This is a genomic window from Tsukamurella ocularis, assembly GCF_024807615.1.
In the GTDB taxonomy this organism is placed as follows: domain Bacteria; phylum Actinomycetota; class Actinomycetes; order Mycobacteriales; family Mycobacteriaceae; genus Tsukamurella; species Tsukamurella ocularis.
Genome location: NZ_JANUCJ010000005.1, coordinates 55,393 through 170,735, shown reverse-complemented (window position 1 = coordinate 170,735; position 115,343 = coordinate 55,393). Strand labels below are relative to the sequence as shown.

Annotated in this window: 105 protein-coding genes and 1 riboswitch (2 of these 106 only partly in view); of the genes, 79 read left to right on the top strand and 26 right to left on the bottom strand. The window is 70.7% G+C overall.

The window, feature by feature from the left end:
- The 3 genes from HNP44_RS19595 to HNP44_RS19585 all read right to left on the bottom strand — a co-directional run.
- Positions 1–578, bottom strand: the 5' portion of a protein-coding gene (locus HNP44_RS19595; RefSeq protein ID WP_259144593.1) for an ABC transporter permease. It extends 388 nt beyond the left edge of the window; 578 of the gene's 966 nt are visible here — the first part of the coding sequence; its start codon is at positions 576–578; its stop codon lies beyond the left edge, outside the window.
- A 53-nt stretch (positions 579–631) separates the two neighbouring features.
- Complete coding sequence (locus tag HNP44_RS19590; protein ID WP_259144406.1) at positions 632–1,624, bottom strand: ABC transporter substrate-binding protein; 993 nt, start codon at positions 1,622–1,624, stop codon at positions 632–634.
- Positions 1,625–1,744: 120 nt separating this feature from the next.
- Entirely contained in the window at positions 1,745–2,833 is a 1,089-nt protein-coding gene (locus tag HNP44_RS19585; RefSeq protein ID WP_259144407.1) for a polyprenyl synthetase family protein, read from the bottom strand.
- Between the two features lie 24 nt (positions 2,834–2,857).
- On the opposite strand from HNP44_RS19585, the gene metF reads away from it, so the two are divergent.
- Positions 2,858–3,790 (top strand): methylenetetrahydrofolate reductase [NAD(P)H], encoded by a 933-nt coding sequence (gene metF / locus HNP44_RS19580; RefSeq protein WP_259144408.1) that lies wholly within the window; start codon positions 2,858–2,860, stop codon positions 3,788–3,790.
- A gap of 20 nt (positions 3,791–3,810) precedes the next feature.
- Here the strand turns inward: metF and HNP44_RS19575 are convergent, their stop codons facing one another.
- Positions 3,811–4,755, bottom strand: coding sequence for an alpha/beta hydrolase (locus HNP44_RS19575; RefSeq protein WP_374758811.1), 945 nt, complete (start codon positions 4,753–4,755; stop codon positions 3,811–3,813).
- Positions 4,756–4,818: 63 nt separating this feature from the next.
- Here HNP44_RS19575 and HNP44_RS19570 point away from each other — a divergent pair, with 63 nt between their 5' ends.
- Complete coding sequence (locus HNP44_RS19570) at positions 4,819–5,412, top strand: TetR/AcrR family transcriptional regulator (protein ID WP_259144409.1); 594 nt, start codon at positions 4,819–4,821, stop codon at positions 5,410–5,412.
- Here HNP44_RS19570 and HNP44_RS19565 read toward each other — a convergent pair.
- The 3 genes from HNP44_RS19565 to HNP44_RS19555 are packed head-to-tail and all read right to left on the bottom strand — an operon-like array spanning position 5,409 to position 8,313.
- Positions 5,409–6,104: an LppM family (lipo)protein gene (locus HNP44_RS19565; protein ID WP_259144410.1), complete on the bottom strand. Its 696-nt coding sequence runs from the start codon at positions 6,102–6,104 to the stop codon at positions 5,409–5,411. The two genes, HNP44_RS19570 and HNP44_RS19565, sit on opposite strands and share 4 nt — an antisense overlap.
- Before the next feature lie 11 nt (positions 6,105–6,115).
- A complete protein-coding gene (locus HNP44_RS19560) occupies positions 6,116–7,699 on the bottom strand; it encodes a phytoene desaturase family protein (RefSeq protein WP_259144411.1) in 1,584 nt (527 codons plus the stop codon).
- Positions 7,696–8,313 carry a GNAT family N-acetyltransferase gene (locus tag HNP44_RS19555; protein WP_259144413.1) on the bottom strand — a complete coding sequence of 206 codons (618 nt, stop codon included), beginning with the start codon at positions 8,311–8,313 and terminating at the stop codon, positions 7,696–7,698. The genes HNP44_RS19560 and HNP44_RS19555 overlap by 4 nt, the downstream gene beginning before the upstream one ends.
- A 232-nt stretch (positions 8,314–8,545) precedes the next feature.
- Here HNP44_RS19555 and HNP44_RS19550 point away from each other — a divergent pair, with 232 nt between their 5' ends.
- From HNP44_RS19550 to HNP44_RS19445, 22 genes are all read left to right on the top strand, one after another.
- On the top strand, positions 8,546–8,959 hold the full coding sequence (locus tag HNP44_RS19550; protein ID WP_259144414.1) for an SAV_6107 family HEPN domain-containing protein: 414 nt from the start codon (positions 8,546–8,548) through the stop codon (positions 8,957–8,959).
- Positions 8,960–9,065: 106 nt separating this feature from the next.
- Positions 9,066–9,476: a DUF3040 domain-containing protein gene (locus tag HNP44_RS19545; protein WP_259256929.1), complete on the top strand. Its 411-nt coding sequence runs from the start codon at positions 9,066–9,068 to the stop codon at positions 9,474–9,476.
- A gap of 690 nt (positions 9,477–10,166) precedes the next feature.
- Positions 10,167–10,598 carry a division/cell wall cluster transcriptional repressor MraZ gene (gene mraZ / locus HNP44_RS19540; protein ID WP_068523171.1) on the top strand — a complete coding sequence of 144 codons (432 nt, stop codon included), beginning with the start codon at positions 10,167–10,169 and terminating at the stop codon, positions 10,596–10,598.
- 154 nt (positions 10,599–10,752) lie between these two features.
- Positions 10,753–11,760: a 16S rRNA (cytosine(1402)-N(4))-methyltransferase RsmH gene (gene rsmH / locus HNP44_RS19535; RefSeq protein WP_259144416.1), complete on the top strand. Its 1,008-nt coding sequence runs from the start codon at positions 10,753–10,755 to the stop codon at positions 11,758–11,760.
- Positions 11,757–12,611: a hypothetical protein gene (locus HNP44_RS20850; RefSeq protein ID WP_310437699.1), complete on the top strand. Its 855-nt coding sequence runs from the start codon at positions 11,757–11,759 to the stop codon at positions 12,609–12,611. The genes rsmH and HNP44_RS20850 overlap by 4 nt, the downstream gene beginning before the upstream one ends.
- Positions 12,608–14,575: a peptidoglycan D,D-transpeptidase FtsI family protein gene (locus HNP44_RS19525; protein WP_259144417.1), complete on the top strand. Its 1,968-nt coding sequence runs from the start codon at positions 12,608–12,610 to the stop codon at positions 14,573–14,575. The genes HNP44_RS20850 and HNP44_RS19525 overlap by 4 nt, the downstream gene beginning before the upstream one ends.
- A gap of 24 nt (positions 14,576–14,599) precedes the next feature.
- Positions 14,600–16,138: a UDP-N-acetylmuramoyl-L-alanyl-D-glutamate--2,6-diaminopimelate ligase gene (locus tag HNP44_RS19520; protein WP_259144418.1), complete on the top strand. Its 1,539-nt coding sequence runs from the start codon at positions 14,600–14,602 to the stop codon at positions 16,136–16,138.
- Positions 16,135–17,679 (top strand): UDP-N-acetylmuramoyl-tripeptide--D-alanyl-D-alanine ligase, encoded by a 1,545-nt coding sequence (locus HNP44_RS19515; RefSeq protein WP_259144419.1) that lies wholly within the window; start codon positions 16,135–16,137, stop codon positions 17,677–17,679. The genes HNP44_RS19520 and HNP44_RS19515 overlap by 4 nt, the downstream gene beginning before the upstream one ends.
- Positions 17,676–18,755 (top strand): phospho-N-acetylmuramoyl-pentapeptide-transferase, encoded by a 1,080-nt coding sequence (mraY, locus tag HNP44_RS19510; RefSeq protein WP_259144420.1) that lies wholly within the window; start codon positions 17,676–17,678, stop codon positions 18,753–18,755. The genes HNP44_RS19515 and mraY overlap by 4 nt, the downstream gene beginning before the upstream one ends.
- Positions 18,756–20,225 (top strand): UDP-N-acetylmuramoyl-L-alanine--D-glutamate ligase, encoded by a 1,470-nt coding sequence (gene murD, locus HNP44_RS19505; RefSeq protein WP_259144422.1) that lies wholly within the window; start codon positions 18,756–18,758, stop codon positions 20,223–20,225.
- Positions 20,222–21,919, top strand: coding sequence for a putative lipid II flippase FtsW (gene ftsW / locus HNP44_RS19500; protein WP_259144423.1), 1,698 nt, complete (start codon positions 20,222–20,224; stop codon positions 21,917–21,919). The genes murD and ftsW overlap by 4 nt, the downstream gene beginning before the upstream one ends.
- Positions 21,913–23,019 (top strand): undecaprenyldiphospho-muramoylpentapeptide beta-N-acetylglucosaminyltransferase, encoded by a 1,107-nt coding sequence (gene murG / locus HNP44_RS19495; protein ID WP_259144425.1) that lies wholly within the window; start codon positions 21,913–21,915, stop codon positions 23,017–23,019. The genes ftsW and murG overlap by 7 nt, the downstream gene beginning before the upstream one ends.
- Before the next feature lie 44 nt (positions 23,020–23,063).
- Positions 23,064–24,503, top strand: a complete 1,440-nt coding sequence (gene murC, locus HNP44_RS19490) for a UDP-N-acetylmuramate--L-alanine ligase (protein ID WP_259144596.1) — start codon at positions 23,064–23,066, stop codon at positions 24,501–24,503.
- Positions 24,500–25,204, top strand: coding sequence for a cell division protein FtsQ/DivIB (locus tag HNP44_RS19485; protein WP_259144428.1), 705 nt, complete (start codon positions 24,500–24,502; stop codon positions 25,202–25,204). The genes murC and HNP44_RS19485 overlap by 4 nt, the downstream gene beginning before the upstream one ends.
- A 179-nt stretch (positions 25,205–25,383) precedes the next feature.
- Positions 25,384–26,544, top strand: a complete 1,161-nt coding sequence (gene ftsZ / locus HNP44_RS19480) for a cell division protein FtsZ (protein ID WP_259144429.1) — start codon at positions 25,384–25,386, stop codon at positions 26,542–26,544.
- A gap of 59 nt (positions 26,545–26,603) precedes the next feature.
- Positions 26,604–27,347, top strand: coding sequence for a peptidoglycan editing factor PgeF (pgeF, locus tag HNP44_RS19475; RefSeq protein ID WP_259144430.1), 744 nt, complete (start codon positions 26,604–26,606; stop codon positions 27,345–27,347).
- 122 nt (positions 27,348–27,469) lie between these two features.
- Complete coding sequence (locus HNP44_RS19470) at positions 27,470–28,132, top strand: cell division protein SepF (protein ID WP_259144431.1); 663 nt, start codon at positions 27,470–27,472, stop codon at positions 28,130–28,132.
- A gap of 23 nt (positions 28,133–28,155) precedes the next feature.
- A complete protein-coding gene (locus tag HNP44_RS19465; RefSeq protein WP_068520949.1) occupies positions 28,156–28,446 on the top strand; it encodes a YggT family protein in 291 nt (96 codons plus the stop codon).
- Between the two features lie 163 nt (positions 28,447–28,609).
- On the top strand, positions 28,610–29,434 hold the full coding sequence (gene wag31, locus HNP44_RS19460) for a DivIVA-like cell division protein Wag31 (RefSeq protein WP_259144432.1): 825 nt from the start codon (positions 28,610–28,612) through the stop codon (positions 29,432–29,434).
- Positions 29,435–29,469: 35 nt separating this feature from the next.
- The gene (locus tag HNP44_RS19455; protein WP_259144433.1) at positions 29,470–30,060 is read left to right on the top strand and encodes a hypothetical protein; all 591 of its coding nucleotides are present in this window, start codon (positions 29,470–29,472) and stop codon (positions 30,058–30,060) included.
- A gap of 241 nt (positions 30,061–30,301) precedes the next feature.
- A complete protein-coding gene (gene ileS / locus HNP44_RS19450; RefSeq protein ID WP_259144597.1) occupies positions 30,302–33,433 on the top strand; it encodes an isoleucine--tRNA ligase in 3,132 nt (1,043 codons plus the stop codon).
- On the top strand, positions 33,402–34,838 hold the full coding sequence (locus HNP44_RS19445; protein WP_259256928.1) for a DNA polymerase IV: 1,437 nt from the start codon (positions 33,402–33,404) through the stop codon (positions 34,836–34,838). The genes ileS and HNP44_RS19445 overlap by 32 nt, the downstream gene beginning before the upstream one ends.
- A gap of 89 nt (positions 34,839–34,927) precedes the next feature.
- Here HNP44_RS19445 and HNP44_RS19440 read toward each other — a convergent pair whose 3' ends face one another.
- The gene (locus tag HNP44_RS19440; RefSeq protein ID WP_259144435.1) at positions 34,928–36,544 is read right to left on the bottom strand and encodes an HNH endonuclease signature motif containing protein; all 1,617 of its coding nucleotides are present in this window, start codon (positions 36,542–36,544) and stop codon (positions 34,928–34,930) included.
- A gap of 89 nt (positions 36,545–36,633) precedes the next feature.
- Positions 36,634–37,029 carry an SRPBCC family protein gene (locus HNP44_RS19435; RefSeq protein WP_259144436.1) on the bottom strand — a complete coding sequence of 132 codons (396 nt, stop codon included), beginning with the start codon at positions 37,027–37,029 and terminating at the stop codon, positions 36,634–36,636.
- 95 nt (positions 37,030–37,124) lie between these two features.
- Here HNP44_RS19435 and HNP44_RS19430 point away from each other — a divergent pair, with 95 nt between their 5' ends.
- Complete coding sequence (locus HNP44_RS19430; protein ID WP_259144437.1) at positions 37,125–38,273, top strand: CaiB/BaiF CoA transferase family protein; 1,149 nt, start codon at positions 37,125–37,127, stop codon at positions 38,271–38,273.
- A gap of 25 nt (positions 38,274–38,298) precedes the next feature.
- Here HNP44_RS19430 and HNP44_RS19425 read toward each other — a convergent pair whose 3' ends face one another.
- A complete protein-coding gene (locus tag HNP44_RS19425; RefSeq protein ID WP_259144438.1) occupies positions 38,299–39,243 on the bottom strand; it encodes an asparaginase in 945 nt (314 codons plus the stop codon).
- A gap of 103 nt (positions 39,244–39,346) precedes the next feature.
- Between HNP44_RS19425 and HNP44_RS19420 the strand changes: the two genes are divergently transcribed.
- A complete protein-coding gene (locus tag HNP44_RS19420; RefSeq protein WP_259144439.1) occupies positions 39,347–39,844 on the top strand; it encodes a hypothetical protein in 498 nt (165 codons plus the stop codon).
- 3 nt (positions 39,845–39,847) lie between these two features.
- On the opposite strand, the gene HNP44_RS19415 is transcribed toward HNP44_RS19420, so the two are convergent.
- Complete coding sequence (locus HNP44_RS19415; RefSeq protein WP_259144440.1) at positions 39,848–40,831, bottom strand: hypothetical protein; 984 nt, start codon at positions 40,829–40,831, stop codon at positions 39,848–39,850.
- A 27-nt stretch (positions 40,832–40,858) separates the two neighbouring features.
- Here HNP44_RS19415 and lspA point away from each other — a divergent pair, with 27 nt between their 5' ends.
- The 9 genes from lspA (at position 40,859) to dnaE (ending at position 52,931) form a co-directional block, all read left to right on the top strand.
- Positions 40,859–41,446, top strand: coding sequence for a signal peptidase II (gene lspA / locus HNP44_RS19410; RefSeq protein ID WP_259144441.1), 588 nt, complete (start codon positions 40,859–40,861; stop codon positions 41,444–41,446).
- Complete coding sequence (locus HNP44_RS19405; RefSeq protein WP_259144442.1) at positions 41,439–42,365, top strand: RluA family pseudouridine synthase; 927 nt, start codon at positions 41,439–41,441, stop codon at positions 42,363–42,365. The genes lspA and HNP44_RS19405 overlap by 8 nt, the downstream gene beginning before the upstream one ends.
- Positions 42,362–43,015: a hypothetical protein gene (locus HNP44_RS19400; protein WP_259144443.1), complete on the top strand. Its 654-nt coding sequence runs from the start codon at positions 42,362–42,364 to the stop codon at positions 43,013–43,015. The genes HNP44_RS19405 and HNP44_RS19400 overlap by 4 nt, the downstream gene beginning before the upstream one ends.
- 30 nt (positions 43,016–43,045) lie before the next feature.
- Positions 43,046–43,639: a hypothetical protein gene (locus tag HNP44_RS19395; RefSeq protein ID WP_259144444.1), complete on the top strand. Its 594-nt coding sequence runs from the start codon at positions 43,046–43,048 to the stop codon at positions 43,637–43,639.
- Between the two features lie 103 nt (positions 43,640–43,742).
- On the top strand, positions 43,743–44,381 hold the full coding sequence (locus HNP44_RS19390; RefSeq protein ID WP_259144445.1) for a TetR/AcrR family transcriptional regulator: 639 nt from the start codon (positions 43,743–43,745) through the stop codon (positions 44,379–44,381).
- Positions 44,378–46,111, top strand: a complete 1,734-nt coding sequence (locus HNP44_RS19385) for an ABC transporter ATP-binding protein (protein WP_259144446.1) — start codon at positions 44,378–44,380, stop codon at positions 46,109–46,111. The genes HNP44_RS19390 and HNP44_RS19385 overlap by 4 nt, the downstream gene beginning before the upstream one ends.
- Positions 46,108–47,937, top strand: a complete 1,830-nt coding sequence (locus tag HNP44_RS19380) for an ABC transporter ATP-binding protein (RefSeq protein ID WP_259144447.1) — start codon at positions 46,108–46,110, stop codon at positions 47,935–47,937. The genes HNP44_RS19385 and HNP44_RS19380 overlap by 4 nt, the downstream gene beginning before the upstream one ends.
- Before the next feature lie 99 nt (positions 47,938–48,036).
- Entirely contained in the window at positions 48,037–49,296 is a 1,260-nt protein-coding gene (locus HNP44_RS19375) for a serine/threonine-protein kinase (protein ID WP_259144448.1), read from the top strand.
- Between the two features lie 80 nt (positions 49,297–49,376).
- Entirely contained in the window at positions 49,377–52,931 is a 3,555-nt protein-coding gene (gene dnaE, locus HNP44_RS19370; RefSeq protein ID WP_259144449.1) for a DNA polymerase III subunit alpha, read from the top strand.
- Between the two features lie 70 nt (positions 52,932–53,001).
- Here the strand turns inward: dnaE and HNP44_RS19365 are convergent, their stop codons facing one another.
- Positions 53,002–53,256, bottom strand: coding sequence for a hypothetical protein (locus HNP44_RS19365; protein ID WP_259144450.1), 255 nt, complete (start codon positions 53,254–53,256; stop codon positions 53,002–53,004).
- 80 nt (positions 53,257–53,336) lie between these two features.
- Between HNP44_RS19365 and aroC the strand changes: the two genes are divergently transcribed.
- The 3 genes from aroC to aroB are packed head-to-tail and all read left to right on the top strand — an operon-like array spanning position 53,337 to position 56,275.
- Entirely contained in the window at positions 53,337–54,542 is a 1,206-nt protein-coding gene (gene aroC / locus HNP44_RS19360; RefSeq protein ID WP_310437698.1) for a chorismate synthase, read from the top strand.
- Complete coding sequence (locus HNP44_RS19355) at positions 54,542–55,159, top strand: shikimate kinase (protein WP_259144451.1); 618 nt, start codon at positions 54,542–54,544, stop codon at positions 55,157–55,159. The genes aroC and HNP44_RS19355 overlap by 1 nt, the downstream gene beginning before the upstream one ends.
- Positions 55,160–55,162: 3 nt before the next feature.
- Positions 55,163–56,275, top strand: coding sequence for a 3-dehydroquinate synthase (gene aroB, locus HNP44_RS19350; protein WP_259144453.1), 1,113 nt, complete (start codon positions 55,163–55,165; stop codon positions 56,273–56,275).
- Positions 56,276–56,279: 4 nt separating this feature from the next.
- Here the strand turns inward: aroB and HNP44_RS19345 are convergent, their stop codons facing one another.
- Complete coding sequence (locus HNP44_RS19345; protein ID WP_259144454.1) at positions 56,280–56,945, bottom strand: TetR/AcrR family transcriptional regulator; 666 nt, start codon at positions 56,943–56,945, stop codon at positions 56,280–56,282.
- Between the two features lie 110 nt (positions 56,946–57,055).
- On the opposite strand from HNP44_RS19345, the gene HNP44_RS19340 reads away from it, so the two are divergent.
- The 5 genes from HNP44_RS19340 to nusB are packed head-to-tail and all read left to right on the top strand — an operon-like array spanning position 57,056 to position 60,294.
- The gene (locus tag HNP44_RS19340) at positions 57,056–57,511 is read left to right on the top strand and encodes a nitroreductase/quinone reductase family protein (RefSeq protein ID WP_259144455.1); all 456 of its coding nucleotides are present in this window, start codon (positions 57,056–57,058) and stop codon (positions 57,509–57,511) included.
- A 40-nt stretch (positions 57,512–57,551) separates the two neighbouring features.
- The gene (locus HNP44_RS19335; RefSeq protein ID WP_259144456.1) at positions 57,552–58,088 is read left to right on the top strand and encodes a YceI family protein; all 537 of its coding nucleotides are present in this window, start codon (positions 57,552–57,554) and stop codon (positions 58,086–58,088) included.
- 46 nt (positions 58,089–58,134) lie between these two features.
- Entirely contained in the window at positions 58,135–59,217 is a 1,083-nt protein-coding gene (locus HNP44_RS19330; protein WP_259144457.1) for a M24 family metallopeptidase, read from the top strand.
- Between the two features lie 15 nt (positions 59,218–59,232).
- Positions 59,233–59,796: an elongation factor P gene (gene efp, locus HNP44_RS19325; protein WP_259144458.1), complete on the top strand. Its 564-nt coding sequence runs from the start codon at positions 59,233–59,235 to the stop codon at positions 59,794–59,796.
- A complete protein-coding gene (gene nusB, locus HNP44_RS19320; protein ID WP_259144459.1) occupies positions 59,797–60,294 on the top strand; it encodes a transcription antitermination factor NusB in 498 nt (165 codons plus the stop codon).
- A gap of 4 nt (positions 60,295–60,298) precedes the next feature.
- Here nusB and HNP44_RS19315 read toward each other — a convergent pair whose 3' ends face one another.
- A complete protein-coding gene (locus tag HNP44_RS19315) occupies positions 60,299–62,296 on the bottom strand; it encodes an FAD-dependent oxidoreductase (protein WP_259256927.1) in 1,998 nt (665 codons plus the stop codon).
- A gap of 69 nt (positions 62,297–62,365) precedes the next feature.
- On the opposite strand from HNP44_RS19315, the gene pyrR reads away from it, so the two are divergent.
- From pyrR to HNP44_RS19240, 15 genes are all read left to right on the top strand, one after another.
- The gene (gene pyrR / locus HNP44_RS19310) at positions 62,366–62,953 is read left to right on the top strand and encodes a bifunctional pyr operon transcriptional regulator/uracil phosphoribosyltransferase PyrR (RefSeq protein ID WP_259144461.1); all 588 of its coding nucleotides are present in this window, start codon (positions 62,366–62,368) and stop codon (positions 62,951–62,953) included.
- Positions 62,950–63,906 carry an aspartate carbamoyltransferase catalytic subunit gene (locus tag HNP44_RS19305; RefSeq protein WP_259144462.1) on the top strand — a complete coding sequence of 319 codons (957 nt, stop codon included), beginning with the start codon at positions 62,950–62,952 and terminating at the stop codon, positions 63,904–63,906. The genes pyrR and HNP44_RS19305 overlap by 4 nt, the downstream gene beginning before the upstream one ends.
- Positions 63,907–63,958: 52 nt before the next feature.
- Entirely contained in the window at positions 63,959–65,272 is a 1,314-nt protein-coding gene (locus tag HNP44_RS19300) for a dihydroorotase (RefSeq protein ID WP_259144463.1), read from the top strand.
- A complete protein-coding gene (locus HNP44_RS19295; protein ID WP_082791149.1) occupies positions 65,269–65,760 on the top strand; it encodes a PH-like domain-containing protein in 492 nt (163 codons plus the stop codon). Before HNP44_RS19300 ends, HNP44_RS19295 begins: the two co-directional genes overlap by 4 nt.
- Positions 65,761–66,885 carry a glutamine-hydrolyzing carbamoyl-phosphate synthase small subunit gene (gene carA, locus HNP44_RS19290; RefSeq protein WP_259144464.1) on the top strand — a complete coding sequence of 375 codons (1,125 nt, stop codon included), beginning with the start codon at positions 65,761–65,763 and terminating at the stop codon, positions 66,883–66,885. It abuts the gene before it with no gap.
- Entirely contained in the window at positions 66,885–70,214 is a 3,330-nt protein-coding gene (gene carB / locus HNP44_RS19285) for a carbamoyl-phosphate synthase large subunit (RefSeq protein WP_259144466.1), read from the top strand. Before carA ends, carB begins: the two co-directional genes overlap by 1 nt.
- Positions 70,211–71,005 carry an orotidine-5'-phosphate decarboxylase gene (pyrF, locus tag HNP44_RS19280; RefSeq protein WP_259144467.1) on the top strand — a complete coding sequence of 265 codons (795 nt, stop codon included), beginning with the start codon at positions 70,211–70,213 and terminating at the stop codon, positions 71,003–71,005. Before carB ends, pyrF begins: the two co-directional genes overlap by 4 nt.
- A gap of 56 nt (positions 71,006–71,061) precedes the next feature.
- Positions 71,062–71,544: a cation:proton antiporter regulatory subunit gene (locus tag HNP44_RS19275; RefSeq protein ID WP_259144468.1), complete on the top strand. Its 483-nt coding sequence runs from the start codon at positions 71,062–71,064 to the stop codon at positions 71,542–71,544.
- A complete protein-coding gene (locus HNP44_RS19270) occupies positions 71,541–72,752 on the top strand; it encodes a cation:proton antiporter (RefSeq protein WP_259144471.1) in 1,212 nt (403 codons plus the stop codon). The genes HNP44_RS19275 and HNP44_RS19270 overlap by 4 nt, the downstream gene beginning before the upstream one ends.
- Before the next feature lie 335 nt (positions 72,753–73,087).
- Complete coding sequence (gene mihF, locus HNP44_RS19265) at positions 73,088–73,402, top strand: integration host factor, actinobacterial type (RefSeq protein WP_224646564.1); 315 nt, start codon at positions 73,088–73,090, stop codon at positions 73,400–73,402.
- Positions 73,403–73,408: 6 nt separating this feature from the next.
- Complete coding sequence (gene gmk, locus HNP44_RS19260; protein WP_259144473.1) at positions 73,409–74,005, top strand: guanylate kinase; 597 nt, start codon at positions 73,409–73,411, stop codon at positions 74,003–74,005.
- Between the two features lie 69 nt (positions 74,006–74,074).
- Entirely contained in the window at positions 74,075–74,347 is a 273-nt protein-coding gene (rpoZ, locus tag HNP44_RS19255) for a DNA-directed RNA polymerase subunit omega (protein WP_068520856.1), read from the top strand.
- Positions 74,348–74,359: 12 nt separating this feature from the next.
- Positions 74,360–75,598, top strand: a complete 1,239-nt coding sequence (gene coaBC, locus HNP44_RS19250; RefSeq protein ID WP_259144474.1) for a bifunctional phosphopantothenoylcysteine decarboxylase/phosphopantothenate--cysteine ligase CoaBC — start codon at positions 74,360–74,362, stop codon at positions 75,596–75,598.
- 38 nt (positions 75,599–75,636) lie between these two features.
- A complete protein-coding gene (gene metK / locus HNP44_RS19245; RefSeq protein ID WP_259144475.1) occupies positions 75,637–76,860 on the top strand; it encodes a methionine adenosyltransferase in 1,224 nt (407 codons plus the stop codon).
- Positions 76,861–76,877: 17 nt separating this feature from the next.
- Entirely contained in the window at positions 76,878–78,869 is a 1,992-nt protein-coding gene (locus HNP44_RS19240) for a primosomal protein N' (protein WP_259144476.1), read from the top strand.
- 8 nt (positions 78,870–78,877) lie between these two features.
- Here HNP44_RS19240 and HNP44_RS19235 read toward each other — a convergent pair whose 3' ends face one another.
- Positions 78,878–79,552: a TetR/AcrR family transcriptional regulator gene (locus HNP44_RS19235; protein WP_259144477.1), complete on the bottom strand. Its 675-nt coding sequence runs from the start codon at positions 79,550–79,552 to the stop codon at positions 78,878–78,880.
- 62 nt (positions 79,553–79,614) lie between these two features.
- Between HNP44_RS19235 and HNP44_RS19230 the strand changes: the two genes are divergently transcribed.
- Both HNP44_RS19230 and HNP44_RS19225 read left to right on the top strand, forming a co-directional pair.
- Positions 79,615–80,094: an ester cyclase gene (locus HNP44_RS19230; protein WP_259144479.1), complete on the top strand. Its 480-nt coding sequence runs from the start codon at positions 79,615–79,617 to the stop codon at positions 80,092–80,094.
- Positions 80,095–80,136: 42 nt separating this feature from the next.
- On the top strand, positions 80,137–81,957 hold the full coding sequence (locus tag HNP44_RS19225) for a neutral/alkaline non-lysosomal ceramidase N-terminal domain-containing protein (RefSeq protein WP_259144480.1): 1,821 nt from the start codon (positions 80,137–80,139) through the stop codon (positions 81,955–81,957).
- Positions 81,958–82,015: 58 nt separating this feature from the next.
- On the opposite strand, the gene gdhA is transcribed toward HNP44_RS19225, so the two are convergent.
- Positions 82,016–83,359 (bottom strand): NADP-specific glutamate dehydrogenase, encoded by a 1,344-nt coding sequence (gdhA, locus tag HNP44_RS19220; protein ID WP_259144481.1) that lies wholly within the window; start codon positions 83,357–83,359, stop codon positions 82,016–82,018.
- Positions 83,360–83,465: 106 nt separating this feature from the next.
- Complete coding sequence (locus HNP44_RS19215) at positions 83,466–84,518, bottom strand: alpha/beta hydrolase family protein (protein WP_259144482.1); 1,053 nt, start codon at positions 84,516–84,518, stop codon at positions 83,466–83,468.
- Between the two features lie 143 nt (positions 84,519–84,661).
- Here HNP44_RS19215 and def point away from each other — a divergent pair, with 143 nt between their 5' ends.
- From def to HNP44_RS19200, 3 genes are read left to right on the top strand one after another with little or no spacing between them, the layout of a single operon-like run.
- Entirely contained in the window at positions 84,662–85,207 is a 546-nt protein-coding gene (gene def, locus HNP44_RS19210; RefSeq protein WP_259144483.1) for a peptide deformylase, read from the top strand.
- A complete protein-coding gene (locus HNP44_RS19205) occupies positions 85,207–86,142 on the top strand; it encodes a methionyl-tRNA formyltransferase (protein WP_259144484.1) in 936 nt (311 codons plus the stop codon). The genes def and HNP44_RS19205 overlap by 1 nt, the downstream gene beginning before the upstream one ends.
- Positions 86,088–87,500: an RsmB/NOP family class I SAM-dependent RNA methyltransferase gene (locus HNP44_RS19200; protein ID WP_259144599.1), complete on the top strand. Its 1,413-nt coding sequence runs from the start codon at positions 86,088–86,090 to the stop codon at positions 87,498–87,500. The genes HNP44_RS19205 and HNP44_RS19200 overlap by 55 nt, the downstream gene beginning before the upstream one ends.
- On the opposite strand, the gene HNP44_RS19195 is transcribed toward HNP44_RS19200, so the two are convergent.
- Together HNP44_RS19195 and HNP44_RS19190 are read right to left on the bottom strand one after the other, a co-directional pair.
- Positions 87,497–88,441: an endonuclease domain-containing protein gene (locus HNP44_RS19195; RefSeq protein WP_259144485.1), complete on the bottom strand. Its 945-nt coding sequence runs from the start codon at positions 88,439–88,441 to the stop codon at positions 87,497–87,499. The genes HNP44_RS19200 and HNP44_RS19195 overlap by 4 nt on opposite strands.
- A 119-nt stretch (positions 88,442–88,560) precedes the next feature.
- On the bottom strand, positions 88,561–89,481 hold the full coding sequence (locus HNP44_RS19190) for an LGFP repeat-containing protein (protein WP_259144486.1): 921 nt from the start codon (positions 89,479–89,481) through the stop codon (positions 88,561–88,563).
- Positions 89,482–89,673: 192 nt separating this feature from the next.
- Between HNP44_RS19190 and rpe the strand changes: the two genes are divergently transcribed.
- The 7 genes from rpe (at position 89,674) to HNP44_RS19155 (ending at position 94,915) form a co-directional block, all read left to right on the top strand.
- Positions 89,674–90,351: a ribulose-phosphate 3-epimerase gene (gene rpe / locus HNP44_RS19185; protein WP_259144487.1), complete on the top strand. Its 678-nt coding sequence runs from the start codon at positions 89,674–89,676 to the stop codon at positions 90,349–90,351.
- A gap of 2 nt (positions 90,352–90,353) precedes the next feature.
- A complete protein-coding gene (gene ribD / locus HNP44_RS19180; protein WP_259144489.1) occupies positions 90,354–91,346 on the top strand; it encodes a bifunctional diaminohydroxyphosphoribosylaminopyrimidine deaminase/5-amino-6-(5-phosphoribosylamino)uracil reductase RibD in 993 nt (330 codons plus the stop codon).
- A gap of 45 nt (positions 91,347–91,391) precedes the next feature.
- A riboswitch (FMN riboswitch) is annotated at positions 91,392–91,550 on the top strand.
- A 55-nt stretch (positions 91,551–91,605) separates the two neighbouring features.
- Entirely contained in the window at positions 91,606–92,238 is a 633-nt protein-coding gene (locus tag HNP44_RS19175; protein WP_259144491.1) for a riboflavin synthase, read from the top strand.
- Between the two features lie 2 nt (positions 92,239–92,240).
- Complete coding sequence (locus HNP44_RS19170; RefSeq protein WP_259256926.1) at positions 92,241–93,488, top strand: bifunctional 3,4-dihydroxy-2-butanone-4-phosphate synthase/GTP cyclohydrolase II; 1,248 nt, start codon at positions 92,241–92,243, stop codon at positions 93,486–93,488.
- Positions 93,485–93,964 carry a 6,7-dimethyl-8-ribityllumazine synthase gene (gene ribH / locus HNP44_RS19165; RefSeq protein ID WP_259144496.1) on the top strand — a complete coding sequence of 160 codons (480 nt, stop codon included), beginning with the start codon at positions 93,485–93,487 and terminating at the stop codon, positions 93,962–93,964. Before HNP44_RS19170 ends, ribH begins: the two co-directional genes overlap by 4 nt.
- Positions 93,961–94,407 (top strand): 6,7-dimethyl-8-ribityllumazine synthase, encoded by a 447-nt coding sequence (locus tag HNP44_RS19160; RefSeq protein WP_259144498.1) that lies wholly within the window; start codon positions 93,961–93,963, stop codon positions 94,405–94,407. The genes ribH and HNP44_RS19160 overlap by 4 nt, the downstream gene beginning before the upstream one ends.
- A gap of 55 nt (positions 94,408–94,462) precedes the next feature.
- The gene (locus HNP44_RS19155) at positions 94,463–94,915 is read left to right on the top strand and encodes a PH domain-containing protein (RefSeq protein WP_259144601.1); all 453 of its coding nucleotides are present in this window, start codon (positions 94,463–94,465) and stop codon (positions 94,913–94,915) included.
- Positions 94,916–94,918: 3 nt separating this feature from the next.
- Here HNP44_RS19155 and HNP44_RS19150 read toward each other — a convergent pair whose 3' ends face one another.
- From HNP44_RS19150 to HNP44_RS19120, 7 genes are all read right to left on the bottom strand, one after another.
- The gene (locus tag HNP44_RS19150; RefSeq protein ID WP_259144499.1) at positions 94,919–96,406 is read right to left on the bottom strand and encodes an aldehyde dehydrogenase family protein; all 1,488 of its coding nucleotides are present in this window, start codon (positions 96,404–96,406) and stop codon (positions 94,919–94,921) included.
- Positions 96,403–97,980, bottom strand: coding sequence for a GMC family oxidoreductase (locus HNP44_RS19145; RefSeq protein WP_259144502.1), 1,578 nt, complete (start codon positions 97,978–97,980; stop codon positions 96,403–96,405). Before HNP44_RS19145 ends, HNP44_RS19150 begins: the two co-directional genes overlap by 4 nt.
- Positions 97,981–98,081: 101 nt before the next feature.
- A complete protein-coding gene (locus tag HNP44_RS19140; RefSeq protein WP_259144503.1) occupies positions 98,082–99,536 on the bottom strand; it encodes a peptide MFS transporter in 1,455 nt (484 codons plus the stop codon).
- Between the two features lie 40 nt (positions 99,537–99,576).
- Entirely contained in the window at positions 99,577–100,587 is a 1,011-nt protein-coding gene (locus tag HNP44_RS19135; protein WP_259144504.1) for an ankyrin repeat domain-containing protein, read from the bottom strand.
- Positions 100,588–100,617: 30 nt separating this feature from the next.
- The gene (locus HNP44_RS19130) at positions 100,618–101,622 is read right to left on the bottom strand and encodes a hypothetical protein (protein ID WP_259144505.1); all 1,005 of its coding nucleotides are present in this window, start codon (positions 101,620–101,622) and stop codon (positions 100,618–100,620) included.
- A gap of 887 nt (positions 101,623–102,509) precedes the next feature.
- Positions 102,510–103,862, bottom strand: a complete 1,353-nt coding sequence (locus HNP44_RS19125; protein WP_259144506.1) for an LLM class flavin-dependent oxidoreductase — start codon at positions 103,860–103,862, stop codon at positions 102,510–102,512.
- 102 nt (positions 103,863–103,964) lie between these two features.
- Positions 103,965–104,873, bottom strand: a complete 909-nt coding sequence (locus HNP44_RS19120) for an intradiol ring-cleavage dioxygenase (RefSeq protein WP_259144507.1) — start codon at positions 104,871–104,873, stop codon at positions 103,965–103,967.
- A gap of 152 nt (positions 104,874–105,025) precedes the next feature.
- Between HNP44_RS19120 and HNP44_RS19115 the strand changes: the two genes are divergently transcribed.
- The 9 genes from HNP44_RS19115 to HNP44_RS19075 all read left to right on the top strand — a co-directional run.
- Positions 105,026–105,715: a hypothetical protein gene (locus HNP44_RS19115; RefSeq protein ID WP_259144508.1), complete on the top strand. Its 690-nt coding sequence runs from the start codon at positions 105,026–105,028 to the stop codon at positions 105,713–105,715.
- A gap of 63 nt (positions 105,716–105,778) precedes the next feature.
- Positions 105,779–107,434, top strand: coding sequence for a long-chain fatty acid--CoA ligase (locus HNP44_RS19110; protein ID WP_259144509.1), 1,656 nt, complete (start codon positions 105,779–105,781; stop codon positions 107,432–107,434).
- A 59-nt stretch (positions 107,435–107,493) separates the two neighbouring features.
- Positions 107,494–108,696: a hypothetical protein gene (locus tag HNP44_RS19105; protein WP_259144510.1), complete on the top strand. Its 1,203-nt coding sequence runs from the start codon at positions 107,494–107,496 to the stop codon at positions 108,694–108,696.
- Positions 108,697–108,761: 65 nt separating this feature from the next.
- Positions 108,762–109,112, top strand: a complete 351-nt coding sequence (locus HNP44_RS19100; protein ID WP_259144511.1) for a hypothetical protein — start codon at positions 108,762–108,764, stop codon at positions 109,110–109,112.
- A gap of 53 nt (positions 109,113–109,165) precedes the next feature.
- Positions 109,166–111,148 carry an excinuclease ABC subunit UvrC gene (gene uvrC / locus HNP44_RS19095; RefSeq protein ID WP_259144513.1) on the top strand — a complete coding sequence of 661 codons (1,983 nt, stop codon included), beginning with the start codon at positions 109,166–109,168 and terminating at the stop codon, positions 111,146–111,148.
- Positions 111,145–112,212 carry an SLC13 family permease gene (locus HNP44_RS19090; RefSeq protein ID WP_259144514.1) on the top strand — a complete coding sequence of 356 codons (1,068 nt, stop codon included), beginning with the start codon at positions 111,145–111,147 and terminating at the stop codon, positions 112,210–112,212. Before uvrC ends, HNP44_RS19090 begins: the two co-directional genes overlap by 4 nt.
- A gap of 106 nt (positions 112,213–112,318) precedes the next feature.
- Positions 112,319–113,365 (top strand): iron ABC transporter substrate-binding protein, encoded by a 1,047-nt coding sequence (locus HNP44_RS19085; RefSeq protein ID WP_374758810.1) that lies wholly within the window; start codon positions 112,319–112,321, stop codon positions 113,363–113,365.
- Complete coding sequence (locus HNP44_RS19080) at positions 113,362–114,891, top strand: ABC transporter permease (protein WP_374758815.1); 1,530 nt, start codon at positions 113,362–113,364, stop codon at positions 114,889–114,891. The genes HNP44_RS19085 and HNP44_RS19080 overlap by 4 nt, the downstream gene beginning before the upstream one ends.
- Positions 114,888–115,343, top strand: partial view of an ABC transporter ATP-binding protein gene (locus HNP44_RS19075; RefSeq protein ID WP_259144516.1) — the start only. It continues 606 nt past the right edge of the window; the window shows 456 of its 1,062 coding nt (coding positions 1–456); the start codon lies at positions 114,888–114,890; its stop codon lies off the right edge, out of view. The genes HNP44_RS19080 and HNP44_RS19075 overlap by 4 nt, the downstream gene beginning before the upstream one ends.

The window sequence follows — 115,343 nt, the reverse complement described above, 5'->3', positions numbered from 1 at the left end:
ACGGCGATGATCGCGACGGCCCACAGCGGCTCGTAGAAGCCGCGCACTATGTGCGCGAAACCGCCGGAGCGCCAGCTCACCACGGCCTGCAGCAGGTTGGCACCGATCGCCAGGTAGGTAGTGATGGCGCCGACGACGGCTCCCAGCATGAGGCCGACGAGGGGCACGATCGCGGAGCGGCGGGCTCGGATCCGGGAGATGAAGCCGAGGAAGACGAGCGTGCCCAGGAAAGCGGTCGCCGTGGCGGCGATCATTCGGACCATCGGCGACGCGCCGGGGATGTAGAGCATGCACAGCAGCACGCCCAGCCCCGCCCACTCGGCGGTGCCGGCGGTGGTCGGCTCGACGAACCGGTTCTGGGTGAGTCGCTGCATGATGACGCCGGAGAAGCTCATGGCGAGGCCGGCGAAGACCAGGGCGGCAGTGCGGGGGACGCGGGAGATGAAGAACATGCGCCACATCTCGTCGTCGCCGGCGAGGAGCCCGGCGACGGTGATGTGGTACTCGCCGGTCATCAGCGAGGCGAACAGCAGTGCCACGCACGCGAGCGCGAGCAGGGGGAGCGTGACGCGACCCAGGCGGGTCCCCGTCCGGGGACCCGCCTGGGTCGGTGAGCCGGTGTGGGTCGTCGTCACTTCTTCGCGGCGATGGCCTCGGCCAGCTTGGCGTAGTTCTCGCCGTAGTCCTGGATGCCCTCGCGGAGGTAGAAGTCGTTGTCCAGGTAGAAGATCCGATCCTTCTGCTGGAACTCCACGTTGGCGAAGGCCTGCTGTGCCTTGAAGGTCTCGGCGGCGGTCTGCGGCTTGCTGCCGTCGGTCGGTGGGACGGCGGCGTCGCGATCCATGACGATGACCCACTGCGGGTTCGCCTGGGCGATGGCCTCGGGGGTGAGGCCCGAGTTGGTGTGGTGGTCGCCGGCTTGGCCGCCGAAGACGTCCTTGAGGTTCAGCGGGGCGATGAACGGCTGCATGCGCTTGGCGCCGTTGTCGATCTTGCCGCCGTTGACGATCGAGAGGAAGACGCTCTGGCCGGTGGCCTGTGCCTTCGCCGCGTCGAGGCTCTTGTCGAAGTCGGCGACGATCTGCTTGGCCTGATCGTCCTTGCCGAAGATCTTGCCCAGCGTGATGGTCGAGTCGCGCATGGTCTCGACGCGGCCCTTGGGCGCGCCGTCCTCGGCCGCGATGTCGATGAACGCGGCGCCGGTCTTCTCGGCGATCTTCTTGATGTCGCCCTCGGCCTTGGCGAAGCGGTAGCCGCCGATGATCAGGTCGGGCTTGACGTCCTCGATGACGTCCAGCTTCGGCTCCGCGTGCGTGCCCGTGTCCTTGATGTCCGCGTTGGAGATCCAGTCGCCCAGCACGCTCTTGGCGAACAGGCCCTTGGGGATCGCGACGGGGGTGATGCCCATCGCCTTGACGGTCTCGGCGCTCGTGTTGTCGAGGACCACGACCCGCTTCGGGTTCTTGGGGACCTGCACCTCGCCCTTGTTGGTGCTGACGGTGATCTTCTCGTCGGCGGCGGGCTTGTCCTCATCGGCGCTGGTGGTGGAGCAGCCGGCGACGACGAGGCCGGTCGCCATCAGCGCAGCCGCGACGGGCGCGGCCTTGCGGAAGCGGGTGAACATGCGGGGTGACTCCTTCTCGTACTTGCTTCAAGACGGGCACCGTAAGCCATCAGTAAAGGCTTAGGTAAACGGAACCATACCCAGGGGTGGCTAGGTTTACCTAACTCTGCTGATCGCGATTCAGGCCGCGCGGTCGACCAGAACCGCCGCGAGCCGGGCCAGGACGGGCCGGGCACCGTCGTGGATGGGCGCCTCCGCCAGGGCGGACGTGGCCCGGGCGGTCAGCTCCTCCACCCGCGCCTGCATGGCCGACGGTGCCCCTGTCGCCCGGAGTGCGGCGCGTGCGCGCTCGACGCCCGCTCCGTCGAGGTCGGTCCCGACGAGGCTGCGCAGCTCATCCGCGGCGTCGCCGCCGGTCGCGAGGGCGTGCGCGAGCATCGGGGTGTGCTTGCCCGAGCGGAGGTCGTCGCCCGAGGGCTTGCCCGTGACCGCGGGGTCGCCGAAGGCGCCGAGCAGGTCGTCGCGGAGCTGGAAGGCGATCCCCAGGTCCACGCCGATCTCCCGCAGTGCCGCGATCGCCGCGTCGGAGGCGCCGGCCAGCGCCGCGCCCACGTGCAGCGGTCGCTCCACCGTGTAGCCGGCGGTCTTGAACCGGACCACGCGCTCCGCGGCCTCCGCCGACTCGTCGCGGGACGCTTCGCTCACGATGTCCAGCAGCTGGCCGCCCAGGACCTCCGTGCGCATGGCCGCCCACGCGCGTGCAGCCCGCAGATAGCGCTCGGGCGCCAGGCCGGCGCCGAGGAACATGTCGTCCGCCCACGCCAGCGCCAGGTCGCCCAGCAGGATCGCCGTCGCCTCGCCGAACTTCTCCGACGAGCCCGACCAGCCCCGCTCGGCGTGCAGCTGCGCGAATTCGCGGTGCGTCGTCGGGAAGCCTCGGCGGGTCAGCGAGGCGTCGATGATGTCGTCGTGGATGAGAGCGCACGCCTGCACGAATTCGAGCGACGCGCAGGCCCGCAACGCGGCCCGGGCGACGTCACCGTCGGCCTCCCCGCCGCCCGCCAGCCACCCCGCCCAGGCGAACGCGGGCCTAATACGCTTACCGCCGCGCAAAACGAAGCGCTCCAGCCCCGCCGTGGTCTCCACAAACACCGGACCTACGGGTTCGACCAGGTCACGCCGCTCATCGAGGAAGGATTCGAGGGCCGGCTGCACGGCCGCCGCGATGTCCGTCAGGGAGGTCTGGGGCGGGGCGACGGGCAGCGTCATACCTGGAAACCTATTCTTAAGGGCGTGAGTGAACAAAGCCGGACCGTACTCGACCGACTCGACGCCGTGCGCGCGAGCGGCCGAATGCCGTTCTCGGTGGAGTTCATGCCGCCGCGTGACGAGGAGGGCGAGGCCCGGCTGTGGCGCGCCGTCCGCACCTTCGAGCGGATGGACCCGGCGTTCGTCTCCATGACCTACGGCGCGGGTGGCTCGACGCGCGACCGTACCGTCCGCGTGACGGGCGAGATCGCCGAGACCACGACGCTGCTGCCGGTGGCGCACCTGACCGCCGTGAACCACAGCATCTCGGAGCTTCGCGCCTTGATGGGCGCGTACGCGGACCAGGACGTGCGCAACGTGCTGGTGCTGCGTGGCGACCCGCCGGGCGACCCGATGGGCAAGTGGGTGCGGCACCCGGAGGGCCTCAAGTACGCGAGCGAGGTCGTCGAGCTGGTGCGCGAGCTGGGCGACTTCCACGTGGGCGTGGCCGCTTTCCCCGAGGGGCACCACCGCTCGCCCGACCTGGACACCGACGTGCGGTACTTCGCGAACAAGCTCCGCTCCGGCGCCGACTACTCGATCACCCAGATGTTCTTCGACGTCGACGACTACCTGCGTCTCCGCGACGCCGTGGTGGCCGCCGATCCGGAGCAGGGCGCGAAGCCGCTAATTCCCGGGATCATGCCGATCACCTCGCTGAAGTCGGTGGTCCGCATGGCCGAACTGTCGAACGCGAAGATCCCGGGCGCGATGCGCGCCGAGCTGCGTGCCGCCGCGGGCGACGGGCCCGAGGAGGATCGCGCCGCCGTGCGTGCCGTCGGGATCGACATCGCCACGCGGATGGGGGAGCGGCTCATCGCCGAGGGCGCCCCGGCGCTGCACTTCTGCACGCTGAACTTCGCCAAGGCCACCTCCGAGGTACTCGAGAACCTCGGGATGCTGCCGGTCGGCGTCTAGCGGTCGCGTTCCTCGCGCTGCTACGACTCGGCGCGGGCCGTCGCGAACGCGGCGATCGTCTCGACCATCGTGTCCAGGCCCGGCTGTTCGAGCGGGTAGTGGCCGGCGTTCTCGAGCAGTGCGGTCTCCACCGGGACGTGGGTGATCCGGTCGAGGAAGGGCGTCGACAGCTCCAGCGGGGTCCACCGGTCGGCCGCGGGCTGGGTGAGGAGCACGGGGCAGACGTCGAAGTCCTCGGGTGCGACGTCGGGCCGGAAGTTCAAGTAGGAGTCGAGGAACGCCAGGGAAACGAGGTTCCCGGCCGACGTGCGGTCGGCGTAGCAGGCCCGCTTGGCGGCGGGGTCGTTGACCAGCGCGCGCATCTTGCTCACCAGCTTCATCGGGACCTTCGTGCCGCGCAGTGGCGTGCGGGCGAGGGCCTTCATGACGGGCGCGCCCGCGCTGCCGGTGATGGGGTCGAAGGCAGTGTCGCGGCGGACCTTCGCGGACTGCTGATCGAGGAAGGTCATGCCGATGATGCCGCTGACCCGCCGGTTGATCGACGCGATGTGGTAGGTCTCCATGCCGCCGGCCGACAGTCCGTACAGGACCACGGGTCGGTCGTCCTTCGCGAGTTCCGCATCGACGAGGTCCGATCCGATGTGTACCCAGTCGTCGTATCTGACGAGCGCGCCGTGCGCGACCTCGGTGACGCCGTAGGAGGGCATGTCGATGGCGATGGTCTCGAAGCCGCGCTCGGCGAGCGGCCGGCCGAGGATCGTGGTCATCTGGCGGCCGTTGGTGCCGACGCCGTGCAGGAGGATCACCTTCACCGGCGCCTCGGAGTTTCGGTAGGTGTCGAGGTGGATTCGGTGGCCGCGGTGCTCCCACCACTCCTCGACGGGTTCGGTGTCCGGCGTCAGCCGGTACGACGGGGGGAGGGATTCCTGGATGGTCCGCCATGCGGACTGGTCTGCGTAGTTCACGGGAACGATGATTCACACCCCCGCGTGTTAATGCAAGAGATCCTCGCATTTAAGGTGGGGAGTGTGGCAGAAGAGACTCGGAGGGAACGCCCGGGCGGGCGTACGGCTCGGACCCGGCGCGCAGTGATCGACGCCACGACGGCGCTGCTGCACGAGGGGTCCCCGGCGGAGCTGACAGTTGGCCAGATCGCCGCCCGGGCCGGGGTGAACGAGGCGACGGTCTACCGCAAGTGGGGCTCCAAGGACGCGCTGCTCCGCGACGTTCTGCTGACGCTTTCGTCCGAGCGGCTCACCGCGGCCGATACCGGCTCACTGCGGGGCGATCTCGTCGAGACCATCGGCGCGGTCGCGGACTTCCTGCGGACCCGGGCCGGCCACGCGCTGGCCTCGCTCGCGGCGACCGCCGACGACGAGACCGCAGCCACGCTCCGCGACGCCTTCTGGGCGGACCGGTTCGCCCGCGCCCGCACGATCTTCGACCGCGCCGCTGCGCGCGGTGAACTCGTCGACATCGACCGGGCGATGCTGGCCTACGAGGCCCTCATCGGGACGCTGCATTTCCGCATTCTGGCGCGCCGCCGCGAGCTCGATGCGGACATCGCCGAGCGGCTCACCGACCTCGTGCTCGATGGGTTGCGGCCTCCGGATCGGACCTAGCGGTTCAGCTTCTCCCGCAACCACTGCGGCAGCTCGATGAGCGACTCGGGCTCGTCGGACTCCTGGCCGGGCTTGGGGCTGCGGTCGCGGCGCACGTAGGCGGCACCGGCGACGATTGCGGCGGCGAGGAACGAGATCAGGGCGGTGACCCACGCCCACTTCGTGAACGAGGCGATCGACGGATCGGCGTACTCGGCCTCAGCGGTCAGCGCCGCGGACGTCCCGGCGTTGAGCGTCCAGGTCACCAGGTCATCGGCCTCCTGCTGGCCGTTGGTGGCCGTCACCGGGCCGGGAAACTGCAGGGAGACGACGATGACCGCGGAGTTCGGGGCCAGCGACGACAGGTCCGCCGTGCCGGAGAGGATCACCGTGCCGCCGGTGCGCTGCACCCGCATCTTGATCGACGCCGCCGAGGTGTCGAAGGCCTGGGAGACCACGTCGCCGACCTGGTTGAACTGGCCGAAGGTGATGTCCTGGAAGATCATCTGCGTGCCGACTTTGCCGTTCGAGTCGTACGCCTTGACCTCCGCGAGGCCCTTCAATTCGCCCGGTGCGGCGATCTGCGGACCCTGCGGGTTCGACGCCGGCGTCTGCGCGGCGACGATCTTGCCGGACATCCGGTCGCCCTTGCCGGGGCTGGAGCACGCCGCGGGGGCGGCGACCAACAGCAGGACCGCCAGGGCCGCGAACATCCTTCGGAGTATCACGGTCGCCATCGTGCCAGGTGTCCCAGGTCGCGGGCGAGCAGCCGCGCCGCGATCCGCCCGCTCGATCCGTTCACGCCGCCCCCGGGGTGCATCGACGCGCCCGCCAGGGCGAGGCCCGGCGCCCCGGGGATGCGGCCACCCGCCAGCTCGGGGAGCGGCCGGAACAGCAGCATGTTGTGCAGCGCCATCTCCACGTGCATGACGTTCCCGCCGAGCAGTCCGAGTTCGGACTCGAGGCTCGCCGGGGTCTGCACGAAGCGATGCTCGATCGAGTCGGCGAAGCCGGGCGCCCAGCGCTGCGTCTCGGCGACGATCCGGTCGGCCTCGGCCTCCGCGACGGCGGCCCACTCCTGCCCGCCGCTCAGGACGTACGGGTACCACTGCGCCCAGAGGGTGGTGTTGTGCCGATCCGCCGGGGCGATGGACCGGTCGAGGCCCGAGAAGGTCATCGCCAGCACCGCCGGCCGACGTGGTGCGTCGCCGGCCAGCATGTCGCCCCGAGCGCGGGCAAGGTGGCCGCGGTCGGCGGTGAGCAGGCCCAGCCCGGACTGATCGGCGAGCGGCACCCCGTCGAAGGCGGGTGGCGTCGTCGTGCCGAGTCGCAGCACCATCCCCACGCCGGGGCCGACCTGGATAGCGCGGCGCCAGCCGGCGATCCGGGCGGCGTCGTAACCGCCGCGCTCGAGGAGGCCGAGGGTGGTCAGGACGTGGCAGCCCGCGAGCACGGTGCGGGCCCGGACGGTCCGCGCACCGTCGGGCCCGCCGACGGTGACCTCCCATTCCCGGCCCGTGCGGCGCAGGGCGGTGACGGGGGAGCCCAGTGCGACGGTGGCGCCGTCGGACGTCAGGCGGGAGAGGAGGGCGGCGGTGAGTGCGCCGCTGCCGCCGACCGCGCGGCCCGGCGGGAGGGTGTGCATGAGGGCGGCGAAGCCGACCATGGGCGCGGTGCCGGGCTCGCTCATCGCGGGGCCGGACTGGGCGCCGAACCAGGCGAGCGCGGCCTTGAGGCGCTCGTCGTCGAAGTACTCGTCCAGCAGTTGATCGCCCGAGGCGAGGTAGGTGCGCGACATCTGCGTGAGGCTCCCGCGCCCCTTCGTGGGCCAGAAGGCGCGGCCGAGCCGCGGGGCCGTGGGGGAGGAGCCGAACGCGGCCATGGTCGCCTTCGCCCGGGGCGTCCACTCCGCGACGAACCGACGGTACGCCGCGGCCTCGCGGGCGCCGCAGGCCGCGGCGATGGAGTCGGCGGTCGCGTCGAGGTCCTGCCGGAAGACGATCGGGGGCGCGGTGCCGCCCGGCGGGGTGGGAGCGAAGGCCCACGGATCGCAGTCGAGGTAGCGCAGCCCGTGCGCCGCGAGGTCGAGCTCCTCCGCGATGCCGGTGTGCCGGAACATCAAGTGCGCCGACGAGCCGCGGTCCACGCGGTAGCCCGGGAACCGTTCGACGGTGCTGACCGCCCCGCCCGGCACCGCATCGGCCTCGAAGACCGCGGCGGACCGGCCCTGCGCCGCGAGGTACGCGGCGCCGACCAGCGCATTGTGGCCGGACCCGACGACGGCGACGTCGACCTCGGGCGCGCTCACCGTGCCGGCGGCGGTGGGAAGGGCAGATCGTGGCCCAGGACGGCGAAGGGTCGCGGGTCGCCGGAGAAGCGGAAGTCGCGGAGCACGTCGTAGAAGCCGGTGCGGCGGTAGAGCCGCCAGGCGCGGTTCTGCTCGGCGGCCACCTCGGGGGTGGAGAGCAGGACCCGCGGCTCGGGGCGGTCGGCCAGCAGGGCGCCGAGCAGGGCCGAGCCGACGCCGTGCCCCTGCGCCGCGGGGTGCACATGCAGTTCGGTGAGTTCGAAGTAGTCGGCGGCCACCGCCTCGATCTGCGGCTGCGTCAGCCCGCGCCGGCCCAATCCCACGCGGAGCTGGCGGTTCCACCACTGATCGCCGGCACCGCTGTAGCCGTAGGCGATGCCCACCAGGTGGTCGACTACGCGGCCGTCCTCGGCGCGGAGCGCCTGGACTGCGCCGAACGCGGCGTAACCGGGCCGATTCAGATGATCGCGCCACAGGGGAAGACGGTGCGATTCCGTGCCGGCCGGGTAGTCCATCGCGGCCACGTAGATCTGCAGGGCGGCGGGCAGCCACAGCGTGGCGTCCTGCGGCGACAGGACGTGGATCCGTGGTTGCTGCGTCGGCACTGCGGTCACGGCTTCCTCTCCCTTGACGTCTCGCACACTCACGCTATATTAGAGGGGATCGAATGATTGTTCGATCACGGGCCATCGGATTGGCGCACACGTTCTGGCGCCGGGGCTTCGGTCGCTGATCCCGGTCCGTCGGGCGGGGCTGGCGCGGAACGAGGGAAGCGTTACGTGTCAGTCCCGTCCGGTACAACTCGCGGTAACAGGGTGAGAAGGCCCACGGAGCAGGAGGAAGGTCATGGTCGAATCGAAGGCACGGATCGGTCACGTCGGTTCCGGTCGTCGCATGGGCGAGTCGGGCGCTGCCCGCATCCTCGATCGCGCGGACCAATTCCTCGCCCGCGCCGGCGGCTCGCCTGCCCCGGCCGACCAGTACCGCGAGATCTACCACGCCGCGCTGCGCGGCGCGGCCGCCCTGTTGGCGGAGCGGGAGACCGGTGTCCGGCGCCCCACGCGCAACGCCTGGTTGCGGCTCGCCAAGGCGGCTCCGGGCTACGCGGAGTGGGTCGCTTACTTCACGTCGGTGTCCGGGGTGGTCGCGGCGCTCGAAACCACGGCCCGCTCGGTGAGTGCCGACGAGGTCGCGGTACTTCACGGTCGAGTGCAGAGCTTCCTGAATTCCGTCGAAGCGGATCTGTGTCGCGCTGCCTGATTTCTCACAGCGAACGCTCATTCTTCGGCGGATGGTGGTCGTGGGGTCACAAGCCTCGTATCATGAAAGGAGGAGTTGGACCCCATGAGTGCTGAAGGAGGGGAACGTGCCACTCTCCGAGCACGAGCAGCGCATGCTCGACCAGATCGAGAGCGCGCTGTACGCAGAGGATCCGAAGTTCGCGTCGAACGTTCGAGGTGGGCGGTTCGTCGGCGCTTCGGGTAAGCGCCGCGTGATCGCGGCGATCGGCTTCGCGGTCGGATTGATGCTGCTCATCGCCGGGATGCTGCTGGGCAAGGTGGAGTACACCGTGATTGTCGGCCTCATCGGCTTCCTGCTGATGTTCGGTTCTGTGATCTACGCGCTGTGGTCCGGGCCTGCTTCCAAGGGGCCCCGCGGCACCGTCGAAGGGGATGGATCCGTTCGCGCCCGATCGGCTCGTGGTCGAGGCGCCCGCGCATCCGGTCAGTCTTTCGTGGCCCGCATGGAAGAGCGCTTCCGCCGCCGCTTCCCCTGAGTTCGCAGAGCTGATAGAGCCGCCGCCCTGATGGTCGGCGGCTTTTTCGTTGCGCTGTGAGCGAAATCGACGATCACTCCGCGGTCCGGTTGCGTCGCGTGTGCGCCGTCGCCGCCCGTGAAGCCGTTGCCGGCTCCTCGGCGAGGATTCGCGGGAGCAGATCGGCTGCGATCCGACGGGGGAGAACTGGTGTCGTGCGTCGCCCATGCGCGCCGTATCTCCACCTGCACCGCCGGCCCCGTCGGTGCGCCGTCCTCGCCGTGGGGTCGCTGCTCAGCTCGACGGAGGGCCGGATTCGGGCTCATGTGCATCTGAACCGTGGATTCACCGGAACGGGGCTGCGCCGGACCGTTCCGGTGGGTTGTTCCCCACTTCGCCCCACTTGGATTCCCCACATCTCCCCACGGCTCGTCTGGCAGTGATCCGTCATGCCTCATGAGTCTCAACTGTCGCGAGATCGCGCACGATTCCGCAGGTGTGACGAAGTCCGCCACGCCGGGCGTGCCGCGTCCCCCCACCTCTCACCACGCCCTTGAACTGGGCTGTTTCTGAGAATCCGCCGCGAAACGCGCCGCGGTGTGGCTGAAAGTGGTGAATGGTGGGGTAATGTGGGGCGCACTGGAGAAAGACGCGCTAGTCTGAAGTCTCGATCCAGTGACAACCCCTCGGGGTAGGCGGGAGGTGGCCGTGATGTTCACGGGTACCTACACGCCGAAGCTCGATGACAAGGGACGGCTCACCCTCCCCGCGAAGTACCGCGAGGAACTGGCGGGTGGGCTGACGATCACGAAAGGACAGGATCGAAGCCTCACGGTGTACCCGAAGGCGGAGTTCGAGCGCATCGCCGAGAAGGCGGATGCCATCGAATGGACCGACCCCGCCGGACGCGCCTTCTACCGCAACTTCTTCGCCAGCTCGGACGATCAGCGTCCCGACTCCCAGGGTCGGATCTCGCTCTCGGCCGATCACCGTCGCTACGCAGGCCTGACCAAGGAATGCGTCGTCGTCGGATCGCGGAGGTTCCTGGAGATCTGGGACGCGGAGGCGTGGGAGCACTACCAGGCACAGCACGAAGACGACTACGCACAGCCGCAGTCCGAGTCGCTCAAGGCGATCTTCTGACAACCGCGCTCTTGCGCGGCCCGGTCGAGGTGGACCGAGGCCTGCGCCCGAACCGGCCCTGACGTACTTCCCCAACGCCAGGTACGGGGTCGGGCGGGGACCCCGCTCCATCCGCCAGAAACCATCGAACGCCATCGTGTGCCCTGGAGGAGTCATGTCCGACGAGTTCTTCGGTCACGTGCCGGTCCTTGCGACCCGCGTGCGTGAGCTCCTCGCCCCGGCGCTGCAGCACGACGGCGCCGTCTACGTCGACGCGACACTCGGCGCCGGCGGCCACTCCGAGCTCATCCTCGAATCCTTCCCGCACGCCCGCGTCGTCGGCCTCGACCGCGACACCGACGCACACGCCATCGCCGGCGAGCGGCTGGCCCGGTTCGGCGATCGCTTCATCCCCGTCCACACTCGCTACGACGGGATGGCGGACGCCCTCGATGACCTGGGGCTCTCGTGGGGTGCGGGCGGCCCCGGCGTCGATGCGATCCTGTTCGACCTCGGCGTCTCGTCCATGCAGCTCGACCGGGCCGAGCGGGGCTTCGCCTACTCCGTCGACGCCCCACTCGACATGCGGATGAATGTCGAGGATCCCCTCACCGCGGCCGACGTGCTCAACACCTACTCCCACGGCGACCTCGCGCGGATCCTGCAGCGTTACGGCGACGAGCGGTTCGCGGGCAAGATCGCCTCCGCCGTTCTCAAGGAGCGCGAGAAGGAGCCCTTCACCACCAGCGGCCGTCTCGTCGAGCTGCTCTACGCCACGATCCCCGCGCCCGCGCGCCGCACCGGCGGGCATCCGGCCAAGCGCACCTTCCAGGCGCTACGGATCGAGGTGAACGCCGAGCTCGCCTCCCTGGAGGCCGCGGTGCCGCAGGGCCTTGACGCGCTCGCCGCGGGCGGTCGCATCGTCTTTCTCAGCTACCAGTCGCTCGAGGACCGCATCGTCAAGACCGCGCTCGCGGAACGGACCCGGTCCACCAGTCCCGCGGGGCTGCCTGTCGAACTGCCCGGGACCGGCGCGACCTTCGAACTGCTCACCCGCGGCGCCGAGCGCGCCACCGATGGCGAGATCACCGAGAACCAGCGGGCGGCGCCCGTGCGCATGCGCGCGGCCCGCCGTCTCGACACCCCCACCGACCGGACCCGCAGCACGAGGAGCGCGCGATGACCGCACCGAACGCGACCCAGGCACCGTCGACTCCGGACACCCGGACCCGGCGGGCGCCCGCACGCCGTGACGACCGCGACACCTCGCGACCCCGGTCGAGCTCCGCGCAGCGCGCGCTGGACCGGCGACAGAAGCGCATCGAGCAGCAGCGGGCTGTCCTCGACGCGGGCGGCTCCCTGCGAGAGACGCCCGCCGAGCGCGCCCTGCGCCGGCACCGTGACGGTGCGGCCTCCGCGGGTCTGCTCGCCCGTCTGCCCCGCCCGGCCGGCGTGGTGCGCCGGGTGCCGTTCGTGCTGGCCTTGATCGCACTCGTCTGCGCCGGACTGGGCCTGACGCTATGGCTTTCGACCGGCAGCGCCGAGAACTCCTACGATCTCCGCAAGCGCGAGGCCGTGAACAACTCGCTCGCCGAGAAGAAGGCGGCTCTGGAGCGCGACGTGAAGTCGGGGGAGAGCGCCCCGGGACTCGCCGAGCGCGCTACCGCGCTCGGCATGATCCCGGCGGGGACCGTCCCGGTCCTGGTCGGCAAGGAGGGCGGCAAGGTCGTCGTGGTCGGCAAGCCCGCGCCCGCCACCGGTGCCGCCAAGCCCGCACTCAATCCGCCCGCGCAGCGCACCGGCGACCCCAGTGGCGCCACGTCCGATGGTTCCGGCACGCCGGTCGCCGGGAATCCCGGACCCGCACCGGCGGGCGGGGAACAATTGGTCACCATGAACCCCGGCAGCCCGACCGTCGTGAACGCGCCGACGCCCGCACCGTCGGCGGCCACCCAGACACCCGCGCAGACTCCGGCTCCGACGCCCGCCCCGAGCCCCGCCGCGCAGGCGCCGGCCCAGGGGACTGCCCGGTGACCCGCGCTCAGCGCCCGCCGACGAAGACGCGGCCCACCGCCCGCTCCGGGGCGCAGCGCGGCGCCGCGGCCCCCAAGGCCGGTCACCAGTCCGCCCGCGCCCGCGTCAAGGGCGGCCGCGCACCCGAGGTCTCCACCGCCTTCACCGGCCGCGTCCGCATCGGTGGCTGGGTGATCGTCGCGGTCTTCACCGTCATCGCGGTGTGGCTCGGCGTCGTCCAGTTCGTGCAGGCGCCGGGCCTGTCCGCGAAGGCGGAGAGCCAGCGTCAGGTCAAAGAGGTGCTGCCGGCCGTCCGCGGTTCGATCACCGACCGTGCGGGGCAGCCGATCGCCTTCACGATGGAGGCCAAGTCGCTGACCCTGCAGCCCGTCGCCGTACGCAAGCAGATCCAGGAGAAGTACGACAAGGACGTCGAGCTGGTCAAGGAGGGCGGCGACGCCGCGAAGGGGGTCACGCCCGTCGGCGTCGACGACCGGCTGCAGCAGATCGCCAAGAAGATCGTCTCCGTCCTCGGCGACTCCGTGAACGAGCAGAAGCTGCTCGAGCAGATGCGCGGCAACGACACCTTCGTCTACCTGGCCCGTGGTGTCGACCCGGCCAAGGCCTCGGCGATCACCGACGAGTACTCCGAGGTCGGTGCCGAGCGGCAGTCGATCCGTAACTACCCCGGCGGCTCGCTGGCCGCGAACATCGTGGGCACCACCGGTTTCGAGGGGCAGGGCCTGATCGGCCTCGAGTCCTCGCTGGATTCGATCCTCGCCGGTACGGACGGCTCGCGCACCTACGACCGCGGCTCCGACGGTGCCGTCATCCCCGGCAGCACCCGCGACATCCATCCCGCCGCCAACGGCGCCCGCGTCGTGCTCACCCTCGACAACGACGTGCAGTTCTTCGTCCAGCAGGCCGTCGCCCAGGCGAAGGCGAAGTCCGGCGCGAAGAGCGTGCAGGCCGTCGTGCTCGACTCCAAGACCGGCCAGGTACTGGCGATGGGCGTCGACAACACCTTCAACCCGTCGCTCGGCGTGAACAACAACCCGGACTCGGCGCGCACCGGCAACCTCGCCGTCACCACGCCCTTCGAGCCGGGCTCGGTGAACAAGCTCATCACCGCCGTCGCCGCGATCGACGGCGGCAAGACCAAGCCCGACGAGGTGCTGCAGGTCCCGGGGCAGATCAGGATGGCCGGTGTCACGGTCAAGGACGCCTGGGCGCACGGCACCGAGCCGTACACCACGACCGGCGTCTTCGGTAAGTCGTCCAACGTGGGCACACTGATGCTCGCGCAGCGCGTCGGCGAGAACGCTTTCGCCGACTACGTCGACCGCTTCGGCCTGGGCCGCTCCACCGGCGTGGGCCTGCCCGGTGAGTCCGGCGGCGCCGTGCCTGCGCGCAACCAGTGGTCCGGCGGCACGTTCGCCAACCTGCCGATCGGCCAGGGCCTGTCGATGACGGTGCTGCAGATGGCCGGCATGTACCAGGCCCTCGCCAACGACGGGGTCCGGATCCCGCCGCGCATCATCAAGGAGGTCGACGGTGCCGCGAACCCCGCGTCGGGCGCCGAGCCGGTCCGCGTGATGAGCTCCGAGACCGCCCGCACCGTGCTCGACATGTTCCGTGCCGCACTGCAGCGCGATCCGATGGGCTACCAGCAGGGCACCGGCGCGCCGGGCTCGGTGGAGGGCTACCAGATCAGCGGCAAGACCGGGACGGCGCAGCAGGTCGACCCGGTGACCAAGGCGTACTCCAACTCGCTGTACAACATCACTTTCGCGGGCGTGGCGCCCACGAACGACCCGCGCTTCGTCATCGGCCTGATGATGGACGCGCCCGCCCGGAGCTCCGACGGCACCGGCGGGCAGTCCGCGGCGCCGCTGTTCCACGACATCGCCTCGTTCCTGCTGCAGAAGTACGGCGTCCCGCTCTCGCCGCCGTCGAAGCCGCTGACGCTTGTGGCCGGTAAGTAGTTAACCGGCGGGTAGGATCTACCGGTGCCCGAATCGACTCTCACCCGCCCCGCCCACCCCCGCGGAGCCACGCCGGCCGAGGTCGCTGCGCAGGTCCCGGGTGTCACCCTCGCAGGTGCCGACGCCGGTGAGCTGCGACTCACCGGGGCGACCGTGCGCGCCCAAGAGGCGCGCCCCGGCGATCTCTTCTGCGCCGTCCCCGGCACCACCACGCACGGCGCGCGGTTCGCCGCGGGCGCGATCGAGGCGGGGGCCGTCGCCGTCCTCACCGATCCCGACGGTGCCGCCCTCCTCGCGGAGGACGGCCACGACGTCCCCGTGCTGCTGCACGGGGATCCGCGCTCGGTCCTCGGTCCGGTCGCGGCCGTGGTCTACGGCGCACCGTCGACGCGGATGACGCTCGTCGGCATCACCGGCACGTCCGGCAAGACCACCACCAGCTACCTCGTGGAGGCGGCGCTCGCCGCCGGCGGTAACCCGACGGGGCTGATCGGCACCGTCGGCACCCGGATCGCCGGCGTCGACGTCCCGACCACCCTCACCACACCGGAGGGCTCCGCACTCCAGGGGCTGTTCGCCTCCATGGTCGAGCGCGGCGTGACCGCCGCCGTGATGGAGGTCAGCTCGCACGCCCTGGCTCAGAACCGGGCGGGCGGCACCCGGTTCGCGGTCGGCGCCTTCACCAACCTGAGCCAGGACCACCTCGACTACCACCCGACGATGGAGGACTACTTCGCCGCGAAGTCGCTGCTCTTCCTCGGGCCGGAGGCCTGCGAGCGCGCCGTCATCTGCGTCGACGACGAGTGGGGCCACCGCATGGCCGAATTGCGCCGCGCGGCCGGCCTGCCGCTGGTCACCGTCGCCACCACCGGTCCCGCCGACTGGACCGCGGGCGAGGTCGCCGCGTACTCCGACGGCACCCAGCGGTTCACCCTCAGCGGGCCGGACGGACAGACCTTCTCCGCCGTCGTCGGGCTGCCCGGCGCGTACAACGTCGCCAATGCCGCGCTGGCGTTGGTCATCGCCCACGAGGCCGGCGTCCCGCTCGCCGACGCGGCTCGCGGCATCGGCGCCGTCGCCGTGCCCGGCCGGGTGCAGCGCATCGACCGCGGCCAGGACTTCCTCGCCGTCGTTGACTACGCCCACAAGCCCGCCGCGCTCGACGCGGTGATCGCGACGCTGCGCGGCCAGACCGCCGGCCGGATCGTCGTGGTCGTGGGCGCGGGCGGCGACCGCGATCGCGGCAAGCGCCCCCTCATGGGCGAGGCGGCCGCGAGCGCCGCCGAGCTGGTCATCGTGACCGACGACAATCCCCGCACTGAGGATCCCGCCGCGATCCGCGCAGCCGTGGCCGCGGGCGCGCGTGCCGTGACGGGCGGCGGCGAGGTCCGTGAAATCGGTGACCGCCGCGCCGCCATCGTCGAGGCCGTGAACTGGGCCCGCACCGGCGACGTCGTGCTCATCGCGGGCAAGGGCCACGAGGCCGGCCAGGAGATAGGCGGCGTCAAGCACCCGTTCGACGACCGCGACGAGCTGGCCGCCGCACTGGAGGCCCGCGCATGATCGAGCTCACTCTCCGCGAGGTCGCCGCGATCGTCGGTGGCACCCTGCACGACGTGCCCGACCCCGAAGCGAAGGTCACCGGCACCGTCGAATTCGACTCCCGCGAGGTCGCGCCCGGCGGGCTGTTCCTCGCGCTGCCCGGCGCCCGCGTCGACGGGCACGACTTCGCCGTGACCGCGATCGATAAGGGCGCGGTCGCGGTGCTCGGCGCCCGCCCCGTGGGAGTGCCGGCGATCGTCGTCCCAGTCTCCGGCGAGACAGACAACCGCGTCATGGCGCTGGAGAACGACACCGACGGCGCGGGCGCCGCAGTGCTGAAGGCCCTGGGCGACCTGGCTGCCTACTGCACGAAGACCCTGGCCGCGGACGGGCTGACGGTGGTCGGTGTCACCGGCTCGGCCGGCAAGACGTCGACCAAAGACCTCATCGCCGCCGTGCTGCGGCCGCTCGGCGAGACCGTCGCGCCGCCCGGCTCCTTCAACAATGAGATCGGCCACCCGTGGACCGCGCTGCGCGCCACGGCGTCGACGAAGTTCCTGGTGCTCGAGATGTCGGCCCGCGGCGAGGGCCACATCGCAACGCTGGCCAAGGTCGCGCCGCCACGCATCGGCGTTGAGCTCAACGTCGGCACCGCGCACCTCGGCGAGTTCGGCTCCCGCGAGGCCATCGCCCGCGCCAAGGGCGAACTGGTCGAGGCTCTGCCCGCGGGCTCCACAGAGCCCGGGAAGGGCGGCGTCGCCGTGCTCAACGGCGACGACGCCGCGGTGGCAGCGATGGCCGCGCGGACGGACGCGCGCGTCGTCTTCTACGGCGCCGGTGATGCGGAGATCGCGGCGGCGGATGTGCGCATCGACGCGCAGGCCCGCGCGTCCTTCACCCTCCGTAGCCCTGCGGGCACCGCGTCCGTCGCACTCAAGGTCCACGGCGAGCACCAGGTGCACAACGCCTTGGCCGCTGCGGCGGTCGGCCTCGAATGCGGCGCGACGGTCGCGCAGGTCGCCGAGGCGCTTTCGCGCGCCGGCGCCGCGTCGCCGCGCCGGATGGACGTCTTCACCACCGACGAGGGCGTGACCGTGGTCAACGACACCTACAACGCCAATCCCGACGCGATGCGGGCCGCGCTGCGCAGCCTCGTGCTCATGTCCGAGCACGACGAGGCGGGGGAGCGCCTGCCCGGCCGCGACCGTCGTCGCACCTTCGCAGTCCTCGGCGAGATGGGCGAGCTGGGCGACGAGTCGATCCTCGAGCACGATCGGCTGGGCCGGTTCCTGGTGCGGCTCGACATCACGTCGACGATCTGCGTCGGTACCTCCCGCGCGGTACACGCGCTGTGGCAGGGCGCCGTGATGGAGGGCTCCTGGGGCAGTGAGGCCGTGCGGGTCGACACCCGCGAGGAGGCCGTCGACCGGCTGCGGGACGAGCTCCGGCCGGGCGACCTCGTTTTGGTCAAGGCGTCGAAGTCCGAGAAGATGTGGGAGGTCGCCGAGCACCTGGGCACGGCGAGCGCGGTCAACAACGAGAACGGGGAGTCACCGAAGTGATCCAGATCCTGTTCGCGGGCGGCATCTCGCTGGCCGTGGCGATCCTGCTCACGCCCGTCCTGATCCGGGTCTTCTCCCGGCAGGGCTTCGGTCAGGAGATCCGCGTCGAGGGGCCGCAGAGCCATCAGAAGAAGCGCGGCACCCCGTCGATGGGTGGCGTCGCGATCGTGGTGGCCCTATGGGCCGGCTACCTCGGCGCGCACCTGCTGGGCTGGAACTCCGGCCCCGGCCCCAGCGCCTCGGGCCTCCTGGTCCTCGGCCTCGCCACGTCGCTCGCGCTCGTGGGCTTCCTCGATGACTTCATCAAGGTGCGCAAGCAGCGCAACCTAGGCCTGAACAAGACCGCGAAGACCGTCGGTCAGACGGTCGCCGCCCTGATCTTCGGCGTGCTCGTGCTGCAGTTCCCCAATGCCCAGGGGGTACGCCCGGCCAGCGAGTTCCTCAGCTACACGCGCGACATCAACACCATCTCGATGGGCGCGATCGTCTTCGTGATCTTCTGCTGGTTCGTCGTCTCCGCCTGGTCGAACGCGGTGAACTTCACCGACGGCCTCGACGGCCTCGCCGCGGGCTCCATGGCGATGGTGCTCGGCAGCTATGTGCTCATCAGCTTCTGGCAGTTCCGCTACGCGTGCGAGACCAAGCAGGTCGCCGGCTGCTACGACGTGCGCGACCCGCTCGACCTGGCGCTCATCGCGGTCGCCGCGGGCGGCGCCTGCCTCGGCTTTCTCTGGTGGAACGCCGCGCCCGCGAAGATCTTCATGGGCGACACCGGCTCGCTGATGCTGGGTGGCCTGCTGGCCGGCCTGTCGATCACCACCCGCACCGAGCTCCTCGCCGTCGTGCTGGGCGCGCTGTTCGTGGCCGAGATGGTCTCGGTGGTCATCCAGATCGCGGTCTTCCGGTCGACGGGTCGCCGTGTCTTCCGGATGGCGCCCTTCCATCACCACTTCGAACTGTCCGGGTGGGCCGAGACTACGGTGATCATCCGGTTCTGGCTGCTCACGGCCATTGCGTGCGGCCTCGGCCTCGTGCTGTTCTACGCCGAGTTCCTCGGCTCCGGCGCGGTCGGCTAGATGGCGGGGATCCCCGGCCCCGGCGCGCACGTCCTCGTCGCGGGCGGGGGTGTCACCGGCCCGGCCGTCGCCCGGGCCCTGCTCCGGCTCGGGGCCACCGTCACCGTCGCCGACGGCAAGCCCGCCGCGCGGGAGAAGATCGCGGGCGAGGTGCCGGGCATCGTCGTCGCCGATCTCGACGGGCACGACCCGTCGGGCTACGACCTCGTCGTGGTCGCGCCCGGGTTCCGCCCCACCGCCCCCGTCGTGGTGGCCGCGGAGGCCGCGGGCGTCGAGGTGATAGGCGATGTCGAGCTGGCCTGGCGGATCGACCGTGCCGGTGCCTTCGGCGCGCCCCGCGACTGGCTCGTCGTGACCGGCACCAACGGCAAGACCACCACCACGCAGATGCTCGAGGCGATCCTGCTGCGCGCCGGCGTGCGCGCTGTCGCCTGCGGCAACATCGGCCGTCCCGTCATCGATGCGATCGGCGACGACGCCGACCCGCGCGTGCTCGCCGTCGAGCTCTCGTCCTTCCAGCTGCACTGGGCCCCGTCGGTGCGTCCCCGCGCGGGCGTCGTGCTCAACGTCGCCGAGGACCACCTCGACTGGCACGGCTCGATGGCCGCGTATACCGCCGACAAGGCGCGCGCCCTCTCCGGAGAGCTCGCCGTCATCGGCCTCGACGACCCCGTGGCCTCGGGCCTGAGCGGGGCGGTCACCGTCGGCTTCACCGCGGGCGAGCCCGGGCCGGGGCAGTACGGCGTGCGCGGGGGTGTCCTGGTCGACGGTGCCGGCGCGCCCGTCCTGCCCGTCGACGGGGTCTCGCCACCCGGGCCCGCAGGGATTGCGGACGGGCTGGCCGCGACCGCGCTCGCGCAGGCCGTCGGCGTGACCGCCGCGCAGGCGGGCGAGGCACTCGCCGCGTTCCGGGTGGGCGCACACCGCGCCGAGCCCGTCGCGACCGTGCGCGGGATCACGTACATCGATGACTCCAAGGCCACCAACCCGCATGCCGCGCTGAACTCGATCGAGGCGCACGAGCGGGTGGTGTGGATCGCGGGAGGTCAGCTCAAGGGCGCCGACGTCGGGCCGCTCGTGCAGCGGGTGGCACCGAGGCTCGTTGGTGCGGTGTTGCTCGGACTCGATCGAGACGACATCGCGGATTCGCTCGCGCGACACGCACCGGATGTCCCCGTGGTTCGGGTGTCCTCGGGCGAACATAGTCCTGTGTCTCCTGTGACTAATGATGCGAATCGTTCTGTAGGGACGACTGAGGCTGGCGATGTGCGAGTGTCCGGCGATGCTGATGCGGTGATGGCCGCCGTCGTCGCCGAGGCCTCCCGCATCGCCGAAACCGCAGCCCACGACGGTGCAGCGCCCGTCGTGCTGCTCGCGCCCGCCGCGGCCTCGCTCGACATGTTCACCTCGTACGGGCACCGTGGCGACGCCTTCGCCGCCTCCGCCCGGGCGCTCGGGGACGCCTCGTGAGCCGCGCCGGCAAGGCCGCCGCCGGTTCCGACACCGATTCCGATCTCGCCCCCGGCGGCGTCAACGCCCCCGAGAGCACCGAATTCGACGCGCAGCCCCAGGAGACGGCCGCGTCGACGACGGGTTCTCGCGGTGCGGCCGCCGCGTCCGCGGCACGCTCCGGTGCCGAGGCCGCCCGCACCGGGGCCTCGCTGCTGCGGGGCGGCGCCGTCGGCCTCGCGACGGCTCTGCGCCGCCCGCTCGCGTCCTTCCATCTGGTGCTCGGACTCACCGCCGTGCTCACCGTGATGGGCCTGATCATGGTGCTCTCCGCGTCGTCCGTCGAGGACATCAGCGCCACCGGCTCGCCCTGGGGCAAGTTCACCAGCCAGCTGATCTACGTCGCCCTCGGCGTGGTCGCCTTCATCGTCGCGCTGTACCTGCGCCCCGCGCTGCTGCGCCGGGTGGCGCTCGGCGGTGTGCTCGTCTCCATCGCTCTGCTCGCGGCGGTGCTCGTGCCCGGCGTCGGCACGATGGTCGGCGGCGCGCGGCGCTGGATCGATGTAGGTGGCTTCACCCTGCAGCCCTCGGAGATCGCGAAGGTGGCACTCATCATCTGGGGCGCGCACCTACTCGCGGACCGGGGCCGCAAGGGCAACATCAAGGAGCTGCTGCTGCCGCTCGGCCCCGTAGTGGTGCTGATGGCGGCGCTCGTCGTCGCCGAGCCGAACCAGTCGACGGCCATGATCATCGTCTCCATCGGCGCGATGCTGCTCTACTACGCTGGGCTGTCGTCGAAGTTGATCGCCTCACTGCTGGTGGTGTTCGCACTGCTCGGCATCTTCTTCGCGCTCGCGGAGGGTTACCGCTCGGCGCGGGTGCAGGCCTGGCTCGGCCGCACCGACGATGCGCTCGGCGCCAACTACCAGTCCAATCAGGCGCGGTACTCGCTCGCCGACGGCGGCCTCTTCGGCGTGGGGCTGGGCAACTCGACGGCCAAGTGGAGTTACTTGCCCAACGCGCACAACGACTTCATCTTCGCGATCATCGGCGAGGAGCTCGGCTACCTCGGCGCGGGCGTGGTCATCCTCATGTTCGGCATCCTCACCTGGGTGGGCATGCGGATCGCCGGCCGGGTCGCCGACCCCTTCCTGCGCCTCATGGCCGCCTCCATCACGACGCTCGTCGCGCTGCAGGCGATCATCAACATGGGCTACGTCGTGGGCCTGCTGCCGGTGACCGGCATCCAGCTGCCCCTGCTCTCCGCGGGCGGCAACTCGGTGATCCTCGTGCTGTTCATGATGGGCCTGTTGGCCAACGCGGCTCGGCACGAGCCGGAGGCGATCGCGGCGCTGGCAGGCGGCCGCGAGGGTCGCACCGGCCGTCTCCTGCGCCTGCCCAAGCCGCTGCCCTACATCCCGCCGCGCCCCGAGCGGCCGGCCGGCCGCGGACCCGCCCCACGGCAGGGTCGTCCCGCGCCCGCCCGGCGTGCGCCCGCGAAGGGGCGTACCGCGCCCGCGGCGCCGTCGCCGTACGATCGACACCCGTACGGTGACGAGAGCCTGGGCCGGCGCAGCGCGCCGCGCCGGGACCTCCCGCCGATGCGGCCGCAGGGCCGCGGCGGCGAGCCCTGGCGGGGCGATCGCGCCGGACAGCAGCGGAACGCGCCGCAGCAGCGGCGCCGAGGACAGGAAAAGGGCAGACGGGCGTGGTGAGTTCTTCTCGAGCGGTTTCGGTGGTGGTGGCCGGTGGCGGCACCGCAGGACACATCGAACCCGCACTGGCGGTGGCCGACGCCGTCCGGGCCCAGCAGCCCGACGCCGTGGTCACCGCCCTCGGCACGCCGAAGGGGCTCGAGGGCCGCCTCGTCCCGGAGCGCGGCTACCCGCTCGCCATGATCCCGCCCGTCCCGCTGCCGCGGAAGCCCGGGAAGGACCTGGCGAAGCTGCCCTTCACGCTCACCGGCGCGGTGCGCCGCACCCGGAAGGTGCTCCGCGAGACCGGCGCCGACGTGATCATCGGCTTCGGCGGCTACGTCGCCCTGCCCGCCTACCTCGCCGCCCGCAGCATGGGCGTGCCCATCGTCATCCACGAAGCCAATGCCAGCGCGGGCGTCGCGAACAAGGTCGGCGCGAAGCTCGCCACGAAGGTCTTCGCCGCCGTCCCCGGATCCGGCGTGCCCGCCGAGGTCGTCGGCATCCCCGTCCGCGCCTCCATCACCGGGCTCGACCGCGCGGCCCTGCGCGCCGAGGCCCGCGCGCACTTCGGGCTCCCCGCCGGCGGGCCCGTCGTGCTCGTCTTCGGTGGCAGCCAGGGCGCCGTCCGGCTCAACGACGGTGTCGTCGGCGCGGCACGGGACTTCGCCGACGCGGGCGTCGGCGTGCTGCACGCCTACGGCCCCAAGAACTCCGTGGACCTCGGACCGGCTGCTGCGTCCTCCTATGTCGCCGTGCCCTACCTGTCGCGGATGGACCTCGCCTACGCCGCCGCCGACCTCGCCGTGTGCCGGTCGGGCGCGATGACGGTGGCCGAGGTCGCGGCTGTCGGCCTCCCGGCGGTGTACGTGCCCCTTGCGCACGGCAACGGCGAGCAGGCGCTCAACGCGCAGCCGGTCGTCGCCGCGGGCGGGGGACTGCTCGTCGACGACGCCGCCTTCACCTCGGATCTCGTGCGGGAGAAGGTGATCCCGCTCGCGGGTGACGCCGAGCGACTCGCGGCCATGAGTTCCGCGGCCGGGGGCACCGGGCATCGGGACGCGGCGGGCATCGTCGCGGCCGCGGCCCTCGCACTGGCACAGGAGAGGCGGACGTCGTGACCGAGTCGACTGGAGCGCTGCCCGAACGGCTGCAGCGGGTCCACATGGTGGGCATCGGTGGCGCCGGCATGTCCGGCATCGCACGGATCCTGCTGGCCCGCGGCGGCCAGGTGTCGGGCTCCGACGCCAAGGAGTCGCGTGGCGTCATCGCCCTGCGCGCCCGCGGTGCGCAAATCCAGGTAGGGCACAGCCCCGAGGCGCTCGACCTGCTGCCCGGCGGCCCGACGGTGCTCGTGACGACGCACGCCGCCATCCCCAAGGACAACCCCGAGCTGGTCGAGGCGCAGCGCCGCGGTATCCCCGTGATCCTGCGGCCCGAGGTGCTCGCCGACCTCATGGACGGCTACCGCACCCTCCTGGTGAGCGGAACCCATGGCAAGACCTCCACGACGTCGATGGCGGTCGTGGGCCTGCAGCACTGCGGCGCCAACCCATCCTTCGCCGTCGGCGGTGAGCTCAACGAGTCCGGCACCAACGCCTTCCACGGCACGGGTGACGTCTTCGTGGCCGAGGCCGACGAGTCTGACGGTTCGCTGCTGCAGTACGCGCCCGACGTGGTGGTCGTGACCAACGTGGAGGCCGATCACCTGGACTTCTTCGGCTCGGAAGAGAAGTACGTCGCCGTCTTCGACGCCTTCACCGAGCGGATCCGCCCCGGCGGCACCCTCGTGGTGTGCCTCGACGACCCGGGTTCGGCGGCGTTGGCGCAGCGAACGCATGCCGCGTTGCGCGTCCGCGGCGTTCGCGTCCTGGGCTACGGCGAGGGCACTCACCGCGACCTCGCGCCCGACGTGACGTTGATCGCGGAGCTGTTGGAGTACAAGCCCCGCGCCGAGGGCGGCATGCTCAAAGTCCGATTCTCCGACGAGAACCGGAAGGTCACCGAGCGGGCGATCCTGCTCTCCGTGCCCGGGAAGCACATGGCGCTCAACGCCATCGCCGCGACGATCGCCGTCGTCAGCACCGGCCAGCCGGCCGCGAAGGTGATCGAGGGGATCGAGGCCTTCGGTGGCGTGCACCGACGGTTCCAACTGCGCGGCACCGAGCAGGGCGTGCGCGTCTTCGACGATTACGCGCACCATCCGACCGAAGTTCGCGCCGTCCTCACCGCCGCAGCGGAGATGGTCGCCAAGCAGGCCGAACCGGGCCGCGTGATCGTCGCCTTCCAGCCTCACCTGTACTCGCGGACCGAGCAGTTCGCCGCCGAGTTCGCGCAGGCGCTCAGCCTCGCCGACGAGGTCGTGGTGCTCGACGTCTACGGCGCGCGCGAGGCCCCGTTGCCGGGCGTGACGGGGGAGCGCATCGCCGAGAGGGTGACCGCCTCCGTGCACTACGTGCCGAGCCAGGCAGAGGTGGCCGGCGTGGTCGCCGGCCTCGCGAGCCCGGGCGACGTCGTGATCACCATGGGCGCGGGAGACGTGACGATGCAGGGCCCGACGATCCTCAATACGCTGGCGCAGCGCGGCGCCGAGGCGGGCGCGTGAGTTCTCCCGCGACGCGCAGGCGCGTGCCGGGGCTGCGGCGGTTGCTGCTGATCCTGCTCGCGCTGGCGGTGGTGGCGGGACTCGCTGCGGCGGCGTACTTCTCGCCGGTACTTTCGGCGCGCGACGTCTCTGTGACGGGTGCGACCAACGCGCCCGCCGATCAGGTCGCGAAGGTGGTGGAGCCGCTCAAGGGGCGCCCGCTGCTACAGATCACGCCCGGCCAGCGCGACGCCTACGCCGCCCAGGTGGTCGCGGTGAGCCCGTGGATCGATCGCGCCACGGTCACCGTCTCGTACCCGTCGACTCTCGTCGTCGAGGTCACCGAGCGTGAGGTGGTTGCCTACGCCCAGCGTCCCTCCGGAATCGTGCTCGTGGACGCCAAAGGCGTGCCTTTCATCAAGGTGGGGGAGCCGCCCATCCTCACGCCCAAGCTCGTCGTCGACGATCCGAAGTCCGATGATCCCGCAACGATGGCGGCGGTCACTGTGCTCCGGGCGTTGCCGCCGGACCTGCACGGGCAGGTTGTCGAGATAGGGGCGGATTCGCCGGTGAACGTGCGCTTCGTGCTGCGCGACAAGCGGGTCGTGTACTGGGGCGACGATCAGCGGACGGCGGATAAGACCGCGGCGCTGCGGATGGTGCTGACCCGCCCCGGCAAGGAGTTCACCGTGATCAATCCGGACATGCCGACCACCCGCTGAGGTGTTCTTCCCCTCACCGAGAACGTTTTTCCCGACACGCCCGCGCGCCTGCGGGGCAAGCGGTGCACCGCCCTCTACCTTGGTTTCAGACCAGCTACTTGACATAACTTTAAGCCTTTTGTTGAGGTTTAGGGTTCGTCTCAGAAGCAACAGACTTCACATCAGGGGAAAGGCGAAACATGACCGCCGCGCACAACTACCTCGCCGTAATCAAGGTCGTCGGCATCGGCGGCGGCGGCGTCAACGCCGTGAACCGGATGATCGAACAGGGGCTCAAGGGCGTCGAGTTCATCGCGATCAACACGGACGCCCAGGCGCTCATCATGAGCGACGCCGACGTCAAGCTCGATGTGGGTCGCGACTCGACCCGTGGTCTCGGCGCCGGCGCCGATCCTGAGGTGGGTCGCAAAGCCGCCGAGGATGCCAAGGACGAGATCGAGGAGCTCCTCAAGGGCGCCGACATGGTCTTCGTGACCGCCGGCGAGGGCGGTGGCACCGGTACCGGTGGCGCGCCCGTCGTCGCCAGTATCGCCCGCAAGCTGGGCGCCCTCACCGTGGGAGTGGTCACCCGGCCGTTCACGTTCGAGGGGGCCCGCCGCGGCAAGCAGGCGGAGACGGGGATCGGCTCGCTGCGCGAGTCCTGCGACACGTTGATCGTGATCCCGAACGATCGACTGCTGCAGCTGGGTGACGTGAACGTCTCCGCGCTGGACGCGTTCAAGAGCGCCGACGAGGTGCTCCTCAACGGTGTCCAGGGCATCACCGACCTGATCACCACGCCCGGTCTGATCAACGTCGACTTCGCGGACGTCAAGAGCGTCATGTCCGGCGCGGGCAGCGCTCTCATGGGCATCGGCTCCGCGCGGGGTGAGGGTCGCGCGATCAAGGCCGCCGAGGCTGCGGTGAATTCGCCGCTGCTGGAGACCTCGATGGAGGGCGCGCACGGCGTGCTCATGTCCATCGCGGGCGGCAGCGACCTGGGCCTGTTCGAGATCAACGAAGCTGCTTCGTTGGTGCAGGGCGCCTCGCACGAGGACGCGAACATCATCTTCGGCACCGTGATCGACGACAACCTGGGCGACGAGGTGCGGATCACCGTGATCGCCGCGGGATTCGACGGTGCCGCGCCCGCGCGCCGGCCCGTGACCCGCATCGGCGGCCAGCACACCGCCGTCGAGCAGCCCGCGGCCGAGTCCGAGGACGCGCGCCGGGGCAACCCCTTCGATAGTCGGCCGCCGCGCGCGAACGACCCGTTCCCAGCCCGGTCGACCGGCCGTGAGACGCGCTCGGACGACGACTTCGACCTCGATGTCCCGTCGTTCCTGCAGAACCGCCGCTGAGGAATTCGACGCCGACGGCGCTTCCGGCTCTGCCGGGGCGCCGTCCGTAGTCTTGTGCCATGGCTGATTCCGCGAACGCTCCTGACTCTGCGGCCCGTGTCCGGCGCGTGACCACCACCCGCGCTGGCGGCGCCTCGCAGGCTCCGTACGACACCTTCAACCTCGGCGACCACGTCGGCGACGACCCGGCGGCCGTCGCTGCGAATCGGCTCCGCCTCGAGCGGGAGATCGGCGTCGAGCCCGGGCATGTGGTCTGGATGGAGCAGATCCACAGCCGTACCGTCGCCGTCGTCGATGGTCCGCGTGCAGAGCCCGTGGAGGCCACCGACGCGCTCGTGACGACGGTGCCCGGCCTGGCTCTCGCCGTCCTTACCGCGGACTGTGTCCCGATCCTGCTCTCGGACGACGAGGCGGGCGTGCTCGCTGCCGTCCATGCGGGCCGCGTCGGCGCCCGGATCGGCATCGTGCCCGCCGTCGTCGAGGCGATGCGTGACCTGGGCGCCCGCCCGGAGCGCATCGGCGCTTTCCTGGGCCCCGCGGCGAGTGGCGCCAAGTACGAGGTCCCGGCGGCTATGGCGGCCGACGTCGAGCAGCATCTGCCGGGCAGCCGCTGCCGCACGGAAAAGGGCACTGATGGGCTCGACCTGCGGGCGGGAATCCGTCGCCAGCTGCAGGGGCTGGGTGTCGCGGCCGTCGCTCAGGACCCGCGGTGCACCATCAGCGATCCCACGTTGTTCTCGCATCGACGGGGTGCACCGACGGGGCGCCTGGCCTCGGTGATCTGGATCGACACGGCGAAATGACATCGATGGGATTCGTGCGCGTGTCGGAACCGCTATTCGCCCCTGTTCCCTACTAATCTCACTTCCATAACGACAGTCACAATCGTCACACCAGCCCATGCAGGCGCCGAGGAAGGGCAAAGATGAGCACTCTGCACAAGGTCAAGGCGTACTTCGGGATGGTTCCGCTGGACGCCTACGACGACGGATACGTCGACGAGGGCACCCCGCAGCCGCGCGGCCGCCGCAGCCTCGACGACGAGTTCGACGACTACCGCGGCGAGCGCGGATACGCCTACGACGGCCGCCGCGCGGACGACTACGACGCGTACGAACCCGCCTACGACGCCCGCGGCGGCTCGTACGACGACCGCTACGATGCCGGCTACGAGCGCGGCTACCGCGAGCCCGCCCGAGCGTCGCTGCCGCGCCTGGAGCCGCTGCGGGATGTCTCGCGCACCGTCGCCCCGTCCACCCGCGGCGCGCTGGCGATGGACACCCGCGCCGACGTGCTCAGCCAGGAGAACCCGATGTCGCGCATCACCACCCTGCGTCCCACCTCCTATGAGGAGGCGCGCACGATCGGTGAGCGGTTCCGCGAGGGCATCCCGGTGATCATGGATCTGACGGCGATGGACAACGCCGACGCCAAGCGTCTGGTCGACTTCGCGGCCGGCCTGACCTTCGCATTGCACGGCTCCTTCGACCGGATCACCACCAAGGTGTTCATGCTGGCCACGGCCGACGTGGACGTCACGGCGGAGGATCGGGCGCGGATCGCGGAGACCGGCTTCTACAACCGCTGACGCTTTCGGGCAGACTGGTACTCGTGCAAGCATTCTGGCTCGTCGTCTACACGCTCCTCTCGATCTTCTGGTTCCTCCTGATTGTTCGGCTCGTGGTCGAAGTGGTGAAGTCCTTCGCTCGGGAGTGGTTCCCGAAGGGGATCGTGGCCCTGATCCTCGAAGGAGTGTTCACCGTCACGGATCCGCCGTTGAAGGCGCTCCGGAAGGTACTGCCTTCGCCGCAGTTGGGACCGATCCGCCTGGATCTGTCGTTCATCGTGCTGTTTCTGCTGGTAGCTATCGCGCAACGGATCGTCGGCGGGCTGGCGGTCTAGGCCCGATGTGCCCCGTTCCGATACCGAGAAGCGGACATTTCATCGCGTGATTGTTGGGTGATGAGGAACAAACGGGTCTGGTGTGACAGGATGTGCACTAGTTACAGTGTTGGTCCAAGTGACTTGAGATCTGTCGAGCAGCCGAATTGAGGGGAAACGACCTATGAAGCTGACACCCGCCGACGTGCGGAACGTCGCGTTCAGCAAGCCGCCGATCGGCAAGCGTGGCTACAACGAGGACGAGGTGGATCAGTTCCTCGACCTGGTCGAGACCGAGCTCGCTCGGCTGATCGACGAGAACAACGATCTGCAGCAGCGCACCGCCGAACTGGAGCGTGAGCTGGCCGAGGCTCGCGCGGGCGGCGGCGAGCAGCCGTCCGCCGACAGCACCGTCGCCTTCGCGTCGCCCACGCCGGCAGCGCCCGCCCTCGCGGAGCCTGCTCCCGCCGCCGTCGCGGCGCCGGCGACCACCGACGAGGCGCACGTGCGCGCCGCCAAGGTGTTGGGCCTCGCGCAGGAGACTGCCGACCGGCTCACCAACAACTCGCGGTCCGAAGCCGAGAAGCTCGTCTCGGATGCGCGTGCCCAGTCGGAGGCCATGGTCACCGACGCCCGGCAGAAGTCCGAGGCGATGGTGGCCGACGCGCGTCAGCGTTCGGACGCGCTGCTCGCCGACGCGCAGACCCGCTCGGAGAACCAGCTGCGCCAGGCGCAGGAGCGCTCCGATGCACTCCAGGCCGAGGCCGAGTCGAAGCACACCGAGATCATGACCACCATCAACCAGCAGCGCACTGTGCTGGAGGGGCGGATCGAGCAGCTCAAGACGTACGAGCGCGAGTACCGCACCCGCCTCAAGACGTACCTCGAGGGACAGCTCGAGGAGCTGCAGTCGCTGCGCAGCGCCGCCCCGGTCGATCACGGCCAGGGTCGCGGTGGCGACTTCAACGACCCCGGCAATGCCGCCGGCGGCAACCAGCAGTACAAGTAGCCGCTGGTACCAGCCGGTACTGGGGCGGAGTTCTCATGCTGCTAGCCGCACTGGGGGCGACGGTCATCGGGTTCATCCTGCTGATCGTCGCCCTGGTCACGTCCAATCTGTGGCTCGCGATCGCCTGCGTGGTGGTGTCCGTGATCGGCGTCGGCCTGCTGCTCGGCGACGTCCTCACCTACCGCCGCGGCGATCGGGACAAGGCGGACAGCGCCTCCGCACAGTGGAGCCCGGGCGACCGGGACGACGACGCGGACGAGCCGCCGTCCGAGCGGTCCGCGCGTGCCGTCGCCTCACCCGAGAGCGACACCGAGGCGGAGGAGCCTGTGGTCGTCGACGACGCGGCGCGTGAGGCGGGCACCGTCGGGCACGAGGAGTTCGGTCACCACGACGACGACGCGAACCCGACGACGCAGTTCGCGATGGGACCGCTCGGCGGTCCGACGGGGTGGGAGCACGAGTCGCCGACCGATACGGACGACGACGCTACGCGCGGCCTGTTCGCACCCGGGAAGTACGACCCGGACATGACCGATCAGATCCCGCAGATCCGGATCGATCAGGCATGGGGTACCGAGTGGACGCCGCCCCAGGAGCCGGAGTCGGAAGATCCCGGCAAGAAATGACGTTGCACGATTCGCTATCCTTGGCGGTAGCACTGCGTTGATCCGGCCATCACCGGGGAGCATCCGGAAGAACGGGCACACGCCTCAGTAGAACCGGACGGGCGGGCCCGTCACAGCCCGAGAGAAGAGCGGCGCAGCCCTCCCAGGAGGCGCAAGCGGGGTGGTACCGCGGTACCCGGCCGAGGGTCGGGCATCGTCCCCGTGCTGGTAAGAGACGGCACGAGGAGTCACCGTGAGCAGCATGCGCCCCTATCCGCTGGTCGACATGACCCGCGACGACGACGGCCCCGCCAGGACGGGCGCACCGTCGTTCCCCGACCTCGAGGAGCGCGTTCTCGCGTACTGGGCCGAGAACGACACCTTCCGTAGGTCCATCGCGAACCGTTCCGAGGCGGACGAGTTCGTCTTCTACGACGGTCCGCCCTTCGCCAACGGCCTGCCGCACTACGGCCACCTGCTGACCGGCTACGTCAAGGACCTCGTCCCGCGCTACCAGACGATGCGCGGCAAGAAGGTCGACCGCCGCTTCGGCTGGGACACCCACGGCCTGCCCGCCGAGCTCGAGGCGGAGCGCCAACTGGGGATCAAGGACAAGTCCGAGATCGAGACCATGGGCGTGGAGAAGTTCAACGACTACTGCCGCACATCGGTGCTGCGGTACACGGAGGAGTGGCGCCAGTACGTCACCCGCCAGGCCCGCTGGGTGGATTTCGACAACGACTACAAGACGCTCGACCTGGACTTCATGGAGTCCGTCATGTGGGCGTTCAAGACCCTCCACGAGAAGGGCCTGATCTACCAGGGCTACCGCGTGCTGCCGTACTCCTGGTACGAGCAGACGCCCCTGTCGAACCAGGAGAGCAAGCTCGACGACGCCTACAAGATGCGGCAGGACCCGGCGGTCACCGTCGGGATGCCGCTGCGCACCAAGGGCACGAAGCTCGAGGCGCTCGACGGCGTCGAGGCCCTCATCTGGACCACCACGCCCTGGACGCTGCCGTCGAACCTCGCGATCGCCGTGCACCCGGACCTGGACTACGTGCACGTGACCGGCGCGGACGGCAAGGACTACCTGCTGGCCGAGGCGCGCCTGGGCCAGTACGCCCGCGAGCTGGGGGAGTCGCCGGAGGTCAAGGGGACGTACAAGGGGCGCGAGCTCGAATTCGCCGCCTACGAGCCGCCCTTCGACTTCTTCGCCGGGCATCCCAAGGCGCACGTGACGCTGCTCGCGGACTACGTGACCACCGACTCCGGTACCGGCGTGGTGCACCTCGCGCCCGCCTTCGGTGAGGAGGACATGGATCTCGCCACCGGCAAGTACGGCATCGAGGTCGTGCAGCCGTTGGATCCCGGCGGGAAGTTCACCTCCGCCGTGCCGCCGTACGAGGGGCTGCAGGTCTTCGACGCGAACCCGGTGATCAGCAAGGACCTCAAGGCCAAGGGGCGCCTGCTGCGCCACGAGACCATCGAGCACAGCTACCCGCACTCGTGGCGCTCCGGCCAGCCGCTGATCTACATGGCCGTGCCCTCGTGGTTCGTCGAGGTCACCAAGATCATCCCGCGCATGCTGGAGCTGAACCAGGACATCACCTGGAGCCCCGCGCACATCCGCGACGGCCAGTTCGGCAAGTGGGTCGAGGGCGCGCGCGACTGGAACATCAGCCGCAACCGCTACTGGGGCGCCCCCATCCCGGTGTGGGTGTCCGACGATCCCGCGTACCCGCGCGTCGACGTCTACGGCTCGCTGGACGAGCTGGAGGGCGACTTCGGCGTGCGCCCGACCAACCTGCACCGCCCGTACATCGACGAGCTCACCCGGCCGAATCCCGATGACCCGACCGGGAAGTCGACGATGCACCGCGTTCCCGAGGTGCTGGACTGCTGGTTCGAGTCGGGCTCGATGCCCTTTGCGCAGGTGCACTACCCGTTCGAGAACCGCGACTGGTTCGACACGCACTTCCCGGGCGACTTCATCGTCGAGTACAACGGCCAGACCAAGGGCTGGTTCTACAACCTGCACGTGCTGGCGACGGCGCTGTTCGACAGCGCCGCCTTCCGCACGGTCGCGGCGCACGGCATCGTGCTCGGCCACGACGGGCTGAAGATGTCGAAGTCGAAGCGGAACTACCCGGACGTCAACGAGGTGTTCAACCGCGACGGCTCCGACGCCATGCGCTGGTTCCTCATGGCCTCGCCGATCCTGCGCGGCGGCAACCTCGTGGTCACCGAGCAGGGCATCCGCGACGGCGTGCGGCAAACGCTTCTCCCGCTGTGGAACGCGTACTCCTTCCTGCAGCTGTACGCGGAGAAGCCGGCCACCTGGCGCACCGATTCCGAGGACGTGCTGGACCGGTACATCCTCGCGAAGCTGGCGCAGACCCGCGACGCGATGACCGAGGCGCTCGACACCTGCAACATCGCCGATGCCTGCGAGGAACTGCGGCTCTTCGTCGACGCGCTGACGAACTGGTACGTGCGCCGCTCCCGCGCGCGGTTCTGGGACGGCGCGGACTCCGGCGCCTTCGACACGCTGTACACCGTGCTGGAGACTGTCTGCCGGCTCGCGGCGCCCCTGCTCCCCATGGCGACCGAGGCCATGTGGCGCGGCCTCACCGGTGGCGAGTCGGTGCACCTGACCGACTGGCCATCGGCGTCGGATCTGCCCGCGGATCCGGAGCTGGTCGCGGCGATGGACGAGGTGCGTGACGTCTGCTCCGTGGCGTCGTCGGTGCGCAAGGCGAACAAGCTGCGCGTGCGGCTGCCGCTGCACACGCTCACCGTCGCCGGGCCCGGCGCGGAGAAGCTCGCGCCCTTCGCGTCGATCATCGCCGACGAGGTGAACGTCCGCGACGTGCAGGTCTCGCCCGATGCCGATCAGTACGGCCGGGTCGAGATCGCCGTGAACGCGCGCGCCGCGGGCCCGCGCCTGGGCAAGGACGTGCAGACGGTGATCAAGGCCGTGAAGTCCGGCGACTACACCGTCTCCGACGGAGTCGTGACAGCCGCGGGCATCGCCCTGCAGGACGGCGAGTACAGCCGCAAGCTGGTCGCCGCCGCGCCCGACTCCACCGCGGAGCTGCCCGACGGTGCCGGGCTCGTCGTGCTCGACCTCACGGTCGACGCCGAGCTCGAGGCCGAGGGCTGGGCCAAGGACCGGATCCGCGAGCTGCAGGAGGCGCGACGGGCCGCTGGTCTCGACGTGAGCGACCGGATTGCCCTGGTGCTCGACGTGCCCGCCGAGCACCGGGCGGCCGCCGAGGCGCACCGGGACCTCATCGCGGGCGAGGTGCTGGCCACGTCGCTGGAGTTCGCGGCCGTGCCCGACGGGGTGGATCTGGGCGATGGTGTCCGAGGCCGACTCACCAAGTCCTGACTCCGGGGCGCCGTCGGACAGGAGCGCCCGCTGGGTGCTCCATTTCGACATGGACGCCTTCTTCGCGTCCTGCGAACAGCTGACCCGGCCCACCCTGCGCGGGCGTCCCGTGCTGGTGGGTGGGCTGGGCGGCCGCGGTGTTGTGGCAGGGTGCTCGTACGAGCCGCGCGTCTTCGGCGCGCGCTCCGCCATGCCGATGCACCAGGCGCGGCGGCTGGTCGGCGCGGGCGCGGTGGTGCTGCCGCCGCGCGGCGCCCTGTACGGCACCGTCAGCCGACGGGTCTTCGCGACCGTGCGGGAGCTCATCCCCGTCGTTGAGACTCTGTCCTTCGACGAGGCCTTCGGCGAGCCGGTCGAGCTCGCCGGGGCGTCCACCGACGAGGTAGTGGGGTTCGCCGAGGAGCTCCGCGCCCGGATCCGCGGGGCGACGGGGCTCGTCGCGTCCGTCGGGGCGGGGGCCGGGAAACAGGCCGCCAAAATCGCCTCCGGGCTCGCCAAGCCCGACGGGGTGTCCGTCATCCCGCCGGCCGCGCAGGAGTCGATGCTGTACCCGCTACCGGTGCGCAAGCTGTGGGGCATCGGCCCGGTGGCAGGGGAGCGGCTGGCGCGCTTGGGGATCGACACGATCGGGCAGTTCGCGGCGATGAGCGAGGTCGAGGTGGTGTCGGTGCTCGGCGTCTCGCTGGGGCCGGCGCTGCATCGGCTGGCTCGCGGCGAGGACGACCGGCCGGTGGCGGTGAACGGCGAGGCGAAGTCGATCAGCGCGGAGCACACCCTCGAGACCGACGTCACGACCATGAACGCCCTGCGGCGGGAAATCGATCGGAGCGCCGAGCACGCGCTGCGGCGGCTGCGCCGGGACGGACGCGGGGCGCGGACCGTCGTGCTCAAGCTCAAGCGGTCGGACATGTCCCTGCTCACCCGGTCCGCCACGCTGCCGTCCGCCACCACCGATGCCGCCGTGCTCACCGCGACTGCGCAGCGCCTCGCGCTCGATCCCATGGAGGTCGGCGGCTTGCGGCTCGTCGGGGTCGGTTTCACGGGCCTCAGCAGCGTCGAGCAGTTCACGCTGTTTGGTGAGGAGAGCGACGGGGCCGTCCCTGACGTCGCGGAGACCGACGGTGTCGCGGCCGCAGCTGGCGCCCCGGAGGCCGACGCCGAGGAGGACGGCGTGGTCATCGGGTGGCGTCCCGGCATGGACGTCCGCCACCCCGAGTTCGGGCACGGCTGGGTGCAGGGCGCCGGCCACGGCGTGCTGTCAGTGCGTTTCGAGACCCGTACCTCCGGTGCCGGCCGCATGCGCAGCTTCAAGGCCGACGATCCCGATCTCCGCGAGGCCGATCCGCTGGACTCCCTCGACTGGCCCGCCGAGCACCTGCGCACCGACGAGTACGACGACGGCTGAGTCACGCCGCACCGGGCGCCGGTGCACCTGCCTGTCTCAGTTCGACGCTCTCCGGTGACTTGTCCGCGGTCCTGGCTGGATGCACGCCGTCAGGCGGCGGCGCGCAGGTCGGCGGGCATCTGACAGTTCCACGGCTCGTCAGCGTCGTGTTCGGCAAGGAGGGTTTCGAGGATCGGCGGGCCGTGGGGGCCGTCGAGGATCGTGCTGATGTCGTCGTGAACCGTGCCGACGCGTTCGTTGTATCGGACGCGCAGTTCCTCGCTGCGCCACAGGTTCCGGAGCTCCGCGCATCGTGCGCGCCACCGTTCGAGTGCCTGCCGGTAGAGCTCGTCGGCGTGGTGCTTGTGGTTCACCCGGTGCTCATGCGATGGGTCCGCGGTGCGTCGCCAGCCGGTGCGGCCCGCGTACTCGCCGCTGCGGACGGTGATCGTGTCCCATCCGCGCGGGTTCTCCGTCAGGTCGGGGATAACCTTGCCGTGGTGAGCGTCGCAGGCGAGCGTGAGCGCGGTGACGTCGGTGGTGCCGCCGTCGGCCCATTCGGTGATGTGGTGCACCTGGCAGCGGGTGGCGGGCGCATCGCATCCTGGTGCGGTGCAGCCCTTCTCGGCGCCGTATAGCGCGATCCGCTGATCCGCGGAGGCGAGGCGCTTCTCGCGCCCGAGGAACAGCGGCCGCGAGGCCAGGTCCAGCACCAGGACGTACTTCGGATTGGTGCCCATCATCCGCAGAGCGTCGGCGACCGGGAGTCTGCCGCCGGTGGCGGTGGTCGCGATGCCGGTCTCCGTCTCGAGCTGGTCGATGCCGAGCGTGATGATCGGGACGCAGGGCACGCCGCGGTGCTTCCCGAGCCCACCCGACGCGATGGCGAGCCTCAGCGCAGTCACGAGCGCGTCGTGGTTGCGCTGCGGGGTGGTGCGCTGGTCACGCTTGGCGGCCGCCTGTACTGCGGCCTGATCCGTCAGGTCCACGGGATCGTCGGCGTCAGCAGGGTTGTTCACGCCGGGCCGGGCGAGCTTCTCGAGAATGGCGTCCAGCAGTGCCCGTCCCTCGGGGGAGAGATCGCCGTCGAGCGGCGTCATCAGATCGTCGTCCTGCTTGCCCACGGTGAGCCCGCGGGCGCGATCGACGACATCAGAATCGGGCTCCGCCCCATCGGGATCGAGATGCGCGAGCGCGCGGGCGCCGATGACGACGAGGTCCTCCGGCGTGACGTCCGCGGCGGCGGTGATGAGCACGTCCTCGAGGATCGCGGCCTGGTCGGGGCGGATCGTCTTGCGGCAGCTCGCGAAGACCCGTTCGATGGCGAGAGCGTGGCGGTCCGAGATCGCCCCGTCCTGCTGCGCCTCGGCGACGAGCGGGTACCGGGGCTCGGGGCACGCGCCGTGCCCGTGCTGGGGAGCGCGATCCCGCGCGCCATGGATCCGGTCGCGCGCCTCGCCGCCCGCGAGACGGAGCCGCTGCACCAGCAGCTCCTTCATGCCGGTGTAGCCCAGCTGTCCCGGCAGGCCCTGCTCCACGGCGACCTGAGTGAGGAGATGCTGGCTGAAGGGCACCTTTCGAACCGCCGTCTCCAGCCGCCCCAGTGAGGCGAGAACGTCCTGTGAGTCGAGCATGACGGGGTCGACCTGCGCGAGACACTCGGCCGCGTGTTCGAATGAGGTGAGCGCATCGAGATACTCCGCTGCTGTGCAGGTGGAAGTATCCATCTCGCCCCCCTTGAACACCTCTATTCTACCTCAGTGTTCGATGAGACTGCAACAATAATCGATAAAAAGTTCGATGAAAAGTGCGGTGGTCAGGGCGCGAGCATCACCGAGCGCAGCCGCTCAAGATCGGCGAGCACTGTCGCGCAGTCCCGGGCGAAGTCGGCGTCACTCGCGCCCAACCGCCGCACCGTGAACAGCACCTCCGCACCGTCCGGGTGCGCCAACACGCGCAGGGGATTGTTCACGACGGTGCCGTCGGGCAACGTCACGTCGTGATCGAGGACGCCGAACGGATTGTCCGGCGCGAACCGGACCCGCACCTCGCCCATCGGCGAATCCGTCAGCAGGTCGTCACCGTCGGCCCGTACGCCGGTCGCGAGGCCGGCGGCCCAGCGGACGAGGTTCTGCGGATCGCGGGCGAAGGCGTAGACCTCCTTCGCACGACGGGGGATCACGACGCTGATGTGGCGGGACTCCTCGGTCATTCCGCCACGCTACCGAGGGGCGACGGCGCGCGGCTAGGGTGCGAGGGCGGCGTGTGGTTCACCGCGATCGGAGACGAGTCAGGCAGGGAGAGACGATGACACCGATACTCGACGGGATCGTGGTCGCGGACTTCAGTCGTGTGCTGGCGGGCCCGCTCGCGACGGTGATGCTGGCCGATCTCGGCGCCGACGTGATCAAGCTGGAACGTCCTGGCACCGGCGACGACACCCGGGCCTGGGGACCGCCCTGGACCGAGCGCACCAGCGCCTACTTCGAGTCCGCGAACCGCTCCAAACGCAGCGTCGCGCTCGACCTCGACGCGCCCGAGGACCGCGCCGCCGCCCGCGCGCTGGCGCTCCGCGCCGACGTCCTCGTCGAGAACTTCCGCAGCGGGGTACTCGAGAAGAAGGGCTTCGGCTACGAGGAGCTCGCCGCAGCCAATCCGCGCCTGATCTACTGCTCCGTCACCGGCTTCGGCTCGGGCGAGGGCGCCGCCCTACCGGGCTACGACTTCCTCGTCCAGGCCGTCGGCGGACTGATGAGCATCACCGGCGAGCCGGACGGCGATCCGATGAAGGTGGGCGTCGCCCTCGTGGACGTCCTCACCGCCAAGGACGCCGTCGCCGGGATCCTCGCCGCCCTCTACGAGCGAGAGCGTTCGGGCCTGGGGCAGCGCGTCGAGGTGAACCTGCTTTCTTCCCTTCTCGGTTCGCTCGCCAACCAGGGGGCGAACTTCCTCGCGACGGACACGGCCCCGTCGCGGATGGGCAACACGCATCCGTCGATCGCGCCCTACGAGACTCTGCGGTGTCGGGACGGGCTGATCGCCGTGGCGTGCGGTAATGACGGACAGTTCGCCCGGCTCGCAGCCTCGGTCGGAGCCGCGGACCTGGCGGACGATCCGCGGTTCGCGACCAACCCGGATCGCGTCCGCCACCGCGCCGAGATGGTCGCGCTGCTCGAGGAGCGTCTCGCGGCGCAGGACGCGGGGGAGTGGGCTCGCAGGCTGACGGACGCCGGGGTCCCGGCCGGCACGGTCGGCGACGTCGCCTCGGGATTCGCGCTCGCCGAACGCCTGGGCCTGCGTCCGCGGGTCACCGTCGGCGACGGGGCGATGGACCAGGTGCGCAACCCGATCGGCTTCTCACGTACCCCCGTCGCCGCCTATCGTCGGCCGCCGGCGCTTGGCGAGCACACCGACGCCGTCCGCGCCGCGGTGAACTCCTCGGAAAAGCAGGGCTGACGCGCAGGCGGACCGCGGCCCGGCGCTACCGCCCGAGGTAGGCCGCGATCCACTGCGGGCCCACGCCCGCCGCTAGCAGTACGAGCAGCACGATCCGCGCCTGGCCGGGCCGCAGCCGCCGCGACAGCAGTGCCCCGGCGGCAACGAGATCGGCCGCGCCGCCGCCTCCGCCATACGCCGCGTCGACCGGGCCGGACGCGATCCGCGTGGAGACGACCACGACTACCCCGGCGTCGAGGGCTCGCCGCACCGCGTCCGCCAGAGCTACCGTCGTGTTCCCGCTCCCAGTGCCCGCCAGGATGATCCCGCGCGCGCCGGCCCCGACTGCCGCGTCGACGAGGGCACCGTCGGCCCCCGGATAGGACGCCACGACATCCACCCGGATCCCGGCGACCGGCGCGGGTTTGGTCAGGAGCCGGTGTGGCGCGGTCCCGGCCAACTCGGCCACGGGCAGGCCGCCGGCGAAGGGCTGTGGCGCGACCGTGGAGATCTTCGCGAGGCCGCGCACGGTCTGCACCTGCCCGGCGAAGGAGAGCAGCACACCGAGCCCTCGGTACGCGGGGTCGGCGGCGACGGCGATCGCCTCCGCGAGGTTCGCGGGGCCGTCGGCGGCGGGGGAATCGGCGGGGTGCTGCGCGCCGGTGAAGACGACGGGCCGCGGATCTGCATGCGTGAGGTCCACCAGCAGTGAGGTCTCCTCCATGGTGTCCGTGCCGTGCGTCACCACGACGCCCGCCACGCCCGGGTCGCCGAGGGCGTCCGCCACAGCGGCGCGGATGTCGTCCAGCTGGTCGAGGGTCAGCGCGGAGGAGTCCGCCGAGGTCACATCACGGACCGTCACGTCGATCCCGGGCACGTCCCCGGCGGTCGCGACCAGCGCAGCGCCCGCGTCGGAAGGGACGGCAGCGCCGGCGTCGTCGTGGCGGCTGGCGATGGTGCCGCCCGTGGCGAGCACGATCACTTGAGGCATGCGAGCAGCATCGCACGTCGGGCGCGGGGCGCGGTGGCGCACCGCGCCATGTTTGGCATAGTGGAGGCGGCGAAGCAGCGGCCGGACGGAGGTGAACTTCTTGATGCGCGGACCGATCCTCATGGCCCCCGTCGCGGTACTCGTGGGCCTGGCCTGCGGTGCCTGCAGCGGGGAGAGCACCGAATCGCGGTCGAGCACCCCCTCGACCGTCTCCGCCCAGGTGACAGAGGCACCGTCGAGCACCCCGGACCGGGCCCCGTCGACGCAGCAGCTCGAGGAGATGCTCAGCCGCGCGGTCGATCCGAAGGTCCCGCTTGAGGAGAAGGTGCAGCTGGTGCAGGGCGCCACCACCGCCGACGGACCGCTGTTCGACGAGCTGGTCAAGCTGCGCAGCGACAATCCCCAGGTCAGTTGGCACATCGGCAGGCCCGTGCTGGAACAGCCGGGCGTGGCGAAGGCGCAGTTCTCGGTGCTCATGGGCGGCACGAACCAGCTCGCGTACGCGTCCCTCGCGTTCGACGACGGACGGTGGAAGCTGCAGCGCTCCTACGCGTGCCAGATGATCGTCCAGGTCGGGCGCGACTCGCCCTCCTGTCGCTGATTCCTACTTCGGCCCGAACCGGTAGACGCTGCCCGTCTTCTGGGTGAGCTTCTTCGCGGGATCGTCGCCGAGCAGCGTGCGGCCGCCCTCGAGTTGCACGCCACCCTGGCCGAAGGCGCGCGCCGGGTCGATCTCGATGGTGCCGTTGCCTTCGGAGGTATAGCTCTCGATCGTCAGGGTGGAGCCGCTGCCCGGAACGCGGAAGACGGAGTCGTCGGGCGACTCGTCGACCTTCGCCTTCAACTCGGGCCGCTCGATCGTGCCGCCGAGCGTCACCTGCATGGTCTGGGTGAGGGTGCTGTCGGCGCGGATGGAGCGGGTGACCGTCCACGTCGCGCCCGGGGCGACCGGCTCGGCGGGCAGCGGGACGAGCCGCAGGAAGGTCTGCAGCAGTGCTTGCTCGAACGTGGACTGCGCCTCGGCGGAGACTCCGGGCGGCGCCGCGAGGGTGAACGAGCGCACCTCGCCGCTCGGGGCGAGCTTCACGCGGGCGGCGGAACCCGCCTCGACCTCGAGGGCCTTCGTGGTCGCCGCGTCGGTGGACCGCGGTGCGGCGACGAAGAGGTAGACGTCGAGCGGATCGGCGCAGGACGGCTGCGCGACCAGGGGCAGCGTGACGTCGCGATTGCCGCCCGACGGCGGCTCGCTGCCGACCTGGGAGACCTGCAGCGAGTTGGTGAACAGCGCGTACTCCGCCACCGCGGTGGGGCGTACCGTCAGCGCTCGGGCCGCGCCGGAACCGGGGGAGTCGAGCACCACCGCCGCCTGCGGCACGTCGACGGTGACCGCGTGCCCAGGGAGCACGGGCGGGGTCGCGGCGCAGCCGGCCGTCGCGGCCGGAGCCGCCACCGACTGCCGGGCGGGCGCCGCCGACGAGGAGGCGCCGGCGCCGTTGGAACCGCCGTCCCCACATCCCGCGAGGCCGGTGACGAGCACCACCATCGACGTCGCCACCACCGGGACCAGCCGCAACCGCTTGCCATGCACACCGCCACCGTAGTGGATGATGGAGCCATGGATTCCCCCGCAACCGCACGGCCGAGCTGGTATCGGAACCCGCGCATCCTCCTGGCGGTGGTCGCGGTCACGGTGTTCCTCATCGACCTGGCCGCGAAGACCACGGTGGTCCGGCAGATGACCTACGGCGAGCAGATCCACGTACTCGGCCCGTTCAGCCTGTACTTCGTGAAGAACCCCGGTGCCGCATTCTCGATGGCCACCGGGTACACCTGGGTGCTCACGCTGATCGCCGTGGGCGTCGTCGTCTGGATCGTGCGGATGGGCTCCAAGCTCACGTCGTTGCCCTGGGCCCTCGGCCTCGGCCTGGTGCTCGGAGGCGCGCTGGGCAACCTCGCCGACCGGATCTTCCGTGCGCCGGGCGTCTTCCGCGGGCACGTCATCGACTTCTTTTCCGTCGGCGATTGGTTCCCGGTTTTCAACACCGCCGACTCCGCGATCAGCATCGCCGCGGTGCTGCTCGTCGCGCTCACCCTGTTCGGGCGCGACCCCTACGAGGGTTTCGGTGAGAAGCACACGCGCACACCGGAGAAGTCCACGGTCGAGGAGACCCGCACTACCGGATCGGAGGCGACCGATGCGTGAATCGCGCACCATGCCCGTGCCCGACGGGCTCGACGGCCTGCGGGTCGACGCGGGCGTCGCCCGCCTGCTGGGTCTCTCGCGGACCGTCGTCTCCGAGCTGGCGGCCGAGGGCTCCGTCACGCTCGACGGGGTCGCGGTCGGCAAGTCCGACAAGCTGCACGCCGGAGCCCTGCTCGACGTGACGCTGCCCGAGCCCGCGCGACCGCTGGAGATCGTCGCCGAGCCTGTTCCGGGGATGAACATCCTCTACTCCGACGCCGACATCGTGGTCGTCGACAAGCCCGTGGGGGTCGCCGCGCACGCCTCCGTCGGCTGGACCGGCCCGACGGTGATCGGCGGCCTCGCGGCCGCCGGGTTCCGTATCTCCACCTCGGGCGCGCCCGAGCGGCAGGGCATCGTGCACCGCCTCGACGTCGGCACCTCCGGCGTCATGGCCGTCGCCGTCTCCGAGCACGCCTACACCGTGCTCAAGCGGGCGTTCAAGCAGCGCACCGTCGACAAGCGGTACCACGCGCTGGTGCAGGGCCACCCCGATCCGATGTCCGGCACCATCGACGCCCCGATCGGCCGGCACCGCAGCTCCGACTGGAAGTTCGCGGTCACCAGGGACGGTAAGCCGTCGATCACCCACTACGACACGATCGAGGCCTTCCAGGCCGCGACGCTGCTGGACGTGCACCTCGAGACGGGGCGAACGCACCAGATCCGCGTGCACTTCGCGGCCCTGCACCACCCGTGCTGCGGCGACCAGACCTACGGCTCCGACCCGGTGCTCGCCAAGAAGCTGGGCTTGGACCGGCAGTGGCTGCACGCCCGCACTCTGGGCTTCACCCATCCCACGCAGGGGGAGTACGTGGAGTTCACCTCGCCGTATCCCGACGATCTGCAGCACGCCCTGGACGTCCTGCGGGACGCGTGAGCCGGACTCTCGCCGGCTGGGCCGCGCTGCTCGCCGTCGCCCTCGGCCTGGCGTACTGGCTCGGCTCGGCGACGCCGGTGCGGGTCATTCGGTCCGACGGTGACCGGCTCGGCCCGCAGTCTGGCCAGGCCGTCGCCGAGTACCTCGGCGAGGCCCGCGTCTCGCTCGCCGCGGCGCCCGCGGGTGAGAGGCGTTGGGCGCTGATCTCCCCGACGACGGAGTGGACGCCCGACGAGGTGTGGACCTGCGCCGCCGGCCTGGATCGCGTGGGCCGCGTGCTGGTCCGGGTGCGCATCCCCGGCGTCCAGACCCCCACGGCGGCCGTGCCGCCCGGCCAGAGCATCGAGGGCGTGCGGGCTGTGAACGAGTTGGCCGCGCTGGCGATGCCGGGGCTCGTCGCCCCCGGGGCGCGGGGTGACGCGATCGCGCGCGTCACCACCTCCCGCTTGCGTGCGGGTGCTCCCGCGGTGGTCGGTGTCGTGGTGTGGGGCACGGGCGAAGCGCTCCGTGCGGTGTCCGGCCGGCCGGGGGTGCGGTCGGTCCAGGTCCTCCCACGCGACGGTGCCCGGTTCGGCGTTTCAGCGCTGCTCCCGTCGTCGACGGTGACCGCCGCCCCCGGCCCCGACGATCGTCCGGTGCCGACCCGATAGATTGCCGTCCTGTATCTGTATCGTGTTGATGTGAATCCGTTGCGGGCGCGGCAGTCGGGATGTCTGGTCTCCGTCGCTGCCGCCGCGGCCGTGCTGGCGCTGTCGGTCTACGGGCTCGCCTCGTGCGCGACCTTCGGCGATACGACGCGTGAGCTCGACGCGGCGGGAGTGCGGACGACGGTGCGGGAGTGGACCGGTGCTTCTCTCCCCGAATCACTGACCGTGATCAGCGCGTCGCGGACCGACGCCTTCATGGATCCGTCTATGGGCGCCGTGTTCGAGGCTCCGGCGGCCGGTGTCGACGAGTTCGTCGGAACGCTCGGCGAGCGGCGGCTCAAGGAGTTCGCGCCCGACTGCTCCGTCCCCGCGCGGACGCCCGTCTTCACGGAGATCCCCGGCTCGGAGTGGACATTCGACGCGAGCTCGCAGTCCTGGCTCGGCAATATGCAGGGGCAGTACGAGAGCGGCTACGACGTCATCACGACGGTCGAGAGCGGAACCCTCGAGCGGTGTCGGAACATCGTCACCGTCTTCGCCAGGCCGAAGAGTCCCTATGTCGATATGGCGATCCAGAAGAAGGGCGACGGCACGAGCCGCGTCGTGCTGGGCGTGACCTACACCTGAGCCCGGATGTGACAGCCGAGCACCGTGCCCGCAATCGACCGATTCGCCCGCGGCGAACGAAAATCAATTGTGAGTGTCCGCTCATTTCTGTAGTCTCGAATTCGTGCCTGCGGCTAACGAAAATCGAACCCGCGCGCCGCACCTGCCGCCCGACGAGCGGCGCGCGGCGCTGATCGCCGCTACCCGGGACGCGCTACTCGAGCACGGCGCCGTGCCCACGACCAGGCAGATCGCCGCCGCCGCCGGGGTCGCCGAGGGCACCATTTTCCGGGTCTTCGACTCCAAGGAGAAGCTTCTCGACGCTGTGATGGCCGAATCCTTCGACCCCGCGCCACTGCTCGTCGACATCGATGCCATCGACGCGGCGCTGCCGTTGCGCGCGCGACTCTACCGGTTCACCGAGCTCGTCCAGGCGCGGTTCCAGCGGATCTTCGGCCTCATGGATGCCCTCGGCCTGGTCGCCCCGCCCCACACGCGCGACCGGGACGCGCACCGTCGGGCCAAGGACGGCGGCCCCGCGCTCGTGTCCCGCCTGCGCGGCGTGATCGGCGATGACGCCGACCAGCTCTCCGTCCCCCCGGAGGAGGCGATTCACCTCCTGCGCCTGCTCACCTTCTCGGGCAGCCACCCGCACATCAGCGACGGGCACGTCCTGTCGCCGCAGCGCATCGTCGACGTCCTGCTCGACGGCATCTCAGCCCAGCCCACCACTGAATCCGCAGCAAGGAACAGCCTCCAGTGACCCTTCTCAGACTGATCGCCGAGCACCTACGGCCCTACCGGCCGTGGCTCCTCGCCGTGGCCGCCTTCCAACTCGTCAGCGTCGTCGCCAACCTGGTGCTGCCCAGCATCAACGCCACGATCATCGACCTCGGCGTCACGCCGGGCGACACCGGATACATCTGGCGGATGGGCGGGGTCATGATCGCGATCACGCTGGTCCAGGTGATCGCGGCCGGCGGCGCCACCTTCTTCGCGGCCCGCAGCGCGATGGCCTTCGGTCGCGACACCCGGCGCTCCCTGTTCGGCCGCGTCCGCACCTTCTCCGGCCGCGAGGTCTCCGGCTTCGGTGCCGCGTCGCTCATCACCCGGACCACCAACGACGTGCAGCAGGTGCAGCTGCTCGTGCTGATGACGCTGTCGATGATGATCCAGGCCCCGTTCATGGCGGTCGGCGGCGTCGTCATGGCGCTGCGCGAGGAGCCCGGCCTCGCCTGGCTCATGGTGGTCGCCGTGCCCGTCCTGGGCGCGGTGCTGGGCGTGGTGATCGCCAAGATGATCCCCGGCTTCCGCGTGGTGCAGACCCGGCTCGATGCGGTCAATCAGGTACTCCGCGAACAGCTCACGGGTGTCCGGGTCATCCGGGCCTTCGTCCGCGAGCCCGTCGAGCGCGAGCGTTTCGACGGTGCCAACACCGTCCTCACCGACGCCTCCGTTCGCGTGATGCGGCTGATGGCGGTCATGTTCCCGTGGGTGATGCTGGTGCTCAACCTCTCCACGGTTGCGGTCTGGTGGTTCGGGTCGCACCTGATCGCGGACGGCTCCGCCCAGATCGGCTCCGTGACCGCCTACATGCAGTACATGATGCAGATCCTCATGTCGGTGATGATGGCGACCTTCATGGTGATGATGGTGCCGCGCGCCTCCGTCGCGGCCGAGCGCATCACCGAGGTGCTCACCACCACGTCCACCGTTGGACCGCCGGAGAGTCCGAACCCGCTCCCCGCGATCACCGGCACGATCGAGCTCGACGACGTCACGATGTGCTACCCCGGCGCCGCGAAACCGGTGCTGCAGAACGTGAACCTGACGGCCCGCCCGGGGGAGACGGTCGCGATCATCGGATCCACGGGATCCGGGAAGTCCACCCTGATCAACCTGCTGGCGCGACTGTTCGACGCCACCGCTGGAGCGGTCCGCTACGACGGGGTCGACGTCAAGGACCTGCGCTCCGACGCCCTGTGGGGGCACGTCGGGTTGGTGCCGCAGCGCGGATACCTGTTCAGCGGCACCGTCGCCAGCAACCTGCGCTTCGGCAACCCGGACGCCACCGACGACGAGCTCGCGGAGGCGCTGCGCATCGCGCAGGCGGACGACTTCGTCGCCGAGATCGGAGGCCTGGACGCCTCGATCGCGCAGGGCGGCACCAACGTCTCCGGCGGGCAGCGCCAGCGGCTCGCGATCGCCCGCGCCCTCGTCGCCAAACCAGCGGTGTACCTCTTCGACGACAGCTTCTCCGCGCTCGACCTCGCGACCGACGCGAAACTGCGTGCGGCCCTGCGGCCGTACACGAGGGACGCGACGGTCTTCATCGTGGGCCAGCGCATCTCGACGATCGCGGGCGCCGACCAGATCATCGTTCTCGAGGACGGCGAGGTGGTCGGCCACGGCACCCACGCCGAACTCCTCGAGACCTGTCCCACCTACCAGGAGATCGCCGGCAGCCAGGCGACGGCGGGGAGTGCAGCATGACCGGACCGGGAGCACGGGCGTCCGCCGCCGCAACGGCGGGCTCGCCCGCACAGAAGCCGATGACCTTCTGGCCCTCGCTGAAACGACTGCTGGGCCGGCTGCGGGAGCAGCGCTCGGCGATGACTGCGGCGGTGCTGTTGTCGGTCGGCTCGGTCACCGCCGCCGTGATCGCACCGAAGGTGATCGGCAGCGCGGTCGACGCGATCTACGACGGCTTCCGCTCGCAGCTGCAGCACGGGCCGGGCATCGACTTCCACCGCGTCGGCACCATCCTCGCCTGGGTGATCGGGTTGTTCGTGGCGAGCGCACTCCTGCAGTACGCGCAGGGCTTCCTGCTCAACGGCGCGGTGCAACGGGTCATGTACTCGCTGCGGCGCGAGGTCGAGGAGAAGCTGAACCGATTGCCGCTGAGCTACTTCGACAAGCAGCCCCGCGGTGAGCTGCTGTCCCGCGTGACCAACGACATCGACAACCTGGGGCAGTCGCTGACGCAGGCGCTGAGCCAGCTCATCGTCTCGGCGTTCACGGTGGTCGGGGTGCTGATCATGATGCTCGTCGTCTCGCCGCTGCTGACCGCCGTCGCGGTCGTCGTGATCCCGCTCATCGTGATCTTCGCGGGGCAGATCATGAAGCGCAGCCAGAAGCACTTCGTCGCGCAGTGGCGCTCGACGGGCTCACTCAACGCGCAGGTCGAGGAGGCCTTCACCGGTCACGACCTGGTCACCGTCTACGGCCGCGGCGACGCGCTGCAGGAGCGCTTCGCCCAGGAGAACGACGCGCTGATGAACGCCAGCTACAAGGCGCAGTTCCTCTCCGGCCTCGTCATGCCGATCAGTATGTTCGTCGGCAACCTGCAGTACGTCGCCGTGTGCGTCGTCGGCGGGCTGCGGGTGGCCGCGGGCGGCATGAGCCTCGGCGACGTGATCGCCTTCATCCAGTACTCGCGGCAGTTCACGCAGCCCCTCACCCAGATGGCCTCGATGGTGAACATGCTGCAGTCGGGCGTCGCCTCCGCCGAACGGGTCTTCGCGATCCTCGACGCCGACGAGCAGACCGCCGAGCGCGCCGGCGCGCTGCCGGTGCCCACGCGAGGCCGCGTCGCCTTCGAGGACGTCTCCTTCGGGTACAAGCCCGACGAGCCGCTGATCGAGGGGCTGAACCTGGTCGCCGAGCCGGGGCGCACCGTCGCGATCGTGGGCCACACCGGTGCGGGCAAGACCACGTTGGTCAACCTGGTCATGCGGTTCTACGAGCTCAGCGGCGGCCGGATCACTATCGACGGGGTCGACATCGCCGAGGTCGAGCGTGCGGACCTGCGCCGGCGGATGGGGATGGTGCTGCAGGACACGTGGCTCTTCGAGGGCACGATCCGGGAGAACATCCGGTACGGCCGCCTCGACGCGACCGATGAGGAGGTCTACGCCGCCGCGCGCGCGACCTTCGTCGACCGCTTCGCGCACTCGCTGCCCGACGGCTACGACACCGTGCTCGACGACGAGTCCGGCAGCGTCTCCGCAGGCGAGCGCCAGCTGATCACCATCGCGCGGGCCTTCCTCGCAGAGCCGGCCATCCTCATCCTCGACGAGGCGACCAGCTCGGTGGACACCCGCACCGAGGTCCTGCTGCAGCGGGCGATGCACGCGCTGCGGGCGGACCGGACCAGCTTCGTCATCGCGCACCGTCTGTCGACCATCCGCGACGCCGACGTCATCGTCGTCATGGACCACGGCCGGATCGTCGAGCAGGGCTCGCACGACGAGCTGCTCGCGGCCGGCGGCCACTACGCCGGCCTCTACCGCGCCCAGTTCGAGGGCGTTGAGATCTGACGCGTGAGTCCGCGAACGGCTCGTCACCGGGGCGACGGTCCTCGGCCGGGTTACGCTGGTCTTCGACGGAACGGACGATATGGGGCAGAAGCGGCGGACATGAGTGATGAACTCGCACCCGGGACGGTGATCGGCGGTTATCGGATCGAGCGGCGCCTCGGATCCGGTGGTATGGGGTCCGTCTACCTCGCCAAGCACCCGGAGCTGCCCCGATACGACGCGCTCAAGGTGCTGGGCGCCGGCTACTCGGGTGACGAGGCCTTCCGCAAGCGCTTCCTGCGCGAGGCGGAGCTCGCCGCGCGCCTCGACCACCCGAACGTGGTCACCATCTACAACCGCGGCACCGAGGGCTCCAGGCTGTGGATCGCGATGCAGTACGTCGAGGGCGACGATTGCTCGGTGCTGCTCAAGCGCAGCCCGGGCGGGCTGGCACCCGCCGTCGCCGTGGAGATCGTCGGCCAGATCGGACGGGGACTGGATCGCGCGCACCGCGCAGGCCTGCTCCACCGCGATATCAAGCCGGCCAACATCCTGGTGGCCGCCGTCGACGACGAGGACGACGGCGACGAGCGGCGCGCCCTGCTCACCGACTTCGGGGTGGCGAAGGGAGGCGAGGACACCTCGCAGCTCACGGCCGTCGGCACTGTCCTCGCGACGCTCGCCTACGCGTCACCGGAGCAGCTGTGCGGGGAGGAGCTCGACCCGCGGTCGGACCAGTACTCGCTGGCCGCGACGTTCTTCCACCTGGTCACCGGCAAGGTGCCGTACACGGGGGCGAGCACCGACGCGGTGATCGACGCGCACTTCAATGCGCCGCCGCCGCGGATCTCGCAGATCCGCCAGGGTGTGCCGCCCGCGGTCGACGCCGTGGTCGCGCGCGGCCTCGCCAAGACCCCGGCGGAGCGGTTCGCCACATGCAAGGAGTTCGCGACCGCGCTCAAGTCCGCGTTGACGGCCCCGGTCGGCCGCCCGGCGCCTCGTCCGGTGCCCCGCCCCGCGCCGCCCGGATACGTGCCCGGTCCCGGGCATCCGTCCGGACCGCAGGCACCCGCGACCGCGGGACGCCCATCCCTGCCCGTGCAGCGCACCGTCGCCCCGGGGATCCGGGGACAGGCGAACCGGCCGAGCTACCCGACGGCGCGGCCCGCGCAGCCCGTCGCCCCGCAGTCCGCCGCGCAGCAGCCGCTGTACGGGGCGAGCGTGGGCGCGCAGTCCGGCGCGATGCAGCGCCCGCCGGCGCCGCGCGCGCAGCCCGAGAAGCCCTCGGCTCCGGGCGGGATGTCGCCTGCCGTGCTGGTGCTGGTGGGGGTGGCGGTGGCCGCGTTGCTGGTGTTGATCCTGGTCATCGCCTTCGGCTGACGATCCGCGCGACGTGTCGGTGGAGGGGCCTACACTGCCTAATGACAGCGATGAGATTCTTCACCGGAGGTGAGTAGCCCATGACGTCCGCCGCCGGCTCGTTCGTCCATCTGCACAACCACACCGAGTACTCGATGCTCGACGGTGCGGCCAAGGTCGACCCGTTGTTCGCGGAGGCGAAGCGGCTGGGCATGACGGCGGTGGGCATGTCCGACCACGGCAACATGTTCGGCGCGTCGGACTTCTACAACACCGCGGTGAAGTACGAGATCAAGCCGATCATCGGTATCGAGGCGTACATCGCACCGGAGTCGCGGTTCAACACCAAGCGAGTGAAGTGGGGCGATCCGTCGCAGAAGAGCGACGACGTCTCCGGCTCTGGCGCGTACACCCACATGACGATGGTGGCGGAGAACGCCACGGGGCTGCGGAACCTGTTCAAGCTCAGCTCGTTGGCCTCGCTCGAGGGGCAGCTCGGCAAGTGGTCCCGCATGGACGCCGAGATCATCGCCGAGCACGCCGAGGGCATCATCGCCACCACGGGCTGCCCGTCGGGCGAGGTGCAGACGCGGCTTCGATTGGGACACGAGCAGGAGGCCCTTGAGGCCGCGGCGAAGTGGCAGGAGATCTTCGGCAAGGAGAACTTCTACCTGGAGCTGATGGATCACGGCATCGACATCGAACGCCGCGTCCGTGAGGGCCTGCTCGACATCGGCCGCAAGCTCGGGATCAAGCCGCTCGCCACCAACGACTGCCATTACGTCACCAAGGATAAGGCTGAGTCGCACGGCGCGCTGCTGTGCATCCAGACCGGTAAGACCCTGTCCGATCCCACCCGGTTCCAGTTCGACGGCGACGGCTACTACCTCAAGTCGGCGCAGGAGATGCGCGACCTGTGGGATTCGCAGGTGCCCGGCGCCTGCGACTCGACCGTCGAGATCGGCGAGCGCGTCCAGTCCTACAAGGAGGTCTGGGAGCACAAGGACCGGATGCCGCGGTTCCCCGTCCCGGAGAACCACACCCAGGAGTCCTTCCTCGAATCCGAGGTCATGGACGGCCTGAACCGTCGCTTCCCCGACGGTCCGCCCGCGGACTACGTCGAGCGCGCGAAGTACGAGCTGTCGGTGATCAACGAGATGGGCTTCCCGGCGTACTTCCTCGTGGTCGGTGACCTCATCGCGCACGCGCACGAGGTCGGCATCCGCGTCGGCCCGGGCCGTGGTTCCGCGGCCGGCTCGCTGGTCGCGTGGGCGCTGGGCATCACCAACATCGACCCCATCCCGCACGGCCTGCTGTTCGAGCGGTTCCTCAACCCCGAGCGCGTCTCGATGCCCGATATCGATATCGACTTCGATGATCGTCGCCGCGGCGAGATGATCACCTACGCCTCGGAGAAGTGGGGTTCGGACAAGGTGGCCCAGGTCATCACGTTCGGCACCATCAAGACCAAGGCCGCCATCAAGGACTCGGCCCGCGTCATCTACGGCCAGCCCGGATACTCGATCGCGGACAGGATCACCAAGGCTCTTCCGCCGCCCATCATGGCCAAGGACATCTCGGTCAAGGGCATCACGGACCCCTCGCACGAGCGGTACAAGGAGGCCGTCGAGGTCCGGCAGCTCATCGAGACGGACCCGGACGTCAAGAAGATCTACGACATGGCGCTCGGACTCGAGGGCCTGATCCGCAACGCGGGCGTGCACGCCTGCGCGGTGATCATGTCCTGTGATCCGCTCACCGACGCGATCCCGGTGTGGAAGCGCGCACAGGACGGCGCCATCATCACCGGCTGGGACTACCCGTCGTGCGAGGCCATCGGCCTGCTGAAGATGGACTTCCTGGGGCTGCGCAACCTCACCGTGATCGGTGACGCCCTGGAGAACATCAAGGCCAACCGCGGCATCGAGCTCGACATGGACGAGCTGCCGCTCGACGACGAGACCACGTACCAGCTGCTGCAGAAGGGCAATACGCTCGGCGTCTTCCAGCTCGACGGTGGCCCGATGCGGGATCTGCTGCGCCGCATGCAGCCCACCAAGTTCGAGGACATCGTGGCCGTCGGCGCGCTGTACCGCCCCGGTCCGATGGGCATGAACGCGCACAACGACTACGCGGACCGGAAGAACGGGCGGCAGGACGTCAAGCCGATCCATCCGGAGCTGGAGGAGCCGCTCAAGGAGATCCTCTCGGACACGTTCGGTCTGATCGTGTACCAGGAGCAGATCATGCACATCGCGCAGAAGGTCGCCGGGTACAGCCTGGGCCAGGCCGACATCCTGCGCCGAGCGATGGGTAAGAAGAAGAAGTCGGTGCTGGACGAGGCCTACGGCGGCTTCCAGCAGGGCATGCTCGACAACGGTTTCTCGCAGGCCGCGATCACCGCGCTCTGGGACACCGTGCTGCCCTTCGCCGGGTACGCGTTCAACAAGTCGCATGCCGCCGCCTACGGCCTGGTCTCGTACTGGACCGCGTACCTCAAGGCGAACTACCCGGCCGAGTACATGGCCGGGCTGCTCACGTCCGTGGGTGATGACAAGGACAAGGCCGCGATCTACCTCGGCGACTGTCGCCGCCTCGGCGTCACAGTGCTCCCACCCGACGTCAACGAGTCGCACTTGCAGTTCACCTCGGTCGGCGAGGACATCCGGTTCGGTCTCGGCTCGGTGCGCAACGTCGGTGAGGGCGTCGTCGCGTCCATCGTGCGCAGCCGCGGTGAGAAGGGGAACTTCACTTCCTTCTCGGATTACCTCGCCAAGATCGAGGTCGCTGCCTGCTCCAAGAAGGTCACGGAATCCCTCATCAAGGCGGGCGGTTTCGACTCCCTGGACCATCCGCGCAAGGGCCTGTTCCTGGTGCACAGCGATGCCATCGAATCGGTGTTGTCCACCAAGAAGGCCGAGGCGGTAGGCCAGTTCGATCTCTTCGGATCCATGGGTGAGGAGGAGGGCGCCGCCGGCCCTATCGACGACGTCTTCACCATCAAGGTGCCCGAGGAGGAGTGGGACGGTAAGCACAAGCTCGCCCTCGAACGCGAGATGCTCGGCCTGTACGTCTCCGCGCACCCGCTCGACGGGGTAGAGCACGTGATCGCCGCGCAGACCGACACCCCGATTCCCGCGATCGTCGAGGGCGATGTCAAGGACGGCACTCAGGTCACCGTCGGCGGCATCCTGCAGTCGGTGAACCGGCGTGTGAACAAGAACGGCGCCCCGTTCGCGTCAGCGCAGCTCGAGGACCTCTCCGGCGGTATCGAGGTGTTCTTCTTTCCGCAGGCCTACGCCGCTTTCGGTGCCGAGGTGGTCGAGGACGCGGTGGTGCTCATCAAGGCCCGCGTGAACTTCCGCGATGACAAGGTCACGCTGATCGCGAATGACATCGCGCCCATCGACCTCTCTCAGATCGGGGTCGCGAAGCCGCTGTCGCTCACGATGCAGACGCGGGTGTGCACGCAGGACAAGGTCTCCGCGCTCAAGCAGGTGCTGCAGCGTCACCCGGGGGTCTCGGACGTGCACGTCAAGCTCGTCAGCGGCGACAAAGCCACCACGCTGCGGCTCGATGACACCCTCCGGGTGAACCAGTCGTCGTCGCTGATGGGCGACCTGAAGGCGCTACTGGGCCCCAACTGCCTCACGTGAAGGTCGGCGCTGGCTGTGTGCCTCGATTGATCGCGAGACTATGAGAGCGACGCGGTGGACGCGACGGCGGTCAGTGCGTGCGTAGATGAATCGAGCGGGCGGCCCACCAGACCACGACGGCGACGCCGGTGGCGGCGAGCACGGCGGGCGCGAATGAGGCCGCACCGGTGGCGAGCGTGAGCACGACACCAAGGGCGAGCACGACCAGCGCGGCGACCAGAGCCTCGGCCTTGTAGCGGGGCCATGCGACACCGAAGACGTCGACGGTGGACCGCTGCGCGGCGGCGCGGCGGGCGGAAGTCGAGGATGCGGCGACGGTCGTCATGATGTTCACCCTACCCTGTGACGGAGATTTCGGCGACCCGAACTCACGGTGTGACGGGTGGATCTGGGATGATGGTTCGCGTGTTGCGCTGGATAACCGCAGGAGAATCGCACGGCCCCGCCCTTGTGGCCCTCATGGAGGGCATGGTCGCGGGCGTCGAGGTCACGTCGTCGGACATCGCCGCCCAATTGGCGCGGCGACGCCTCGGCTACGGCCGGGGTGCGCGCATGAAGTTCGAGGCCGACAAGGTCACCATCCTCGGTGGTGTCCGGCACGGCCGCACGCAGGCGGGCCCCGTCGCCATCGAGATCGGCAACACCGAGTGGCCCAAGTGGGAGCAGGTCATGTCGGCCGATCCCGTCGACCAGGAGCTACTCGACGGTATGGCCCGCAATGCGCCGCTGACTCGGCCGCGCCCCGGTCACGCCGACTACTCGGGAATGCTGAAGTACGGCTTCGATGACGCCCGCCCCGTCCTCGAGCGCGCGAGCGCCCGTGAGACGGCCGCCCGGGTCGCCGCAGGCACCGTCGCCCGGAACTTCCTGCGCCAGGCCTTCGGTGCTGAGGTGGTCAGCCACGTCATCTCCATCGGCGCATCCGAGCCGTACGTCGGGCCGACCCCATCGGGCGATGACCTCGACCGGATCGACGCCTCGCCCGTGCGGGCCTTCGACGAGGCCGCGGAGCAGTCGATGATCGCCGAGATCGAGGCCGCGAAGAAGGACGGTGACACCCTGGGCGGTGTTGTCGAGGTCGTGGTCACCGGCCTGCCGGTCGGCATTGGATCCGTCGCGTCGGGGGAGAGTCGCCTCGACGCGCGGCTCGCCGCCGCGCTCATGGGCATCCAGGCGATCAAGGGCGTCGAGGTCGGTGACGGTTTCGAGACCGCTCGCCGCCGTGGCAGTGCCGCGCACGACGAGATGCTGCCCGACAAGGGCGGCGTGCTGCGCTCGACCAACCGGGCGGGCGGCGTCGAGGGCGGCATGACCAACGGCGAGGAGCTCCGCGTGCGCGCGGCGATGAAGCCGATCTCCACGGTCCCGCGCGCGCTGCGCACCATCGACATGCAGACCGGCACCGAGGCCGTGGCGATCCACCAGCGCAGCGATGTCTGCGCCGTGCCCGCCGCCGGCGTCGTCGCCGAGGCCATGGTGGCACTCGTCGTGGCGCAGGCGGCGCTCGAAAAGTTCGGCGGCGACAGCCTCGACGAGACCCGCAGCAACTTCGAACGGTACTCCGAGCAGGTGGCGGCGCGGTTGCAGCGGGTGACACCCGAGGCGATCTGATGGGCACCGCGCCCGGCCACGAGCCGGGGCCCGCGGCGATCCTGATCGGCCCGCCCGGGGCGGGGAAGACGACCATCGGCCGTCGGCTCGCGCGCGCGCTCCGGGTGGAATTCCTCGACGTCGACGAGGAGATCGAGCGTCGCGATGGCCGGACCATCCCGCAGATCTTCGCCGGCGACGGCGAGCCCGCCTTCCGTGCCATCGAGGAAGAGGTCGTCGCCGACGTGGTCGCACACCATCCGGGCGTCGTCTCGCTCGGCGGCGGCGCAGTGCTCTCCGAGCCGACCCGCGTGCTCCTGCGGCGGCATCAGGTGGTCTACCTCGAGCTGACGGAGGAGGAGGGGATCCGGCGCACCGTCAGCCCGGCCGCGTCGAATCGCCCGCTCCTGAAGGGGGACGACCCCGCTGCGGCGTACCGAGCCCTGATGGCGCGGCGCACGCCGATCTATCGCGAACTCGCGACGATCCGCGTCTCCACCGTGGGACGCGCACCGTCGTCCGTCGTCCGGCAGGTGCAGCGGCGCCTCAAGGACACCGCACCCGGGCGGGAACGCCGCGGCCCCTGGCCGAAGCTGCCCACCGTCCTCCGCACGTCCGCCAAGAATCGATCGGAGTAGTAGATGAGCGAGAATCCGGTGAAGGTCCGCGTCGACGCGGGCAGCCCCTACGACGTGGTGATCGGTCGCGGGCTCCTGGACGAGACCGTCGCGGCCGCCGGCGAGGCGACCACGGCCGCGATCTTCTACCAGCCGACCCTCGCAGAGACCGCCGAGGCACTGCGACAGGCCCTGGCCGACAAGGGGATCGACGCGCATCGCATCGAGCTGCCCGACGCGGAGGCCGGCAAGGACCTTCAGGTCGCCGGGTTCTGCTGGGAGGTGCTCGGCCGCATCGGGCTCAGCCGTCAGGACGTGATCTACAGCCTGGGCGGCGGCGCCGCGACCGACGTCACCGGCTTCGTGGCCGCCACCTGGATGCGCGGCGTGCCCGTCGTCCACGTCCCCACCACGCTGCTCGCGATGGTCGACGCGGCCGTCGGCGGCAAGACCGGCATCAACACCGACGCCGGTAAGAACCTGGTCGGCTCCTTCCACGAGCCGCGGACTGTGATCGTCGACCTGGTGACGCTGGAGACGGTGCCTCGCAACGAGATCGTCGCAGGCATGGCGGAGGTCATCAAGACCGGCTTCATCGCCGACCCGGTGATCCTCGAGCTGATCGAGGAGGATCCCGAGGCCGCGCTGGATCCGACCGGCGACGTGCTGCCCGAGCTGGTCCGCCGCTCCATCGAGGTCAAGGCGAAGGTGGTCTCCGCCGACCTCAAGGAGTCTTCGCTCCGCGAGATCCTCAACTACGGCCACACTCTCGCCCACGCTCTCGAGCGCCGAGAGCGTTACCGCTGGCGCCACGGCGCCGCCGTCTCCGTCGGCCTGATCTACGCGGCCGAGCTCGGGCGGCTCGCCGGCCGCCTCGACGACGAGACCGCAGACCGGCACCGTCGCGTCCTCGAATCCGTCGGCCTGCCCACGAGCTACGACGCCGACGCCTTCGGACAGCTCCTCGAATACATGGGCAAGGACAAGAAGAACCGCGCCGGTCTGCTCCGATTCGTGGTGCTCGACGGCCTGGCTCGCCCGGGCCGGCTCGAGGGGCCGGACCCGTCGCTGCTGGTCGCCGCCTACTCCGCTGTCGCCAAGGAGGGGCCGCAGCCCGCGGGCGCCGTGCTCCTCTGATGCGTCAGAGCCCGAGCATCTCGGCAGTGCGCTCGAGGGTGTAGTCGAACAGCGCGCTCGCGGGCTCGAACGTGTTCGCGTACTGGCCGAACAGCTCGAAGCTCACCGCGCCGAAGAGCTGCGTCCAGGCGAGCACGCCCAGCGCGAGCTGCCCTGGCTCGGCGCCCGGGGCCACGACCTCCGCCGCGGCGCGCAGTTGCACGTTGAGCCCTGCCGATGGTGCGGGGGCACCGCCCTTCCCGCACATCGCGATCCGGGCGAAGGCGCCCGACGTGCGGATCGCGGCAGCGGTCGTCTCCGCCGGAGCGTGGTATCCCGGCACCGGCGAGCCATAGAGCAGCGTGTATTCGTGCGGGTTCGCCAGGGCCCAGGTCCGTAGTGCCCGCCCCGCAGCCAGCCACCGCTCCCGCGGCCCACCGGCCCCGGCCTCGGCTGCCTCCACCGCGTCGCCGAGCGCCGTGTAGGCGTCCGTGATCAGCGCGGTGAGTAGCGCGTCGCGGCTGGAGAAGTAGCGGTACACCGCCGACGACGCCAGCCCCAGGTCCCTCGCGACGGCGCGCAGCGACAGCGCGGCGGCGCCGACCTCGCGGAGCTGCTCCCGCGCGCTGCGGGTGATCTCGGCGGTGAGCTCGGCGCGGGCGCGCTCGCGGGCGGTCAGGGAGGCGTTCACGCCTCGATTATTGCACTGATCCGAAACGAGATCACTGCTCTTGACAATGCTCCGTAATGGGCGGAGCATGGAGTTGAAACGAGAGCAGTGCTCACTATTTGGAGGATTCCATGACCGCATCCGACGCCGATCACGTCCGCCCCGGCCGCACCGCGACTGCGTTCAACAACACCGTCGCGTGGCTGGCCCGGCGTGGCATCTCCGTCTACGGCAGCAGGGAGCTCGCGGTCCGCGGGCGCACCTCGGGGGAGTGGCGCACCACCCCCGTCAATGTGCTCACTGTCAACGGCGCCGACCATCTCGTCGCTGCGCGCGGCGTCACCCAGTGGGTGCGGAACATGCGTGCCGCTGGGGCGGGTGAGCTCCGGCTCGGGCGGACCGTCGAGCCGTTCGCCGCCGCCGAGATCACGGATCCGGCAGCCAAAGTGCCCGTGCTGCGCGCTTACCTGCGCAAGTGGGCCTGGGAGGTGGGCGTCTTCTTCCCCGGCCTCTCCGCCGACAGCACCGACGATGAGCTCGCCGCCGCTGCGGTTCGATATCCGGTGTTCGTCGTCGAACGATGCTGACTGCCCTGCCGGACGGGGTGCCGCCGGTACATTCGGGACTGTGACCGAGACCAGGACCATCGATCAGTCCAGCGGCGTGCTGGAGGTGCACACCGGGGTGGCCGGGCGATCGGCCCGGTTGGGGCACCGCCTGGTGCTCGCGCCGACGGCGTGGCGAGCCGCGGTGGAGGTCGACGGCGAGCAGCCGGTCTCCCTCGTCGTCACCATTGACGCGGGCTCTCTGGAGGTCGTCTCCGGCGAGGGCGGACTCACTCCCTTGACCTTGCCGGAGCGCGCGGTGGCCACAGCCAACGCGCACCGCTCCCTCAAGGTCAAGTCGAACCCGTCGATCGACTACCGCTCAACCACGATCGAGGCCTCGCAGAACGGATTCCGCGTGCGCGGCGAGCTGTCACTCTGCGGCACCACCCGACCGTGCGACTTCGCCCTCGCCTACGAGGAGGCCGAGCCCGCCCCGGCGCTCGCCACCGCCGTGCCCGTGCGGCAGACGGACTTCGGGATCAAGCCCTTCTCGCTCATGATGGGCACGCTCCAGGTGGCCGACGAGGTCACGGTGATCGCACGCGCGACGGTCTGACGGCGCGCGGCGGCGCGCGACCGTCGCGCCGCGATACCGTGGCAGAATGCCGCAGAAGACCACCGACCACGCCCGCCGGCGCGACACCCTCCGCGCCGCGCTCGCGGGCCACGAGCCCGCCCTCGACGCCCTGCTCGTCACTGATCTCGACAACGTGCGCTACCTCGCGGGCTTCACGGGCTCCAACGGTGCACTGCTCGTCGCCGCGGACCCTGCCGCCGACGCCATCGCCACCGACGGCCGCTACCTCACGCAGGTCGCGGAGCAGTCCGGCGATGTGCGCGCGATCATCGAGCGCGACGTCGCCAAGGCGCTCCTGGAGGAGGCGAACGGCACCGTCGGGTTCGAGGCGACGGCTCTGAGCTACGCCGACCACGCCCGGCTCGCGCCGGAGGCGCACCTGGTCCCGACGGCCCGGCTCGTGGAGAAGCTCCGCGAGGTCAAGGACGACGGCGAGATCGAGCTGCTCCGCCGCGCCTGCGCGATCAGCGATCAGGCGCTCGCCGAGCTAGTGAAGGAGGGCACGATCCGTCCCGGTGCGACGGAGACGCAGGTCGCGCGACGCCTCGAGAACCTGATGTACGAGTTCGGTGCCGAGGCGGTCGCCTTTGAGACGATCGTCGCCGCCGGGCCGAATTCGGCGATCCCGCACCACCGGCCCACCGACGGGGTGCTCGCGGTCGGCGACTTCGTCAAGATCGACTTCGGCGCGCGGTTCCGTGGCTACCACGCGGACGAGACGCGCACCTTCGTCCTCGGCGAGCCGGCGGCCTGGCAGCAGGAGATCTACGACGTGGTCCGGGCGGCGCAGACCGCCGGTCGCGAGGCCCTCGTGCCCGGCGCCGACGTCCGCGAGATCGACGGCGCGGCGCGCGCGGTTATCGAGGCCGCGGGCTACGGCGAGCAGTTCCTGCACGGCCTCGGCCACGGCGTCGGGGTGCAGATCCACGAAGCCCCGACGCTGGGCAAACTCGGCAGCGGTACACTGTCCGACGGTGCTGTGGTCACCGTGGAGCCGGGTGTGTACCTCCCGGGTCGTGGTGGAGTCCGCATCGAGGACACCCTCGTGGTCCGTGCGGACGGACCGGAACTGCTGACGCGCACCACCAAAGACTTGATCGCACTCTAGGAGAATCGACACAACGTGGCATCGACTGCTGATTTCAAGAACGGCCTGGTCCTCAACCAGGAGGGCCAGCTGTGGCAGATCATCGAGTTCCAGCACGTGAAGCCGGGCAAGGGCCCCGCCTTCGTGCGGACCAAGCTGAAGAACGTCGTGTCGGGCAAGACCGTCGACAAGACCTTCAACGCGGGCGTCAAGGTCGAGGTCGCCACCGTCGACCGGCGCGACTTCGACTACCTGTACCACGACGGTTCGGACTACGTCTTCATGGACGCCGAGACCTACGACCAGATCAACCTGGACGACGCCAAGGTCGGTGACAGTGCGAAGTTCCTGCTGGAGAGCATGCGCGTGCAGATCTCGATGCACGAGGGCGAGGCGCTCTTCGTCGAGCTGCCGCTGTCGGCCGAGTACGTCGTCCAGCACACCGATCCGGGCCTGCAGGGCGACCGCTCCACCGGTGGAACCAAGCCTGCCACCCTGGAGACCGGCGCCGAGATCAACGTCCCGCTGTTCATCAACACCGGCGACAAGCTCAAGGTCGACACCCGTGACGGCGGCTACCTGGGGCGCGTGAACTCCTAAGTGCCCGAGCAGTCAGACATCCGGCGCCCGAAGAAGTCGGGCGCCCGACACCGGGCGCGCAAGCGCGCCGTCGACCTGCTGTTCGAGGCGGAGGCCCGTGGGGTCACCGACCTCGACGGCCTGCTCGTCGAGCGCCGGCAGCTCGCCGCCGACGACGCCTCCGTCGCCCCGGTGTCCGAGTACACGGCCACGCTGGTCACCGGCGTCGGTCTTGACGGCGCCCAGGTCGACTCGGTGATCTCCTCGCACCTGACGGGCTGGACGCTCACGCGCCTGCCCGCCGTCGATCGTGCGATCCTGCGAATCGCCGTCTGGGAGCTCTTCAACGCCGTCGACGTGCCTCCCGCCGTCGTGGTCGACGAGGCTGTCGAGCTCGCCAAGGAGCTGTCGACCGACGATTCGCCGACCTACCTCAACGGGGTGCTGGGCAAGGTCGCGGCGCTCGCGCCGCAGGTCCGGGCCGCAGCCGCGGCCCAGCCGTCCGACCGCTCGGAGTAACCGCTCAGCCCTTGAGGCGCTCTGCAAGGGCGCGGGCATTGCGCAGCGCGAGGGCCTGCACCACACCGATGGGGTGCACGCCGCTCGCAGTCGGCAGGGCCGAGGCGTCGGCGATCACCACGTTCGGCACATCCCACAGCGCCCCCTCCGGGTTCGCCGCGCCGCGCCGCGCCGAGGACGCCATCCGGGCGGTGCTCATCGGTTCCTGCGCGCCGAGCGCGATCTCGCCGACCCCGTACCCGGCGGCGTGCGACCGGTCCAGGAACCGTTCGACGGGGCGGTCGCCTGGAACGTGATCGCCCCCACGCTGCTGGCCGGTGAAGATCCGCCGCGCTCCCGCCGCCTCGAGAATGCGGACCGCGGTGTCCACGCCGGTCCGCAGATTCGTCCGATCGGCCTCTGCCAGGTCGTACCGAACGGAGGGCTCGCCGGACGTGTCCATCACGACCTCGCCCGCGCCTCGGTCGCGCAGCACCACGCGCACGATCGACAGATGCGGGAACTGTCGCATCACGTTGAGGTGTTCGACGGGGTTGCGCCAGGGCACGAAGCTCGACGCCAGCGCGGGGGTGAGCGGCGCGGTCTCGTAGCGCACGCCGAAGCCCTTGCCGTCGAGGTTCGCGTGCGCGTCGCTGAACCGGGTGGACGGTGCCCCCAGCCACGGGTCGACGGTCTCGCCGAACAGGCCGACCGCGGTGGCAGTGGGGTGCAGGTGCAGGTGCTTGCCCACATGCTGCCCGCCGATGCCCGAACGCGAGAGCAGCGCCGGTGTCTCGAAGCCGCCCGCGGCCACCACGACGGCGCTGCAGCGCACCGTGAGCCACGAGCCGCCCGAGGTCCGTGCGATCACCGTGCGGGCCAGCCCGCCCTGCGTCTCGATCGACCGGGCCTGCGCCCCGGTCACGATGCGGGCGCCCTTCTTCTCGGCGTCGCGCAGCCACGTACGGGCGGCATGCTGCTTGGCCGCGACCCGGCTGGACGGGCCCCACCGGCCCCCGGACTCGAAGTCGTCCGCCAGGCTCACGGGGCGCACCGCAAGGTCGAGCGCGCGGCAGCCCTTCTCCAGAATCAGGTCGCGTGCGGAGGGGGTGCCGGCGCCGTCGATCACGCCCGAGCGCTGCCACACCTCCGCGAGAGCGGTGTCCAGTGCGGGCCCGGTGTCGATTCCTCGCGCCGCCCAGTCGGCACGCACCTCCTCGGGTGGGCGGAAGTAGCCGCCGTGGGAGACCGTCGTGCCCCCGCCGAGGCAGCGCGACGTGAGGAGGTAGGACTGCGCGTTCTCGGTCCAGAACGGCCCCGGCGCGTACAGCTGCGCCAGGTTGTCGAGGTCGGAGTCGCCCACCTCCGTGGGCGCGACGTAGTCGCCCCGCTCGAGGACCAGTACGTCGAGTCCTGCCTCGGCGAGCGCTGCTGCGGCGACCGCGCCGCCCGCGCCGGAGCCGATCACCACCACGTCGCACCCGGTCGAGGCGTCGATCTCGTAGCGGGCGGGGGAGAGGGGCCGCTGCGCGCGCAGGGCGCGGGCACGCGGCTTCTTCATGCGTGCCTGTCGCGGGTAGCCGATCGCGGCCATCAGCTCGGCACCCGGGCCGTGCTCGCCGTCGGCCCCGCCCGCCGCGTAGTAGGCGAGCAGCGCGATGTTGCGCAGGCGCTTGAACAGCATCCGCTTCTGGACGAACCGCGACCGGGACAGGTCGATCAGGACCCGCTCGCGTTCGGCGGCCGACAGGTCCGCGAAGCGCTGCCCCCGGGTGCCCAACACAGTGGTGCAGAACACGCGGTTGTCGAAGAGTGACAGGGACTGCGCGAGCGTCACGCCGTCGCTATCGCGCGGACTGCGGTCGGCATAGGAAACAGCCAGGTCGCCGGCCCGGAGGTCGCTCGCGGAGGGGATCGCCACGCTGTCCCCCGGGGCGAAGGAGTCGACGATCGCGGACAGCGTCCTGCGTTGCCTGGTCGACAGTTCCATGACCTGAACGTACTGGTATGCTTCGTGTCGCATCAAGACATCCTTTTCAGTCCGTCCTGTGAGGCGGAGCGAGCCGTCCGGAGAGGCGGAGAAGGGGGTCACGTGGCTCGGGAACTCATGTCCGCGGCCGATGTCACCCGAACGGTGGCCCGGATCGCGCATCAGATCATCGAGAAGACGGCCTTAGACACGAGGGCCGCGGGTGATGAATCGCTTCCCCGCGTCGTCATGTTCGGTATCCCTACGCGCGGTGCGGTTCTCGCCGCCCGGCTGGCGGCCGACATCGAGGAGTTCTCCGGCGTGGCGGTGCCCGTCGGTCACCTCGACATCACCCTCTACCGCGACGATCTGCGGCACAAGCCGCACCGGCCCCTCGAGCGCACCACGGTGCCGCCGCAGGGGGTCGACGGTGCGCTGGTCATCCTCGTCGACGACGTCCTGTTCTCCGGCCGGACGGTGCGCGCCGCGCTCGACTCGCTGCGGGACATCGGTCGGCCTGCCGCGGTCCAGCTCGCGGTCCTCGTCGATCGCGGCCATCGGCAGCTTCCGATCCGCGCCGACTACGTGGGCAAGAACATCCCCACCTCCCGGCAGGAGGACGTGCAGGTGCGGTTGCAGGAGAAGGACGGCGAGGACGCCGTGGTGATCTCCGAGCTGCCCGCGTCGGAGGCGACGGAGGGCGGGGTGTGACCAGGCACCTGCTCTCCGCCGCGGACCTGAGTCGCGCCGAGGCCGAGGAGATCCTCGACGAGGCGGACCGGCTGCAGCAGGCGCTGATGGGCCGCGAGGTCAAGAAGCTCCCCACGCTGCGCGGTCGCACCGTGATGACGGTCTTCTACGAGAACTCCACCCGTACCCGCGTCTCCTTCGAGGTCGCGGGCAAGTGGATGAGCGCCGACGTGATCAACGTCTCCGCGTCCGGGAGCTCCGTCGCCAAAGGGGAGTCGCTGCGCGACACCGCGCTGACCCTGCACGCCGCGGGCGCCGACGCGCTGATCGTCCGACACCCCGCCTCTGGTGCGGCGCAACAGATCGCGGCCTGGACCCACTCGGCCGCCGCGCTCAACGGCCTGCCCGGGCCCGTCGTCATCAACGCGGGCGACGGCATGCACGAGCACCCCACGCAGGCCCTGCTCGACGCGCTGACACTGCGCCAGCGACTCGGCGGCATCGAGGGCCGGCGCATCGTCATCGTCGGCGACGTGCTGCACAGCCGGGTCGCCCGGTCGAACGCACTGCTGCTGTCCACGTTGGGTGCCGAGGTCGTCCTGGTGGCCCCGCGCACCCTGCTGCCGGTCGGCGTCGAGACCTGGCCGGTCACGGTCGCCGACTCGCTCGAGGCCGAGCTGCCCGGCGCCGACGCGGTGATGATGCTGCGCGTGCAGGCCGAGCGGATGAACGGCGGCTTCTTCCCCAGCGAACGCGAGTACTCGGTGCGCTTCGGGCTCAATCCGCAACGCGCGGCCCTGCTGCCTGATCACGCCGTCGTGCTGCATCCCGGACCCATGCTGCGGGGCATGGAGATCGGCTACTCGGTCGCGGACTCCGCGCAGGCCGCGATCCTGCAGCAGGTCAACAACGGCGTGCACGTCCGCATGGCGGTGCTCTTCCATCTTCTCGCCACGGAGGGGGGTGCGGAATGATGCCGACCCACCCCGGTGCCATCCACACCTCGCGGACCGAAGGAGGCCCCGAATGAGTCTGCTGCTCACCAATGTCCGGCCGTACGGCGAGGGCGAACCGGTCGACGTCGCGATCGCCGGCGGCGAGATCCTCGCCATCGGTGCGGGTCTGACGCCCGCCGAGGGCGCCGAGGTGATCGACGGCGGCGGCAACGTTCTGCTGCCGGGATTCGTCGACCTGCACACGCACCTGCGTGAGCCCGGCCGCGAGGACACCGAGACCATCGAGTCCGGTTCTGCCGCCGCCGCGCTCGGCGGCTACACCGCGGTCTTCGCGATGGCCAACACCAGTCCGGTGGCCGACTCGGCCGTGGTCACCGACCACGTCTACCGGCGGGGCCAGGAGGTGGGCCTGGTCGACGTGCACCCCGTGGGCGCCGTCACCGTCGGACTGCAGGGCGAGAAACTCGCCGAGATGGGCATGATGGCCGCCGGCCCCGGACGGGTGCGGGTGTTCTCCGACGACGGTGTCTGCGTGTCGGATCCGCTGCTCATGCGCCGCGCGCTGGAGTACTCCGCCTCGCTGGGGGTCGTCATCGCGCAGCACGCGGAGGAGCCGCGGCTGACGAAGGGTGCAGTGGCGCACGAGGGACCCGAGGCCGCACGCCTCGGCCTCGCCGGCTGGCCGCGCGCCGCCGAGGAGGCGATCGTCGCCCGCGATGCGCTGCTGGCCCGCGACGCCGGGGCCCGCGTGCACATCTGCCATGCCTCCACGGCGGGCACCGTCGAACTGTTGAAGTGGGCCAAGGAGCAGGGCATCGCGATCACGGCCGAGGTGACGCCGCACCATCTGCTGCTCGACGACTCGCGGCTGCAGACCTACGACGCGGTGAACCGGGTGAACCCGCCGCTGCGCGAGGCCTCCGACGTCGCCGCGCTGCGGAAGGCGCTGCGGGACGGTGTGATCGACTGCGTCGCCACCGATCACGCGCCGCATGCCGAGCAGGACAAGTGCTGCGAGTTCGCCGCCGCCCGCCCCGGCATGCTGGGGCTCGAGACGGCGCTGGCGATCGTCGCGCAGGTCTCGGTGGAGACCGGTGACCTCGGCTGGCGCGACGTGGCGCGGGTGATGAGCGAGAAGCCCGCGCAGATCGCCCGGCTGGACGATCAGGGCCGGCCGATCGGCGTGGGCGAGCCCGCGAACCTGACGCTGGTCGATCCCGACCTGGGATGGACGGTGCGCGCGGACGAGCTCGCCAGCCGCTCGCGCAACACTCCGTTCGCCGAGTTGAGCTTCCGGGCCAAACCCGTGCTCACGGTGCTTCGCGGCCGGGTCACCGCCCGCGACGGGGTGGCCGCGCAGCCCGAGACCGGGGCGCGGGCGTGAGCGTCAGTGACTTCGCCACGCTGCTGCTCGTGCTCGTGGTGCTGGCCGGCCTGTTCTCGCTGATGGCGCTGGGTTGGCGCCGCCGCGGGCAGCGGCAGGCGGCGTCGGTGGGCGAGATCCCCAGCACGCCCGAGCAGCTCAGCGAGTTGGTCTTCGGCCCGGTCTCCGGCGTGTACGTCGGCAGCACCGTGGCGCCGCACTGGCAGGACCGGGTGGCGGTGGGGGACTGGGGGTACCGGGCCACCGTGAACCTGAGCCGGTACGCCGACGGCTATCTGATGGAGCGCGGCCGCGGCAACCCGATGTGGATCGCCGACGAGCACCTGGTCGAGGTGCGGCGTGCCTCCAAGCTGGCGGGCAAAGTGATGCCCGGCGACGGACTGCTGGTGTTCCGGTGGGAGCTGCCCACCGGCACCGTCGTCGACACGGGCTTCCGAGCAGACGACAAGACGACGTATCGAAAACTGATGGACGTGAGGGAAAGCTAGATGGCTGCCGACAACAAAGCACTGCTGGTCCTGGAGGACGGAACCGTGCACCGCGGGGTCGAGTTCGGCGCCGTCGGACAGACTCTGGGCGAGGCCGTTTTCTGCACCGCGATGACGGGGTACCAGGAGACGCTCACCGACCCGTCGTACGCGCGACAGATTGTGGTGGCGACCGCCCCGCAGATCGGCAATACCGGCTGGAACGACGAGGACGACGAGTCCCGCGGCGACAAGATCTGGGTCGCCGGTTACGCGGTGCGCAACCCCACCCGACGGGTGAGCAACTGGCGCGCCAGTGGCACCCTCGAGGGCGAGTTGGTGGACCAGGGCGTCGTGGGCATCGCCGGCATCGACACCCGCGCGCTGGTGCGCCGCCTGCGCGACCACGGCTCCATGCGTGCCGGAGTGTTCTCCGGAGCGGCGCTCGCGCCCGAGGCGGAGCTCCTCGACCGGGTACGGGAGCAGCCGTCGATGAAGGGGCAGAACCTGATCGGCGAGGTCTCGACCACCGAGGCCTACACGATCGAGCCGGAGGGCGAGGCCCGTTTCACCGTCGTCGCCGTCGATCTCGGCATCAAGACCAACACCCCGCGCATGTTCGCCGAGCGCGGCATGCGGGTGCACGTGGTGCCCTCGACCATCACGGTCGACGAGGTGCGTTCCTTCAACCCGGACGGCTTCTTCCTCTCCAACGGTCCCGGCGACCCCGCCACCGCCACGCACGAGGTGGAGCTCACTCGCGGCGTCCTGGACGCCGGCCTGCCGCTGTTCGGCATCTGCCTGGGCAACCAGCTGCTGGGCCGCGCCTTCGGCCTGGAGACGTACAAGATGAAGTTCGGTCACCGCGGCATCAACATCCCCGTCGTGGAGCACACCACCGGCCGGATCTCGATCACCGCGCAGAACCACGGCTTCGCGCTCGAGGGCGAGCGCGGCGCGGAGTTCGACACCCCGTTCGGCCGCGGCCGCGTCAGCCACGTGTGCGCCAACGACGGGGTCGTGGAGGGCGTCGAGCTGCTCGACGGCCGCGCCTTCTCGGTCCAGTACCACCCGGAGGCCGCGGCGGGACCGCACGACGCCGCCTACCTCTTCGACAAGTTCGCGACTGTTATGGGAGACAAGTAATGCCACGGCGCACCGATATCCAGCACGTCCTGGTGATCGGCTCGGGCCCGATCGTGATCGGCCAGGCCTGCGAGTTCGACTACTCCGGCACCCAGGCGTGCCGTGTGCTCCGCGCTGAGGGCCTGCGCGTCTCGCTCGTGAACTCGAACCCGGCGACGATCATGACGGACCCGGAGTTCGCCGACGCCACCTACATCGAGCCCATCACGCCCGAGTACATCGAGAAGGTCATCGTCGCCGAGCGCGACAAGGGCTTCCCCATCGACGCCGTGCTCGCCACCCTCGGCGGCCAGACCGCGCTCAACGCCGCGGTCGGCCTGCACGAGCAGGGCATTCTCGAGAAGTACGGGATCAGTCTCATCGGCGCCGATTTCGACGCCATCCAGCGTGGTGAGGACCGGCAGAAGTTCAAGGACATCGTCGCCAAGATCGGCGGTGAGTCCGCGCGGTCCAAGGTCTGCTTCACCCTGGATGAGTGCAAGGAGACCGTGGCAGACCTGGGCTACCCGGTCGTGGTGCGGCCGTCCTTCACCATGGGCGGCCTCGGCTCCGGCATGGCCTACGACGAGGCCGACCTGCTCCGCATCGCCGGCGCGGGCCTTGCCGCCTCGCCGACCGCGAACGTGCTCATCGAGGAGTCGATCCTCGGGTGGAAGGAGTACGAGCTTGAGCTCATGCGCGACGGCCGCGACAACGTGGTGGTGGTCTGTTCCATCGAGAACGTCGACCCCGTCGGCGTGCACACCGGCGACTCGGTCACCGTGGCCCCGGCCATGACGCTCACCGACCGCGAGTACCAGATCATGCGCGACCAGTCGATCGCGATCCTCCGTGAGGTGGGCGTCGACACCGGCGGCTGCAACATCCAGTTCGCGCAGGACCCGCGCGACGGCCGCCTGGTCACCATCGAGATGAACCCGCGCGTCTCGCGCTCCTCTGCGCTGGCTTCCAAGGCGACCGGCTTCCCGATCGCCAAGATCGCCGCGAAGCTCGCCGTCGGGTACACGCTCGACGAGATCCTCAACGACATCACCGGTGAGACCCCGGCATGCTTCGAGCCGACGCTCGACTACGTCGTGGTCAAGGCGCCGCGCTTCGCCTTCGAGAAGTTCCCCGGCGCCGACGACACCCTCACCACCACGATGAAGTCGGTGGGCGAGGCGATGAGCCTGGGCCGCAGCTTCGCCGAGGCCTTCGGCAAGGTGATGCGCTCGCTGGAGACCAAGCGCCACGGGTTCTGGACGGGGGCGCCCGTCGAGGGCACGCTCGAGGAGCTGCTGCAGGAGATCACGGTCCCCAAGGACGGCCGGTTCTACCTGATCGGCCGGGCCTTCGAGCTGGGAGCCACCGTGGAGCAGGTCTTCGACGCCACCGCGATCGATCCCTGGTTCCTCGAGGAGATCAAGGCGGTCATCGACCTCGGCACGCAGGTCCGCGACGCGGACCTGACGCCGGACCTGGTGCGGCTGGCCAAGACCCACGGCTTGTCCGACCTGCAGATCGCCGAGCTGCGCGGGGTGAGCGAGGACGAGGTCCGCGCCTTCCGGCACGAGCACGACGTGCGTCCGGTCTACAAGACCGTCGACACCTGCGCCGCCGAGTTCGAGGCGAAAACGCCGTACCACTACAGCAGCTACGAGCTGGACCCGGCGGCCACCGGCGAGGTGGCCCCGCAGACGGAGCGGCCCAAGGTGCTCATCCTCGGGTCGGGCCCGAACCGCATCGGCCAGGGCATCGAGTTCGACTACTCGTGCGTCCACGCCGCGCTCACGCTGAGCGAGGCCGGCTACGAGACCGTGATGATCAACTGCAACCCGGAGACGGTTTCCACCGACTACGACACCGCCGACCGGCTCTACTTCGAGCCGCTCACCTTCGAGGACGTGCTCGAGGTGTACCACTCGGAGCAGCAGTCGGGCGAGGGCGGCCCCGGCGTCGTCGGCGTCATCGTGCAGCTCGGCGGGCAGACGCCCCTGGGCCTTGCCGCCCGCCTCAAGGCGGCCGGCCTGCCCATCGTCGGTACCTCGCCCGAGGCGATCGACCTCGCCGAGGACCGCGGCGAATTCGGCCGCGTGCTCACTGAGGCGGGCCTCCCGGCGCCCAAGTTCGGCACTGCTACCACCGCCGACGGTGCGGTCGAGGTCGCGTCGGGCATCGGCTACCCGGTGCTGGTGCGTCCGTCCTACGTGCTCGGCGGCCGCGGCATGGAGATCGTCTACGACGAGCAGGCGCTCCTCGACTACATCTCCCGCGCCACGGAGCTCGCCCCCGACCGCCCGGTGCTGGTGGACCGATTCCTCGAGGATGCCGTGGAGATCGACGTCGACGCGCTGTGCGACGCCACGGGCGAGGTCTTCATCGGCGGGATCATGGAGCACATCGAGGAGGCTGGCATCCACTCCGGCGACTCGGCGTGCTCCCTGCCGCCGACCACGCTGGGGCGTGCCGATATTGACGCGGTGCGTGCCGCCACCGAGGCCCTGGCCCGGGGCATCGGCGTGCACGGTCTGATGAACGTGCAGTACGCGCTCAAGGACGACGTGCTCTATGTCCTCGAGGCCAACCCCCGCGCTTCCCGCACCGTGCCCTTCGTCTCGAAGGCCACTGCGGCGCAGCTCGCGAAGGCCTGCGCCCGGGTCATGCTCGGCCAGACCATCGCCGAGCTCCGTGAGCAGCAGATCCTGCCCGCGAAGGGCGATGGCTCGCAGATGCCGATCGATGCGCCGGTCTCCGTGAAGGAAGCGGTGTTGCCCTTCAACCGCTTCCGCCGCATGGACGGCACCGGCGTCGACTCGCTGCTCTCGCCCGAGATGAAGTCCACCGGCGAGGTGATGGGCGTCGACCGCGACTTCGGCACCGCCTTCGCCAAGTCGCAGACGGCGATCAGCGGCTCGCTGCCCGCCACCGGCAATGTCTTCGTCTCGGTCGCGAACAAGGACAAGCGCGCCCTGATCTTCCCGATCAAGCGCCTGGCCGATCTCGGCTTCTCCATCCTCGCCACCGAAGGCACTGCGGACGTCTTGCGGCGCAACGGCGTCCAGGTGGAGACGGTGCTCAAGCACTCGGACGTGATTCCCGAGGGCGAGCAGTCCATCGTCGAGAAGATCAAGGCCGGCGAGGTGGGCCTGATCATCAATACCCCGTTCGGGAACGCCGGACCGCGCGTCGACGGCTATGAGATCCGCACCGCCGCGGTGCAGGCCTCCGTGCCGTGCGTGACCACTGTGCAGGGCGCGTCGGCGGCCGTGCAGGGCATCGAGGCGGCGCTCCGCGGCGGGATCGGCGTCAAGAGCCTGCAGGACATGCACGCGGCGCTGGTGAACCGGTGACCTTCGCCGCGCGCGTCGCCACCGCCACCTCCGCACGGGGGCGACTGGTGGTGGGGATCGACCCGCACCCGCCGCTGCTCGCTGCGTGGGGCCTGTCCGACGACGCCGCCGGCGTGCGGGCCTTCGGCCTGCGCTGCGCCGAGGCCTTCGCGGGCGAGGTCGGCTTCGTCAAGCCGCAGGTGGCCTTCTTCGAGCAGTTCGGCGCCGCCGGGATGCTCGCGCTGGAGGAGGTCATGGCCGCGTGCCGCGAGGCCGGCGCCGTCGTGATCGCCGACGCCAAGCGGGGCGACATCGGTTCCACCATGGCGGGCTACGCGCGCGCCTGGCTCGGCGACTCGCCGCTGTCGGCCGACGCGGTGACCCTCTCTCCCTATCTCGGCTACGGCTCGCTGCGGCCCGCGGTCGACGCGGCCCGCGCCGCCGGGCGCGGCATCTTCGTCCTCGCCCGTACGTCCAATCCCGAGGGCGCGCAGGTGCAGGCCGACGGCGTCGGGCAGCGCATCGTCGACGACGCGCGGGCCGACAACGCCGACGGGGCCGGCACCGTCGGCCTCGTCGTGGGCGCCACCCGCGAACACGGCCTGGACCTGGCCGGCCTGAACGGGCCGATCCTGGCGCCGGGCCTGGGTGCGCAGGGCGCGACCCCGGCGGATCTGGCGGCGATCTTCGGCACGGATGCGACAGTGCTGCCCAACTCCTCGCGACAGGTGCTCGGGGCGGGTCCCGACGCCGCCGCGCTGCGGTCCGCGGCGCTGACCGTGCGGGACGAGGTCGAGCGCGCGCTCGGCTGATCCGTCCTCGCTCGATCCGATCCTGGCGGGACCTGCCCGGGGCTATCGTCGACGGGGTGAACGTCGATGTGACACCACTCCCCGGCATCGGAGTGCGCAAGGACTTCGAGCTCGCCACCGGCCGGCGCGTCGGGGTGGTGGCGCACCGCGACGGCACCGTCGAACTGTTCCTCTCGGAACGGGACGACCCGGACGCGTGTGCCGCGCAGGTGCCCCTCTCCAGTGAGGAGGCCGGCGTGCTCGCCAACCTTCTCGGCGCGCCGCAGCTGGTCAACCAGCTGCGCGCCGACCAACGCGGGCTCGAGGGCATCAACACCCGGCAGCTGCCGATCCTCGCCGGCTCGGCTTACGACGGTCGGACGCTGGGGGAGACCCAGATGCGGACCCGGACCAAGGTCTCGCTCGTGGCGGTGATGCGGGCCGGCGAGGTGCAGCCCTCGCCCGGTCCCGAGTTCGTGTTCACCGCGGGCGATCTGCTGGTGGTCGTCGGGACGGCCGAGGGGCTCGAGGCCGCCGCGCAGATCCTGACGAACGGGTGACCCTCCACCTCGACGAGAACACCGTCGCGCTGATCGAACTCGGCGCCATCTTCTTCGTCCTGGGCTTCCTCGGTCGCGCCGCCAGCAAAGTGGGCGTCTCGCCGATCCCGCTCTACCTGATCGGCGGCCTGGCCTTCGGCGTCGGCGGAGTGATCCCGCTCGGCGAGGCCTCGGACTTCAGCCGTACCGCCGGCGAGATCGGCGTGATCCTGCTGCTGCTCATGCTGGGCCTCGAGTACACCGCGGCGGAGCTCACCACCGGGCTGCGCCAGTCCTGGCTCGCGGGCGTGGCCGACATCGTGCTCAACGCAACCCCGGGCGCCGTCGTCGCACTCGTCCTCGGCTGGGGGCCGACCGGTGCCCTCGTACTCGCGGGCGTCACCTACATCTCGTCGTCGGGTATCGCCGCGAAGGTGCTGAGCGACCTCGGCCGGCTCGGCAACCGTGAGACGCCCGTCGTGCTCTCGGTGCTGGTCTTCGAGGACCTGGCGATGGCGATCTACCTACCGATCCTCACGGCGATCCTGGCCGGTCTCGGACTCGCGGGGGAGGTCTCCGCGGTGACGATCGCAGTGGTCGTCGTCAGCGTCGTGCTGATTTCGGCCGTGAAGTACGGCCACCGGGTGTCGGCGCTGGTCTACAGCGACGACCGCGAGGTCTTTCTGCTCAAACTCATCGGCGCCGCCCTGCTGGTGGCGGGCGTGGCTTCGGCGCTGCAGGTGTCGGCGGCCGTGGGCGCCTTCCTGCTCGGCATTGCGATCTCCGGGTCGATCGCGCACGAGGCGACCCGGCTCCTGGAGCCGCTGCGCGACCTCTTCGCCGCGCTGTTCTTCGTGGTCTTCGGGCTGAACACCGATCCGCGGGCCATCCCGCCCGTCCTCGGCTGGGCGGTGCTGCTCGCCGTCGTGACCACCGCGACCAAGCTCGCCACCGGGTGGTGGGCGGCGAAGAGGGTCGGCGTGAAGCGCATGGGCCGGGCCCGCGCCGGTGCTGCCCTCGTGGCGCGCGGGGAGTTCTCCATCGTCATCGCCGGGCTGGCGGTCACGGCCGGCGCCGTGGACGGCCGGGTCGCCGCGCTCGCGACGACGTACGTCCTGATCATGGCCGTAGTGGGGCCGATCATCGCCCGGGTGGTCGAGCCCGTGGTCCGGGCGGGGGAGCGGACGGTGCAGCGCGTGCGCTCCGCCGCGTCGCCGTCTGCGGGGTGACTGCCGCCCTCGTCGTCGGCGAACGGGATGCCGACACGCCCGGGTCCGCCGCGAACTGCAGGTATTTTCGCAGGTCACTTGAGTTTCACCTGTCACATCGTTACCTGGTCGAAAGTGCGATGCGGCCGATCTGAAGGCCTTGTGGTGCAAGGATTCTCGATCGCAACGTGCGCCTCTTGCGGCGGTTCGGGCCGTCGGACGGCCGGGGCACCTACATCACCGCCAAAGCGCAGGTGAGAGGGGGGTGGGGTTCCCATGGCGAGCGAAACGTGGGTACCGTCGCAGGAGTCGCAAGTACGCGGCAAAGACCTAAGTACATCGAAGACGGAGGAATCGTGGCCCTTCCCCAGTTGACCGACGAGCAGCGTGCCGCTGCTCTGGAGAAGGCAGCTGCCGCTCGTCGTGCACGCGCCGAGCTGAAGAACCGGCTCAAGGGCGGCACCACCACCCTGCAGCAGGTGCTCAAGGACGCAGAGACCGACGAGGTCATTGGCAAGATGAAGGTCTCGGCACTGCTCGAGGCGCTTCCTAAGGTGGGCAAGGTCAAGGCTCAGGAGCTGATGACCGAGCTCGAGATCGCCCCTACCCGCCGCGTGCGGGGTTTGGGCGACCGGCAGCGCAAGGCGCTGCTCGAGAAGTTCTCCGCCTGACACGTAGTGTCCGGAGAAGTTCCCGCGGGCCGGAGGGGCCGACTGGTTGTACTGGTCGGCCCCTCCGCCGTCGGTAAGTCGTCTGTGGTCGGAGAGCTCCGCTCGAAAGTGCCCGACCTGTTCTTCTCGGTGTCCGCCACCACGCGCGATCCGCGCCCCGGTGAGGTGGACGGCCGGGACTACCACTTCGTCGGTGACGGTGGCTTCGACCGCCTCATCGCCGACGGTGCGCTCCTCGAATGGGCGGAGATCCACGGCGGTCTACAGCGGTCGGGGACGCCCTCGCGGCCGGTGTACGAGGCGCTCGAGGCCGGCCGGCCCGTGCTGGTCGAGGTGGACCTCGCCGGTGCTGCCAGCGTCAAGGCCGCGCTGCCGGAGGCGGTCACCGTCTTCCTGAGCCCGCCGAGCTGGGAGGAGCTGGAGCGCCGGCTCCGCGGCCGGGGCACCGAGAGCGCAGAGAAGATCGAGCGTCGACTCGAGACCGCGCGGGCCGAGATGGCCACCCGGGACGACTACGACGCGGTGGTCGTGAACGACGACTTGGACCGCGCGGTGTCGGATTTGGTATCCTTGCTGGTCGGCGCCGGCGACCCGACGGCCTAGCTCTGCCGCCTTGCGGGCGTAGACTGGGCGGACCAGCGATAATCGTGAAGTTTGTGACGTAGGAGAAGCGTGAGCACCACCACTGAGACCGTGTACGACCAGCCGCTCGGCATCACCAACCCGCCGATCGATGAGCTGCTCGAGCGCACCTCCTCGAAGTACGCCCTGGTGATCTACGCGGCCAAGCGCGCGCGTCAGATCAACGACTACTACAACAGCCTGTCCGACGGCATCCTCGAGTACGTCGGCCCGCTCGTCGAGCCGGGCCTGCATGAGAAGCCGCTGTCGATCGCCATGCGCGAGATCCACGAGGATCTCCTGGAGCACACCGAGGGCGAGTGAGCTGACGCGCCCATGATCATCGTCGGCGTCGGCGGCGGCATCGCCGCCTACAAGGCGTGCGCTCTGGTCCGGCACTTCACCGAACGCGGGCACGAGGTGCGGGTGATCCCCACCGAGTCCGCGCTCAGGTTCGTCGGTGCCGCGACCTTCGAGGCGTTGTCGGGTAACCCCGTCCAGACGGGGGTCTTCGAGTCGATCCCTGAGGTGCCGCACGTGCGTCTCGGGCAGTCGGCCGACCTCGTCGTGATCGCCCCGGCGACCGCAGACCTGATGGCGCGCGCCGCCCAGGGCCGCGCCGACGACCTGCTGACCGGCACCCTCCTCACCGCCCGTTGCCCGGTCGTCTTCGCTCCGGCGATGCACACCGAGATGTGGGAGCACCCCGCCACCCGGGCCAATGTCGCGACCCTGCGCGAGCGCGGTGCCGTCGTCATCGAGCCGGCCTCGGGCCGGCTCACCGGGAAGGACACCGGCGCCGGCCGGCTGCCCGAGCCCGACGAGATCGGCGCCCTCGCCGACGTCCTGTTGGAGCACCCGGGGGCGCTGAACCGCGACCTCGAGGGCCGGAAGGTCGTCGTCTCCGCCGGCGGGACCAAGGAGGCGCTCGACCCCGTCCGCTACCTCACCAACCGCAGCTCCGGGAAGCAGGGCTACGCCCTCGCCCGGCTCGCCGCGCAGCGCGGCGCGCAGGTGACGCTGGTCGCGGGGAACACCGTCGGCCTGGCCGACCCGTCGGCCGTCGAGGTCGTGCGCATCGCCTCCGCGCTGGATCTCCAGGCCGCCATGGCCGAGCACGCCGCCGACGCCGATCTCGTGATCATGGCCGCCGCGGTCGCCGACTACCGGCCCGCCGAGGTCGCCACCACCAAGCTCAAGAAGGCCGCCGACGGCACGAGCGAGGCTCTCGAATCGATCACCATGATCGAAAACCCCGACGTGCTCGCCGGGCTCGTCGCCGGGCGCCGCGACGGCGCCCTGCGCGCCGATGCCGTCATCGTGGGCTTCGCCGCCGAGACCGGCGATACCAACGGCTCCGTCCTCGACTACGGACGGGCCAAGCTGCGCCGCAAGGGCTGCGACCTGTTGGTGCTCAACGCGGTCGGCGACGGCCGGGCCTTCGAGGTCGACGAGAACTCCGGCTGGCTGCTGGGTGCGGACGGCGGCGAGACCGCCCTGCCCCTCGGCTCGAAGGTCGCCATGGCCGCGCGCATACTGGATGCCGCGGTCTCCCGGGTGCCTGCCGCCCGCTAGCATTTCCAATCGCAAACATCATCGAGAGGACGTCCGAAGTGGTTTCCGGTTTCGCCAGTTCCGCCCACCGTCTGTTCACCAGCGAGTCGGTCACCGAGGGCCACCCGGACAAGATCTGTGATGCGATCTCGGATTCGATCCTCGACGCCCTCCTCGCCGAGGACCCGACCTCGCGCGTCGCGGTCGAGACGCTGGTCACCACCGGCCAGGTCCACGTCGCCGGCGAGGTGACGACCTCCGCGTACGCCGACATCCCGCACATTGTGCGCGACAAGGTGTTGGAGATCGGTTACGACAGCTCCGCGAAGGGTTTCGACGGCAATTCGTGTGGTGTGAATATCGCGATCGGTGCGCAGAGCCCTGAGATCGCGCAGGGCGTGGATCGGGCTTACGAGCACCGTGTGGACGGCGCGCAGGACGAGATCGACGCGCAGGGCGCGGGCGATCAGGGTTTGATGTTCGGTTACGCCTGCTCGGACACGCCGGAGCTGATGCCGCTGCCGATCTCGTTGGCGCACCGGCTCTCGCGCCGGCTGACCGAGGTGCGGAAGAACGGCACGCTGCCGTATCTGCGTCCGGACGGCAAGACTCAGGTGACCATCGAGTACGCGGGGGAGCAGCCCGTCCGCCTCGACACCGTGGTCATCTCCAGCCAGCACGCCGCCGACATCGACATCGACGGCATGCTCGCCCCCGACCTGCGCACTCATGTGCTCAACACGGTGATCGCGGACCTGAACCTGCCCAGTCTCGACACCTCTGCGGTGCGGCTGCTGGTGAATCCGACGGGTAAGTTCGTGCTCGGTGGGCCGATGGGTGATGCGGGTCTGACGGGCCGCAAGATCATCGTCGACACCTACGGCGGTATGGCGCGGCACGGCGGTGGTGCGTTCTCGGGTAAGGATCCGTCGAAGGTGGACCGGTCGGCCGCGTACGCGATGCGCTGGGTGGCGAAGAACGCCGTCGCCGCGGGCCTCGCGGAGCGGATCGAGGTGCAGGTCGCCTACGCCATCGGTAAGGCCTCGCCGGTCGGCCTGTTCGTCGAGACCTTCGGCACCGAGCAGCTCGACCCGATCAAGATCCAGCAGGCCATCGCTCAGGTCTTCGACCTGCGCCCCCGCGCGATCATCAACGACCTCGACCTGCTCCGGCCGATTTATGCGCCCACCGCGGCGTACGGCCACTTCGGGCGTACTGATGTCGACCTGCCGTGGGAGCGCACCGACCGCGTGGACGCCCTACGCTCTGCGGCCGGCCTCTGACACCCGCCCCGACCGGTGTGACCGCACCCGGCCCCGCCCAGGCCGCACAAGCGGCCGTCGAACTCCCGATCGCCCGCGTCCTGCCATTGCTGCAGGTCAGTCACCTCGATCGGGAGTTCGACTATCTCGTGCCGCCCGAGCTGGACGAGCAGGCCCGGCCCGGTGTCCGAGTCCGGGTCCGGTTCTCCGGCCGGCTCGTGGACGGCTACCTCCTTGAGCGGCTCCCGCGTACCGAGCACGAGGGCAAGCTCGCCCCGCTGCAGCGCGTCGTTTCGCCGCTGTCCGTCCTCACTCCGCCGGTCCTGCGGCTCGTCACCGAGGTCGCCGCGCGCTACGCCGGAACCCGGGCCGATGTGCTGCGGCTCGCGATCCCGCCGCGACACGCGCGCGTCGAGAAGACCCTGCTGGACCAGCAGGCCGCCGAACCCGCGCCGCCGGAGGCACCCCCTGCCGCTCTCGCGGAGTACACCCACGGTGCGCAGTTCGCGGCGGCGGCCGTCGCCGCGAAGTCGCCGCGCGCGGTCTGGCAGGCACTCCCGGGCGAGGACTGGGCGGCGCGCCTGGCAGAGCTGGCCGCCACCGTCGTCGCGGCCGGACGCACGGCACTGCTCATCGTCCCCGACCAGGCCGATCTCGACCGGCTCGCCGCGGCGTGCGCCCACCTCGACCCCGCAGTGCTGGCCGCCGGCCTGGGACCCTCCGCCCGGTACCGGCGGTGGCTGCTCGCGCTGCTCGGGCGGACCCGGGTCGTGATCGGCACGCGGAGCGCCGCGTTCGCGCCGCTTCCTGACCTCGGCCTCGTGGCACTGTGGGACGACGGCGACGAGTCCTTCGTCGAGCCGCGCGCCCCGTATCCGCACACGCGGGAGGTGCTCGCGTTGCGGGCGCACCAGGAGGGCGCGGCGCTGGTCATCGGGGGCTTCGCCCGCACCCCCGAATCGCAGGCTCTCGTCGAGGCCGGGTGGGCCGCGGAGATCACGGCGCCGCGCGAGCTCGTCCGCAGCCGCTCGCCGCGCATCTCCGGGACCGCGGACTCGGACATCGCGCTGGCCCGCGACCCCCTCGCGCGCTCCGCCCGGCTGCCCGCCGCCGCCTTCGCCGCAGCACGGGAGGCGCTGAACGCCGAACGCCCCGTGCTCGTCCAGGTGCCGCGCCGCGGGTACGCGCCCGCGCTGGCGTGCGAGCGCTGCCGCACCCCGGCCCGGTGCCGGCGTTGTCACGGCCCGCTTGAGCAGGCCGGCGGAGGTGTCCTGCGCTGTCGGTGGTGCGCGCAGGACGACCCCGGCTACCGGTGCCCCGCCTGCGGTGGCACTGCGATGCGCGCGGTGATCGTCGGCGCGATGCGCACCGCGGAGGAATTGGGCCGGGCCTTCCCCGGCGCCGCCGTGACCGTCTCCGGCGGCGAGACGGTGCACGCCGAGGCGCCCGCGGGGCGACGGATCGTGGTCGCCACGCCGGGCGCGGAGCCCGTGGTCGACGGCGGCTACGGTGCGGCGCTGCTGCTCGACGGCTGGCTGCTGCTCGGCCGCGCGGACCTGCGGGCCGCGGAAGAGACCTTCCGTCGCTGGATGAACGCGACCGCACTGGTCGCCTCCGACGGTGCCGTAGTGTGCGGCGCCGACGCAGGTATCCGCGCGGTGCAGGCGCTGATCCGGTGGGACGCAGCCGGTTTCGCCGCCGCCGAGCTCGCCGAGCGGGCCGAGGTGGGATTCCCGCCGGCCACGCACCTCGCCGCGCTCGACGGCGCCGAGGCCGACATCCGGGCGGTCGCGGACGCCGCAACGCTGCCCGACGGTGTTGAGGTGCTCGGCCCCGTCGACCTGCCGCCCGGCGTGCGGATCCCCGGCGCGCCCGACGAGGGCCCGCCGCCGCAGCGGCTCCTGGTGCGCGTCGCGCGGCGGGACGGGCGCGCCCTGGCGCGAGCGCTGTTCCTGGCGCAGGTGGGCCGGGGCCTACGACGCGAGGGTAGCCCCGTCCGCATCCAGATCGACCCGCTGCGGATCGGTTAGGCACCGCCTCAGCGCTGCGGCAGCCGGGCCTCGACGGCGTCGATCGACAGGCCGATCGCGTACTCGAACTCGGCGTCCGCGTCGAACCGGGCAAGGTCTGCCGCGAGCGCCTCGACGGCCGGCAGGCCGCACTCGGCGAGCCCTGCCCGGCGGCGCTCGATGGCCCCGGCGTCCGTGATGCCGAAGGTCGGCGCCGCCTCGAACTCGCGGAGCAGCGTGCCGATCAGCGAGGCGAGCAGGGAGCGCATCAGGTGCACTGCCTCCGCGGGAGCGAATCCCGCACTGAGCAGCACGTCCAGAATCGACTGGGTGGGGGCGAGCGCGGCAACGGACTGCACCTGCCGGGTCAGTACGAGCGTCGCGGCCCGCGGATGGGCCTGGGCGGCGGTGCGGAACGCGCGGGCCACGCCCGCGAGGTCGGCGCGCAGGTCGCCGGTCGGCACGTGCACGACGATCGACCGGAGCAGGTGCTCGGTGACCGCGTCGAGCAGGTCGTCCTTGTCGCGGACGTGGTTGTAGAGGCTCTTCGCGTCGACCGACAGGTGTCGCGCGACGGCGCGCATCCCGACCTCGGTGACGCCGTCGCGGTCGATCAGCGCGAGCGCCGCCTCGACGACCGCAGCGCGCGACAGCCTCGGTGCGCCGAGGGCGGGGCGCCCTCGTCGGGGCCGCGGCGTGGTCATGAACCCCATCATCCCCTACTTTCGACACTCGAAAATATCCACACTGTGGGTAACATGACGGGATGGTCGCCCACACCTCCCGCTCCGTCATGCCGCCCGCGTCCGTCCTGCGGGCGCGCGAGAAGCTGGTGCTCGACCACTTCCACGACGAGGTGCGCCAGGACTGGGACGCGACCATGGAGACCTTCCCGCATCCGCACTACGAGCTCATCGCGCTGCGGCACTGCGTGGACGCCGTGATCGCCGAGTTCTGGCTGCTCGGGACCCACCGCGGGCCGCTCGGCGGGATCCCGTCCACCGGCGGTCGGCACCGTGCACGGATGACCGCGTACTTCGTCTTCGACGAGGGGGAGCGCCTCGTCGCCGAGCGGATCTACTTCGACCAGCTGACTGTCCTGCGGCAGCTGATCGCGGGCCTGAACCTGCGCAGCCCGAAGGGGCTCCTGACGTTGGGGCGGGTCCTGGTCGGAGCCCTCCGGATGTCGGGCGGCGCGCCGGATCCAAGACTCACGCGGACCGCGCCGCCCGTGCTGGACACCTGATCCGGCGTACCCGGTTCCCGGCGCGCCACTACCCTCGGTGTCGTGCGGGGAACAGGTTTCAGTGCCGGGTGGGCGAAGACGGACATCACGGGGGAGCCCTGGGGCGTGGGTCTCATGGGCTACGGTATGCCCGGCCAGCGGGGCCGCGGACTGCTCACCCGGCAGTGGGCCCGCGCCTTCGTCATCGCCACGCCCTCGCACCGGGTGGCCTACGTGGTCGCCGACATCGGGATGTTCTTCCAGGCTGCAGTCGACGAGATCACCGATCGACTGGCCGCCGCGACCGCCGGCCGGCTGTCGGCCGAGAACGTCGTGCTCACCGCCACCCACACTCATTGCGGCCCCGGCGGCCACGGTCGTCACCGCCTCTACAACATCACCACGCTGGGACACCACCGCCGCACCTTCCACCGCCTGGTCGACGGAGTGGTGCGCGCGGTCCTCGACGCGGAGGCGGCCCTCGCGCCCGCGGACCTGTCACTGGCCCGCGGCGAGTTGTACGACGCCTCCGTCAACCGCAGCGCGAGCTCCTTCGACCGCAACCCGGACCACGACCGGCTACCCGGCCGCATCGACCCCTCCGTCACTCTGCTCCGCGTCGAGCGGGACGGCGATCTTCGCGCCGCGATCGACTGGTTCGCCGTCCACTGCACGTCGATGGGCAACGGCAACCGTCTCGTCAGCTCCGATAACAAGGGCTGGGCGGCGTCTGCCTGGGAGGCGATGGAGCGCGGCCGCGAGCCGGGCTTCGTCGGCGCCTTCGCCCAGACCAACGCCGGCGACATGTCGCCCAATCTCGGGGGCGCCGCCGGCCACGGCCCCACGGACGACGAGCGGGCCAACACCGCCGAGATCGGACGCCGCCAGCTCGACGCCGCCCGTCGCCTCGCCGTCGGGCCCGGCCGTCCCTTGACTCCGGCGATCGACTATCGGCTCACCCACGTGGACTTCGGCGCTGCGCAGACCTCGACCGGCCCCACCGGGCGGGCCGTGCTCGGCGCAGCCTTCGCCGCCGGCACCTCCGACGGGCTCGGGTCCCCGGCCTTCCGCCAGGGGCTCGGCAACCGCGTCGGGTCGATCAGTCGGGCGCTGTACCGTCGCCGTCCGGTGCTAGCGGCGCAGCAGGCGCCGAAGGAGATGTTCCTGCCGGCCGGCGCGCTCGGCTGGGTGCAGGAGACCCTGCCGGTCCAACTGATCCGGCTGGGGGAACTGCACCTGTTGTGCTTGCCCGTCGAGGTGACCGTCATGGCGGGCGCCCGCCTGCGCGATGCCGTCGCCGGGGCGGCCGGCATCGACGCGGGTGACGTGCTGATCCAGGGCTACGCGAACGGCTACGCGCACTACCTCACCACGCCCGAGGAGTACGACGCGCAGCGCTATGAGGCCGGGAGCACCGTCTTCGGGCGCAATCAGCTGGCCGCCTTCGCCGAGGCCGCCCAGCGGCTCGCCGCCGACCTCGCCGCCGGACGCCCCTCCGCACCGGGCACGCCCCCGCCGAGGCAACGGGCCGGGCGGGTCGGGTCACCGTCGGGCTCGACGGTGCTGAGTCGTCCTCGTCCGGTCCGCGTCGTGGCGGTGCGGACGCCGGGTGCCGATGGCCGGCTCGCCGTCGACTTCGACTGCCCGCACCCGAACCGGGCGATCCCCGAGAGTTACGCGCAGGTGGAACGGCGCGAGGACGATCGCTGGCTGCTCGTCGCCGACGACGACGCACCGTCGACCGAGATCACCTGGCGGCGGCGGGGATTCGCGTTCCTCGCGACGGTCGCCGTCGACCTCGGCGGAGTGCCCGGCGAGTACCGCGTCGGTTACGCCGAGGCCGTGCCGGGCCGGTACGCCTGGGCCGTGGTCCGCGTGCCTTAGGCAGGCCCAGGCGTCCGCTCAGAGGTGGGCCGGGCCGTTCGTCGTGCGCGTGCTGGGGTCAGACGACACCGAGCGCGAGCATCGCGTTCGCGACGCGGATGAAGCCGGCGATGTTCGCGCCGGTCACGTAGTCGCCGGGGCTGCCGTACTCGTCCGCGGTCTCCAGACAGCGGTCGTGGATGCCCCGCATGATCTCGGCGAGGCGGTCCTCGGTGTAGTCGAAGGACCAGGAGTCGCGGGAGGCGTTCTGCTGCATCTCCAGGGCGCTGGTGGCTACGCCGCCCGCGTTGGCCGCCTTGCCCGGCGCGAAAGAGATCTTCGCCTCGGCGAAGAGCTTCACGGCCTCCGGGGTACACGGCATGTTGGCGCCCTCGGCGACGAAGTTCGTGCCGTTCTTGATCAATCGGTCGGCGGCGTCGCCGTCGAGCTCGTTCTGCGTGGCGCAGGGGAGCGCGATGTCGCACGGCACGTCCCAGACGGACCCGCCGGGCACGAAGATCGCGCCGCGCTCGGCCGCGTAGACGTCGATGCGCGCGCGGCGGCGCTCCTTGACGTCCTTGAGCAGCTCCAGGTCGATGCCCTTCTCGTCCACCACATATCCCGACGAATCGGAGCACGCGATGACGGTGCCGCCCAGCTGCTCGACCTTCTCGGTGGCGTACACGGCCACGTTGCCGGAGCCGGAGACGACGACCCGCTTGCCGTCGAACGAGTCGCCCTGCGTCTTGAGCATCTCGCGCAGGAAGAAGACCGCGCCGTAGCCGGTCGCTTCGGTGCGCACCTGCGAGCCGCCCCAGGTGAGGCCCTTGCCGGTGAGAACGCCCGACTCGTAGCGGTTGGTGATCCGCTTGTACTGGCCGAACAGGTAGCCGATCTCGCGGCCGCCCACGCCGATGTCGCCTGCGGGGACGTCGGTGTACTCGCCGATGTGGCGGTAGAGCTCCGTCATGAAGGACTGGCAGAACCGCATGATCTCGCCGTCGCTCCGGCCCTTGGGATCGAAGTCCGAGCCGCCCTTGCCGCCGCCGATGGGCAGGCCGGTCAGCGAGTTCTTGAAGATCTGCTCGAAGCCGAGGAACTTCACGATGCCCAGGTACACCGACGGGTGGAACCGCAGGCCGCCCTTGAAGGGGCCGAGCGCGGAGTTGAACTCGACCCGGAAGCCGCGGTTGAGCTGCACGTTGCCGTTGTCGTCCTGCCACGGCACGCGGAAGATGATCTGGCGCTCCGGCTCGCAGAGGCGACGGATGACGGCCGCGTCGACGTACTCGGGGTGCTTGCTGACCACCGGCGCGAGCGAATCGAGGACCTCTTTCGCGGCCTGGTGGAACTCGGTCTCCCCGGGGTTCCGCCGGAGGACCTCGTCATACAGAGTCCCCAGCGTGCCCTCAACCTGCGCCATGGCACAGTCCCTTCTGTCCGTAATGACCGTCAAGGGCACATTACGGTGTGAGCGATCGCAGCAGGCTCGCGCCCTGTGCCCTGGCGGGACCGCGGTCCCACCGGCGTCATCCGCGAGGACGGAACTCGTCGACGTAGCCCAGGATCGCCTTCTGGACCACGGGCCAGTAGCGATTCTGGGACTGCGACGGGAGGTAGATGTTGTGGCCCGCGCCGGGCAGCAGCACGGTTTCCCCGCGGCCGCCCTTGGCCTTCAGTGCAGCGATGAAGGCCTCGCATCCGGCTGGCCGGACGATACGGTCTGCGGTGCCGTTGAAGCACGTCACCGGGACCTTGGGGTTGATGTTCTGGATCGGGTCCGCGACAGCGAACTGCTGCGGGAATTCGTCCGGCAGGCCGAGGAAGAGTCGGGTGTTGACGTTGCCGTCGGCGACCGCGCGACGCATGTCGAGGACACCGCCCATCGAGACGACCGCGGCGGGCGTCACGGCCGGCACGCTGCCCATCGCACCGGGCGTGAGCATCGAGCGCGCGGAAGCCCACACGGCGAGCTGGCCGCCCGCGGAGTGACCGGCGACGACCACGTCGTTCAGGTCCAGGTTCGGTGCGTACTGCGCCTTCACCGTCTGCAGGTAGTCGATTGCCGCGGCCGTGTCGGTGAGGGTCACGGGATAGCCGCCGCCGGCGCCGATCCGGCGGTACTCGACGTTCCACACCGCGACGCCGTGGCTGACCAACGATCGCGCCATCTCCGACATCGATCCCGCAGCCGAGGGCGTGCGCCATCCGCCGCCGTGCAGCAGCACCACGACGGGGATCTGCGCGGGCAGCTGGATCGTGGTGCGGGCGCTGAGCGGGCCGCCCGACGGGTTCTGCTGCAGCGCCGGGTTGGCGGGCAGGTACAGCTCGCCGTAGTTCTGTTCGGGATCCGGGAACCCGTCCGGGACGGGGTAGACGATGCGCTGCGGCTGAGTCACCGGGAACTTCCCGACCAGCGAGCCCGGGTTCATCGGCGGGTACGACGCAGAGGGGGACGCCGGTGCCGACGACGACGGAGCACCCTTGCCACCCGTGACGGTGGTGGTGCACCCCGTGCCGAAGAGCACGGAAAGGCAGACGACGGCGCCGATCAGCGGCCGCCGGGCGCGCGCGAGCTGCACGTCGACCCTCTCTCGCCCGGCGGGGCGGTTCGTGGCGTTTCCGTCCGGAATCCTAAGGCAACCCTGGCTCGAACTGCTAGTGCGGGCGCGCCGCTGTGACAGGTGCCGCTGCCCGTCACCTGTCCGGGCTGGATAATGGGGGGATGAGTGTGCTCCCCGTTCGCATCTATCCGGACCCCGTACTGCGCACCCCCGCGGACGAGGTGACGGTCTTCGACGCCGACCTCGCGCGGCTGGTCGACGACATGATCGACACGATGCATCACCACAACGGTGCCGGCCTCGCGGCGCCGCAGGTGGGCGTCAGCAAGCGGGTCTTCGTGTACGGCTGCGGCGGCCGCGAGGGGCACCTGATCAACCCGGTGTGGCGCGCCGTCGGCGAGGAGATGCAGACGGCGGCCGAAGGCTGCCTGTCGATCCCCGAGGTACGTGGAGAGTGCACCCGGCACATGAACGTCGTGGCCGAGGGCGTCGACGTCGCGGGCGCTCCCGTCACCCTCGAGGCCACCGAGATCCTGGCCCGGTGCATCCAGCACGAGAGCGACCACCTCGACGGCGTGCTCTACCTGAGCCGCCTCGAACCCGAGGAGCGCAAGGCCGTGATGCGGGTGATCCGCACCTCGCCGTGGTTCACGGACCCGGGCGCCACCCTGGCCGCCGGTGCAGGCGGCGCGGGCGGACGCGCCTGATGCGGCTGCTGTTCGCGGGCACCCCTGAGCCCGCCGTGCCGGCGCTGCGCGCCCTGCTCGCCTCGGAGCACGAGGTAGCGGGCGTCCTCACCCGCCCCGACGCCCGCTCGGGCCGCGGCCGCGGCGTGCGGCGCTCGCCCGTCGGGCAGGTGGCCGACGAGGCCGGGATCCCCGTGCTCACCCCCGCCACGCTGCGGGATCCGGAGGCGCGGGCGGCGATCGTCGACCTGGCGCCGGACTGCTGCCCGGTCGTCGCTTACGGCGGGATGATCCCGCCCGATCTGCTGGACGTCCCCGTCCACGGGTGGATCAACCTGCACTTCTCGCTGCTCCCCGCGTGGCGCGGCGCCGCCCCGGTGCAGGCCGCGCTGGAGGCCGGCGACGAGGTCACCGGCGCGTCCACCTTCCGGATCGAGGCGGGCCTCGATACCGGGCCCGTCTTCGGCGTGCTCACCGAGCGGATCCGCCCCGACGACACCGCGACGGTGCTGCTCGACCGGCTCGCGGAGCACGGCGCCGAGTTGCTGACCCGCACCGTCGACGGGGTGGAGGCCGGCGCGCTGCAGGCCCAGCCCCAGCCCGCCGACGGCGTCTCGCACGCGCCGAAGGTCACCGTCGACGCCGCGCGAGTGCGCTTCGACCTGCCCGCCGGCGCCGTCGACAGGCACATCCGCGCCATGACCGACGCGCCCGGCGCGTGGGTGCCGCTGGGAGAGGCCCGGCTCAAGCTCGGGCCTGCCGTCGTCGCCCCCGAGGCCGAGCGCCTGGCCCCCGGCGAGCTGCGCGTCACCAAGCGCGACGTCCACGTGGGTACCGCCACGGCGCCCCTGCGGCTCGGCACCGTGCAGCCGCCCGGCAAGAAGCCCATGCCCGCCGCCGACTGGGCGCGCGGCGCCCGCGTCGAGTCCGGCACGACCCTCGGAGGCGACCAGTGACCGACCCCGCGCGGAGTGCCGCGCTCGAGACCCTCGCCGCCGTCCGCGAGCGCGGCGCCTACGCCAACCTCGTGCTGCCCGGCCTCCTCCGCGACAAGCGCCTCAAGGGCCGCGACGCGGCCTTCGCCACCGAGCTCACCTACGGCACCTGCCGCGCCCAGGGCCTGCTCGACGCGGTGATCGAGGACGCCTCCGGGCGGCCGGTCGCCGACATCGACGGGCCCGTGCTCGATGCCCTGCGACTGGGGGTCTACCAGCTGCTCCGCACCCGGGTGGGGGCGCACGCCGCCGTCTCCGAGACCGTGGACGCGGTCAAGGCGACCGCCGGCCGCGGCGCCTCCGGCTTCGCCAACGCGGTGCTGCGGAAGGTGTCCAAGGACGACGAGGACACCTGGGTCTCCCGCGTGGCCCCGCCCGCCGCGGACGACCTGCTGGGGCACCTGTCGATGCAGTACGCGCATCCGCGGTGGATCGGCGAGGCCTTCTGGAAGTCGCTGCGCGCCAACGGCATCAACTCGATGGGGCAGTTGCAGGCCTTGCTCGCCTCCGATGATTCCCGGCCGCCCGTGCACCTCGTCGCGCGACCGGGGGAGATCTCCGCCGAGGAGCTGGCGCTCATCGTCGAGGGGGAGACCGGCCGGCTCTCGCCCTACGCGGTGTACCTGCCCGGCGGCGATCCCGGCGCGCTCGACCCCGTCCGGGACGGCCTCGCAGGCGTGCAGGACGAGGGATCGCAGTTGGTGGCCCGTGCGGCGGCGGTCGCGCCGCTCGAGGGGCCCGACGGTGGCCGCTGGCTCGACCTGTGCGCCGGGCCGGGTGGGAAGGCGGCGCTGTTGGGCTCGCTCGCCTCGATCGACGGCGCCCGTGTGGACGCCGTCGAGCCCGCCGAGCACCGTGCGGAGCTGGTCCGCAAGGCGGTGCGCGGGCTACCCGTGGATGTGCACGTCGCCGACGGTCGCGCGTCGGGGCTCGATCCGGTCTACGACCGCGTGTTGGTCGACGCCCCGTGCTCGGGCATCGGCGCCCTGCGGCGGCGGCCCGAGGCGCGCTGGCGCAAGCAACCCTCCGACGTCGCGGACCTGACGGTGCTGCAGCGCGAGCTGCTGACCGCCGCCGCGGCGCTCACCCGGTCGGGCGGCGTCGTGCTCTACGCGACCTGCTCGCCGCACGTCGCCGAGACGCTCGGCATTGTCGGCGACGAGGAGCTGCTGGCGGCCGCGGGGCTGGAGCGGATCGACACCCGCCCGCTGGTCCCCGAGACGGACCTGCCGCTCGGCGACGGCCCGCACGTACAGCTCTGGCCGCACCTGCACGGCACCGACGGGATGTTCTTCCAGGCCCTCCGCAAGCTCCCCTAGCCCGATTGAACGACGTTTTGGAGATTTTGACCTGCGGTTTTGCTCTCCAGAACGTCGTTCAATCGGTGGATCTTCGGGAGTTTCAGGGGCGGGTTCGTGGGCGACGGTCCGCTCCAGCCGCGCGCCCGTAGCTCGCGGGCGACGCGGTCGAGAATCGCGGCTCGGCCGCTGAGGAGCATCGGTGAGGTGATGCGGATGATGACCCAGTGCTGGTCGGTGATGGCGTTCCAGCGGACGATGTCGATGCGCTGCTGCTCTGTCGAGCGGTGGTAGTCGCCGTCGTACTCGACGGCGATGCGGTACTTCCCGGAACCGAGATCGACGTGGAAGGGCGTACCCGGAACCGGTTGTTGGGGCCGGAAGAAGTCGAGGCCGGACCGGTGTACGACGAGCCGCGAGTACGTTTCCCACGGAGAGTGCGCGCCGTTGCTGGCCTCCGCGACGGCATCGCGGACGCGATTGGCACCGTAGAGGCCAGGGTGGGCGTCCAGGTAGGCGAGGATCGCGGCCTTGGTCGTGAGTGACCGTCCCCGTCGGTCGACTCGGATGAACTGGTCGACGGCCACGATCTTCTCGTCACCCTCGGCGAACCGCGCCAGGTCGACGGCAGTGCGAACGATCGAGGTCGCGACGTGTCCGCGCACGGTGACGACGTCCTCGGCCGGAAGGTGACCGCAGCGCATCACCACGCCGTGTCGCTTCCCCTGGGCGGGAAGCCAGATCTCCGGTCTGTGGCCGGCGGCGTACTCCACACCGTGCAGAACTGCAGCGGTCCAGCAGACGAACACGAGATCCGGGTAGGCGGACTCGAGTGCATCGAGAATGTCGTCGTCCGACGGCATTGCGGCGCCATCGTGGCGGATGCCGTGGATGACGGGGGTCGATTCCTGCCGGAGCGCATGCTCGGTCCGCCCGCCGAGGAGTTCCCGCCTGCGTCCCATCACATCAATTGGACGCACCAGCCCTGCGATCGGATCCCTACCCGACCAATTGAACGACGTTCTGGAGAGTCCTACCTGCGGTTTTGCTCTCCAGAACGTCGTTCAATTGGGGAGGGGGTTCAGCCCTTGAGGACGCCGCCCTTGGTGAACTCCTGGGCGCCGTCCCTGGCGTCGCCCTTCGGGTAGCCCATGCCGAAGGCGCCGCCGCCCTCGACCCACTGGTCCTTGATCTTGCCGGAGACGACGTGCGCGCCGTACTCGGGCGACCAGACGATCGAGCCGTTCTGGAAGTCGTTGTACGCGCCTGCGACGGACCCCGCGGTGGGGCCGCCGACGGAGAGCTCGCTCATCAGCGGGAAGCCCAGCTTGCCGGTGGGGCCGCCCTGCTTGAGGTAGAAATCGCGGATCGCGCCGGTCACTCCGGCCGCCTTGCCGCCGTTGACCTTCGGGTTCCAGTAGATGGTGCCGTTGGTGAACTCCTGCACCTTCGAGCCGCCCGCGACGTCCTTCTCGACGCCGAGGGGTTGGCCGTACTTCTTCTGACCGCCGTCCTTGGTGAAGGTGTCGTTGATCGCTCCGGTGACCGCGAACTTCAACGGCTCGTCGGGCTTGGTGTCTGCGGCGGGCGTGGTCGCCGCGGCCTGTCCGGCGAGGAGCTGGCCGAGGAGCTTCTGCGCGTTCGGGTCGCTGCCGAACATCTTGACCAGCGTCGCCACGTCGGTGGTGGGCAGCTGACCGGTGGCGAGGATCTGCTGTACGCCGGGGATTTTCGCCAGTTCGGCGAGCGCGGGCTGCGCCGATGCTGGGACGGCATTCGCGGTGGAGACCAGCGGCGTGTTCGCCGCCGCGGGCACCGCCGCGGCGGCAGGTGCGGCCGCCGCAGGCGCGGCGGGCACGACCGCTGCCGGTGCCGCGGCGGGCGCGACGGGGACCGCGGGTACGGCGGGCGCGACGGGATCGGCCATCGCGGGTGCCGCGGCAACGAGTGCGGCCGCGGCGACCGCCACGAACGTGGTCAAGGTGGTGCGTGCGATCCGCATGACGACCTCTCAACAATCGACGACACGAGAGTTACCCGTGTGATTAGTGGTGCTGATGTTACTAGAGTGACAAATGAAACACAACGACGACGCGGTGCGCGGCTGTGAATCCGCGGCCGAGCGGCACCACGAAGCCGAATTCCGCCTCGTGTGCGCGCAGGCCCGCGGACTCGCAGACGTAGAATCCGACGCATGTCTTCGCCGATGATCGCGCCGTCCATCCTCTCCGCCGACTTCGCCCGGCTCGGGGCTGAAGTGGCGGCCGTGGGCGGGCCGGAGGGCGCCGACTGGGTGCACGTCGACGTCATGGACAACCACTTCGTCCCGAACCTCACCCTCGGGCTGCCCGTGGTCGAGAGCCTGCTCAAGGCGACGACGATCCCCCTCGACTGCCACCTGATGATCGACGACCCGGGCCGCTGGGCGCCCCCGTACGCCGAGGCCGGTGCCTACAACGTCACCTTCCATGCCGAGGCGACCGACGATCCGGTCGCCGTCGCGAAGGACATCCGCGCCGCGGGCGGCAAGGCGGGTCTCGCGATCAAGCCCGGCACCGCCTTCGAGCCCTACGTCGAGATCCTCAAGAGCTTCGACACGCTGCTCGTCATGAGTGTGGAGCCCGGCTTCGGCGGGCAGTCCTTCATCGCCGACGTGCTGGACAAGGCGCGCGCCGCCCGCCGCCTCGTCGACTCCGGCGAGCTGCGCCTGCTCGTCGAGATCGACGGCGGCATCAACGCCGACACCATCGAGCAGGCCGCCGCCGCGGGCGTCGACTGCTTCGTGGCGGGCTCCGCCGTCTACAACGCCGCAGACCCCGCCGAGGCGCTGCGCAAGCTCCGCGCCCAGGCCGCAGCCGTCCCGCGCGCCTGACGGTGGACCTGCAGGCCGCGCTCGCACTGGCCGTCGAGGAATCGGCGGCCGCCCGTGGGATCAGCACCCCTAACCCGCCCGTCGGCGCCGTGATCCTCGCGGCCGACGGCACCGTCGCCGGGCGGGGCCGCACCGCCCCCGCCGGCGGTCCGCACGCGGAGGTCGTCGCTCTGGCCGAGGCGGGGGAGGCCGCGCGCGGCGGCACCGCCGTCGTCACCCTGGAGCCGTGCGATCACACCGGCCGCACCGGGCCCTGCACACAGGCCCTGATCGCCGCTGGCGTCGCGCGCGTCGCCTACGCCGCCGCCGATCCGAATCCGCTCGCCGCCGGGGGAGCGCACACCCTGCGAGCGGCCGGGGTGGAGGTGGTGCACCTCGCCGCCCCGCCGTGGCCGCTTACCGAGTGGCTGTTCCGGCAGCGGCACGGCCGCCCGATGGTCACCGTCAAGCTGGCGGCCACCGTCGACGGGCGAATCGCCGCCCCCGACGGCACCAGTCAATGGATCACCGGGCCCGCCGCGCGACGACGGGCCCACGCCGAACGCGCCCAGCTCGACGCGATCATCGTCGGCACCGGCACCGTCCTCGCCGACGACCCCGCGCTCACCGCCCGCGATGCCGACGGTGCGCCGCTCGCGCACCAGCCGACCCGGATCGTCCTGGGGGAGCGGGAGATCCCCGCCGCTGCGAAGGTGCTCACCGGGCCGGGCGAGGCGCGTTTGGTCCGCGGCCGCGACCCGCATGCCGCGCTCCAGGCCGCCGGCGACGCCGTGCACGTCCAGGTCGAGGGCGGCGCGACGGTGATCGGCGCCTTCGTCGCTGCCGGCCTCGTGGACCGCGTCCAGGCCTACATCGCCCCCGTGCTTCTCGGCGCCGGACTTCCCGCCCTGACGGTGCCCGGCGTGGGCACCCTGGCCGACGCGACGCGACTGAGCCTGGACACCGTCGAGCGGCTCGGCGACGACCTGCTGGTCACCCTGTTGCGTTCTGCCTGAGCCCAACACTTGGGGCCGCGGCCGGTGAGTGCTACCTTCGGAAGCGGAAGTTCTCAGGGCGGGGTGCGATTCCCCACCGGCGGTGATGGACTCCGGGCGATCCCGGTGTTCTAGCCCGCGAGCGCCCCACCGCGAGGAGGGGGTCAGCAGATTCCGGTGCGATCCCGGAGCCGACGGTCATAGTCCGGATGAAAGAGAACTACGCGGGTGTATCCCGCGTCGTCGTGCCGCCCTGAGGCCGAAGCGGCAGGAGCGGCGGATGTTCACCGGCATCGTCGAAGAGTTGGGCGTGATCACCGCCCGCGAGGACCTCCCGGATGCGGCCCGTTTCACGGTCCAGGGCGATCTCGTCACCTCCGATGCGAAACACGGCGATTCGATCGCGGTCAACGGTGTCTGCCTCACGGTCGTCGCCGTCGAGGCCGGCGCCTTCACCGCCGACGTCATGGAGGAGTCCCTCCGCCGCAGCTCGCTCAGCAAGCTCGGCCCCGGAGACCGTGTCAACCTCGAGCGCGCCGCCGCCATCAACTCCCGGCTCGGCGGCCACATCGTGCAGGGACACGTCGACGGCACCGGCCACGTCCTGAGCCTCAGCCCGTCCGAACACTGGACCGTGGTGCGGCTCGCCCTCCCGGAGCAGCTCGCCCGTTACGTTGTCGAGAAGGGCTCGATCACCATCGACGGCGTCTCGCTCACCGTCTCCGCGCTCGGGCAGGGGGTGACCGGCGACGACGCGCAGCACTGGTTCGAGGTCTCGCTCATCCCCACCACTCTCGAGCTCACCAACCTCGGCGGGGCCGAGCCCGGCACCGTCGTCAATCTCGAAGTGGACATCGTCGCGAAGTACGTCGAGCGCCTGACCGGATTCGCCGGGCGCGAAGAGGAGAAGTAGCCATGACGAGAATGGATTCGATCGAGCGCGCCATCGCCGACATCGCCGCAGGCAAGGCCGTCGTCGTGGTCGACGACGAGGACCGTGAGAACGAGGGCGACCTCATCTTCGCCGCCGAGAAGGCGACCCCCGAGCTGGTGGCCTTCATGGTCCGCTACACCTCCGGGTACCTGTGCGTGCCGCTCGACGGCGCCACCTGCGACAAGCTGGGTCTGCCGCCCATGTCCTCCACCAACCAGGACAAGCACGGCACCGCCTACACGGTTACCGTCGATGCCAAGGAGGGCGTGGGCACCGGCATCTCCGCCGCCGACCGCGCCACCACCATGCTGAAGCTGGCCGATCCGAGCTCGACGGTTGACGACTTCACCCGCCCCGGGCACGTCGTGCCGCTGCGCGCCAAGGACGGCGGCGTGCTGCGCCGCCCCGGCCACACCGAGGCCGCCGTCGACCTCGCCACCCTGGCCGGGCTCGCCCCCGCCGGCGTGATCTGCGAGATCGTCTCGGAGAAGGACCCGGGCGGCATGGCGAAGTCCGACGAGCTGCGCGTCTTCGCCGACGAGCACGGGCTCGCGATGATCTCGATCGCCGACATGATCGCCTGGCGCCGCAAGAACGAGAAGCACGTCGTGCAGCTCGCCTCCGCGCGCATCCCCACCCGGTACGGCGACTTCCAGGCCGTCGGCTACACGTCGATCCACGACGACGTCGAGCACGTCGCGCTGGTCAAGGGCGACATCACCGCCGACGACGGTGCCGACGTCCTCGTCCGCGTGCACAGCGAGTGCCTCACCGGCGACGTCTTCGGCTCGCTGCGCTGCGACTGCGGCCCCCAGCTGGACGCCGCCATGGAGATGGTCGCGCAGGAGGGCCGCGGCGTCGTGCTCTACATGCGCGGGCACGAGGGTCGGGGCATCGGCCTGATGCACAAGCTGCAGGCCTACCAGCTGCAGGACGGCGGCGCCGACACGGTCGACGCGAACCTCCAGCTCGGACTGCCCGCCGACGCCCGCGACTACGGCCTCGGCGCGCAGATTCTCGTGGACCTCGGCATCACGTCGATGCGCCTGCTCACCAACAACCCGGCCAAGCGCGTCGGCCTCGACGGCTACGGGCTGCAGATCACCGAGCGGGTGGCGATGCCGCTGCGCGCCAACGCCGAGAACATCCACTACTTGCGCACCAAGCGCGACCGCATGGGGCACGACTTGCGCGACCTCGACCACTTCGACCAGGGAGGTACCGCGTGAGCGGCGCTGGAATCCCCGACATCACGCTCCACGGTGCCGCCGACCTGCGGCTGGCGATCGTCGCCTCCCGCTGGCACGACACCGTCTGCGAGGCGCTCCTCGCAGGCGCGCTCCGGACGGCGGAGTCCGCGGGCGTGCGGAACGTCACCGTCGAGCGGGTGGCGGGCGCCGTCGAGCTGCCGGTCGTCGCGCAGGAGCTCACGCGCAGCCACGACGCGGTCGTGGCGCTGGGCGTCGTGATCCGTGGCGGCACCCCGCACTTCGAGTACGTCTGCGACGCGCTCACCGCGGGCCTGCTGCGCGTCTCGCTCGACGCCGGCGTCCCCGTCGGCAACGGCGTCCTCACCACCAACACCGAGGCCGAAGCCCTCGACCGCGCGGGCCTGCCCGGCTCGGCCGAGGACAAGGGCGAACAGGCCGCGTCGGCCGCACTCGACACCGCACTCACGCTGCGCAAGCTGCGGGCGGCCCGATGAGCCGCATCGCACTCGTCCAGGCCACCTGGCACCGGAACATCGTCGACCGGGCCCGCGACGGCTTCATCGAGGAGTGGCAGCGCCTCGGCCACGACGGTGCCGAGGTCGACGTCTTCGAGGTGCCCGGCGCCTACGAGATCCCGCTCACCGCGAAGCGGCTCGCCACCACGGGGCGCTACGCGGCCGTCGTGGCCGCCGGCCTCGTCGTGGACGGCGGAATCTACCGGCACGAGTTCGTGGCGACCGCCGTCATCGACGGCCTGATGCGCGTGCAGCTCGACACCGACGTCCCCGTCTTCTCGGTGGTGCTGACCCCGCATCACTTCCACGAGCACGACGAGCACACCGCCTACTTCGAGCGGCACTTCGTGGGCAAGGGAGCCGAGGCCGCCCGCGCCGTCGACTCCACGCTGACGGTGCACGCCGCGCTGCCGACCTCGTAGCCCCGTCTGGCGTGCGGGACGGCCCGCTGTCCGCCTTCCGTAGAATGGCCCCGTGATGACCGACGCGACCACGCAGCCCGTGCTCGAAGTGACCCCGCGCAAGATCAAGTTCTACGCCTGGTCCTTCGCCGTGGTGCTGGTTCTGGGCCACGCCTTCGTCGCCTGGCTGCTCAAGGCCGGCGGGGACTCGGGGATCGCCTTCAAGACCGGCGATCAGGCGGGCATGGTGGGCATCGGGATCATCCTTGCCTGCGGCGCGCTGCTCTTCGCCCGCCCCCGGCTGCGCCTCGGCCCCGACGGGGTCACGGTGCGGAACCTCCTCAACGAGAACACCTATCCGTGGGACGTCGTCGAGGGCTTCTCGTTCCCTGAGGGCGCACAGTTCGCGCACCTCGAGCTGCCGCGTGACGAGTTCGTCGCGATCTGGGCCATCCAGGCCCGCGACGGCGAGCTCGCGGTGCAATCCTTGGACCGCGCCCGCGAGGTCGCCGTCGTCTACCAGCGCTGAGCGCTACTTGATCGTGCCGCCGCGCCCGTGCAGGATCGTCATCAGCTGCGTCAGCTGCCCCTCCTGCGCTGCGGTGCGCGCGAAGCTCGTCAGGTTGAGCAGCGGGTTGAAGCGCTTGCGGGCGATGCCCTTGGCATAGGTGAACTCGCGCAGGCCGTCGGGGCCGTGGATGCGGCCGAAGCCCGACTCGCCGACGCCGCCGAAGGGCAGGTTCGGCACGCCCGCGAAGGTGATGATGCCGTTCACGGCGGCCATGCCGGAGCGGATCCGGTCCGCCAGCTCCATGCCGCGGGCCTTGGAGAAGACCGTCGCCGCGAGACCGTACTTCGTGGCGTTCGCGAGCTCGACCGCCTCGTCCATGGTGTCCACCTTGGCGACCGTCACCGTCGGACCGAAGGTCTCCTGCGTCACGGCGATGGAGTCCTCCGGCACGTCGACGAGGACCGTCGGCTGGACGAACCGCTCGCCGACCGCATCGACGCCGCCGACGAGGGCGCGGCCACCGCGAGCCAGGGCGTCCTCGATGTGCGACTTGATGATCGCCAGCTGGCTGGGCATGGTGATCGGGCCGATCTTGGAGTCCTCGGAGTCGTTCGCCGTGACCTCACGGGCCTTGGCGACGAGCTTCTCTAGGAATGGGTCGTAAACGTCCTTGTGCACGTAGACGCGTTCCACGCCGACACAGGTCTGGCCGGCGTTGGCGAAGGCGCCCCAGGCGGCGGCGTCGGCGGCGGCGTCGAGGTCGGCGTCGCGGTCCACCAGGAAGGCGTCCTTGCCGCCGGCCTCGATCACCACCGGCGTCAGCGTCTCGGCGCACGCGGCCATGACCTTCTTTCCCGTGTTGGTGGAGCCGGTGAAGGCCACCTTGTTCACGCCGGAGGTGCACAACGCGTTGCCGGTCTCACCGAGACCGGTGACGGCCTGCAGAACGGGGCGGCCGACGGCCTCCTCAAAGGTGCGGGCCAGCCACACGCCGACGCCGGGCGTGTACTCCGAGGGCTTGAAGACGACGGCGTTGCCGGCGGCGAGCGCGTAGGCGATGGACCCCATCGGGGTGAAGACGGGGTAGTTCCACGGGCCGATGACGCCGACGACGCCGAGCGGGTGATAGCGCACCGTCGCCGACTGGTTCGCCATGACCAGGCCTGAGCCGACGCGCCGCGGCCCGAGGACCTTCTTCGCGTGGTTGGCGGCGTAGGCCAGGTGGTCGATGCCGAGGGCGGCCTCGAGCAGGGCGTCGCCGTGTGGCTTGCCGGTCTCGTCGTGCACGATCTGCGCCAGCTGGTTGATCCGCCGGGTGATCACGCCCTTCCACGTGTTGAGGGCCTGCTTGCGGCCGTCGAAGCCGATCTCCTGCCACCAGTCGGCCTGCTCGCGGGCCCGCGCCACGACTGCGTGCACGTGGTCGGTCGAGTGGATCGGGTACGTCTCGACCACGTCGCCCGTGCGGGGATCGAGGGAGTCGAAGGTCTTCGTGTTCGCTGCGGTCATGCTGACTTCCTGATCTCGTCGGCCGCCTTCTCGGCGATCATGATGGTGGGGGCGTTCGTGTTACCGCGGGGCACGGCGGGGATGACCGAGGCGTCGACGACGCGCAGGCCCTCCACGCCGCGCACGCGCAGCTGCGGGTCGACGACGGCGTCGTCGTCGGTGCCCATCCGGCAGGTGCCGACGGGGTGGAACAGCGTCTGCGTGTAGTTCGCGATGAGTGCGCGGATCTCTTCCTCCGACGGGTCCTCGGCGATGTGCCAGGGCTTGCCGAGGTAGCGGGCGAGCGGTCCCTGCTGGGCGATCTCCATTACTGCGCGCACCCCCGCGACCATCGCATCGGCGTCCTGGGCGGCGTCGTAGTAGTTCGGTTCGAGCGCAGGCTTGTAGTTCGGGTCGGCCGAGCGTAGTCGCAGCGTCCCGCGGCTCGCGACGTCGACGACGGTGGGGCCGAGCATGATGCCGCGACGGTGCGTCTCATGCAGGAGGTTGTCGTATACGCCGGCCGGCATGACGTGGATCTGCAGGTCGGGGTGTTCGAGGTCCTCCCGGGACCGGAGAAAGGCGCCCGACTCCGCGCCGTTCGACGCCAGCGGTCCGGTGCCCGTGAGCTTCCAGCGCAGGAGGTTACCCACGTCCTGCTTCTCCAGCAGGTCGTAGCTGCCGTGCACGTCGTAGTCGACGGGGACCATCGGGTGGTCGTGCAGGTTGGCGCCGACCCCGGCCAGCGCGGAGCGGACGTCGATGCCGTGCTCGGCGAGGTGCTCCGCCGGCCCGATGCCCGACAGCATGAGCAACTGCGGCGAATTGATCGCCCCGCCGCTGACGATCACCTCGCGGCGCGCGCGGAGGGTCTGCTCGGCACCGCCGGTGCGGATCGTGACACCCGAGGCCCGGTCACCGTCGAACTCGATGCGTTGCGCCGTGGACCGGATCGCGACCGTGAGGTTGGGGCGCCCGCGATTCGGCTCGATGTACGCCTTATCGGTGGACCAGCGTCGCCCGCCCTTGCAGGTGACCTGGTACAGCCCCGCGCCGTCCTGCGCGGCGCCGTTGAAATCGTCGGTGGGCTTCAGACCCCAGGCGACCGCCGAGTCGACGAAGGCGTGGGTCAGCGGGTGGTTGAACCGCCGGTCCTCGACGGTGAGCGGGCCGTCCGTGCCGTGGTACGGGCCGCTCAGGCGCGTGTTGCCCTCCGCCTTGCGGAAGTACGGCAGGACCTCGTCGAACGACCATCCGGTCGCGCCCTGCGCGGCCCAGCGGTCGTAGTCGGCGCGGTTGCCGCGGATGTAGATCATCGCGTTGAGCGACGAGCAGCCCCCGAGGGCCTTCATTCGCGGCCAGTACGCCGGCCGGTCGGCCAGGTGCTTCTGCGGGGTGGTGGTGTAGTTCCAGTCCCACTTGGTCTTGAACATCGCGGAGAAGGCGAGCGGGATGTGGATCTCGTCCGCATCCGCCTCGCCGCCCGCCTCGAGGAGCAGGACGGAGACGCCCGGATCCTCCGACAGGCGGGCCGCCACGACGGCGCCCGCGCTGCCGGCCCCTACCACGATGTAGTCGTATTCGTCCGGCGGCAAACCCGCTCCTCGCGTCGTTCCAGTGCTTGGTGACGAAGTTACTCGGAAGTCTCGTGGGCGTGAAGGGATTGGACAGGTTCGACGGTGCCCTCAGGTCACCCTCAGGCGACGGCGGGGGCGAGGCGCTTGATCATCGGGGTGAGGGCCACCACGACCAGGCCGACACCGATGGCGGTGCCGCCCAGGATCAGGAAGTACGGCGCCTCGTCGTTCTGGTCGTAGAACGTGGCGAGGCGGCCGGCCAGGGCGGTGCCGAGGCTGATCGATAGGAAGTTCAGCGCCACCATCTGCGTGGCGAACGCGCGCGGCGCCAACTTCGTGGAGACGCTCAGGCCGACGGGGGAGATGCACAGTTCGGCGAGCGCGAAGATCAGCATGATCCCGAGGAGCCCGATCAGCGGCGCGGTGTTCACGCCCGCGGGCATGAGCAGGAAGGCGAGGAAGGCGACGCCGATGCCGATGGTGCCGATCGCGAACTTGATCGGCGTACTCGGCTGGCGCGGGCCGAGCTTCGTCCACAGCGCCGCGAAGACGGGCGCGAAGATCAGGATGTACACCGGGTCGACCGACTGGATCCACGAGGCGGGGAACTCCCAGCCGCCGAGGCTGCGGTCGAGACGCTCGTCGGCGTAGACCGCGACGAAGGTGAACATCTGCTGGAACAGCGCCCAGAAGGCGACCTGGGAGAGGAACAGCGGGATGAACGCCCTGACGCCGTTGCGCTCGGCACCGTCGACCCGGCTGCTGCGGAGGAGGAAGACGAAGTAGGCCAGGGAGATCGCGGCGACCGAGATGATCACGGCGTCGACGAGGTTCTTCGCGGTGATGACACCGAGGAGGATCAGCGCGACGAAGACGGCGATCGCGATCACGGCGCCGACCACGACCCGCTGGATGTCGGTGCGGGAGGCGGGGTTCGGCACCTCCTGGCTGATCCGCGGCAGCATCTTCCGGGTGAGCCCGTACTGGATCAGGCCGAGTGCCATGCCGACCGCGGCGAGGCCGAAGCCCCAGTGGAAGCCGGCGTTGTCCTGCAGGTATCCGGTGAGCAGGGGGCCGATGAAGGCGCCGAGGTTCACGCCCATGTAGAAGAGGGAGAAGCCCGCGTCGCGGCGGGTGTCGCCCGCGGGGTACAGGTCGCCGACCACCTTGGTGGCGTTGCCCTTCACGCCGCCGGAGCCGACGGCGACGAGCACGAGGCCGATCGCGACGCCCGTCGCGCCGGGGATCGCGGCGAGGGCGATGTGGCCCGCCATCACGAGGCACGCGGAGTAGAAGAGGGTGCGCTCCGCGCCGAGCAGGCGGTCGGAGACCCACGCGCCCGCGATCGTCGAGAGGTAGACGAATCCGCCGTAGGCGCCGACGATCCCGAGGGAGGTGGTCTTGTCGAAGCCGAGGCCGCCTTCCAAGGCGGAGTAGTACAGGTAGTACGCGAGGATCGCCTGCATCCCGTAGAACGAGAAGCGCTCCCACATCTCGACGCCGAACAGGTTCACCAGCGGCCACGGGTGTCCGAAGAAGCGGGTGTCTGGTTTGTAACCGGGGGTGGTGGTCATTCGTCGATGTAATCACGCCCGAGGCGCCCGGCGTGGCAGCTCAGCGCAGGAGTCGCGCCGCCTCCGGCTGGTACGCGTGCTCGGCCCACTCGCGCGGCGTGCTGCCGTACCGCTTGTCGACGACGGTGCGGTCGGCCCCGGCGTCGAGGAGCGCGCGGATGAGGTCGAGGTCACCCGCCCAGGCTGCGTGATGGAGGGGAGTCGCGCCCTCCCCGTCTCTCGCGCTCGGGTCGTCGGGGAAGGCCGGGACGGTGACGGTGACTCCCGCGACGTCGATGCCGTACTCGGCGAGGAGATTCAGGCGCGCGGCGAAGCCGTGCTGCGCCGCCCAGTCGACCTGGCGGCGCCACACCTGCGCGCGGTTCTCCGTCTCGGCACCGACACGCGTCTCCCACGGACTCGGCCCGGCGTCGGCGAGGCCGTACGCGAAGAGCAGCTCGAGGTGCGCGTCGTCGGGCCGGAACATCCGGTTGTAGAGCGTCTGCTGGTCGACGGGATGCGCGCCTCGGTCCAACAGGAGGGCTGCCAATTCCTGGGCCCGTGGGTGCCGAGGCTGGCGGCCGGCGCCCTGCTCGCCTTCGCCGAAGACTCCGGTGAGGGCGGTGAACGGGGTGGGCAGGCCGGAGTGCAGGAAGCCGGTGTTCGGGTCGGCACCGGCGTCGAGGAGCAGCGTCGCGACGTCGAGCGAGCGATCGATCGCCGCGTCGATCGGAAGGCGCGAATAACAGAGGTAGCTGAGGGGGTGCCAGCCGAAGGGGCCGCCCGGGGCGGCCGCCAGGGAGGGATCGGCACGCAGATGTGCGGCCACCGCATCGGCGTCGCGCGCCGCCGACGCCGCCCAGACGGACCGCTCTACGATGCCGGGGTCCTGCGCGAGCAGGTCGGCGGCGGCGCGCCAGCGCGGAGGCTCGTCCGACGGTCCGTAGCGGAGGGACGCGAGTGAACAGAAGAGGTCCGCGGGCGCGAGTGCGGCCTCGTCCACCGCGCACGGGTCCACGGTGAGGTCGGCGTTCGACGCGGCGGGGGAGCCGCTGCGTGCCGGTCCGGTCATCAGTGCCTCTCGTCGGGCCTGTCGTCGCGGTCAGCGCAGCAGGTTGGTGCGGGTCACCTGCTCGCGCAGGAAGTGGAACTGGGCGTCGAGGCTGGCCTGCAGGTCGCGCAGCTCGTTCGCGTGGCTCTGGAAGCGCAGTGCATCGGCCTCGTTGCCGACGGCGTCGCGGTACAGCTGGTCGAGCAGCTCGCGGTGAGCGCTGCTGTTGGTCCGGTCCAGGATCTGCAGGTCGCCCAGGAGCCGTTCGACGGGGCGGAGCTCGCCCAGGTACTCCGCGAGCGCCGCCACGTGATCGCGGAGGGCGTCCTCCGCCATCCGCGCGGCATGGGCGAACTCGTCGATGTGCTGAGCCAGCGCGGGAGTAGCCGGCGAGGCGCCCGAGGGCCGCGGGGTGTCGGTGCGCATGCGCCACACGCGGTACGCGCGGTGGCTGATGTCCTGCAGCGTGGCGTCGAGGTTGATCCGGACGCGGTGCTGGTCGAGGAGCGAGTTGTTCCACGCGGGGGAGCGGCGGATCTCCTCGGTGAGCAGGACCGCGACGCCCAGGAGTCGGGTTTCCACGCGGGTCTGGCCCGGTTCGGCGTCGGGGTTGTACGCGGGGGTGCGCTCGGCGCGGAACGGCCACGGATTCGCGGCGAGACGCGCCTGCTCCCGCTCGGCGATCCGGTTCTTGTAGCGCGTGAGCCGCCAGAGGTGGAACCCGGCGACTCCGGCGGCCGCGAGCAGGAAGATCAGGATCGCGGGGACGCCGGACGTCGCAATCGCGCTGCTGACCACGAGAGCGCCGATCACGACGAGGACCGCCGCACCCTTCTTGATCTGCGGCGGCGACCGGTACTGCAGACGCGCCGGGTAGCCGGGCGTGTTGCTCGCGGTGAACCGCCGGTAGGCGTCGTCGATCGCGGTCGCGCGCAGGTTCTGCAGGTAGTGGGCGGCGTCGTGCGCCGCGGCCTGCGCCTGCTCCCGCCCGACCGGAACCGCGTCCGCCGCCGTGGTCACCCGGTGGGCGATCTCCTGGGGCACCGTCTCCGCCATCTCGAACCTCCTCCAGAGCCCTACCTCGAATGTACCGAGTGACCAGCCCAGAGCGCCGCCCCGGAACGATGTGACATCTGTCGGTGCCGGTGAGAGTCCGCCCGGGGACTGCTCGAGGACCAGGTGCCGGGCGCATCGCGCTAGTCTCAGGTCAGCGTTTCTACGGAACTCCCGCTCAGGGCAGACCCGTCCGCACGATCATTCGTGCTGCCCTGGGGGTTTGGCGGGTTTGGCGTGACGTTGTTGCGGGTGACCGCGAACCGAACTGCTCGAGGGCGATCCGGGCGTAGTGCCAGTCCTGCACGTTCCCGGCGGAGCCGCCGAGCTCGGAGCGTATCCGGCCACGGCTTAGGGTCGCCTGTTCACCGGGGCCGACACCGACGCAATGCTCGCGCACCCCCGCACACGGCTGAGGCCAGGCGGGCCCTCCGGCTACGCCGCCGATGCCCTATCGAACCCGCCCGCCGCACCGTCGCAGCAAATGCTCGCGGTCGCTGCGGAGGAGGTGCGCGAGCGGCAGGGGCCTCCGCTTGATCTGGCAACCAGAAGCTCGCGGCCGACCTGGTGCCGTACGACGTGGAGCGGGTCCCGGTCGTTCGCCACACCCCTGCGCCAGGTCGCGGGTGCGGGCGCCCGCGTCAAGGCGATGTTCAAGTGTTTCAACCAGTTCGTCACCGCAACGGGCTCGAGTACTCATCATCGACGAAGCGCACAGGACCCGTGAGCGCTCGGCCAACAGATCCGCGCGCGCGACAGACCGGACCTTGTGAGTGGCTGCCCGATCGCCGATTCTGAAAATCGGCCGCTGATCCGGAACGCTGCTGCTCTTGTCACGACGCCGTTGGCACTCGCGACGTCGAGCTTCGCGGATTGCGATGGGCCGACAGTCAGCCGGCCTTCGCCACCGCGCGAGGAGCGAAGGGGTCTGCCGGGAGGTCGAGGTGCTCGCGGAGAGTGGTGCCGGTGTACTCCTTGCGGAACAGGCCGCGCCGCTGCAACTCGGGGACCACGAAGTCGACGAAGTCGTTGAACGTTCCGGGCGAGCTGGCGGCGGAGAGGATGTATCCGTCGGCCTCGCCGCCGGTGAATCCCTCCTCGATCTGGTCGGCGATATCCGAAGCCCTGCCGACGAACTGGGGAAGGAGCACGCCCTGGGCGTACAGCTTGCCGATGTCGCGCAGCGTCAGGTTGTCGCGTTCCGACAGGCGTCGGGCCACGTCGAACAGGCCCTGCGTGCCGCCCACGGCGACGTCCTCCACGGGCTTGTCGAGGTCGTACTGCGAGAAGTCGTGGTCGGTGTGCACTGAGAGCGTAATCAGCCCCGAGATCGGATCGGCCAAGTCGTTGTGGAAGGCCTGCTTCTCCCGCGCGATCGACTCGGTCTCGCCGACGAACGGAATGAACGAGGGGAAGATCTTCACGTCCTCGGCTCGCCGGCCGAAGTTCACCGCTCGAGATTTCACGTCGTCGTAGTACGAGCGCCGCCCTTCCGGCGTCGGATCGATTTCGAAGATCGCCTCCGCCCATTTCGCGGCGAAGTCCTTCCCGCGACTGGATGACCCGGCTTGGATCAGCACCGGCCGGCCCTGCGGAGAGCGTGGGGTCGGGAGGGGGCCGCGCGTTCGGAAGTGCTCCGTCTGCCGATTGACGGCATGGATTCGCGCAGGATCGGCGAACACACCGGAGTCCTTGTCCTGCACCAGCGCGTCGGGCTCCCACGACGCCCACAGCTCGACGGCCGTCTCCACGAACTCCTGTGCGCGCACGTAACGCAGGTCGTGCTCGAGGTGTTCCTCGTGCCCGAAATTCAGCGCTTCCGATTGGCTGAGGGAGGTCACGATGTTCCAGGCGATTCGGCCGCGGGTCACGTGATCGAGGCTCGAGAAGATCCGTGCCAGCTCGAACGGATGGAAGTACGTGGTGGACTTGGTGATCGCGATCCCGAGCCGAGAAGTGACGGCACCGATCGATGCGGCGACGATCGAGGGGTCGAGTGTGGCCGAAGCCTGCGTCCCGCGCCGCAGCGACTCGTCGATGTCGTCGCCGAATCTAGTGGGAACGGAGAGCAGGTCCGCGAAGAACAGGAAGTCGAACTTGCCGCGCTCGAGGATCCGCCCGATTCGGTGGTAGTACTCGGGCGTCAGGAAGGCGGGGTCGGACGCGGGATGCCGCCACGCGGCGTGCGAATGCGTGACGTGCGAGGCGATCTGGAATCCACCGAGATGCAGCTGCCGGGACATGGGCGTTTCCTTCCATCGGGTGCGTGCCTGCAGTCTTCGGCGCGCGGACCCGGATCGGAACCGTTGTGATCCGGGTGGAGGAAATCGCACGTCGCTCGCGCGCTACCGCGGGCGGCCGCCGGGTCGGGAGCCGCCGCCGGGCGCGGTCCGCGTGTCGACGCCGACGGGCAGTGAGACCCGGTAGCCCGTCCGTACGTCACCGGTCACGGTAGCCATCTGGTGCTCGGCACCGTCCTCGCGGAAGACGCTGTCGGAGGTCAGCGACACGCGACTGAACGTCCGCACCGACGACTCGTAGCCAGGGGTGGCGTAGACCGCGTCGCAGACGTCCTTCGGGAAGGCCAGCTGCGAGGTCGCGATCGCGCGCGCCGCGTCGGTGATGTCTGCCCGGTCGCGGTAGACCTCGAAGTGGACGTGGGGCCACCGGCCCTCGTAGCAAGCGGGGAAGACGCTGGTGAAGCGCACGACCCCAGATCCATCGGCGATCTGTACTCCGCGCAAATAGTTCTGGTCGGTCGCGCCCGCGGTGTACAGCGAGTAGCGGCCCTCCCGGTCGCAGTGCCACACGTACACGGCGGCGCCGGCGAAGGGCGCACCGTCGCGCGCGAGATCGCGCACCGTCAGCTCCAGCGCGATGGGCACTCCCTCCGCGGTGCCGGACATCGCACCGAAGCTCGACCGGATGTCGCTGCGCACCACGCCGTCGATCTCCAGCACGTCGGGCCCGTTCGACCCGTCGCCGGGGTACGGGCCCGCCGTCTCCTCGGGGATCTCGGCGAGGTTGGACGGCATCGCCGCGGTCCCCGCCGTGGACGAGGACTCCGCCGGAGAGGTCGACGGTCCGCTCTGCGCGTCGGTCCCGCACGCCGCCAGCCCGATCCCCGCGGCACCGATCCCGAGCGCGGCGAGCATCCGCCGTCGGCTCATCAACGTGCCGAGGTCGAAACCGAGCCCCTGGTCGACGACCTCCTCGTGCGGGCGGGGTAGGGGGCGTCCCTCGTAGGTGCGCATGACGGTCCTTCCGGCGGAGTCGGCCTCTGCGACGAAATGAACGGTATCGGCCGATTCACGCTCGTGTCGTGGAGTTCGCTGTGAGGTCGCTGGGAGCACGGGAAGTGTCAGTGGCCCGCGCTACCGTTCGGGCATCGTCGAAGGGGGCACCGATGTCGGACCTGCAGCCACTGCTCACCGCGCAGATCGTCCCGCCCGAGCGGGCAGCGGACTTCCTGCGCGCCATGGACATCGAGATCGAGGACCTGTACGGCGCGGTGGCGGCGGGGGAGCGGGCGGCCGACGCACTCGATCACTTCGCCCCGCCCATGGCGCCGGGATTCGTGCGCTGGGTCGAGCTCGTCGCGGAGCTGCGTCGGCGGCTCACGTCGACGGGACGGTGGTTCCCGGACAACAGGCGCGGCCAGCCCGCGAGTGGTCACATCGCCAGCCGCCGCACGCTCACGGTGATGAGCGGCGACGCGGCCACCGGCAGCGCGGGATCCGTGCACGGACCGTACGTGGTCCGGCGGAAGGGTACGGCCACCGCGGACTCCTTCCGGCCCGACGAGGTGCTGTTCCCGCCCTCGGACCTGCGCCCGGCGACGCGGTCCGACGGTGCGCTCGCCGGCACCTGGGTGCTCCTCTACTGCGACGACGGAGCGGCGGTCCGCCTGGAGGTCTCCCAGCCATCGGGCTTCGACGAGGACTCGGGGCAGTTCACCGGGTGGACGGTGCGGGTCCTCCTCGACGACTGGCGGCCGGGCGACCGGCGGCCGGGTGAGCGGCGGAGCTCGGAATCGGGACTCGAGTCGGGGCTCGGCGCCGCTACGGACCTGCAACTGTTCCGGGCGGTCGCCTGAGCCGTCCCCGTGAGCTGGCCGAAACCGGGCCGCGCACCGTCGGACATGCGGTACGCATGCCCTATGACCGAGCGGATCCTGCCCCTGGCCTCCACGATGCAAGACGAGCACCTGTCGCTGGCGACGTTGCTCCGCCACGCCACCACCTGGTATGCGGACGCCGGCGAGGTCGCCACATGGACGCCCGAGAAGACCACCCGGATGAGCTTCGGCGAGATGGGGCGCGAGGCCGCGCGACTCGCGAACGCGCTGAAGGCCCTGGGGGTCGTCCCGGGCGACCGCGTCGGCACCTTCCAATGGAACAACAACGAGCACATGACGGCCTACGTCGCGATCCCCGCGATGGGCAGCGTGCTGCACACCATCAACATCCGGCTGTTCCCGGACCAGATCACCTATATCGCCAATCACGCCGCCGACCGCGTGATCATCACCGACGGCAGCTTGATCCCGCAGCTCAACGCCGCGATCGGCGGCATGACCACCATCGAACACGTCATCGTCGTGGACGGGGACAAGGGCGAGGTGGAGGCACCGTCGGGCGTGCAGCTGCACGACTACCGCGATCTGCTCGATGCCCAGGCCGATGAGTACGACTGGCCCGAGATCGACGAGCGCGCGGCGGCGGCCGCCTGCTACACCTCCGGCACCACGGGCGACCCCAAGGGTGTCATGTACAGCCACCGCAGCATCTGGCTCCACTCCACCGCCGTGTGCGCGAGCTACGGCCTCGGTATGGGCCCGAACGACACGGTGCTACCGATCGTGCCGATGTTCCACGCCATGAGTTGGGGCACGCCGTTCGGGGCGCTCATGTCGGGCGCCTCGCTGATCCTGCCGGACCGCTACCTGCAGCCTGAGCCGATGGCCCGCCTCCTCGCCGAGGAACGGCCCACCATCTCGGCGGCCGTACCCGCGGTGTGGATCGGCATCGTCAATCACCTCGACGCGCACCCGCAGGACATCAGTCACCTGCGACACATCGCGTGCGGCGGGTCGGCGGTCCCGCTGAGTCTCGCGAAGGCCCTCGACCGGCACGGCGTGCAGGTGGTTCAGGCCTGGGGAATGACAGAGACCTCGCCGCTCGCGAGCATCGCGTGGCCGCCGCGCGGCGTGACGGGTGAGGAGGCCTGGGCCTACCGGAACACGCAGGGCCGGTTCTTCCCCGGCGTCCAGGGCCGCCTGGTCGACGACCTCGGCGAGGTCGTCCCGGCGGGCGGGGGGCAGGGCGAGGTGCAGGTCCGCGGGCCCTGGGTCACCGGCAGCTACTACAGTCCGGAGGGCTCCGAGCAGGTCGGAGCCGACAAGTTCGAGGGCGGTTGGCTGCGCACCGGCGACATCGGCAAGCTCACGGCGGACGGTTACGTGACCCTCGTCGACCGCTCGAAGGACGTCATCAAGTCCGGCGGCGAGTGGATCAGCTCGGTCGAGCTCGAGAACGAGGTGATGGCGCACCCGGCGGTGTTGGAGGCGGTGGCGATCGGCGTCCCGGACCCCAAGTGGGACGAGCGGCCGCTGGTGGCGGTCGTTCTCCAGCCGGGCGCCGAGATCACCATCGCTGAGCTGCAAGAACACCTCGCCGGGAGGTTCGCGAAGTGGCAGATCCCGGATAATTGGGCGTTCATCGCGGAGGTGCCGAAGACCTCGGTGGGCAAGTTCGACAAGAAGGTCCTGCGAGCGCGGCACGCAGCGGGAGATCTCTCCGTCATCCACGAATAGAGACTCGGACAGGCGTGTCAGAACACCTGGGGTTGACACAATGATGCATTCTGAAAGACATGCCCGAGCAGTCTCACGGTCCACGCTGGGTCGCCGCTGCTAATTGGGCGGCGGCCGGCGGCTTCGGCGTGGGCGCGATCGCGCAGCGCGAAGGGGTCAGCCGGATCGACGCTCTGCTGGCCATCGCCGACGAGTGGACGCGGTTCCCCGACCTGTTCACCCGGCCGCCCGCCACCGTGCCGCCGGTTGGCGTCGAGCAGTGTCCCGAGTGCGGGATCTGGTTCTCGGACGTCGAGGCGCACCGCGTCGTGCACCGTCGGGGTCGTCAGCGCTCCTCTGCGCCCCGCCCTCGGCACCCCAACCGGCAGCGGGCCGTCGAACCGTTGCGGCAGAGCGGTCGACCCTTACACCCACGGGCCTCTCCGAACGCCCTGGAACGCTCATCGGATGCCCCGCCGCCGGGCCGTGGAGTCCCGTTGACCGAACTGCCCCCGGATGCGCCCTGGGGCAGCTGGGCCGAGGCCGCCAACTGGGCCGCCGCCAACGGTCTCGGGCCGAGCCGGCTCGCGGACCGCGTGGGCACCGATGCCGCGTCGGTGACGGTTGCGATCATCGACGCGTGGAGCCACGACCCGACGGCGTTCACCGTGCCGTCCCCCGTCAGCGCCCCCGGCGGCGCGCTCAAACAGTGCCCGGCATGCGGGCTGTGGTTCGCGAGCGTCGACAACCACGTCGCCGCTCACGGCCGGATCAGCGGGCGGCGCGGCCCCGCCCGCACGCGGGCGCGGTGGGGCGCCCGGACCGAGCACGACGGGCATGCCGCCCCGCGCACCGCCTTCGAGCACGCGATGGAGCGAGAGGGACTGCTCGACCACTACCTCGAGCTGCGCCGAAGCGTCCTCGAGCACCTGAGCCCGTCGCAGTTCCGCACCCGTATAGACGCCACGGACCAGCGGGTCGCCGAGTTCGTGGACCGGATGGCGGCGCACGACGACTACGTCGATGCCCTCGGCGACCTGTTGCGCTCGTGCGCGGGACGGCTGGAGGACGACGGCGACCGGGTCCAGTGTCACCTGTGCGGATTGTGGGTGGCGATGCTCGTCCCGCACCTCGGTGTGCACAGCATCGATGCGGAGGCCTACCGCCGCCGGTTCGGCCTGGCCGCCGACGACCTGCTCGCCTCGCGCAGCATGGTCCCGCGGCGTCCCCGCGCGCCCCGTCGTCCTGCCGGGAGCGCCGCCGAGCCCACGGTGACCGCCTGACGAGTCCCAGCGAACGCGCAGGCCGTCCCACGCCGGCGCGCAGGTGCGGCGGTCAGGCTTCTCGTATGACGACGATGAAGAAGATGATCGGATCCGCACTCCTCGGCGCCACCGCGGTCGGCGGTGTCGCCACCGTCGGCGCCGGCACCGCCGCCGCGGCGCCGAATCCCGGCCAGCCCGGTGCCCCGGGCGTCGGGCAGGGCGCTCGCCCCGCCGCGAGGCCCACGCCGCAGCCGGCCGCCCGGCCGGCACCGAACCAGGTGCCCCGCCAGGTCGCACCGCGGCCGAACGGGCAGAACCCGAACTGGCGGCCCGGGCCCGTCTACCGGCAGGGTGCCTGGCACACCCCGGTCTGGGACCAGGGGCGCAACCACTGGGGCTTCTGGATCGGGCCGATCTGGATCCCCATCGGTTGAACCTCGGCCCGCCCGCACCCGAACTTGTCGGCCGCCCGTCCTAATCTGGAAGGGTGGCCGATCCGCAGAGTTACCGTCCCGCACCGGGCACCATCCCCACGCAGCCCGGCGTGTACAAGTTCCGGGACAAGCACGGCCGCGTCATCTACGTCGGCAAGGCGAAGTCGCTGCGTAGCCGCCTGAACTCCTACTTCGCCGACGTCTTCGGCCTGCACCCGCGGACCTACCAGATGGTCACGACCGCGGCGTCCGTCGAGTGGACCGTCGTGGGCACCGAGGTCGAGGCCCTCCAACTCGAGTACAACTGGATCAAGGAGTTCGACCCGCAGTTCAACGTCCGCTACCGGGACGACAAGACGTACCCGATGCTCGCGGTCACTCTCAACGAGGAGTACCCGAGGCTGTACGTCTACCGCGGCCCGCGGCGCAAGGGCGTGCGCTACTTCGGCCCCTACAGCCACGCCTGGGCCATCCGCGAGACGCTCGACCTGCTCCTGCGGGTCTTCCCGGCCCGCACCTGCTCGGCGGGGGTCTTCAAGCGGCACAACCAGATGGGCCGTCCGTGCCTGCTGGGCTACATCGACAAGTGCTCCGCGCCGTGCGTCGGGCGGGTCACGGCCACGGAGCACCGACAGATCGTCGAGGACTTCTGCGACTTCCTCGCCGGCAAGACCGACAACCTCGTCAAACAACTCGAGAACGATATGCTCTCCGCCAGCGAGGACCTCGACTTCGAGCGGGCCGCGCGCCTGCGTGACGACGTGGCGGCCCTGCGCAAGGCCGTCGAGAAGCAGGCCGTGGTGCTCGGCGACGGTACCGACGCCGACGTCATCGCGTTCTCCGCCGACGAGCTCGAGGCCGCCGTGCAGATCTTCCACGTCCGCGGTGGCCGCGTCCGCGGGCAGCGCGGCTGGGTCGTCGAAAAACCGGGAGACGCGGAGCAGAACGAGCACGCCGAGCTGCTGGAGCAGTTCGTCACCCAGTTCTACGGCGAGGAGGTCGAGCGCGCTGAGCAGTCGGGCGACGGTGCGGTCAATCCCGTGCCGCGCGAGGTCCTCGTGCCGGTGCTGCCGGACGACGCGGACGAGCTGCAGGACTGGCTCACCGGGTTGCGCGGAGCCCGGGTCTCGCTGCGCATTCCGCAGCGCGGCGACAAACGCACCCTCATGGAGACGGTGGAGCGCAACGCCATCGAGGCCCTGCACCAGCACAAGCTCAAACGCTCGGGGGACCTCACGGCCCGCTCGGCGGCGCTACAGGGACTGCAGGACGCGCTGGATCTCGACGAGGCGCCCCTGCGCATCGAGTGCGTCGACATCAGCCACATCCAGGGCTCCGACGTGGTGGCCTCCCTCGTGGTCTTCGAGGACGGACTGGCGAAGAAGTCCGACTACCGGCACTACGGGATCAAGGAAGCCGCGGGCGACGGCCACAGCGATGACGTCGCGTCGATCGCCGAGGTCACCCGACGCCGCTTTCTCCGCCACCGCGCGGACGCCCGGAAGGTCGAGGATGCCGACGGAGACGACAACGGGGGAGACCTCGCCCCGGAGGCAGCGCTCGACCCACAGACGGGGCGCCCCCGACGGTTCGCGTACCCGCCCAACCTCTTCGTAGTCGACGGTGGGGCTCCCCAGGCCGCCGCCGCGCAGGAAGTGCTGGACGAGCTCGGCGTGACCGACGTGGCAGTGGTGGGGCTCGCCAAGCGGCTCGAGGAGGTGTGGGTCCCCGGCGACGAGGACCCGGTGATCCTGCCGCGCAGCTCGGATGCGCTGTTCCTCCTGCAGCGGGTGCGTGACGAGGCGCACCGGTTCGCGATCTCCTTCCACCGCAGCAAGCGGTCCAAGCGGATGACCGCGAGCGCCCTCGATGCGATTCCCGGCCTCGGTGACACCCGCAAGACCGCGCTGCTGCAGCACTTCGGCTCGGTCACCAAGCTCCGCGGGGCCAGCCTCGAGGAGATCGTGGAGGTGCCCGGGATCGGGATGACGACGGCCCGCACAGTGCTCGACGGCCTGCGCACCGACGGCGCGTGAACGTGGCTGAGGTGGCGGCGCAGGTCGCGCCCGTGCTCGTCTTCCTCCTCGCGATCACCGTGGTCGCCGAGATCGCGCAGTTGGCCGGCGTGTTCGACGCGCTCGGCGTGCTCGCCGCGCGCCTCGGCCGGGGCCGCGTACCGCTGATGTGGTTGTGCACGGTGGCAGCCGCCTGCGTGGCGACCATCGTGCTCAGCCTCGACACCACGGCGGTGCTGCTGACACCCGTCGTGCTGGCAGCAGCGTCGCGGCTCGGGCTGGCGCCCCTGCCCTTCGCGATGACCACGGTCTGGCTCGCCAACACGGCCTCGCTGCTGCTGCCGGTCTCGAACCTCACCAACCTGCTCGCGGTGTACCACCTCGAGGGCGGTGTGCGGGCGTACGTCGCGCTCTCCTGGCGGCCCGCGCTGGCGGCGATCGCGGTCACCGTCGTCGTGCTGTGGCTGCTGCACCGCCGGGACCTGCGCGGCCGGTACGAGATCCCCGACTTCGCGGCGCCCGCTGACCGGGTCCTCTTCGGCGTCGCGGCGGCCGTCTGCCTCGCTCTGGGGCCGGCCTTCGCGCTCGGGGTCTCGCCCGCCGGGGCGTCGACGATGGCCGCGATCGTCCTGGCCGGCGCCGTTGCCGTTCGCGCGCCGGAGCGGCTCCGCGAGATCGTGGTGCCGTGGCGGATGGTGCTGATCCTGGCGGCCGTCTTCGCCGGGGTACAGGTGCTCCTCGCACTGGGGCTGGAGGGTGTCCTGCGCGAGGTCGCGGGGGCGGGCGCGGCACCGTCGGACCTGTTGCGGGTGGCGGGCGTCGGGGCGCTCGCCGCGAACGGGGTGAACAACCTGCCCGCGTACCTGGCCCTCGAGCCCGTCGCCGCCGGCGACCCGCTGCGGCTCATGGCGCTGCTCATCGGCGTGGGGGTGGCGCCGATCGTGACGCTGTGGGCTTCGCTGGCGACGCTGCTCTGGCGGGAGCGGTGCGCCCGCGCGGGGGTGCGGATCTCCGCCCGACGGTTCGCGTTCCACGGCCTGTTGCTCGCCGTTCCCGCGACGGTCGCCGCGGTCCTGGTTCTCTGACGCGTCAGGTATGTCCGGTTGCTCCCCATCTCGTCTGGCTTAGTGTAGCGTCGCCTTACTCTCGCCCGTCGTGAGTGATTTCGTTGCTCAAGAAAAGGATTCGACGATGTCGTTGCGCAAGCGCTCCACTTTGGCGGCCGCACTGGTGACGGTGGCCTCCCTCACGATCACGGCCTGCGGGTCGAGTGGCGACGGTGCTGCACCGTCGAGCTCGAGCTCCGCGGGCGGTGAACTGACGCTCTACAACGCCCAGCACGACACCCTTGCGAAGGAGTGGGTGGAGAAGTTCACGGCGGAGACGGGTATCAAGGTCACGATCCGCCAGGGCAAGGATTCCGAACTGGCGCAGCAGATCATCGCCGAGGGCGACCGCTCACCCGCCGACGTCTTCCTCACCGAGAACTCGCCCGCGATGACCCAGGTCGAGAACAAGGGGCTGTTCGCCGACGTCGACCCGGCGACGCTCGCGCAGGTGAACAACGGTCTCAAGCCGTCCACGGGCAAGTGGACGGGAATCGCGGCCCGCTCGACGGTGCTCGTCTACGACAAGCGCAAGGTGACGCCCGAGCAGCTGCCGAAGTCGATGGCCGACCTCGCGACGCCGGAGTGGAAGGGGCGCTGGAGCGCGTCGCCGTCCGGCGCGGACTTCCAGGCCATCGTCTCGGCCTACTTGCAGCTCAAGGGCGAGCAGGCTACGAAGGACTGGCTGAAGGCGATGAAGGAGAACGCCAAGGAGTACAAGGGCAACGGCGCCGCCATGAAGGCCGTCAACGCCGGCGAGGTCGACACCGCCCTCATCTACCACTACTACTTCTACGGCGACCAGGCGAAGACCGGCGAGAACTCCGGCAACGTGGGCACCCACTACTTCAAGAACCAGGACCCGGGCGCCTTCGTCTCGATCTCCGGCGGCGGCGTCCTGAAGTCGTCGAAGAAGCAGGGGCAGGCCCAGCAACTGCTCAAGTTCATCACCTCCAAAGCAGGCCAGGAGGTGCTCGAGAAGGGCACGTCCTTCGAGTACCCAGTGGCCTCCGGCGTCCCGGCCAACGCGAAGCTCGTCCCGATGGCGGACCTGCAGGCGCCGACCGTCGACCCGGCCACCCTCAACGGCCCGCAGGTCGTGACCCTGATGACCGAGGCGGGCCTGCTCTGAGGCTGCTCACCCTCGCGGCCGCCGCCCTCGCGGCGGTCGCGGCGGTGCCGCTGGGCTTCGTCGTGTATACGACGATCGACACCGGCTGGGCGGAATCCGTCCGGCTCGTCTTCCGGCCCCGCGTCGCCGAGCTCCTCATCAACACCGTCCTACTCACGGTGATCGCGGTGCCGCTCAGTGTGATCCTCGGCGTCGGCGGCGCCTGGCTGGTCGAGCGGACCACGCTCTGGGGCCGCCGGGCGTGGTCGCTGCTGCTCGCCGCGCCGCTCGCGATCCCCGCGTTCGTCGGCAGCTACGGCTGGGTCTCCGCGATCCCGTCGCTCGGCGGATTGTGGTCGGGCGTTCTGATCGCGGTGCTGTTCTACTACCCGCTCGTCTACATCCCGGTCGCGGCGGCACTGAGCCGACTCGACCCCGCGCTCGAGGAGTCTGCCGCCGCGCTCGGCCTCGGGCGGTGGGCGGTGTTCGTCCGAGTCGTCCTCCCACAGTTGCGGCTCGCGGCGCTCGGCGGCGCCGTGCTCGTGGCGCTGCACCTGCTCGCCGAGTACGGCGCGTTCGCCATGATCCGGTTCGACACCTTCACCACCGCGATCATGGTCCAGTACCAGTCGACCTTCAACGGTGCCGCGGGGTCGATGCTCGCCGGGGTGCTGGCGTTGCTGTGCCTGCTCCTGCTCGTCGCCGAGGTCGCCGCCCGCGGCCACGCCCGGTATGCCCGGGTGGGCTCGGGCGCGGTCGCGACGCCGGAGCGGATCCTGTTGGGCCGCTACCAGGCCGGCGCACAGGTCGCGCTCCTAACACTCGTGGGCGCGGCCCTCGGGCTCCCGCTGTGGTTCGTCGTCCGGTGGACCGTGCGCGGCGCCGCGCAGACGGTGCCCGCGGACCTCCTCGAGGCGCTCGGCACCTCGCTCGGCTACGGCGCGGCGACCGCCGTGCTCACCGTCGCCGCCGCGTTCCCGCTCGCGTACCTCGCCGTGCGCCGGCCGAACGGCATCACCCGGACGTTGGAGGCCTCGACCTACGTCAGCAGCGCGATGCCCGGCATCGTCATCGGCCTGGCGCTGGTCACCGTCTCGATCCGCGCGGTACCGGACCTGTACCAGAGCGCGACGGTGCTGATCCTCGCCTACGTGCTGCTCTTCCTGCCGCGCGCCGCCGTGGGCCTGCGTGCGGGCCTGGCCCAGGCGCCGGTCTCGCTGGAGGAGGCGGCCCGCGCCCTCGGCGCGCCGCCCCCGATCGCCTTCGCGCGCATCACCCTCCGCCTCACCGCGCCCGCGTCGGCGGCGGGCGCGGCCCTCGTCTTCCTCGCCGTCACCAACGAGCTGACGGCGACGCTGATCCTGGCGCCCAACGGAACCCGCACCCTCGCGACCGAGTTCTGGGCGCGCAGTAGCGAGATCGACTATCCCGGCGCTGCGCCCTACGCCATGGCGATGGTGCTCCTGTCGCTGCCCACCACCTACCTGCTGTTCCGCCAGTCCCGACGGGCCGCCGGACGCACCACCCGGACGAGAGGAGCCGCATGAGCGCCGAACTCGCCCTGCGCGGTCTCACCAAGCGCTACGGCGCCGACACCGTGCTGCGGGACGTCGACCTGACGGTGGCCGCGGGCTCGATCACCGCCGTCGTCGGGCCCTCCGGTTCGGGGAAGACGACGCTGCTCCGGCTCGTCGCCGGCTTCGCTCGGCCCGACGCCGGGAGCGTCCGGCTCGGCGACCGCGACCTCGCCTCGGACGCCGCATGGGTCGCCGCGCACCGGCGGGGCGTCGGCTACGTCGCGCAGGACGGCGCGCTCTTCCCGCACCTCTCGGTCGCGCGCAACATCGCCTTCGGGATGGGGGCATCGCTGCCGGTGCGCCGGCGCGCCGCAGCCGGGCGGGTCGCGGAGCTGCTGGAGACGGTCTCGCTGGATCCCACTCTGGCCCGGCGCTATCCGCACGAGCTGTCCGGCGGTCAGCAGCAGCGCGTGGCGCTGGCA

Coding starts and splice junctions, on each gene's coding strand:
- HNP44_RS19430 (WP_259144437.1), top strand. CDS start 37,125: ATGACACCGATACTCGACGGGATCGTGGTCGCGGACTTCAGTCGTGTG.
- HNP44_RS19550 (WP_259144414.1), top strand. CDS start 8,546: ATGGTCGAATCGAAGGCACGGATCGGTCACGTCGGTTCCGGTCGTCGC.
- rsmH (WP_259144416.1), top strand. CDS start 10,753: ATGTCCGACGAGTTCTTCGGTCACGTGCCGGTCCTTGCGACCCGCGTG.
- aroB (WP_259144453.1), top strand. CDS start 55,163: ATGAGCGAGAATCCGGTGAAGGTCCGCGTCGACGCGGGCAGCCCCTAC.
- HNP44_RS19455 (WP_259144433.1), top strand. CDS start 29,470: ATGCTGCTAGCCGCACTGGGGGCGACGGTCATCGGGTTCATCCTGCTG.
- wag31 (WP_259144432.1), top strand. CDS start 28,610: ATGAAGCTGACACCCGCCGACGTGCGGAACGTCGCGTTCAGCAAGCCG.
- HNP44_RS19380 (WP_259144447.1), top strand. CDS start 46,108: ATGACCGGACCGGGAGCACGGGCGTCCGCCGCCGCAACGGCGGGCTCG.
- HNP44_RS19445 (WP_259256928.1), top strand. CDS start 33,402: ATGGTGTCCGAGGCCGACTCACCAAGTCCTGACTCCGGGGCGCCGTCG.
- HNP44_RS19130 (WP_259144505.1), bottom strand. CDS start 101,622: ATGGCGGAGACGGTGCCCCAGGAGATCGCCCACCGGGTGACCACGGCG.
- carA (WP_259144464.1), top strand. CDS start 65,761: ATGGCTGCCGACAACAAAGCACTGCTGGTCCTGGAGGACGGAACCGTG.
- HNP44_RS19365 (WP_259144450.1), bottom strand. CDS start 53,256: ATGACGACCGTCGCCGCATCCTCGACTTCCGCCCGCCGCGCCGCCGCG.
- HNP44_RS19105 (WP_259144510.1), top strand. CDS start 107,494: ATGCCCGAGCAGTCTCACGGTCCACGCTGGGTCGCCGCTGCTAATTGG.
- HNP44_RS19155 (WP_259144601.1), top strand. CDS start 94,463: ATGACCGACGCGACCACGCAGCCCGTGCTCGAAGTGACCCCGCGCAAG.
- HNP44_RS19205 (WP_259144484.1), top strand. CDS start 85,207: ATGCGGCTGCTGTTCGCGGGCACCCCTGAGCCCGCCGTGCCGGCGCTG.
- murC (WP_259144596.1), top strand. CDS start 23,064: ATGGTGGGCATCGGTGGCGCCGGCATGTCCGGCATCGCACGGATCCTG.
- HNP44_RS19340 (WP_259144455.1), top strand. CDS start 57,056: ATGACCGCATCCGACGCCGATCACGTCCGCCCCGGCCGCACCGCGACT.
- HNP44_RS19590 (WP_259144406.1), bottom strand. CDS start 1,624: ATGTTCACCCGCTTCCGCAAGGCCGCGCCCGTCGCGGCTGCGCTGATG.
- HNP44_RS19355 (WP_259144451.1), top strand. CDS start 54,542: ATGGGCACCGCGCCCGGCCACGAGCCGGGGCCCGCGGCGATCCTGATC.
- HNP44_RS19405 (WP_259144442.1), top strand. CDS start 41,439: ATGCGTGAATCGCGCACCATGCCCGTGCCCGACGGGCTCGACGGCCTG.
- gdhA (WP_259144481.1), bottom strand. CDS start 83,359: ATGGCGCAGGTTGAGGGCACGCTGGGGACTCTGTATGACGAGGTCCTC.
- HNP44_RS19195 (WP_259144485.1), bottom strand. CDS start 88,441: ATGGGACGCAGGCGGGAACTCCTCGGCGGGCGGACCGAGCATGCGCTC.
- HNP44_RS19565 (WP_259144410.1), bottom strand. CDS start 6,104: ATGTTCGCGGCCCTGGCGGTCCTGCTGTTGGTCGCCGCCCCCGCGGCG.
- dnaE (WP_259144449.1), top strand. CDS start 49,377: ATGACGTCCGCCGCCGGCTCGTTCGTCCATCTGCACAACCACACCGAG.
- HNP44_RS19175 (WP_259144491.1), top strand. CDS start 91,606: ATGTTCACCGGCATCGTCGAAGAGTTGGGCGTGATCACCGCCCGCGAG.
- HNP44_RS19375 (WP_259144448.1), top strand. CDS start 48,037: ATGAGTGATGAACTCGCACCCGGGACGGTGATCGGCGGTTATCGGATC.
- HNP44_RS19420 (WP_259144439.1), top strand. CDS start 39,347: ATGCGCGGACCGATCCTCATGGCCCCCGTCGCGGTACTCGTGGGCCTG.
- HNP44_RS20850 (WP_310437699.1), top strand. CDS start 11,757: ATGACCGCACCGAACGCGACCCAGGCACCGTCGACTCCGGACACCCGG.
- HNP44_RS19110 (WP_259144509.1), top strand. CDS start 105,779: ATGACCGAGCGGATCCTGCCCCTGGCCTCCACGATGCAAGACGAGCAC.
- mraZ (WP_068523171.1), top strand. CDS start 10,167: ATGTTCACGGGTACCTACACGCCGAAGCTCGATGACAAGGGACGGCTC.
- HNP44_RS19230 (WP_259144479.1), top strand. CDS start 79,615: ATGGTCGCCCACACCTCCCGCTCCGTCATGCCGCCCGCGTCCGTCCTG.
- HNP44_RS19160 (WP_259144498.1), top strand. CDS start 93,961: ATGAGCCGCATCGCACTCGTCCAGGCCACCTGGCACCGGAACATCGTC.
- HNP44_RS19140 (WP_259144503.1), bottom strand. CDS start 99,536: ATGACCACCACCCCCGGTTACAAACCAGACACCCGCTTCTTCGGACAC.
- HNP44_RS19135 (WP_259144504.1), bottom strand. CDS start 100,587: ATGACCGGACCGGCACGCAGCGGCTCCCCCGCCGCGTCGAACGCCGAC.
- coaBC (WP_259144474.1), top strand. CDS start 74,360: ATGATCATCGTCGGCGTCGGCGGCGGCATCGCCGCCTACAAGGCGTGC.
- HNP44_RS19100 (WP_259144511.1), top strand. CDS start 108,762: ATGACGACGATGAAGAAGATGATCGGATCCGCACTCCTCGGCGCCACC.
- carB (WP_259144466.1), top strand. CDS start 66,885: ATGCCACGGCGCACCGATATCCAGCACGTCCTGGTGATCGGCTCGGGC.
- HNP44_RS19330 (WP_259144457.1), top strand. CDS start 58,135: ATGCCGCAGAAGACCACCGACCACGCCCGCCGGCGCGACACCCTCCGC.
- rpe (WP_259144487.1), top strand. CDS start 89,674: ATGTCTTCGCCGATGATCGCGCCGTCCATCCTCTCCGCCGACTTCGCC.
- ftsZ (WP_259144429.1), top strand. CDS start 25,384: ATGACCGCCGCGCACAACTACCTCGCCGTAATCAAGGTCGTCGGCATC.
- pgeF (WP_259144430.1), top strand. CDS start 26,604: ATGGCTGATTCCGCGAACGCTCCTGACTCTGCGGCCCGTGTCCGGCGC.
- HNP44_RS19315 (WP_259256927.1), bottom strand. CDS start 62,296: ATGCGACACGAAGCATACCAGTACGTTCAGGTCATGGAACTGTCGACC.
- HNP44_RS19435 (WP_259144436.1), bottom strand. CDS start 37,029: ATGACCGAGGAGTCCCGCCACATCAGCGTCGTGATCCCCCGTCGTGCG.
- HNP44_RS19515 (WP_259144419.1), top strand. CDS start 16,135: ATGATCGAGCTCACTCTCCGCGAGGTCGCCGCGATCGTCGGTGGCACC.
- HNP44_RS19585 (WP_259144407.1), bottom strand. CDS start 2,833: ATGACGCTGCCCGTCGCCCCGCCCCAGACCTCCCTGACGGACATCGCG.
- HNP44_RS19470 (WP_259144431.1), top strand. CDS start 27,470: ATGAGCACTCTGCACAAGGTCAAGGCGTACTTCGGGATGGTTCCGCTG.
- def (WP_259144483.1), top strand. CDS start 84,662: ATGAGTGTGCTCCCCGTTCGCATCTATCCGGACCCCGTACTGCGCACC.
- ileS (WP_259144597.1), top strand. CDS start 30,302: ATGCGCCCCTATCCGCTGGTCGACATGACCCGCGACGACGACGGCCCC.
- HNP44_RS19235 (WP_259144477.1), bottom strand. CDS start 79,552: ATGACCACGCCGCGGCCCCGACGAGGGCGCCCCGCCCTCGGCGCACCG.
- lspA (WP_259144441.1), top strand. CDS start 40,859: ATGGATTCCCCCGCAACCGCACGGCCGAGCTGGTATCGGAACCCGCGC.
- HNP44_RS19085 (WP_374758810.1), top strand. CDS start 112,319: ATGTCGTTGCGCAAGCGCTCCACTTTGGCGGCCGCACTGGTGACGGTG.
- HNP44_RS19170 (WP_259256926.1), top strand. CDS start 92,241: ATGACGAGAATGGATTCGATCGAGCGCGCCATCGCCGACATCGCCGCA.
- HNP44_RS19115 (WP_259144508.1), top strand. CDS start 105,026: ATGTCGGACCTGCAGCCACTGCTCACCGCGCAGATCGTCCCGCCCGAG.
- HNP44_RS19125 (WP_259144506.1), bottom strand. CDS start 103,862: ATGTCCCGGCAGCTGCATCTCGGTGGATTCCAGATCGCCTCGCACGTC.
- murD (WP_259144422.1), top strand. CDS start 18,756: ATGGCGGGGATCCCCGGCCCCGGCGCGCACGTCCTCGTCGCGGGCGGG.
- HNP44_RS19120 (WP_259144507.1), bottom strand. CDS start 104,873: ATGCGCACCTACGAGGGACGCCCCCTACCCCGCCCGCACGAGGAGGTC.
- HNP44_RS19300 (WP_259144463.1), top strand. CDS start 63,959: ATGAGTCTGCTGCTCACCAATGTCCGGCCGTACGGCGAGGGCGAACCG.
- HNP44_RS19150 (WP_259144499.1), bottom strand. CDS start 96,406: ATGACCGCAGCGAACACGAAGACCTTCGACTCCCTCGATCCCCGCACG.
- HNP44_RS19440 (WP_259144435.1), bottom strand. CDS start 36,544: ATGGATACTTCCACCTGCACAGCAGCGGAGTATCTCGATGCGCTCACC.
- HNP44_RS19190 (WP_259144486.1), bottom strand. CDS start 89,481: ATGCGGATCGCACGCACCACCTTGACCACGTTCGTGGCGGTCGCCGCG.
- HNP44_RS19425 (WP_259144438.1), bottom strand. CDS start 39,243: ATGCCTCAAGTGATCGTGCTCGCCACGGGCGGCACCATCGCCAGCCGC.